This is a genomic window from Pseudomonas fulva (assembly GCF_023517795.1).
GTDB classification, from domain to species: Bacteria; Pseudomonadota; Gammaproteobacteria; order Pseudomonadales; family Pseudomonadaceae; genus Aquipseudomonas; species Aquipseudomonas fulva_D.
On sequence record NZ_CP082928.1, the window covers coordinates 3,301,420 to 3,416,762 of the forward strand.

At 61.4% G+C, this 115,343-nt stretch carries 96 protein-coding genes, 2 tRNA genes, 3 rRNA genes and 2 pseudogenes (2 of these 103 only partly in view); 61 read left to right on the forward strand and 42 right to left on the reverse strand.

Annotated elements, in window-relative coordinates; all coding sequences use genetic code 11:
- Together K8U54_RS15045 and K8U54_RS15050 are read left to right on the forward strand one after the other, a co-directional pair.
- Positions 1 to 83 carry the 3' end of an efflux transporter outer membrane subunit gene (locus tag K8U54_RS15045; RefSeq protein WP_249906574.1) on the forward strand. 1,390 nt of this gene lie to the left of the window's left edge, so only the last 83 of its 1,473 coding nucleotides appear in the window; its start codon lies beyond the left edge, outside the window; its stop codon occupies positions 81 to 83.
- A gap of 87 nt (positions 84 to 170) precedes the next feature.
- A complete protein-coding gene (locus tag K8U54_RS15050) occupies positions 171 to 809 on the forward strand; it encodes a TetR family transcriptional regulator (RefSeq protein WP_249906575.1) in 639 nt (212 codons plus the stop codon).
- 447 nt (positions 810 to 1,256) lie between these two features.
- Here the strand turns inward: K8U54_RS15050 and K8U54_RS15055 are convergent, their stop codons facing one another.
- On the reverse strand, positions 1,257 to 3,368 hold the full coding sequence (locus K8U54_RS15055) for a beta-galactosidase (RefSeq protein ID WP_249906576.1): 2,112 nt from the start codon (positions 3,366 to 3,368) through the stop codon (positions 1,257 to 1,259).
- Between the two features lie 756 nt (positions 3,369 to 4,124).
- Here K8U54_RS15055 and K8U54_RS15060 point away from each other — a divergent pair.
- On the forward strand, positions 4,125 to 4,727 hold the full coding sequence (locus K8U54_RS15060) for a TetR/AcrR family transcriptional regulator (protein WP_249906577.1): 603 nt from the start codon (positions 4,125 to 4,127) through the stop codon (positions 4,725 to 4,727).
- A 48-nt stretch (positions 4,728 to 4,775) separates the two neighbouring features.
- Here the strand turns inward: K8U54_RS15060 and K8U54_RS15065 are convergent, their stop codons facing one another.
- Complete coding sequence (locus K8U54_RS15065; protein ID WP_249906578.1) at positions 4,776 to 5,972, reverse strand: MFS transporter; 1,197 nt, start codon at positions 5,970 to 5,972, stop codon at positions 4,776 to 4,778.
- 421 nt (positions 5,973 to 6,393) lie between these two features.
- Here K8U54_RS15065 and K8U54_RS15070 point away from each other — a divergent pair, with 421 nt between their 5' ends.
- From K8U54_RS15070 to K8U54_RS15080, 3 genes and pseudogenes are all read left to right on the forward strand, one after another.
- Entirely contained in the window at positions 6,394 to 6,816 is a 423-nt protein-coding gene (locus K8U54_RS15070; protein WP_249906579.1) for a hypothetical protein, read from the forward strand.
- A 124-nt stretch (positions 6,817 to 6,940) separates the two neighbouring features.
- Positions 6,941 to 8,156 (forward strand): annotated as a pseudogene (locus K8U54_RS15075) (DUF3422 domain-containing protein).
- Between the two features lie 122 nt (positions 8,157 to 8,278).
- Positions 8,279 to 8,467: an AbrB/MazE/SpoVT family DNA-binding domain-containing protein gene (locus K8U54_RS15080; RefSeq protein WP_249906580.1), complete on the forward strand. Its 189-nt coding sequence runs from the start codon at positions 8,279 to 8,281 to the stop codon at positions 8,465 to 8,467.
- 372 nt (positions 8,468 to 8,839) lie between these two features.
- Here the strand turns inward: K8U54_RS15080 and K8U54_RS15085 are convergent, their stop codons facing one another.
- Both K8U54_RS15085 and K8U54_RS15090 read right to left on the reverse strand, forming a co-directional pair.
- Positions 8,840 to 9,598 (reverse strand): hypothetical protein, encoded by a 759-nt coding sequence (locus K8U54_RS15085; protein ID WP_249906581.1) that lies wholly within the window; start codon positions 9,596 to 9,598, stop codon positions 8,840 to 8,842.
- A gap of 85 nt (positions 9,599 to 9,683) precedes the next feature.
- A complete protein-coding gene (locus K8U54_RS15090; RefSeq protein WP_249906582.1) occupies positions 9,684 to 11,252 on the reverse strand; it encodes a hypothetical protein in 1,569 nt (522 codons plus the stop codon).
- Between the two features lie 425 nt (positions 11,253 to 11,677).
- Between K8U54_RS15090 and K8U54_RS15095 the strand changes: the two genes are divergently transcribed.
- From K8U54_RS15095 to hrpB (K8U54_RS15120), 6 genes are all read left to right on the forward strand, one after another.
- A complete protein-coding gene (locus K8U54_RS15095) occupies positions 11,678 to 11,947 on the forward strand; it encodes a BPSL0761 family protein (protein ID WP_249906583.1) in 270 nt (89 codons plus the stop codon).
- 76 nt (positions 11,948 to 12,023) lie between these two features.
- Positions 12,024 to 12,668, forward strand: coding sequence for a Cap15 family CBASS effector (locus K8U54_RS15100; RefSeq protein ID WP_249906584.1), 645 nt, complete (start codon positions 12,024 to 12,026; stop codon positions 12,666 to 12,668).
- On the forward strand, positions 12,652 to 13,776 hold the full coding sequence (locus tag K8U54_RS15105) for a hypothetical protein (RefSeq protein ID WP_249906585.1): 1,125 nt from the start codon (positions 12,652 to 12,654) through the stop codon (positions 13,774 to 13,776). Before K8U54_RS15100 ends, K8U54_RS15105 begins: the two co-directional genes overlap by 17 nt.
- Positions 13,777 to 13,994: 218 nt before the next feature.
- On the forward strand, positions 13,995 to 15,611 hold the full coding sequence (locus tag K8U54_RS15110) for a HamA C-terminal domain-containing protein (protein WP_249906586.1): 1,617 nt from the start codon (positions 13,995 to 13,997) through the stop codon (positions 15,609 to 15,611).
- A complete protein-coding gene (locus K8U54_RS15115; protein ID WP_249906587.1) occupies positions 15,608 to 17,788 on the forward strand; it encodes a DEAD/DEAH box helicase in 2,181 nt (726 codons plus the stop codon). The genes K8U54_RS15110 and K8U54_RS15115 overlap by 4 nt, the downstream gene beginning before the upstream one ends.
- A gap of 401 nt (positions 17,789 to 18,189) precedes the next feature.
- The gene (gene hrpB, locus K8U54_RS15120) at positions 18,190 to 20,742 is read left to right on the forward strand and encodes an ATP-dependent helicase HrpB (protein WP_249906588.1); all 2,553 of its coding nucleotides are present in this window, start codon (positions 18,190 to 18,192) and stop codon (positions 20,740 to 20,742) included.
- 51 nt (positions 20,743 to 20,793) lie between these two features.
- Here the strand turns inward: hrpB (K8U54_RS15120) and K8U54_RS15125 are convergent, their stop codons facing one another.
- From K8U54_RS15125 to K8U54_RS15140, 4 genes are read right to left on the reverse strand one after another with little or no spacing between them, the layout of a single operon-like run.
- Positions 20,794 to 22,236, reverse strand: coding sequence for a site-specific integrase (locus K8U54_RS15125; RefSeq protein ID WP_249906589.1), 1,443 nt, complete (start codon positions 22,234 to 22,236; stop codon positions 20,794 to 20,796).
- Positions 22,233 to 22,832, reverse strand: a complete 600-nt coding sequence (locus K8U54_RS15130) for a hypothetical protein (RefSeq protein ID WP_249906590.1) — start codon at positions 22,830 to 22,832, stop codon at positions 22,233 to 22,235. The genes K8U54_RS15125 and K8U54_RS15130 overlap by 4 nt, the downstream gene beginning before the upstream one ends.
- Positions 22,825 to 24,939, reverse strand: coding sequence for a site-specific recombinase (locus K8U54_RS15135; protein WP_249906591.1), 2,115 nt, complete (start codon positions 24,937 to 24,939; stop codon positions 22,825 to 22,827). Before K8U54_RS15135 ends, K8U54_RS15130 begins: the two co-directional genes overlap by 8 nt.
- A complete protein-coding gene (locus K8U54_RS15140; RefSeq protein ID WP_249906592.1) occupies positions 24,929 to 27,178 on the reverse strand; it encodes a hypothetical protein in 2,250 nt (749 codons plus the stop codon). The genes K8U54_RS15135 and K8U54_RS15140 overlap by 11 nt, the downstream gene beginning before the upstream one ends.
- 73 nt (positions 27,179 to 27,251) lie before the next feature.
- Between K8U54_RS15140 and hrpB (K8U54_RS15145) the strand changes: the two are divergent.
- Positions 27,252 to 29,420 (forward strand): annotated as a pseudogene (gene hrpB, locus K8U54_RS15145) (ATP-dependent helicase HrpB); the annotation flags it as partial.
- Positions 29,421 to 29,437: 17 nt separating this feature from the next.
- On the opposite strand, the gene K8U54_RS15150 reads toward hrpB (K8U54_RS15145), so the two are convergent.
- From K8U54_RS15150 to speB, 3 genes are all read right to left on the reverse strand, one after another.
- Entirely contained in the window at positions 29,438 to 31,039 is a 1,602-nt protein-coding gene (locus K8U54_RS15150) for a 5-guanidino-2-oxopentanoate decarboxylase (protein ID WP_249906593.1), read from the reverse strand.
- Positions 31,040 to 31,099: 60 nt separating this feature from the next.
- Positions 31,100 to 32,479, reverse strand: a complete 1,380-nt coding sequence (locus K8U54_RS15155) for a sodium:solute symporter (protein WP_249906594.1) — start codon at positions 32,477 to 32,479, stop codon at positions 31,100 to 31,102.
- Between the two features lie 230 nt (positions 32,480 to 32,709).
- On the reverse strand, positions 32,710 to 33,669 hold the full coding sequence (gene speB, locus K8U54_RS15160) for an agmatinase (RefSeq protein ID WP_249906595.1): 960 nt from the start codon (positions 33,667 to 33,669) through the stop codon (positions 32,710 to 32,712).
- Between the two features lie 154 nt (positions 33,670 to 33,823).
- On the opposite strand from speB, the gene K8U54_RS15165 reads away from it, so the two are divergent.
- The gene (locus K8U54_RS15165) at positions 33,824 to 34,705 is read left to right on the forward strand and encodes a LysR family transcriptional regulator (protein WP_249906596.1); all 882 of its coding nucleotides are present in this window, start codon (positions 33,824 to 33,826) and stop codon (positions 34,703 to 34,705) included.
- A gap of 158 nt (positions 34,706 to 34,863) precedes the next feature.
- Here the strand turns inward: K8U54_RS15165 and gudD are convergent, their stop codons facing one another.
- The 3 genes from gudD to K8U54_RS15180 form a co-directional block, all read right to left on the reverse strand.
- A complete protein-coding gene (gudD, locus tag K8U54_RS15170) occupies positions 34,864 to 36,210 on the reverse strand; it encodes a glucarate dehydratase (RefSeq protein WP_249906597.1) in 1,347 nt (448 codons plus the stop codon).
- 250 nt (positions 36,211 to 36,460) lie between these two features.
- Complete coding sequence (locus K8U54_RS15175) at positions 36,461 to 37,507, reverse strand: LacI family DNA-binding transcriptional regulator (protein WP_249906598.1); 1,047 nt, start codon at positions 37,505 to 37,507, stop codon at positions 36,461 to 36,463.
- Positions 37,508 to 37,547: 40 nt separating this feature from the next.
- A complete protein-coding gene (locus K8U54_RS15180) occupies positions 37,548 to 38,207 on the reverse strand; it encodes a YciC family protein (RefSeq protein ID WP_249906599.1) in 660 nt (219 codons plus the stop codon).
- A 157-nt stretch (positions 38,208 to 38,364) separates the two neighbouring features.
- Here K8U54_RS15180 and K8U54_RS15185 point away from each other — a divergent pair, with 157 nt between their 5' ends.
- The 3 genes from K8U54_RS15185 to K8U54_RS15195 all read left to right on the forward strand — a co-directional run bounded on the left by K8U54_RS15185 (position 38,365) and on the right by K8U54_RS15195 (position 40,889).
- Complete coding sequence (locus K8U54_RS15185; protein ID WP_249906600.1) at positions 38,365 to 38,844, forward strand: NYN domain-containing protein; 480 nt, start codon at positions 38,365 to 38,367, stop codon at positions 38,842 to 38,844.
- Between the two features lie 8 nt (positions 38,845 to 38,852).
- A complete protein-coding gene (locus K8U54_RS15190; protein WP_249906601.1) occupies positions 38,853 to 39,452 on the forward strand; it encodes a 3'-5' exonuclease in 600 nt (199 codons plus the stop codon).
- Positions 39,453 to 39,560: 108 nt separating this feature from the next.
- Positions 39,561 to 40,889, forward strand: a complete 1,329-nt coding sequence (locus tag K8U54_RS15195; protein ID WP_249906602.1) for a DEAD/DEAH box helicase — start codon at positions 39,561 to 39,563, stop codon at positions 40,887 to 40,889.
- A 24-nt stretch (positions 40,890 to 40,913) separates the two neighbouring features.
- Here K8U54_RS15195 and K8U54_RS15200 read toward each other — a convergent pair whose 3' ends face one another.
- From K8U54_RS15200 to K8U54_RS15210, 3 genes are read right to left on the reverse strand one after another with little or no spacing between them, the layout of a single operon-like run.
- Positions 40,914 to 41,276, reverse strand: a complete 363-nt coding sequence (locus tag K8U54_RS15200; RefSeq protein WP_249906603.1) for a VOC family protein — start codon at positions 41,274 to 41,276, stop codon at positions 40,914 to 40,916.
- 20 nt (positions 41,277 to 41,296) lie between these two features.
- Complete coding sequence (locus K8U54_RS15205; protein ID WP_249906604.1) at positions 41,297 to 42,541, reverse strand: TIGR03862 family flavoprotein; 1,245 nt, start codon at positions 42,539 to 42,541, stop codon at positions 41,297 to 41,299.
- A 29-nt stretch (positions 42,542 to 42,570) separates the two neighbouring features.
- Positions 42,571 to 43,491: a histone deacetylase family protein gene (locus K8U54_RS15210; protein ID WP_249906605.1), complete on the reverse strand. Its 921-nt coding sequence runs from the start codon at positions 43,489 to 43,491 to the stop codon at positions 42,571 to 42,573.
- Positions 43,492 to 43,528: 37 nt separating this feature from the next.
- Here K8U54_RS15210 and K8U54_RS15215 point away from each other — a divergent pair, with 37 nt between their 5' ends.
- The 9 genes from K8U54_RS15215 (at position 43,529) to K8U54_RS15255 (ending at position 51,772) form a co-directional block, all read left to right on the forward strand.
- Entirely contained in the window at positions 43,529 to 44,095 is a 567-nt protein-coding gene (locus tag K8U54_RS15215) for a GNAT family N-acetyltransferase (RefSeq protein ID WP_249906606.1), read from the forward strand.
- A 121-nt stretch (positions 44,096 to 44,216) separates the two neighbouring features.
- Positions 44,217 to 45,086 (forward strand): acyl-CoA thioesterase II, encoded by an 870-nt coding sequence (gene tesB, locus K8U54_RS15220; RefSeq protein WP_249906607.1) that lies wholly within the window; start codon positions 44,217 to 44,219, stop codon positions 45,084 to 45,086.
- Between the two features lie 350 nt (positions 45,087 to 45,436).
- Positions 45,437 to 45,922: a Csu type fimbrial protein gene (locus K8U54_RS15225; protein ID WP_249906608.1), complete on the forward strand. Its 486-nt coding sequence runs from the start codon at positions 45,437 to 45,439 to the stop codon at positions 45,920 to 45,922.
- A gap of 45 nt (positions 45,923 to 45,967) precedes the next feature.
- Complete coding sequence (locus K8U54_RS15230; protein ID WP_249906609.1) at positions 45,968 to 46,480, forward strand: Csu type fimbrial protein; 513 nt, start codon at positions 45,968 to 45,970, stop codon at positions 46,478 to 46,480.
- Positions 46,477 to 47,025: a Csu type fimbrial protein gene (locus tag K8U54_RS15235; protein WP_249906610.1), complete on the forward strand. Its 549-nt coding sequence runs from the start codon at positions 46,477 to 46,479 to the stop codon at positions 47,023 to 47,025. The genes K8U54_RS15230 and K8U54_RS15235 overlap by 4 nt, the downstream gene beginning before the upstream one ends.
- A 112-nt stretch (positions 47,026 to 47,137) precedes the next feature.
- Entirely contained in the window at positions 47,138 to 47,821 is a 684-nt protein-coding gene (locus K8U54_RS15240) for a fimbrial biogenesis chaperone (RefSeq protein ID WP_249906611.1), read from the forward strand.
- A 27-nt stretch (positions 47,822 to 47,848) separates the two neighbouring features.
- Positions 47,849 to 50,155, forward strand: a complete 2,307-nt coding sequence (locus tag K8U54_RS15245) for a fimbria/pilus outer membrane usher protein (RefSeq protein ID WP_249906612.1) — start codon at positions 47,849 to 47,851, stop codon at positions 50,153 to 50,155.
- Complete coding sequence (locus K8U54_RS15250) at positions 50,146 to 51,123, forward strand: Csu type fimbrial protein (RefSeq protein WP_249906613.1); 978 nt, start codon at positions 50,146 to 50,148, stop codon at positions 51,121 to 51,123. Before K8U54_RS15245 ends, K8U54_RS15250 begins: the two co-directional genes overlap by 10 nt.
- Before the next feature lie 43 nt (positions 51,124 to 51,166).
- A complete protein-coding gene (locus K8U54_RS15255) occupies positions 51,167 to 51,772 on the forward strand; it encodes an HAD family hydrolase (protein ID WP_249906614.1) in 606 nt (201 codons plus the stop codon).
- Here the strand turns inward: K8U54_RS15255 and cueR are convergent.
- The 3 genes from cueR to K8U54_RS15270 form a co-directional block, all read right to left on the reverse strand.
- A complete protein-coding gene (gene cueR / locus K8U54_RS15260) occupies positions 51,739 to 52,170 on the reverse strand; it encodes a Cu(I)-responsive transcriptional regulator (protein ID WP_249906615.1) in 432 nt (143 codons plus the stop codon). The genes K8U54_RS15255 and cueR overlap by 34 nt on opposite strands.
- Before the next feature lie 4 nt (positions 52,171 to 52,174).
- The gene (locus K8U54_RS15265) at positions 52,175 to 54,550 is read right to left on the reverse strand and encodes a heavy metal translocating P-type ATPase (protein WP_249906616.1); all 2,376 of its coding nucleotides are present in this window, start codon (positions 54,548 to 54,550) and stop codon (positions 52,175 to 52,177) included.
- An 86-nt stretch (positions 54,551 to 54,636) separates the two neighbouring features.
- Positions 54,637 to 55,020, reverse strand: a complete 384-nt coding sequence (locus tag K8U54_RS15270) for a hypothetical protein (RefSeq protein ID WP_249910453.1) — start codon at positions 55,018 to 55,020, stop codon at positions 54,637 to 54,639.
- A 143-nt stretch (positions 55,021 to 55,163) separates the two neighbouring features.
- On the opposite strand from K8U54_RS15270, the gene K8U54_RS15275 reads away from it, so the two are divergent.
- On the forward strand, positions 55,164 to 55,382 hold the full coding sequence (locus tag K8U54_RS15275; RefSeq protein WP_249906617.1) for a heavy-metal-associated domain-containing protein: 219 nt from the start codon (positions 55,164 to 55,166) through the stop codon (positions 55,380 to 55,382).
- Here the strand turns inward: K8U54_RS15275 and K8U54_RS15280 are convergent.
- Positions 55,366 to 55,986: a TetR family transcriptional regulator gene (locus K8U54_RS15280; protein WP_249906618.1), complete on the reverse strand. Its 621-nt coding sequence runs from the start codon at positions 55,984 to 55,986 to the stop codon at positions 55,366 to 55,368. The two genes, K8U54_RS15275 and K8U54_RS15280, sit on opposite strands and share 17 nt — an antisense overlap.
- A 159-nt stretch (positions 55,987 to 56,145) precedes the next feature.
- Here K8U54_RS15280 and K8U54_RS15285 point away from each other — a divergent pair, with 159 nt between their 5' ends.
- The gene (locus K8U54_RS15285; RefSeq protein WP_249906619.1) at positions 56,146 to 57,336 is read left to right on the forward strand and encodes a multidrug effflux MFS transporter; all 1,191 of its coding nucleotides are present in this window, start codon (positions 56,146 to 56,148) and stop codon (positions 57,334 to 57,336) included.
- Between the two features lie 538 nt (positions 57,337 to 57,874).
- Here the strand turns inward: K8U54_RS15285 and K8U54_RS15290 are convergent.
- From K8U54_RS15290 to K8U54_RS15305, 4 genes are all read right to left on the reverse strand, one after another.
- Entirely contained in the window at positions 57,875 to 58,666 is a 792-nt protein-coding gene (locus K8U54_RS15290; RefSeq protein ID WP_249906620.1) for a Crp/Fnr family transcriptional regulator, read from the reverse strand.
- Between the two features lie 178 nt (positions 58,667 to 58,844).
- Positions 58,845 to 59,111 carry a TfoX/Sxy family protein gene (locus K8U54_RS15295; protein ID WP_249906621.1) on the reverse strand — a complete coding sequence of 89 codons (267 nt, stop codon included), beginning with the start codon at positions 59,109 to 59,111 and terminating at the stop codon, positions 58,845 to 58,847.
- Positions 59,112 to 59,213: 102 nt separating this feature from the next.
- Positions 59,214 to 59,570, reverse strand: coding sequence for a pentapeptide repeat-containing protein (locus K8U54_RS15300; RefSeq protein ID WP_249906622.1), 357 nt, complete (start codon positions 59,568 to 59,570; stop codon positions 59,214 to 59,216).
- Positions 59,571 to 59,637: 67 nt separating this feature from the next.
- Entirely contained in the window at positions 59,638 to 61,191 is a 1,554-nt protein-coding gene (locus K8U54_RS15305) for an AAA family ATPase (RefSeq protein WP_249906623.1), read from the reverse strand.
- Positions 61,192 to 61,308: 117 nt separating this feature from the next.
- On the opposite strand from K8U54_RS15305, the gene mrcB reads away from it, so the two are divergent.
- From mrcB to K8U54_RS15320, 3 genes are read left to right on the forward strand one after another with little or no spacing between them, the layout of a single operon-like run.
- Positions 61,309 to 63,627 (forward strand): penicillin-binding protein 1B, encoded by a 2,319-nt coding sequence (gene mrcB / locus K8U54_RS15310; protein WP_249906624.1) that lies wholly within the window; start codon positions 61,309 to 61,311, stop codon positions 63,625 to 63,627.
- Positions 63,628 to 63,639: 12 nt separating this feature from the next.
- Entirely contained in the window at positions 63,640 to 64,383 is a 744-nt protein-coding gene (locus K8U54_RS15315) for a tetratricopeptide repeat protein (protein ID WP_249906625.1), read from the forward strand.
- Positions 64,380 to 64,712 (forward strand): YqcC family protein, encoded by a 333-nt coding sequence (locus K8U54_RS15320; RefSeq protein ID WP_249906626.1) that lies wholly within the window; start codon positions 64,380 to 64,382, stop codon positions 64,710 to 64,712. The genes K8U54_RS15315 and K8U54_RS15320 overlap by 4 nt, the downstream gene beginning before the upstream one ends.
- Before the next feature lie 18 nt (positions 64,713 to 64,730).
- On the opposite strand, the gene K8U54_RS15325 is transcribed toward K8U54_RS15320, so the two are convergent.
- Complete coding sequence (locus K8U54_RS15325) at positions 64,731 to 65,171, reverse strand: DUF4124 domain-containing protein (protein ID WP_249906627.1); 441 nt, start codon at positions 65,169 to 65,171, stop codon at positions 64,731 to 64,733.
- A 490-nt stretch (positions 65,172 to 65,661) separates the two neighbouring features.
- On the opposite strand from K8U54_RS15325, the gene K8U54_RS15330 reads away from it, so the two are divergent.
- Both K8U54_RS15330 and ilvN read left to right on the forward strand, forming a co-directional pair.
- Positions 65,662 to 67,392, forward strand: coding sequence for an acetolactate synthase 3 large subunit (locus K8U54_RS15330; RefSeq protein WP_249906628.1), 1,731 nt, complete (start codon positions 65,662 to 65,664; stop codon positions 67,390 to 67,392).
- Position 67,393: 1 nt separating this feature from the next.
- Positions 67,394 to 67,885, forward strand: coding sequence for an acetolactate synthase small subunit (gene ilvN, locus K8U54_RS15335; protein WP_013789972.1), 492 nt, complete (start codon positions 67,394 to 67,396; stop codon positions 67,883 to 67,885).
- Positions 67,886 to 67,936: 51 nt separating this feature from the next.
- On the opposite strand, the gene ilvY is transcribed toward ilvN, so the two are convergent.
- Entirely contained in the window at positions 67,937 to 68,815 is an 879-nt protein-coding gene (gene ilvY / locus K8U54_RS15340) for an HTH-type transcriptional activator IlvY (protein ID WP_249906629.1), read from the reverse strand.
- 127 nt (positions 68,816 to 68,942) lie between these two features.
- Between ilvY and ilvC the strand changes: the two genes are divergently transcribed.
- The 12 genes from ilvC to K8U54_RS15400 all read left to right on the forward strand — a co-directional run bounded on the left by ilvC (position 68,943) and on the right by K8U54_RS15400 (position 82,640).
- On the forward strand, positions 68,943 to 69,959 hold the full coding sequence (gene ilvC / locus K8U54_RS15345; protein WP_070887307.1) for a ketol-acid reductoisomerase: 1,017 nt from the start codon (positions 68,943 to 68,945) through the stop codon (positions 69,957 to 69,959).
- Positions 69,960 to 70,309: 350 nt separating this feature from the next.
- Positions 70,310 to 71,125, forward strand: a complete 816-nt coding sequence (gene pssA, locus K8U54_RS15350) for a CDP-diacylglycerol--serine O-phosphatidyltransferase (RefSeq protein WP_249906630.1) — start codon at positions 70,310 to 70,312, stop codon at positions 71,123 to 71,125.
- A 62-nt stretch (positions 71,126 to 71,187) separates the two neighbouring features.
- Complete coding sequence (msrP, locus tag K8U54_RS15355) at positions 71,188 to 72,201, forward strand: protein-methionine-sulfoxide reductase catalytic subunit MsrP (RefSeq protein ID WP_249906631.1); 1,014 nt, start codon at positions 71,188 to 71,190, stop codon at positions 72,199 to 72,201.
- Positions 72,201 to 72,818 carry a protein-methionine-sulfoxide reductase heme-binding subunit MsrQ gene (gene msrQ, locus K8U54_RS15360; RefSeq protein ID WP_249906632.1) on the forward strand — a complete coding sequence of 206 codons (618 nt, stop codon included), beginning with the start codon at positions 72,201 to 72,203 and terminating at the stop codon, positions 72,816 to 72,818. Before msrP ends, msrQ begins: the two co-directional genes overlap by 1 nt.
- Before the next feature lie 542 nt (positions 72,819 to 73,360).
- A 16S ribosomal RNA gene (locus K8U54_RS15365) occupies positions 73,361 to 74,896 on the forward strand.
- Positions 74,897 to 75,058: 162 nt separating this feature from the next.
- Positions 75,059 to 75,135: transfer RNA gene (locus tag K8U54_RS15370), tRNA-Ile, on the forward strand.
- 19 nt (positions 75,136 to 75,154) lie between these two features.
- A tRNA-Ala gene (locus K8U54_RS15375) sits at positions 75,155 to 75,230 on the forward strand.
- 257 nt (positions 75,231 to 75,487) lie between these two features.
- Positions 75,488 to 78,379: ribosomal RNA gene (locus K8U54_RS15380) — 23S ribosomal RNA — on the forward strand.
- Between the two features lie 137 nt (positions 78,380 to 78,516).
- A 5S ribosomal RNA gene (rrf, locus tag K8U54_RS15385) occupies positions 78,517 to 78,632 on the forward strand.
- Together the 16S, 23S and 5S rRNA genes with 2 tRNA genes alongside form the textbook arrangement of a ribosomal RNA operon.
- Positions 78,633 to 79,080: 448 nt before the next feature.
- Entirely contained in the window at positions 79,081 to 79,740 is a 660-nt protein-coding gene (locus K8U54_RS15390; protein WP_249906633.1) for a paraquat-inducible protein A, read from the forward strand.
- Positions 79,727 to 80,350, forward strand: coding sequence for a paraquat-inducible protein A (locus K8U54_RS15395; RefSeq protein WP_249906634.1), 624 nt, complete (start codon positions 79,727 to 79,729; stop codon positions 80,348 to 80,350). Before K8U54_RS15390 ends, K8U54_RS15395 begins: the two co-directional genes overlap by 14 nt.
- On the forward strand, positions 80,343 to 82,640 hold the full coding sequence (locus tag K8U54_RS15400) for a PqiB family protein (protein ID WP_249906635.1): 2,298 nt from the start codon (positions 80,343 to 80,345) through the stop codon (positions 82,638 to 82,640). The genes K8U54_RS15395 and K8U54_RS15400 overlap by 8 nt, the downstream gene beginning before the upstream one ends.
- A 98-nt stretch (positions 82,641 to 82,738) precedes the next feature.
- Here the strand turns inward: K8U54_RS15400 and mksF are convergent, their stop codons facing one another.
- The 3 genes from mksF to mksB form a co-directional block, all read right to left on the reverse strand.
- Positions 82,739 to 85,573 (reverse strand): Mks condensin complex protein MksF, encoded by a 2,835-nt coding sequence (gene mksF, locus K8U54_RS15405; RefSeq protein ID WP_249906636.1) that lies wholly within the window; start codon positions 85,571 to 85,573, stop codon positions 82,739 to 82,741.
- A complete protein-coding gene (gene mksE / locus K8U54_RS15410) occupies positions 85,570 to 86,262 on the reverse strand; it encodes an Mks condensin complex protein MksE (protein ID WP_249906637.1) in 693 nt (230 codons plus the stop codon). Before mksE ends, mksF begins: the two co-directional genes overlap by 4 nt.
- Before the next feature lie 96 nt (positions 86,263 to 86,358).
- Complete coding sequence (gene mksB / locus K8U54_RS15415; RefSeq protein ID WP_249906638.1) at positions 86,359 to 87,603, reverse strand: Mks condensin complex protein MksB; 1,245 nt, start codon at positions 87,601 to 87,603, stop codon at positions 86,359 to 86,361.
- Positions 87,604 to 87,870: 267 nt separating this feature from the next.
- Between mksB and K8U54_RS15420 the strand changes: the two genes are divergently transcribed.
- Both K8U54_RS15420 and K8U54_RS15425 read left to right on the forward strand, forming a co-directional pair.
- A complete protein-coding gene (locus K8U54_RS15420; protein ID WP_249906639.1) occupies positions 87,871 to 88,968 on the forward strand; it encodes a carboxynorspermidine decarboxylase in 1,098 nt (365 codons plus the stop codon).
- Between the two features lie 145 nt (positions 88,969 to 89,113).
- On the forward strand, positions 89,114 to 90,358 hold the full coding sequence (locus K8U54_RS15425) for a saccharopine dehydrogenase family protein (RefSeq protein ID WP_249906640.1): 1,245 nt from the start codon (positions 89,114 to 89,116) through the stop codon (positions 90,356 to 90,358).
- A gap of 370 nt (positions 90,359 to 90,728) precedes the next feature.
- Here the strand turns inward: K8U54_RS15425 and K8U54_RS15430 are convergent, their stop codons facing one another.
- Genes K8U54_RS15430 through K8U54_RS15440 form a run of 3 tightly spaced genes read right to left on the reverse strand, consistent with a single transcriptional unit; the run spans position 90,729 to position 93,758 of the window.
- The gene (locus K8U54_RS15430) at positions 90,729 to 92,036 is read right to left on the reverse strand and encodes a CitMHS family transporter (protein WP_249906641.1); all 1,308 of its coding nucleotides are present in this window, start codon (positions 92,034 to 92,036) and stop codon (positions 90,729 to 90,731) included.
- A gap of 55 nt (positions 92,037 to 92,091) precedes the next feature.
- Positions 92,092 to 92,412, reverse strand: a complete 321-nt coding sequence (locus tag K8U54_RS15435) for an AtuA-related protein (protein ID WP_249906642.1) — start codon at positions 92,410 to 92,412, stop codon at positions 92,092 to 92,094.
- Positions 92,412 to 93,758 (reverse strand): acyclic terpene utilization AtuA family protein, encoded by a 1,347-nt coding sequence (locus tag K8U54_RS15440; RefSeq protein WP_249906643.1) that lies wholly within the window; start codon positions 93,756 to 93,758, stop codon positions 92,412 to 92,414. Before K8U54_RS15440 ends, K8U54_RS15435 begins: the two co-directional genes overlap by 1 nt.
- A gap of 107 nt (positions 93,759 to 93,865) precedes the next feature.
- On the opposite strand from K8U54_RS15440, the gene K8U54_RS15445 reads away from it, so the two are divergent.
- The 3 genes from K8U54_RS15445 (at position 93,866) to rimI (ending at position 96,150) form a co-directional block, all read left to right on the forward strand.
- Positions 93,866 to 94,759, forward strand: coding sequence for a LysR family transcriptional regulator (locus K8U54_RS15445; protein ID WP_249906644.1), 894 nt, complete (start codon positions 93,866 to 93,868; stop codon positions 94,757 to 94,759).
- Positions 94,760 to 94,897: 138 nt separating this feature from the next.
- The gene (locus K8U54_RS15450) at positions 94,898 to 95,701 is read left to right on the forward strand and encodes an energy transducer TonB (protein ID WP_249906645.1); all 804 of its coding nucleotides are present in this window, start codon (positions 94,898 to 94,900) and stop codon (positions 95,699 to 95,701) included.
- On the forward strand, positions 95,698 to 96,150 hold the full coding sequence (gene rimI / locus K8U54_RS15455; RefSeq protein WP_075932167.1) for a ribosomal protein S18-alanine N-acetyltransferase: 453 nt from the start codon (positions 95,698 to 95,700) through the stop codon (positions 96,148 to 96,150). Before K8U54_RS15450 ends, rimI begins: the two co-directional genes overlap by 4 nt.
- Position 96,151: 1 nt before the next feature.
- On the opposite strand, the gene K8U54_RS15460 is transcribed toward rimI, so the two are convergent.
- Positions 96,152 to 96,397: a hypothetical protein gene (locus K8U54_RS15460; protein ID WP_249906646.1), complete on the reverse strand. Its 246-nt coding sequence runs from the start codon at positions 96,395 to 96,397 to the stop codon at positions 96,152 to 96,154.
- Positions 96,398 to 96,573: 176 nt separating this feature from the next.
- On the opposite strand from K8U54_RS15460, the gene can reads away from it, so the two are divergent.
- The gene (gene can / locus K8U54_RS15465; protein WP_249906647.1) at positions 96,574 to 97,215 is read left to right on the forward strand and encodes a carbonate dehydratase; all 642 of its coding nucleotides are present in this window, start codon (positions 96,574 to 96,576) and stop codon (positions 97,213 to 97,215) included.
- A gap of 2 nt (positions 97,216 to 97,217) precedes the next feature.
- Complete coding sequence (locus K8U54_RS15470; RefSeq protein ID WP_249906648.1) at positions 97,218 to 98,138, forward strand: DMT family transporter; 921 nt, start codon at positions 97,218 to 97,220, stop codon at positions 98,136 to 98,138.
- Positions 98,139 to 98,198: 60 nt separating this feature from the next.
- Here K8U54_RS15470 and K8U54_RS15475 read toward each other — a convergent pair whose 3' ends face one another.
- Positions 98,199 to 99,116: an ABC transporter substrate-binding protein gene (locus K8U54_RS15475; protein WP_249906649.1), complete on the reverse strand. Its 918-nt coding sequence runs from the start codon at positions 99,114 to 99,116 to the stop codon at positions 98,199 to 98,201.
- A gap of 300 nt (positions 99,117 to 99,416) precedes the next feature.
- Between K8U54_RS15475 and K8U54_RS15480 the strand changes: the two genes are divergently transcribed.
- Positions 99,417 to 100,214: a hypothetical protein gene (locus K8U54_RS15480; protein ID WP_249906650.1), complete on the forward strand. Its 798-nt coding sequence runs from the start codon at positions 99,417 to 99,419 to the stop codon at positions 100,212 to 100,214.
- A 248-nt stretch (positions 100,215 to 100,462) separates the two neighbouring features.
- Here the strand turns inward: K8U54_RS15480 and K8U54_RS15485 are convergent, their stop codons facing one another.
- Together K8U54_RS15485 and K8U54_RS15490 are read right to left on the reverse strand one after the other, a co-directional pair.
- Positions 100,463 to 100,804, reverse strand: a complete 342-nt coding sequence (locus K8U54_RS15485; protein ID WP_249906651.1) for a zinc ribbon domain-containing protein YjdM — start codon at positions 100,802 to 100,804, stop codon at positions 100,463 to 100,465.
- A 74-nt stretch (positions 100,805 to 100,878) separates the two neighbouring features.
- The gene (locus tag K8U54_RS15490; protein ID WP_249906652.1) at positions 100,879 to 101,283 is read right to left on the reverse strand and encodes a RidA family protein; all 405 of its coding nucleotides are present in this window, start codon (positions 101,281 to 101,283) and stop codon (positions 100,879 to 100,881) included.
- A gap of 224 nt (positions 101,284 to 101,507) precedes the next feature.
- On the opposite strand from K8U54_RS15490, the gene K8U54_RS15495 reads away from it, so the two are divergent.
- On the forward strand, positions 101,508 to 102,401 hold the full coding sequence (locus K8U54_RS15495) for a YihY/virulence factor BrkB family protein (RefSeq protein WP_249906653.1): 894 nt from the start codon (positions 101,508 to 101,510) through the stop codon (positions 102,399 to 102,401).
- Here the strand turns inward: K8U54_RS15495 and K8U54_RS15500 are convergent.
- Positions 102,394 to 102,870 (reverse strand): LEA type 2 family protein, encoded by a 477-nt coding sequence (locus tag K8U54_RS15500; RefSeq protein ID WP_249906654.1) that lies wholly within the window; start codon positions 102,868 to 102,870, stop codon positions 102,394 to 102,396. The genes K8U54_RS15495 and K8U54_RS15500 overlap by 8 nt on opposite strands.
- Positions 102,871 to 103,146: 276 nt before the next feature.
- A complete protein-coding gene (locus K8U54_RS15505; RefSeq protein WP_249906655.1) occupies positions 103,147 to 103,779 on the reverse strand; it encodes a TetR family transcriptional regulator in 633 nt (210 codons plus the stop codon).
- A gap of 202 nt (positions 103,780 to 103,981) precedes the next feature.
- Here K8U54_RS15505 and K8U54_RS15510 point away from each other — a divergent pair, with 202 nt between their 5' ends.
- From K8U54_RS15510 to K8U54_RS15520, 3 genes are read left to right on the forward strand one after another with little or no spacing between them, the layout of a single operon-like run.
- The gene (locus K8U54_RS15510; RefSeq protein ID WP_249906656.1) at positions 103,982 to 105,124 is read left to right on the forward strand and encodes an efflux RND transporter periplasmic adaptor subunit; all 1,143 of its coding nucleotides are present in this window, start codon (positions 103,982 to 103,984) and stop codon (positions 105,122 to 105,124) included.
- Positions 105,125 to 105,138: 14 nt separating this feature from the next.
- A complete protein-coding gene (locus K8U54_RS15515) occupies positions 105,139 to 108,282 on the forward strand; it encodes an efflux RND transporter permease subunit (RefSeq protein WP_249906657.1) in 3,144 nt (1,047 codons plus the stop codon).
- On the forward strand, positions 108,279 to 109,730 hold the full coding sequence (locus K8U54_RS15520; protein ID WP_249906658.1) for an AdeC/AdeK/OprM family multidrug efflux complex outer membrane factor: 1,452 nt from the start codon (positions 108,279 to 108,281) through the stop codon (positions 109,728 to 109,730). Before K8U54_RS15515 ends, K8U54_RS15520 begins: the two co-directional genes overlap by 4 nt.
- A gap of 63 nt (positions 109,731 to 109,793) precedes the next feature.
- Here the strand turns inward: K8U54_RS15520 and K8U54_RS15525 are convergent, their stop codons facing one another.
- The 3 genes from K8U54_RS15525 to K8U54_RS15535 all read right to left on the reverse strand — a co-directional run bounded on the left by K8U54_RS15525 (position 109,794) and on the right by K8U54_RS15535 (position 111,561).
- On the reverse strand, positions 109,794 to 110,456 hold the full coding sequence (locus K8U54_RS15525) for a DedA family protein (RefSeq protein WP_249906659.1): 663 nt from the start codon (positions 110,454 to 110,456) through the stop codon (positions 109,794 to 109,796).
- Between the two features lie 183 nt (positions 110,457 to 110,639).
- Entirely contained in the window at positions 110,640 to 111,080 is a 441-nt protein-coding gene (locus tag K8U54_RS15530; RefSeq protein ID WP_249906660.1) for a hypothetical protein, read from the reverse strand.
- Between the two features lie 118 nt (positions 111,081 to 111,198).
- Positions 111,199 to 111,561 (reverse strand): RcnB family protein, encoded by a 363-nt coding sequence (locus tag K8U54_RS15535; protein ID WP_070887657.1) that lies wholly within the window; start codon positions 111,559 to 111,561, stop codon positions 111,199 to 111,201.
- Between the two features lie 281 nt (positions 111,562 to 111,842).
- Here K8U54_RS15535 and K8U54_RS15540 point away from each other — a divergent pair, with 281 nt between their 5' ends.
- The 4 genes from K8U54_RS15540 to K8U54_RS15555 all read left to right on the forward strand — a co-directional run.
- Entirely contained in the window at positions 111,843 to 112,232 is a 390-nt protein-coding gene (locus tag K8U54_RS15540) for a DUF3592 domain-containing protein (RefSeq protein WP_249906661.1), read from the forward strand.
- Between the two features lie 176 nt (positions 112,233 to 112,408).
- A complete protein-coding gene (locus K8U54_RS15545) occupies positions 112,409 to 112,972 on the forward strand; it encodes an antibiotic biosynthesis monooxygenase (RefSeq protein ID WP_249906662.1) in 564 nt (187 codons plus the stop codon).
- A gap of 34 nt (positions 112,973 to 113,006) precedes the next feature.
- Positions 113,007 to 113,825, forward strand: a complete 819-nt coding sequence (locus K8U54_RS15550; RefSeq protein ID WP_249906663.1) for an alpha/beta fold hydrolase — start codon at positions 113,007 to 113,009, stop codon at positions 113,823 to 113,825.
- Between the two features lie 147 nt (positions 113,826 to 113,972).
- Positions 113,973 to 115,343, forward strand: partial view of an amidohydrolase gene (locus tag K8U54_RS15555; protein ID WP_249910454.1) — the 5' portion only. 471 nt of this gene lie beyond the right edge of the window; 1,371 of the gene's 1,842 nt are visible here — the first part of the coding sequence; its start codon is at positions 113,973 to 113,975; the stop codon falls past the right edge of the window.

Sequence of the window (115,343 nt, forward strand, 5' to 3'; positions counted from 1 at the left end):
ACTGGCTAGAAGAGGCCAATGAGATACCGTCACTATCGGATCCCGTTCAACGGGTGGCTAGCATATCGACAACGCTTCCTTAAGGTCGCAGGTGTCGGATGATTATAGGAGTGCCTCCTCGCTGAGTTTGCGCTCCACTAACCCGCCCAGAGCTGGTAAGAGGTGTTTTGATGGCACGGCGTACAAAGAAAGAGGCCCTAGCTACTCGTGAAAATATCATGAATGCCGCAGAGTATTGCTTCAGCACCTATGGTGTATCGGGTACCGATATGGCGTCCGTTGCATTCCATGCCAATTGCTCACGAGGGGCTATCTACTGGCATTTTATTGATCGAGAGGACTTGTTTTGCGCTATCTTGGATCGCGCTCAGCCATTTCTCTCACCACGTCTTTGTGAGTTGCTTTCGGTTTCAAAGGAGCATGTTCTAGATTCATTGTGGGCGTGCCTCGATCAATACTTGCGCGATATAGAGACAGACGAACATTTGCGATGCGCATTAAGTATAGTTATATACCGATGCGATTATTCGGACGAATTGGCAACGCACTTACCCTGCTGGCTTAATGAACAGCAATTACTGCTTGCTTTGATATGCAAAATTTTTGAGCGTGCCCATCTTCATGGCGAGTTGTCTGAGGGTGTATGTGTCAAGCAGTCTTCGGCGCTCTTGTGTTTCACGTTGATGGGGGCTATTGATTTCTTTATCTTGCGACAGAAAGGTCGACTTCAAATGGAAGGTTCTGCGGTTTTGCGTTCTTTTTTTGAAAGCCTGAGATCAGTCAAAAATAAGTATATGATTGATGTATAGATGGCAGTTTGGTGGCGGTGGAATTCGCCTGAAATAGGTGCCCAGAACTTACTAAGGCTGGTGCGCGCAAATGAAGTCTATGAGCATTCTCAATGAGCGATCTCCGAAGTAGTACAAAAGCGGCCCAGATGAATCCTACCAATTTTTAGTTGGATGCGTGGCCAGTTTGCCACTTGATATTAGTGCGGGGCCGAATTGGTCGTCGCAGTGATAGTTTCGTAGGTGGGAATTGAACTGTGCCAAAAGTGCTGCGCGACTGCCTTCGCAGCTTTAAGAACGCTGTCACCTAGTCGTTCTGCTTCCCCCGATCTGTTAGACCTCCTCCTATGCATTAAGCGTAGGCCGTGGATGTCATTCGGAGCAGGGGGCTGCTAACCTTTAGTGGCCTGTACGTCTGGAGTACAGGCCGTTTACTAAAAGAACAGCCGCTTAAAGCAATCGAGTTGGCTATCGAGACTCATCTGTAGAGCCGCCGCCAGCATGGACGTTTGCTTTAGTGACATCTCGGGTAAAATCTTCGAACGGAATGTCGGTGATGCCAACCAGGCCAACGTGAGAGTTCTCACCATCTACGAGCCTGCCTGTAACTGGCTGATCGGCATATTGGAACCAATGTGTCCCAACAATCACGTTCTTGCTAGAGGCTGAGTTAACGAATCGTGCGTAAGCCTTGCCTCGCTCACTTTCGTTCTCTACAGCGACCACTCCACCGCCAAATGGCCCGCGATCAGATGACCCAAGGTGCCACTCAGTGAGCATCACAGGTTTGTCCCAGCGTTGAAATGCAGCAACGTCAAAGCCATGCTCTGGAAGTACTGAGTAGGTGTTGATGCTTGTCACGTCGGTGTATTTGGCGCTCATTTCCTCCACCTCTGGTGTGCGGACTGCCAGACGACCGCCAAGGAACATGTGGTTAGGGTCAGCTGCCTTTATAGCCTCCCCAACAGTACGGAAATACTGGGCGGCAATCATTTTCAGAAACTCGGAATAGTCCGTTGCGATCGAGGGATGTGCTTCAGTTGGTTCGGGCGCAGCGAAGCCCTGACTGGAAACCTCTTGCCAGTCCTTAATGGTGATACCCCATGCATCTCCCAGCGAAGACGCATCGCCATATTCTTTCCTCAAGTGACCCAGGAAGGCTTGCTTGGCAGGACTGTCTTCTCCCTGGCGCAAAGTCCCCATAGGAATTGCCCAGCGGCCACTGGGGCCTTGACCGGCCCAGGCCAGTTCATTATCAGCGAAGTAACCCAGCAACCATGGATCATCACGCTTACCTTTTGTAGCGATTGATACTGCGTCTCTCGTGGCCTTGAGAAAAAGCGGATCAAATGGGTCTGGCATGCGGCCCCAATAGTCGTATCCGGTACTGATGCTGTTGTAATTACCGTAGATCGAAATAGGAACCGTGTATGAAATCCGCTTCTCATTTATAAGTGCGGGGTCGCTCCAGTTGCCCAGTGTATTGAAGTGCCAGGCTTTAAGGCGTTCAATGGTGCGCTTGCGCCATGCTTGTTCGTAATTGTTACCTAGAGTTCTGGCGATATTCTGTGAGTATACATCCCACCACTGCCCATGATTCAGAGTGTTGTCGCGCTGTGAACCGTTATCACTGCGGCTATCACCATGGCCAGTAAATTTTTTATTACTAAAATCCAAGTCTGTGAACATGAATTCACGACCTTGTGTGTAAGTTCTTCCGTCCGTTAAATTTACTGCGTTCACCCCTAGGGAGAAGAACGCATACCCATCCGGTGTTACCAGATGCCACCGCCCATCTTGCTTCTGTGTTCTGAAGAATCCTGTCGCTTTCATGCGAGGGAGGTCAGTTCGGCCTCCATACTGATCAAGGCCTTGGGTTGTGTTGGTTTTTGGTTTTGCGTTTGCACGTTCTTTAAGTTCGTGATCATTGCTGATTTTTTCCGGCCAATGAGCGCGAGTGTACTGCCCGTATTTGTCCACGATCCCGGTGTAGGCGGCGCGTAAGTCCGCATCGTTATCGGTGATTTCAAGCTGGCCTAGCAGCAGTGTCTGATCTGCGCCGGGCTGAGGCATGGAAAGCTTTACAGATCCTACTTTGCTGGTGTTGATAGCGCCGCTAGTCATTGTTGCCAGAACGACTGTCGCTTTACCATTATTAAACGGCATTGGGGGAGCTGCTTGCATGCCCATTGCTCTAGGGGACGTGCCAGCTAATGGGATTGACACGGTGAGAGGAGGGCCGGATGGAACTCCAATTGTGGTATTAAGATGCTGTTCACCTGACGCAATCTCAATCTGAAGGGTAACAGGCCAAGGCATTACATTCTGAACGCGCAACCGCAGGCTACCGTCTTCTGGCCATTTCCATGGAGTATCTTTAGGCTTTACGATTACTGAAGGAGAAGCGTTCGGATGAAAAATGGCAGCTACCATGTTGCTTCCGTCCGAAAGCTTTTGTCGGCTCTCGCTCAGAGTTACGCTCTGGGTATCTAGGCTGAATGACTCATTGACGTTTGCAAGATTTAATTCTTCTGCACTTGCATTAGAGATACTCAGCAAAACGGCAGCGACCAGCCCCATGGCTCTCTGGGCTCTCGCCGGTTTAGAGGCTAAGTCTGTATACGCAATCTTGCTCGGAGCGTATGTTTTTAAAAATCTCATGAATACCTCGGAACAGCTTAGTGTGTTCTGCCTGGGGGCGGAAATGGAAATAATAGGCAAGACACTAGTCGTCGCCTTTGGTTTAAATGTGCTGCTTCAGTGCTCTCCGGGCGCCGAGTCCAAGCTCCAAGCAGGCATGCCTAGCGTTGTGCTCTGGCATTTGCTAGCGGTATCGGCCGGACTTCTTAAGGTTAAATTGCCACAGAGAGATCTGGACGGGTTACATCCTGTATCCAGGATTTTTTCCGCATAATACCAGATTGGCGGAGTAATGCGAATGATGGTTTCGCTATGGTTTGAGCGGATGAGGGGGGGAGGAGCGTGCCTAGATTCTATTGACAGCGGGCTCTGGTCATTACGTGAATTTTCGCCTACAGGTGATCGGCACCTGAGAATCTGAAGGGCCTCTACCTGGATGGTGTACTGAAATCGATGGTGATGAATTGATTCGAACCCGGTGGATGGTTGAAACTTCAGAGGCTATTGTTGGTGAAGTCTCACCAGAGCGTTTGAGCATGTCGCTGCGAGTTACCGGCTGTTATTCCGCGCTGCGTTGAGCAAGAGTCGTATGGCAGACTGGGCTTAGAGCGGGCGTCCAGTTTTCGTTATCGTCGAATTAGACGGTTTTCATGCATGAGGACTTTCTCGAGCTTGAAATTTGTACGGTCATGGTAGATGTCTTGGTGTATATTTTCTGGTGTTGTGCTGATTGCATTTGGGGCGAGTATGGCGAGACCAAAGCAGCAAGATACAAGTGCTTTGTCTGCAAAAGATATAATTATCGAGGCTGCTCTGGCGCTGATTCTCGAAGACGGTGTCGCGGGAGCAACCGCTAGACGAATAGCTGCAAAGGCGGGACTATCACCGGGCACTATCACGTACCACTTCAAAAGCATAGATGAAATACTTTATGCGGCCTTTTTCAAGACAACTAACAAAGTAGCCGATTTTTACTATGAAAGGCTTAGTCAGGCCAAGGGGCAAGATGAAGCGAGAGAAGTCGTTGTAGATCTTATCTGCGGGGATTTTCTGATGTCTTCGGGGCAGATGGTTCTTATTCTTGAGCTGTATGCGTTCATATCTCGCCGTCCTGAGTATCAGGCGCTCATGCATGGTTGGATGAAGCGAAGCCGAGAAGCGCTAAAAATACACTTTAGCGAAGAAGCTGCTAGAGGTGTTGACGCCTTGATTGAGGGTATCGTGCTTCACAATTTTCTGAATAACCGCTCGATCAGCCGAGAGGAGACCTTAAGGCTGGTAACTGCAATAACAAAATAGGGAGGGTGCGCAAGTTCTACATCTCTCCCTAGATTGATTATTTATTCTCTAGGCTGTCTGTGGCTCTCGCTTGGCATCATTTTGCAATGAAGAAGCGATGATGAATGCAATCGCCACAAGTAAAAGTACTGGAAGCATTGCTATTCTGAGGCCGAATGTCTCACCGATGAATCCTAAAAGCGGTGGGCCTACGAGAAAAGCGAGATAACCCGCAGTGGCGGCTAGTTTTACACGCTGGTCGCTATTATTGCCGCTTTCACCAGCGGCTGAGATGGCAAGAGGAAATCCAAGCGATGCGCCCAGGCCCCACATCGCTACGGCAACTGCGGCGACCCATTGAATGTCGCAGAAGACAACGAGAGCTAAGCTCAGTGCGCCCACCATCGCACTAATCCGAAGAGTAGATACTCGACCAATCCGTTCCACCAAATAGCTACCACCGAAGCGCCCGACAGTCATACCAACCGTAAAGACTACATATATGAGCGTTCCGGTCGTTTCGGCAAATCCATGTCCGTCAATCATAAGTAGAGGCAGCCAATCGTTAGCAGCGCCTTCTGCTAGGGCCATTGCCAGTACGATAAAGCAGATGAGCAACAGGCCTTTATCCTTTAGGAGATATAGAATTCCACCTGTAGTAGGGCTTTGGCTTGATTCTGTCCCACTTTTTTTCTCGCTCTCTCTGGTGGCGTGACCGATAAAAACTGCTGATACGGCAGCAGATACTAGAGCAATAAAAGCCAGATGAGCGCCGAGGGATACCTCGGCTTTTGTCATGCCCAGGCCCACGATTGATCCTATTAGCGTGCCAAGACTAAAGCAGCCATGCATCGTGGTCATGATGGGCTTCTGGATCGTTCTCTCAACTGCTGCCCCTTCGATATTCGCAGCAATTTCTGCCAAGCCTAAGCCAGCTCCGAATATTAGGAGGCCTGAGAATGCAAAAAGGCTGTTGTTGAAAACAAGGCTGGAAGCCATCACGCAAAGCCCAACTGACAGAGCAAGCAGTCCAATCAAAATCACGCGATTCGCACCTAAACGAGTCACTAGGCGGCCTGAAGAAATTACGCCGGCCATGGCTCCTAGGGAAAACCCAAAAAGGATCATCCCCATCTGCTCGGTAGAGGCCTCGAGACCGTCACGTAACGCTGGAGTGCGTGTCACCCAGGTCGCGAGTGTGAGGCCTGGGATCAGGAAGAGGGCGTAGAGTGCTAATCGCGCTTTCTTGGTGACGTTCGTTGCCATGGTGACCTTTTGCAGTGGTTCTGCGCTGTCGTACGTTTGTACGACTTTATCGTACCTTTGTACGATTTGTCGATGGCTGTTCGGTCAGCCGCGACTTCCCTTGGGTTGGTTGGGATCCAGCATAGGCCTGGCATGCCCACGAAGAGGAGGGGAACCACACTGAGGCCGGTACTGCCTGCGCTCCATGTTGGGGAGATCAATTTTATCGCCAGGCTTGCAAGGCTCTCCGTAGGCTTTCGACCTGCATGAGGAAAAAATCAGCTGGTCGATCAACTGCTGTGCTTGATTGATGGCTTGTACGTGGTTGAGCGTGAGGCCTGCGACATGAACAATGAAGGCCGTTGGCGAAGACACCCGAAAATGGCGGTACCGATCAGCAGTGCTGTGAACGACAGTCAGAAATCTTAACGGCGGTGTAGCAGTGGAAACGACTCAGACGAAAGATGTTGGTCGTGGTGAGCGAGAGCATTCACCTGATCTCGACGAACAAGTGGCGCACCATGATGTACCTCTTTGCTCTAGCCAGCTGATCTCTGCTGTTGAGGCTGTGCGGGGCCCTGGTGCGGCTCTTGCGCTACTGGTTGAGCACCTTCAGCTGCGTGCAACCGCGCAGCTTGTGTTTTCTAGCTATAGCGACTGCTTCTTTTTGAAGCTAGACGCAGTCGACCGCTATCAGAATCGACGTGTTGGTCTGCTGGAGGCGATATCAGTCATGCCATTCATTGCGGCCGAAATCTTCAAGCACGAAATCTCGAGCTGGACGCCGACAGATATCGACCTAGTTGAAGACGCACACGGTATTAGAGCGCTTGTCGAGCTCGGGCTGCTTTCCCCTACACCTTGAGGTGATGCTGCGCTACCACTGTGGTTTAGAGCCTTATACCTGTCGGGAAGTCATTCTTTGCTGGTGACTAACCTGCGATATGCCAACGTCAGAACTGCTATCAGTGGTTCATGAGCTTGCATCGATGCATCCCTTGAGAGACAAGCTGCATAACGAGCTCCATGCTCGACCTTCCGTTTACTTTTCAGAGCCTGCACATGTCTATCACCAGGCCTTTTTCGGTAATGTGCAGAAGCGCCGAGAGCTCCTAGCCTGTTTTCTCCGGGGCGGGCAGGGCGAAGGCCAGTCTCACGGGATTTCCGATTTTGATGGCGGTTTCCTGAAGTGGGAGCAGCACTCGGAGTTCTTAACCCTCACTCTGGTAGTCCCCGCACGTGAGGGGGATCGAGCTTGGGAACCAGCACCTGAGCGGTTTCTTGCGCTTGTTGAACCGTTCCGATTGATGATTCTCAACTCTGTCCATATCGAGGTCGGTCAACGATACCGAAGCGTGCCCTGACTCGTTCGAGTTCAATGATCCCTGCGGTTCACAAGTCGGGGATGGTGATGCCGTTGTCTGGAGTGATTTCAAGCTAAGGTCGAACGGCGACAATCGTTTTCTGTTCGTCAACAAAGGACTCAATGACTATCGCCTGGGACGCATGGTGAGAAGGCTTCTCGAGATCGAAACCTATCGCATGATGGCTTCACTCTCTCTTGAAGACGCTCGCGAACTCGCCTCTGATCTGGATGCATATGATCAGGCGTTGCTGACGCTTTCCAACCGGAATGCGGGGAGCGGCGTTGATGCCAGGGCCTTGCTTGATGATATTGCTCTGCTTTCAAAGCAGGTAGTTGCAGCAGCTGTTAGGCATCGGCATCGATTCAGCGCGACCCAAGCTTACTCGAAGCTTGTTTTTGAGCGCTTGCAGGAGCTGCGGGAAACGCATGCACCTGGATACCAGCGTCTAGGTATCTTCATTGAGCGCAGGTTTAACCCCACGATTCGGTTTTGTGCTGCTACGGAGCAGCGCCTGGATCAGCTCGCTATGAGCGTTGCTAATTTCGGAGACCTGCTACAGGCACGTGTTCAGGTCGACATGGAGGATCAGAATGCGTTGATCCTGAAAAGCCTGAATGCCAGGGCAGATGCTCAAGTCAAGATTCAGCGCGCCGTAGAGGGCCTTTCGGTCATTGCTATCAGCTACTACCTTTTTAGCCTGTGCAAGCTGTTCTACAGCGCTGTGGTCACGCTTGGTGCGCCGATCTCTGCTCGAGAGGCGATGGCCTATATGGGGCCTTTGTTGTTCGGTATTTTGGCAATCATCTTGGTTCGTATAAAAAAGGCGAAAGAGCACTGAGATTCCTCTTCAAGATTCCAGCGATACTGAGCCATAAAACTCTGCAGCGTTTGAGGAGTTTGGGATCAAAATTTAGCGCTTACGAATGTTCAAGTCGGATAGGCTTTGCATGAGATGAAACTATGAATCGCAAAGTACCCACTACAGCGAAATGCCAAGATCCTGGCGATGGTAGCGGTGATGTCATAATTGACCTTCCGCCGGAGATGCTTGCGGCTATGGGCGTTGGCATCGGAGATTTATTAGGTGTTGAGCTAGTTGATGATTTGATAGTTCTCAAAAAAGTGCGCGATGCCGAAAGGAAGTCATGAGAGTTGGCCAGATGTGCGCGTTTTCAAGGTGGATGTTGGTTCGTCGCCTAAGGAGATTCCGCCTAAGAGGGATTTTGAGGGGGGTGGGATCAAAATTAAGTGCGTCAGGTTGCTAGTCCCCGACGTAATGAGTCGACTCGCCCCCGTGGCCCTAGAGGCAGCTGGCAGCGGCCTAAATTGTAGGCATGAAATGCAGGCGCGGTTGGTGTCCAGTACGGAAGCATAGTTGCAGTCCGCCCCTGGGTGTCCGGGAGCGCGTTCTTCAAGGCAGTAATCCCCCCATCAGTCAACGTTATCGCATTACCAAAAACTGCCTCGTAACGTAAAGGTATTCAGGTACCTCTGCCGTGCGCAGTGGTTCTCGGTAGGCGTTCAGAACGGTTCGGACTCGTCGTCCTCTACAGCGTTATAGATCCTGCCTCTCAGATCAGTCGCAAATGCGCGAATGGTGAGGATGGCTTGCTGCACTTGCGCAAGATCGAGCTGTATAGGTAGGTCATCGATTGTTCTCCCGTTACGGTGCACGATGTCATGTCGTGTGGAGCAGATCGGACTGATTTTGTTCAAATCGAGCTCTGACATGTGTTTCCCGAACGCTGCGCCCATCACCGTTTTAATGGTCGAGGGGTTGTGGAAGGAGAGGGTGGATAGCGTATTCAGCACGATACTTTCCATACCCTTCGGCTGGTCAATGATCTCCTTGAGCGTGAATTTCTTCTTGCTCAAGTCGTCGTAGTCTTTCGCTATGTTGAGCATGAAGGTCGGGTGGCTCACTACCAGTGAACGGATGACCGAGCTGATGAGTGATTCGAGCAGGGTCACGGAGTGGGCATAGACGAGCTTGTAGAGCGTCTGGGCCTTGTCGGTATCCAGCGGCTGATTCAGGAGGTCTGAGGCCGTTGCCAGCTCCTGCAAAAACTCGTTGAAAAACGTGTTATGTGAGTGCCGCTCCAACCATCGATATTCAGCCTCTTCTTCGAATGCATCGCGCATCGACGAGTACTCGGCGGCCATCCTTTCCCACGTTTCGAAATCTTCGTCCGGGTCAATCTCAATGCCGTAGGTCTTCTTGATCCAGGCCAGGCATAGCTCCTGTTCGCGTTCGAAAAAATGCTCTTTTATTGAGCTCATCGATCAATTCATCCTGCTCACGTCACGATGGTGTTTTTGGTTGGCGAAGGCGGAAATTAGGTGGCAGTCTGAGCGACTATGCCATCTATTGCAGCCTGCGATTCTCTGACGCGGGCGCTTGCAGTTCCATAAGGCATATGATCGGCAACGGATGGCTGTATTCATCCACAACCCGCTGTAACTGTTGCAGCGTGGTGTCACTTGTTCGTTCACTGCTGTTGAACACGCTTCGATAGACAACCTCGAAATTTGAGGTCGGCATCGAAAACCGGCCATTGGGTAGCAGAGTCATTTCTTCCGATACCGCCAAAACCGCTAAGTAGTGCTTATCGCCAACATTCAGCTCAAGTGGCACCAGGCACACAGCTGCGAAGGGCTCTGTTTTGCCGTCCACCGTGAAGCTGACACTGCCCACTACCTGTTTCTTGAGGAACGCTCCGAATCCCCGAATGTCGTGGGAGCCCTGAAGCAGCTCTTCAACGCTCACCTCCAGATGCCCTCGGTCTCTAAACATCATTTTCAGTTCAAGGAGGGCCTCCGCTACTTCTAGGATGCCCGGATAGTCAGGCAATCCTACCCCGCCATTCACCTTGAACGAAGCTTTGCGCCCATTGAAGTCCATGTCCACGGACAGCCCTTCTGGCTGTGTCAGCAGCCGGATGGCCTGTAGAAAGCTGCACAGGTCTTCGAGTTTCACGGGCGCTTGCGGATCCAGCGAAGAGACAAATTTTGCTTCTGTTCCATCCGAGTTGATGTACCAGTCGAACAATCCGCAGTCGATCCGAATTTGAAGCATGTGCGAGGGAAGGACTGAATGCAGCGCGCTGACATGGAAAGTAGCGTCAATTTCGACGCTGTCGCCGGTGCGAATGTTGCGCAACGTCAGCATGCCAATAGTAGACGGGGCAGACGGCTCTATGACCAGTGTGGCTACCGACGCATGTCTTCGGCTTTTAGGGTCTTCAACGCCGAAGCGCTGGGCAATGATCTGTATGTCCTGAAGTTCAACAGGCCCCCATTTTCCGAGGGTCGCATTGATCATTGCCTGGAGATTCTCCTCACCCACCAGATTGAAGCGCATCAGGTGGCTACCGTTCTCAAAACCGACGGACTTCAGGAAACGCTGTTTCCTATCCGTGTACTCAGCTTGCGAGTTGCCAATCGCGTTCAAGAGTTCAGTCTTCAATCTAACTGAGCCATCGAGCGTTAGCTCTTGACCTAGGCTGAAATCGATAGTCATTTTGTGCTTGTTCAGCTGGTTTTGCTCGCCCGCTACCAGATGTATATTGGCTCGCTCTAGGATTCGTTGGATCAACGCCTCGTCCACATGGATGAGGAAGGCTCTGGAGGGTAGCTGGCCTCGCGAATAGTCCATCAGCAAGTAGAAAGCGGGGAGTGAGCTCGTGGCCATTTTGCGCAGATTGGACAGGGTGACGTTCACTTTAAGTGACTTGGAGCGGGTCGACTTCACCTGCACAGTTCCCGTCATCACAGGTTCGTGCAGCGTCTGCTGAGTCAGTGACGCTGTATCCTGATCAACCTCGATCAGAACGTCCCATCCATTGCGGTCGGCATGTGATTGATTGGCGGTAATGCCATCCGCTGCGCAGAGCGCCATAAAAAAATGCTCCCCGCCTCTCCCAATATCAGCCATGGCCTTTCCTTGTGTGGTTTGTGGCTCGCCAAGCGAACCTGAGCATGCAGCTAGAATGCCATGGTCAAAGCTGGCTGTGATGGGAGGGTTTCCCAAGCGCTTGTTGCGGTCAACCGGGGGGCGAGCAGGATTGGCTTTATCGGAACTGCTGACCTTACTTTTAAGTCCCCCTGGATTACACAGCAGGGGTGTTTTGCACCTACTGCTGCGCGCTCATCATTCTGAGATGTTCCGCTTCGAGGGCGGTTTTTATATCGACGGGCCATATGCTGGATCTCGACTGCAAGCCGTTACCTGCCGGGTGGAAGCAGGCATGCTCGTGATGATCGATTGTGACGCGGTTATCACGAAGGTCAGTTAGAATAGTGCTCCATCAACAGAGCGCAGCCTTGGGTGGTTGCTGCTTCTGGTCAATGGAGCGCTTCATGCCTATACGCCGTACGATTGCTACTGTGGCAACTCGCCAATTCCTGAAAAGCCTGAGTCGAGATACACGGCTGCCAGTGGATATTCAGCAAACTGCTCAACAGCTGTTGGAGCAGTTTCCTACTGGGCAAGACGTGCTGACTCTTGCCAGGCGAGAAAGCTACCTGCAGGAGACGGTAGGTTTCAGTCAGGTCTTTTTTTCACTGGGCGAGGGTGAGTCAGCGGAGCAACTTCAAGCTCTCATCAACGCTGATGCGTCAGAGGTTTAAGCTCAGGCTCTCCTTCCAGTACCTCATCAGGCATACCTGCCAAGTCGCTTTTTAACCACCGGATGGTTCTAGACACATGGTGCACGATCATGAGTACAGCTTGCTCGGAGGGGTTAACCGAGCAGTGATTGGTCGCTACATTACGCTGCTGGCAAGCGGCGTCTCTGCGGGATTGGTATTCGTTGTGCTGACGCTTGTGGATCTGGCGAAGCATTTCGGCCTGCCAGCCAATCTCCCCCCGACAGTGATGTCCCTTATAGGAGCAGGTGTCGTATTCACCATCCTGTACGCGGTATTCAGCCGAGCAGTGTGGAAATTGCCTTGGGCAGTCAAGTTACTCAAGGTGCCCGACCTTTCGGGGGAATGGGAATGTACGGGCACTACGCTGGACGACCAAGGCAATGTCCGCTTCACCTGGCACGCCGTCGTAAGCATTACTCAGACCTGGGACAAGATCCGCGTTCGCCTCAAGACTGCTCAGTCGTCTTCTCAAAGCATTACTGCAGCGTTGGCCTATGACGAATCGGACGGTTACACGCTGCTGTACAACTACAGAAATGACCCGAGACCTGGTGAACCCGAACTCAGGGGGCATCAAGGCAGCGCAAATCTGCTGTTTTCAAAATCACTGGATACTGCCTCTGGCGACTATTTCAATGGCTATGGGCGGCCTACTTACGGGCAGATGGAGCTGAGGAAGAAGTATGAGCAACGGAGTTAACGACAGAATCAGCCGGCTGCGCTCTCGGCGCTCAGGACTAGATCGATCGTCTGTGGTTGCCCAGGACGCTAAAGAGTTCATCGTCAATCACAGTCGTACCCAGGAGGTGTGGGAACGTCGTGCTCGTGATAAGCCCTACACAACCTTTGCATTGGGGGCGATGCAGGAGGTAGACCCGACCTACACGCGTATCAGCCTGGAAACAGCAGATCGCGTCCGCAATCAGTTGGAAAAGCGGTTGAGTGCAAATGTCGAGTTTGAGCTGCAGGGCTCTGTTCCTCTCAATGTCCACATTCGCGGGGTCAGCGATGTCGATTTACTCGTGCTGGATACCAGCTTCTTCACCTACGATCCTGGCGGAGCTGTAGCTGCAGCCGGCCTTTACACTCCGGCTTCTGGGCGAAGTTCGGTTAGCGTACTGAGCTCGTTGCGTTCGGATACGGAGAGGGCGCTGCGCGCGGCATTTCCAGCTGCCACGGTGGATACGAAGGGCGCCAAGGCCGTGAAAGTTTACGGTGCTTCACTTGCCCGCCCTGTCGACGTTGTGCCGGCGCATTGGTATGACACGACAGCCTATCAAGCGTCACGGCAGAAGCACGATCGAGCGGTCACGATTCTCGACGCCAAGAAGATGTCCACGCTCGACAATTGGCCGTTCTTGCACATCAAGAAAATCACCGAGCGTTGCAACACTACGCACGGTGGGCTGAGAAAGTCGATCCGGCTGTGCAAGAACATCAAGGCCGAACTGGAAGCGGAAGGACGCAAGGTGAGTCTTTCCAGCTTCGACCTCGCCTCGATCATGTATCACGCCAACCTGGGTAATCTGGCCGTTGGTGCCGTGTTCGAACTGGCAATCTTAGCTGAGACACAGCGCTACTTGGATTACCTCTATATTCACAACGAGGAGGCCAGACGGCTGCGTGTACCAGATGGCTCAAGAGCCATTTTTGACGATGAAAGTAAGTTCGATGGGCTACTGGCTGTTTCCCATGCCATGGACGAGCTGGTACGTGAGGTTGGAAGGGAGCAAAGCTTTGCGCTCAGCCTCCAGGCTAAGCCGAGCCTTGAGGCTAGTCGTAATGTCGTGATGCGTCTGGCCATCTAACCGGGAGCGGGGGGACTGTGGCTCCGTTCACCTTTCGTTATGAACTACGAGAGGAGGCAGCCAGGCCGTTGCAGACTTCGTTTTTGGCCAGTTTGGGGACAGAAAGACCTTTCGAAAGGCAGTGGTAGCCGCTAAATGAGGCAATGTGCCACCTATAATCTAGACGCAGGGTTGCTATTACCATAAATTCCGTGGTCAAAGCTGCCATGGATGTCGAGATGGAACCTAATGACTCTGGCGGAGTCGCTGCCAAGCACGGCTTCATCTTCCAGGATTGTGTCGCTGCCTATTACGTCACTCAGATGCTGCGTGACAAAAAAATCCAACGCGTACGATGTGAGGTCACTGACGATATTGATGTCGTCTGCGATGACTTTGTTGAATTCGTGCAGGTGAAGACAACTACGAAGACCCACTGGGCGAGAAACGACCTTTTAGTCCTCAGCAAAGGCGCCGACAAAAGGAAGATTCCGGGCAGCTCGATCATACATAAGTCAATGCAGAGCGAACCCACGCTCACCGTGCCCAGAAGATTCAGGGTCGTCACAGAGCATCCGGTCAACGTCACCCTCGAGTACCTGCTCATCAACCATGGCGAGCGCACTGGAAAACCTGGGCGCGATGATCTTATCGACTACCTGAACGAGAAGACCAATAACTATGTTGCCCCCAATGGAGTGAGCGTAGCGACCTGGGTAGACGCTGCGCTGTGGGAGGTTTTCCGAACCATGCGCGAGATTGAACTGCTGGGGATCAGCAACATTCGAAGGGCCGCGTATGATCTTCACGGTGTGATATTAAGCACCGAGGCCTCGGCAGAGGACATCTGGCGAGGCATTTTGGACACCGTCACCCGCAAAGGGGCCATGTCACGCAGAATCCACTCCGTCGACAGCAAATCCTACCTTCGAGCGGATTTGAATAAGTGGTTCGAAGGTCTGGTCGAGGAGGATCAGAAGCAGGCAGGGCGTAAGGTCTACGTCAAACGCCAGTTACCTCATATCCTTGTTCCGTTTCGCAATCCGCTGGCCACCTCGTGCGCCAAGCGTAATGGGCGTGTCCTGCATCAACAGTACAGCCTCACGCGCTACCGCTATAAACACATCGTCGACAACGTGTGCAAATGGCTCGATGAAGTGTTCCTTCGTCCCAGTGAACTCGCAGACATCCACAAGTTATCGGCTGTCGAGCTAGGCCAGCGATTGAGAAACACAGTGTTCGCTTCTTTGGCAGATGCTCGTTCATTCCTGGGGCGAGTGCTTCTTCATGCCGCGATACGGCAAATGCACGCGAGCCAGCCCATTCCGTGCTTGCTTTACCTCGACGGTCAGGACGAAGCAAAGATCCTTGAGAACGTCCATATCGTTCGGCGAGACCCGGAGGGCGATCAGCTATGGGTTGGCTTCAGTGAGCTTGTGACTACTTCCAATATCTCTACGCGCTTGTCTGAGATTCGCGAGGAGCTCTATGAGGAAATCACCGGATGTTTCAGTAACGCACGGGGCAAGATTCTCGATATCAAGGACGACAGCTACCTGCTGCGTCATGACATCGACGTCATCCTCGACGAGAGCAACCCATTTGATGCACACCTAGATCGATTCAGATTTTTGGTGTTCGTCGGCTACGATTCTTCGTTGCTGACCGACCCTGAAACTCTTGGATATGAAGATCATCTGGAGCAGGAAACGGCGGCTCTTTTCGAAGCGTTTGCAGGCGACCTAAAGCACAACCCGACGTTCGCAAAACTTACGATCGATGTGTTCATCTACCCCGCACCAAGCTTGGCAATTTTGACTCAGCTAGTGGACGAGCAGGTCAGGAAGGCCGTATGAAAGAAATTTACGATGTAGCCAAGCAGAGCTTAGATGAGGATGGGTTCTCAGCGTTCCGGTACCTATCGGCGGTCAACGCCCTCTTGTCCAACCCGGTTTCCACCTCCCTCGGCAGAGACCTGGCAATTAGGGCACTCGATGCACGTGAGAGATTCATCGACCATGCCGTCATTTTGCGCAATATGGTCAGGAAGGCAGGCCTGTTCCCTTACTTGAAGAAAGAGTTTTCTGACCTTTCCCAAGGGGACTTAATCGCCCTGGATGTGTACCGAACCCCCTTCTCCGAAGACTACGTCTTTCACTCGATGCAGTTTCGAGTATTCGACTTACTCAAGGCTGGTCGCAACGTCGTGCTCAGCGCTCCGACCAGCATGGGTAAGAGCGCTATCGTCGACTCGCTGTTGGGACTAGGACGCCTGAAGCGTGTCGTCTTAGTGGTACCAACCGTTGCGTTAGCTGACGAGACGCGCAGGCGTCTCCAAGAGCGCTTTGGTGAGGTCTATCAGATCATCCACCACAGCTCGCAAGAGTGCCGTAGCGAGTGGGTCGTTTACGTTCTTACTCAAGAGCGGGTTAACGAGCGAGACGACATCAAGTTCATCGATCTTTTTGTTATCGACGAGTTTTACAAACTGGCCTTTCAGCAGCTCAAAAATGGCACTACTGACTTCAAGGACGAGCGAGTCATTGAGTTGAATATCGCCCTTAGTAAGCTGCTGAAGGTGTCTAAGCAGTTCTACCTCACCGGGCCCTTCATAAACAGCATTCGTGGCTTGACGGAGCTAGGACATGATCACACGTTCATCTCCGCTGATTTCAACACTGTGGCCGTCGATGTACAGACGTTCGGTGTAAGTCCTGACGACGACGTAGGCAAGCTGAAAATGTTGGCGACTATCGCCCCGCAGTGCAAGGGAGCCACGATCATCTACTGCAAGTCGCCTAGAGTCGCTGGGAAGGTTGCCCGCGAGCTTGTTCGGCTTGGATACGGCCAGCCTTTCCAGAGTGAGCATATCGATTGGGTTGCCGAGGAATTCGATCCTGAATGGGACTACACCTATGCCCTCAGGAACGGTATTGGCCTGCATTTCGGCGGTCTCCCTCGCGCTCTCCAGCAATACACCGCTGACCGATTCAATGACGGCGACCTGCGCTTTCTGCTGTGCACTTCCACCATCATTGAGGGGGTGAACACGATTGCGAAAAATGTCGTCATCTATGACAACCGAAACGGAACGCGTGCAATCGATAAGTTTACTCATGGCAATATAAAAGGCCGTGCGGGTCGGATGGGCATCCATTTCGTAGGCAAGGTTTTTTGCCTCGAAGATGTACCGCAGGACAATCTGAATCAGGAGGTCGATGTACCACTGGGGATTCAGGATGCAGATACACCCCTGAACCTACTCGCGAGCGCGCAGCCTGATCACCTGACTGAATATTCCCAAGGCAGGTTCGAAACCGAATTCTCCCAGGATCGGTTTTCTATCGATCTGGTCAAGAAGCACTCCTACTTCCGGATGGAGCAGTTCGAGCAGTTGTACAGCATGGTTGAGATGCTTAGTGAGGACGAGTTTGATTCGCTCGTGTTTCACTGGTCGCCAGCAACTGGCTTTCTGAAAACCTTGACCAAGATCAGCAGCCAGCTTGTGCCCAAAGCGTTTACCGCAAATGGGCTGCAGACCAAGTATCCAGATACCATCCTGGCCAAGCTGACGAGTTATCAGAAAGCAGAGAGTTACTCGGCGTATCTGAAAGGTCAGGTTGATTACACAAAGCAGAAGATTAGGGACGGTGAGGAACTAAACCTTTCTTCTGCGCTAAACAATGATCTGAAGCTGGTAAGCAATGCCTTCGGCTATACCATCCCCAAGGTACTCGGGCTGCTGGAAGATGTAGTCCGCTTGCACGCTCCCAAAAGGGGCGTGCGCGGTACGATTGACTACAGCCACGTCAGAATGACTTTTGAGAGCTTCCATCTCCCTGCTGGAGTGAATGCACTTGAGGAGATAGGTATCCCTATCCAGACGCTACACCGCATGTCGTCGCTGCTGGAGTTCCCAGAAGGAGCGGGGGTGGATGAGTTGGCAAACTATCTCCGGCAGAACAAGCAGGCCTGGAGGTTCATGGGGGACGTCGACCAGAGCTTCGTCAAGCGCGCGCTGGGGGATGTGTGAGGCGGGGCCTGAAAGTTGAAGCCAGCTTGAGGTTGTGGGCTGTATGTAGCCAAAAATTTGGTACCAGCATCAGGCTTGTTTCGTTCTGCGTGATTTCCTCGTCAACCCAGTCTGTGATTCGCCCGGTAATGCAGCAACAGGACGAGCCAAATCAGCGTTAGTTTGTCCTCTCTGATCAACCTAAAGGCTGATATTGGATCGATTACGGATGAGCTAAACGCAAGCGGAGCGCGCAGTCGAGCAGGATGGAAGCCCGAAGGGCCGAGACCCTGGCAGAGCCTGGAGGCTTGGTTCACGACAGCCTGAAAGGCTCGCCACTATGCTCATCAGAGGGCAAGGCGGCCCGGTGAACCTCACTGGTGCAACCCTTGTATAATCACGCCGACATTGTCGGAGTGATCATGAGTTCGCTGCCCATCGACGCCACTTTGCCGTCGCTTATCCAAGCCCTTCACGATCGCCATGAAGTGGTACTACAAGCACCTCCTGGCGCCGGTAAAACCACCCGGGTTCCTCTCGCGCTCCTCAGCCAGCCATGGCTGGGCGATCAAACAATTCTGATGCTCGAACCCCGACGGCTTGCGGCCCGTGCTGCAGCTGAGCGCATGGCCTCAGAATTGGGTGAGAAAGTCGGTGAGACTGTTGGCTACCGAATTCGCTTGGAGAGCCGTGTTGGGCCCAAGACACGGATCGAGGTAGTCACTGAGGGAATTCTTGCCCGCAGACTGCAGGATGACCCATCGTTGGATGGCGTTGGCCTGGTTATTTTTGACGAATTCCATCTGAGAAATCTGGACGCGGATCTAGCGTTGGCGCTTACCCTCAGTGGTCGTGAACTGCTGCGTGATGAGCCTCCTCTGAAGCTGCTGCTGATGTCCGCAACACTGGAAGGTGCTCGCCTGTCGAGCGTGCTGAATGATGCGCCAGTCGTCACCAGTGAAGGACGGATGTATCCGGTCTCCACGGTCTGGGGTAGCCCCTATCAGCCGGGCGAGCGTATCGATGCGAGAGTCACAGAGACGTGCCTGGCCGCCATTGACGAACAGCCAGGAAGTGTGCTGGTGTTCCTTCCTGGGCAAGCAGAGATTCGGCGGGTGGCGGAGGCCCTCGAAGAACAGTTGAGCAGCCGCGCTGATGTGATGGTATGCCCACTCTACGGTGACCTTGACCTGAGCGCCCAGCGTGCGGCGATAGACCCGCCCCCTAAGGGCTCTCGAAAAATCGTTCTGGCCACGAATATCGCCGAGACTAGCTTGACCATCGAAGGTGTCCGGGTAGTGGTGGACACAGGTCTTGAACGCGTACCGAAGTTCGATCCTCGCAGCGGGATGACCCGACTCGACACGCAACGTATTTCCAAGGCCAGCGCCACCCAGCGCGCGGGACGTGCAGGGCGATTGGAGCCAGGTATTTGCTATCGCCTGTGGTCAGAATCTCAGCACGAGCAAATAGCCGGCTACAGCCCCCCGGAGATCCTACATGCGGATCTTGCGGCACTGGCACTGCAGCTGGCCAGGTGGGGAATGAAGCCGGAAGAGATGACCTGGCTTGACCAACCTCCAACCGCATCCTTTGCCCAAGCCAGAGACTTGCTGAAGCGTCTTGGCGCGCTTGATGATTCTGATCAGCTAACACCACACGGTTCGGCCATGAGCGAGCTCCCGGCGCATCCTCGGATCGCTCACATGCTCATCAAAGGCAACGCGATGGGACTAGACGAGCTTGCGTGCAACATCGCGGCGCTGCTGGGAGAGAAGGACATTCTGCGTGGAGCGGGTGCCGACCTTCAGTCCAGGCTGAGTGCCTTGTCAGGCGAGCAGCATTCACGTCGAAGCGGTGGTTCCCTCCAGCGCGTGAAGCAGTCTGCTCGGCAATACCGATCGCTGCTGCGAGGAAGGGCCTCTAGTCCCGTCAGCGAGCCCGATCACCCACGGTGGGTAGGGTGCCTGCTGGCGTTCGCCTACCCTGACCGAATCGGCCTCCAGAGGCGTGCGAGTGCTTCCGAATATCGCCTCTCCAACGGTCGTGCCGCCGTGTTCTCAGAGCCCGATACTCTTAACAAGCATGAGTGGCTGGTGGTAGCTGACTTGGGTAGCCGACAGGGTCAGCGCGACGAGCGGATCTACCTGGCAAGTGATCTCGATCCAGCCTTTTTCGATGACGAGCTGGCTGACCTTGTGAGGTCTGTGGATGAGGTCGATTGGGACGAGAGGGAAGGTGTTCTGAAGGCTGAGCGGCAGCTGAAGGTTGGGCAGTTGATACTGTCCGCCGCTCCTCTGCCAAATCTTGATGAGCAGGCTCGGTCACTCGCTCTGGTAAACCTCGTGAGGCGCAAGGGCATCGAACTCCTGCCTTGGAACCCTGAGTTAAGGCAGTGGCAAGCACGGGTTAATCTGCTGCGTGAGCTGGATATCCAGAATGGCCGAGCACAGAGTGGCCAGACACAAAATGGTCAGACACAGAGCAAGTGGCCTGACCTAAGTGATGTCAATCTCCTCAATACGCTCGAAGAATGGCTCACGCCGTACCTGGGCAAAGTCACGAGGCTCAGCCACTTCAGTCAGTTGGATCTGTCGTCGATAGTCAGGAGTCTCCTGCCTTGGCCGCTACCGCAGGAGCTGGAAGTCCAGGCACCTCAGGCGATCCAGGTGCCGTCTGGCTCGAATATCCGTATCGATTACTCGCAGCATCCTCCTATTCTCGCGGTGCGGCTGCAGGAGCTCTTTGGACTGGCTGAAACCCCACGCATCGCTCAAGGCAAGCAGCCGCTGATTCTGCATCTTCTATCGCCGGCTCGCAGGCCTGTACAGGTTACCCAGGATCTCGCAAATTTCTGGCGTAGCACCTACTTGGAAGTGAAGAAGGATCTTAAGGGTAGGTATCCCAAGCACTACTGGCCCGAAAATCCATTAGTGGCCGAGGCTACGGCACGGGCTAAACCTCGCGGGACGTAGCTTCTAGGTATGCGATTAGCGACAACCCAGAGTGTTGGTCGAGCACTCTCGCTAACTTGGAAATAGCGTGTCGGAGATGCCATCTCGGAACCTGGTTTCTAACTCTTCGGCGCCTTGATAGTCGGAATCGCGCGCCGCTCTTAGTGTGGCCAAGGCCCTATGGAATTTTTCCTTGGAGATTCGACCTTCGGTGTAGTCTGAAAGCAGGCGATCGAAATAGTCATCGAATTGCCTATGGATTCTCAAAAGATCAGCAGCAGATACAGATGCCGTGTAATTGTTAACGCGCGCGAAGGCTATATTGATATATGTGTCTAGTGCCTTGAGAGTTTTCTGACCTGTTAACTGCAGGATCTGGTGCTTGAAAAATGTATCGCTTATGAACTGATTCTTGAAGCTGGCTTGATCCCTGAGGCGATGTCTCTCTATCATGAGTACAAATAAGTTAGTGATAAATGCGTGCCTAAACAAATGGGCAGTGGCTGGCTCACTTATATTAGCATTCTTTCGAAGTAGGCGAATTTCGTTGGTGATGCTGTCCGGGCTATAGGGCCGTCCAGTGGTCTCGGCAACGAGAAGAAAGCCATGATCTTTTCCGCCTAGACACCTGTCAATAATATCTACTCTATATAGCTCTATGTAGTTGTATATTTCATTTAATAGCATGCGAGTGACTGGCACCGTTCTCAGGTGCGGTCTGCCTCGCTTGAGTGTTATCAATTTTAGGCTGGGGAATTTCATTGCCATTGCTTCCAGCACGCTTTCCAGCAATATTTCCGCCAACTCACCTCTACGACACCCGAGGTTCTCAAGCATTGAGAGAATAAGCTGCGTTCGAGCAGCAATATGATCGGACTTTGGGAATTTGTTAGCTGCCTCTCGCAGGTCTTTTACAGTGTGTTGCGATATAGGTTTACGCGACTCACCTGCCTCGCCTGAACTGAAGGTATGATGTCGCCAAACGTAGGTGTCATACCCTGCTGGGCTTTTTACCTTTTCCTGATAGGCTTTGATTATCCCATTTTTTGCGACAAATTTGTCATCATCAAAAAGAGAGCCGATAAACTCCAGAAAGTAAAGACATGCACTGCATATGTCGTGGAGAGTATCTTCATTTCTGGCGAGTTCAGAGGGGTATAATTTATTTTTTTCGATTCTGAGTTCGTCTACGAAGTCACAGAAGAGCCCGTCATTCAGGTCGGTAAGATTAATGTCTAGGCTGAAAGTGAAATTTAGTAATCTGCTTATTTTGTGCGCGTAGCCACCTATCGTACCGCCTCCCTTGCCTCGGCGCGAAAGTCCAGTCTTCCGGCCCATGCTTATGCGGTTTCGTAGCGAGATCATATAGAGATTGGCAAGGTGGCATGGCTCTCCATTAGGCCAATAAAGAAATGTAAGATTGTCAGCTTCTTTTACGGCAAGACGGTTCAAAGAGTAATGGCTGAAGAGAGTTACCTTTTTAACACGTCTTCGGACTTTAAAGTCTGAGCTCATTTTTTTAGCCTCCCTCTCCCAATGGGGGTGACATTGGTGTCCGTTGTTGGGGAGTTGAAGGGTGGTTTGTTGATGCTGAGTGCAGCTTTCAGCGTTACGCCAGTGTCAAGGATGATTTTTTCTCGCTGTTGACCATCTTTTTCGGTTCGAATGGATTCGAGAGCGCCAATGGCTATTGAGACACACTGCAGTAGGATGAAGTTGGAATTTATCAGTGACTCGACTTCTGACTCAAGCTTTGACTTCTGCTGCTTTAGATCATTTTTAGTTGTTTTCTTTATAGGCGTGATTGTCGAGGTTGCAAGCGCTGAGAGGGCCTCGTCTCTAAGTTTTTCGAGCGTTTCAAAGCCCTGCGGTAGACAAGTTGCTGCATGCTTTTTCGCGGTATTGAGCGACATGGGAACTAGCTTAATTGATGCTCCGCTGGTGTCGACCTGAGCATTGAACGACACCATGCCCCCTTGACTGCCAAGGGCCTTGGTAAGGTCGTCACGGGCTTTGAATTCGTCAGGATTGGAAATGATGTAATATAAGAACTCCCTGAGTGAATTGATTGCGGCCTTTCCCTCAGCCCTGTATTTCTCAGACCTATTCATGAGCTTTTCTCCGGACGGTAGTCACAATTTTCACTTTGGTGCCATCTGGATCCAAAATGAACTCAGGCTCAGCATCGACCAATCCCTTGTTTACTAGCGTCTCAATTCGCTCTTCAAGTTTCGACGCATCTCCTTTAACGTAGGTTTGTGTTCCGTAGGTTTCATGGACTAGATCCATGAGATCTGTGTATCCTTCTTCGCCCTTTGTATAGATCTGTTGAGCCAGGTGGTAAGCCTTGGCTCCGGCCAGAATCGTGCCGTCAATATTTTCGTTGATATAGTGCCACAGGTGCTCAAGGTCAACGTGTCCCAACATCCACCTGATTGTTGACTCGTCACCATCTTGGGCGCAGTGAAAGAACAACATGGCAAAGAACCGACGGAGTTGGTGCTGACGCAAATAGTAGCGCTTACCGTCACATAGGGCCGTCTCGAAGTAGTCGCAAAACAAGTCAAGGTTCCGCAGGTAGACGAATGTTCCGGTGCTGAGCTTGCCTTTTGCTGTCAACGTTGGCGATGAGAATAGTGGAAGGTCTTTGTCGCTGAAACCAGTCTCAAGAAGGGCCTGATGATACGCTTCGAGATTACCGATCATTTCCGCGGCGACAGGCTCAATGGGGCGCATGATACTTTTTCGCCGCCCCATCATTCCGCGAGTACTTTTGCGCAGCCAAAACTTTAACCACTGCCGAGTTTTGTCCAGGCTTCCTTTAGCTGGGAGATCGGTAAGTTCGCCAAGCCGCCGAGCGGTCATTGCGCCGGTTACAATCTGTATACAGCCCACATAGACACCGAATAGCTCCAGAAATCCAACATTCTCTCTTAGTTTTTGGTAATAGACTTCCCGGCCTCCTTTGCGATCAGGCCAGTTCCCACCGTAGGGGGAACCTGCATTCATCGCGGTGATGCCCAGCTTTTTTACCCCCATAGCCTTCAGTGAGTCTGGACAAAGGTTGAGAATATCTTTATCAGTGATCTTGTTAAGATTCACGTTCTCCAGTTGGCATTTTTCGAGCAGGGTTCTCATGAATGAAATAATATCATTGCCATATGTGTAATGAAATTCGATGGCATTTTTAACGCTGCTAAGAACGACCTCCGACGGTGCAGTTCTAAAAGAACCTCCAACCTTGCTATCATGAACAGCAAAGTTTCGGATTGCTTTTAGATGTTTGGGTGATGGCGCATCAGCGCCGAGCTTGTGAAGTGTGCCCATCGAGTACAGTGCTTTTCGATAAGCCACGAAAATGTTGTCAGTCATTTTGCTGCCTTCGGTCGTAGACACAGGCATTGCATCGTATTCTGTACGGTAGCAATCGTAATTGCTTATTTCTAAAATCGGGTAAAGCGGCTTTCGCACATCCTTAGCTCTGATGGTAGAAGATAGTATTTGGTGACTGATTTTGGGTATGTTGACGAATGCGTTTTGCTGCCCTCTTTTCCAGTTCAATGCGTAACCATTGATGATTAAGCTGGCCCGTATCGCGGGAACCTCATTCAGCGGGATCGGAATAGGGCTCAGTTCAATTTGTTGTTCGGTGACTACTGAAAGGTGGGGATGAGATGCTAGCAGTCCTTTGATCTTACTATCAGATGTCTCCGAGCGCAGTTGTAGCAAAAAGGCGCAAAGGCGATCTGGCCACTCGTATACCGACTCTGCAGAAGAGCTGCTTTGAGCGAATTGAGTCAGCATTCCCATGAGGTGCTGATCACTCAGCCCTGCCAGCCCTGCAGTTAGTAAACCGTAGGCCTCGGCATTCAGGAGAAGATGGTCAATGATCTTCAGCGCTATACTGAAGCTTCGTACTTGGGTGTTAAGTCCATTAGTGTGAGCGTCATGATAGCCATGATTACTCGTGGCTATGATCACGAAATGCTTGAAGCTAGCTAGGAGTCGCTCATTTCTCGGTTCAGTCAGCACCGACCCATCATATAATTCCACACGCCAGTTAAGGTCTTTAGGCGCTTTGTAGCCGAAGTCGACGTGCCAGACTTTTTGGCTGAAGTCGTTCAACAGCCACGGGGCGTTACGGTAGCTTTCGGAAGAAGGCTTTTTCAGGCTCTTCAGGAATGAGAGCTTTTCGGGAATCTCCCTTTTAGGCTTCATAGATGAACTCTTTAGCTAGGTCAGCGCTCGCATGTGCGCGTGCAGTCTCTAAGTAGCCTGTCAAGACCCGGTCATGGCTTTTTTGGATGTCGTTCACAAGCACTTTGCAAAACTGGCTCCAGTACGCAGCGTAACCATTAATGAGAGCAGGCTTCTCCGTGATCGATTTTATTTTGGCCAGCCCGACGGCCATTTCAAGAGATAATAAGATTGTGAGAATGCCAACACTGACATGAATATAAACGGTATCAGGGGTTGTTGTTGCTGATTCTTTTCGTTCGGGATCCTTCATATGGTAAGGGATTTCGCTTAGTGCGTGATTCTTTAGGAAAGTGTCGAGCTCTTCCATGTTTTTGAAGTTGCTGGCTTTGAAGAGATACGGACTGTCCTCCATTGCCAGACACACCATATTTCGTTGGAATATTCGCACCCACCGGACTTCGAAGAAGTCAAGAATTGCCTTGGTAAGGTAGTGCTTGAGCGTCACGCTAGTTGATGCTTGACCAAGGGCTTTCGCCATCTTTGTAATGCTGCCCGTTTCGATATACACGTTCAGGCCGGTCGTGGCTCGAATGCTGGCTAAACTAATTCTGCACAAGAAATCGAAAAGCTCCTCGCCTCGCTTTGAGGTGAATTCAGAAAACTGTGAGAGAAGCTCTTTCCCGCTGGAATATGCCAGCGTAGTTTTGTTAATTTGAGTAGGTGACGCTTTCCTCGGGTAGTCCATAGCCTGGCCGCAGGTGAGAAACAGATATCGCCAAGCGTCGTTGCCGTCTTTCTTGAGGCGCTCACGGAGTGGCCTAGTGATACGAATCACCTGCATGACAAGCTTGGCAGCAGCGGTATTCAGGACTAAGGTCTGTTCAGCTTTCTCGGGCCCAAGACGGTCTTTTCGGCTAGTGAGATAGTATACGCCGTCGATACGCCTGAAACCGTACGGGTCACCGTTCGGTTTAAACAGTACCAAGTCATAGAGATAAGTCGGAGTTATAGCTGGATTCTGATTAACTATGAGCAGTTGAAAGGGGAAAAGACTATTGGCGATCGGGAGGCCGAAGTTGTAGGAGAGCTCAGTCTTCAGACGCATTCCGTAGGTAATTTTTTTGTAATACGTGCCGCTACGGAATCCGTCAGCTTCAAACGTCCTGCACTCGTAAATATACCTAGGGCTGTGATTGAGCAGGGCGGTGCTGGCATCTGATCTTGTCCCGATATACCTGCGCATCACGGCACGACTTCTCAGGTTGCACGCTCTGTCTTGCGCCCATTCCAGAACGGTTTTCAGATCAGACTGTATCTCTCCGAACAAAATTTTCATCGCTTGTTCATCGGTGATCTCAATGGGGATGCGAGTGATTGTTTTACCAACAAACTCAATTCCGTCTTTTCCAACGCGGTGCCAGTGGCGAGTGCCGTCTGGGTTTGCTGGTGCCCTGGGTAAGCCATCGTAAGGTGCCGCCCAGATATCTCGGGCGATTAGCGACTGCTCAACACACAACATGGTGGTGTTCCAGATGCGGCCATAGGAGTCGGTATCACGTCCGCCGTCATGCATGTCCAGAAACGTATCGCTCATCACGTCCTGAAAGAGTTCACTTACACGGTCGGGGTCTTTAAATGCTTCTGTCGGCCATTTGTCATGATTCAGAGCGATGTGATTGAGGATCTTGTTATGTACCGCTATCGCCGGCCTTGCCTGTTTCAGGTAGTAGCTGTGCAAGGCTCCATAGATTTGCTCCGCGAAGGCGCTGCCATGGGAGATCCAAACGTTCTGGATGGAGAGGTACTTGGTGTGCTGCTTCCGGCTGAACAAAGGCCAGCCGCTCCAGTATCGCAGGGTGTCTTCCGGGCAATCAGCTGCCAGCTGCCTCCAGTTTTCAGCCGCGTTCGCTGCAAGAGTCTCCCCGTCGTATGACCTACCATTGTCCTGATCCTGCATGACGAGCGATTCGAATTTTCTGATGTACCTACGGTGCGCCTGCATACCTAGGTTTATCAGGCTGCCCTGGTTAATCGCCGCAAGGAGCAACCCAACCACCTTTTTGATCGAACCATCGGTCAGGCAAGCCGCACCTAGCGGAGTTTCCGATAGTTGGGCAACGCACTCGATCATGCGTAAAGCCTGGCTGTGCGAGGCATCTGCGCTGATCATCCGTGCTTCGATGACCGCCTTGGCTTCCACGGATACCCATCGGAGAGGGTAGTTCCCTAGCGAGGCCTCATACTTGATGATTGTCATGATTTTCTAGGCTCAAAAATTCGTTCTTAACGCCAAGAATAGAAGGTTTTCTCAGCTTGACAATTAGGGACATTATGGGGAAACAGTGGAACGCAGCCTGGATGCCGACCTGGCCCTGGCGCTGACCCTCAATGGCCGGGCGATGTTTCGCGGCGCCGACAGTGGCGAAGCGCCGCTCAAGGTGCTGCTGATGTCCGCGACCCTGGAGGGCGAGCGCCTGGCCGGGTTGCTCGATGACGCGCCGGTGCTGCGCAGTGAAGGGCGCATGTTCCCGGTGGATATGCACTGGGGCGCGCCGTGGCAGGCTGGCGAGTGGCTGGAGCCGCGGGTACTGCAGACGGTCCTGCAGGCCCTGGACGACGAGCCGGGCAGCCTGCTGGTATTCCTGCCCGGCCAGGCGGAGATTCGCCGGGTGGCCGAGCAACTGGAGGAGGCCCTGGGCGGGCGCAGCGACGTGCGCGTCTGCCCGTTGCATGGCGAGCTGGAACTGTCGGCCCAGCGCGCGGCCATCGAGCCGGCGCCGGCGGGGCTGCGCAAGGTGGTGCTGGCCACCAATATCGCCGAGACCAGCCTGACCATCGACGGCGTGCGCGTGGTGGTCGATGCCGGCCTGGCGCGGGTACCGCGTTTCGACCCGGGCAGCGGCATGACGCGCCTGGATACCGGGCGCATCTCCCGGGCCTCGGCCACCCAGCGTGCCGGGCGGGCCGGTCGCCTGCAGCCGGGGGCCTGCTACCGGCTGTGGTCACAGGCCCAGCACGAGCAATTGCCTGCATACAGCGCGGCGGAAATTCTCCAGGCCGACCTGGCCGGCCTGGCACTGCAATTGGCGCGCTGGGGCGTGGAGGTAGATGACCTGGTATGGCTCGACCCGCCGCCCGCTGCAGCCTACGCCCAGGCGCGCGATCTGTTGCAGCGCCTCGGCGCACTCGACGAGCGTGGTGTGCTGACCGCCCACGGCCAGGCCATGGCCGAGCTGCCGGCCCATCCGCGTATCGCTCATCTGCTGCTGCGCGGCCAGGCACTCGGCCTTGGCGAACTGGCCTGTGATCTGGCGGCGCTGCTGGGCGAGCGCGACATACAACGAGGCGGCGGTGCCGATCTGCATAGTCGCCTGGCGCTGTTATCGGGTGAGAGCCGGGCGACGCGCGGTGCTAATGGTGGTGTGCAGCGCGCCCGGCAGTTGGCCAAACAATTCCAGGGTTACTTGCGCCGGGTGCCGGTCAGCGAGCCCGTAAGCGACCCCGGGCACGGTCGTTGGCTGGGCGGGCTGCTGGCCTTCGCCTATCCCGATCGCATCGCCCGTCAGCGTCGCGAGGCCGGCGCCGAATATCGCCTGGCCAACGGGCGCGCCGCGCAGTTCGGCGAAGCCGATGCCTTGATGAAGCACACCTGGCTGGTGGTCGCCGACCTGGGCAGCCGCCAGGGCCAGCGCGAGGAACGCATCTATCTCGCCGCCGAGCTTGACCCCGCACTGTTCGACACGGTGCTGGCCGAGCAGGTGAGCAGCCAGGATCTGCTCGAATGGGACGAGCGCGAAGGCGTGCTGCGCGCCGAGCGGCAGCGCAAGGTGGGTGATCTGGTGCTGAGCTGCGAGGCGCTGCCGGGACTGGATGCCGAGGCGCGCACCACGGCACTGCTTGGCCTGGTGCGGCGCAAAGGGCTTGCGCTGCTGCCTTGGACGCCGGAGCTGCGCCAGTGGCAGGCGCGGGTGATGCTGCTGCGCGGGCTCGATCTGCAACACCAGGCCGCCAGCGATTGGCCGGATGTCTCCGATGCGGCGTTGCTGGCCAGCCTGGAAACCTGGCTGGCGCCCTACCTGGGCAAGGTCACCCGGCTCAGCCACTTCGGCAATCTCGATCTGCACGCGATGCTGCAGACCCTGCTGCCCTGGCCGCTGCCCCAGCGCCTGGACGAATGGGCGCCGCGCAGCCTGCCGGTGCCGTCCGGCTCGCGCATCGGCCTGGATTACAGCGAGCACCCGCCGGTATTGGCGGTGCGCCTGCAGGAGCTGTTCGGCCTGGCCGAAACGCCGCGCATCGCCAATGGCCGGCAACAGGTGCTGCTGCACTTGTTGTCTCCGGCGCGGCGCCCGGTGCAGGTGACCCAGGATCTGGCCAACTTCTGGCGCACCACCTACGCCGAGGTGAAGAAGGATTTGAAGGGCCGCTACCCGAAGCACTACTGGCCCGACGACCCGCTGATCGCCGAGCCCACGGCGCGGGCCAAACCGCGCAAGTAGCGGCCGGCCGGGTGCTCTCAGGGCGCAAACGGCGGCGCTTCGGCCAGCTCGATCAGCAGAGGCTGATCGCTCGGTGCCTCGCGCAGCAGGGTTTGCAAATGCGCGTGGTCGCGGGCGCGTTCGGCCAGGCAGCCAAAGCCGCGGGCGATGGTCAGGAAGTCCGGGGTATAGATGTCCACGCCCAGCGGGGTGATGTCGCGGCGCTGCATGTAGCGCTTGATCTCGCCGTAGCCCTGGTTGTTCCACAGCAGCACGATGATGCCGACCCGCGCTTCCACGGCGCTGGCCAGCTCCGGCAGGGTGAACTGGATGCCGCCGTCGCCCATCAGGCTGATCACCGGGCGTGTCGGCTCCGCCAACCGGGCGCCAATCGCCGCCGGCAGGCCATAGCCCAGGGTGCCGTAGCCGGTGGAGGCGTTGAACCAGCGCCGCGGGCCGTCCAGCTCGACCAGGTGGTTGCCGCTGTACACGGTCTGCGTCGAGTCGCCAACGAAGCGCGCCTCGGGCAGCACCTCGAGAATGCAGTCGAACAGGCGGCGATAGTGGGCCCAGCCTTCGAACTCCTCTGCCAGTTGCTGGCGAACCAGGCTGGCCCGTTCAGCCCCTGGGCTCTGGCCATCCCAGGCGCATTGCGGCAACTCGCCCAGCAGCGCCGTGATGGCAAGGCCGGCATCGCTGTGGATGGCCAATGCGGGTGCGTGATTGCGCTGCAGTTGCTCGGCATCGATATCGATACGGATCAGCTCGCCGCCGATCCTGAAGTTGCCGTCGAACACCACGTCGTAATCGGTCTCGCCCAGCTCGGTGCCGATGGCCAGCACCACGTCAGCCTCCAAGGCCAGCTTGCGTACCGGTGGCAGCGACTGGTTGCTGCCGATCAGCAGCGGGTGGGCGGCGGGCAGCAGGCCCTTGGCGTTGATGGTCAGCGCGGTCGGTGCATCCAGCGCCTCGGCCAGGCGGCGCACCGCCTCGGCCTGGGCGACGCAGCCGCCGCCGATCAGCAGCAATGGGCGCTTGGCCTGGCGCAGGCGCTGGGCCGCCTGCCTGATCAGCTCGGCTCGTGGGGCAGGGCGCGGAGCGATCAGCCTGGGTTGCACGCTCAGGTGGTCGGCGGGGGCAGTGATCACGTCCAGCGGCAGTTCGATATGCACCGGCCGTGGCCGCCGGCCATCGAATACCGCAAAGGCGCGGGCCAGCACCTCGGGCAACTCGTCGACGCTTATCAGCGTATGGCTGAACGCACAGACACCGGCTACCAACGCACGTTGGTCCGGTAATTCGTGCAGGTAGCCGTTGCCGCGGCCCAGGCGCTCGCGTTCGTTGACGCTGGAGATCACCAGCATGGGGATCGAGTCGGCGTAGGCCTGGCCCATGGCCGTGGCGATATTGGTCATGCCCGGCCCGGTGATGATGAAGCACACGCCGGGCTTGCCGCTCACCCGTGCATAACCGTCGGCCATAAAGCCGGCGCCTTGCTCGTGGCGCGGGGTGACATGGCGGATGCCGCTACCCGGCAGGCCACGGTACAGCTCGATGGTGTGCACGCCGGGAATGCCGAACAGGGTGTCGACGCCCCAGGCCTCGAGTTGCTTGACGAGAAATTCACCGCAGCTGGTCATGCTGGCTCCTTGCTGATGGTTCTGTAGGTGCCGGCAGCAGCGCCGGCACCTGTAACGGGTTCAGGCGAGGCTGGCGGCCCGTGCCTGGGGGCGGGTCAGCAGGCTGCCGATCACGAAGGCCAGCAGGCCGACGCTCAGGCTGTAGTAGATCGGCGTATTGGCTTCCAGGCCGTCCTTGAACATGAACGCCAGGGCGGTGGCGCAGCCCAGCGCCATGCTGGCGATGGCACCGGTGGTGGTGGCGCGTTTCCAGTAGATGGCGCCGAGGATGGGAATCAGGATGCCGCCCACCAGCAGGTTGTAGGCCAGGGTCAGCGCGCCGATCACGTCATTGACCACCAGGGAGATCGCCAGCACCAGCAAGCCGGTGAGCAGGGTGAACAGCCGGGCGGTGCCGAGGCCCGACGGGCGACCGCCGCGCAGCTTGGGCAGCAGGTCTTCAGTCACCGTGGTGGAGGCGGCGAGCAGGCCGGCGCTGGCGGTGGACATCATCGCGGCCAGGGCAGCGGCGATCACCAGGCCGCGAATGCCGTCCGGCAGGGCGCTCTGCACGATCGAGGCGAAGGCGTTGTTGGCGTTGGCCAGGTCAGGCAGCAGCACCTTGGCGCACATGCCGATCAGCGCGCCGACCAGGCCGTAGATCACGCAATACACCCCGGCCAGGCTGCCGGCCACCCGGGCCACGCGCTCGCTGCGGGCGGTGAACACCCGTTGCCAGATGTCCTGGCCGATGAGGATGCCGAAGAAGTAGATCAGGAAATAGGTGAGGATGGTGTCGTAGCCGATGGTGGTCAGGCTGAAGGCGGTGCTCGGCAGCTTGGCTGCCAGGGCGTCCCAGCCGCCGACGCGGTACAGGCAGATGGGCAGCAGCACGAACATCAGGCCGACCGTCTTGATCGCGAACTGCACGATGTCGGTCAGCGTTAGCGACCACATGCCGCCAATGCTCGAATACACTACCACCACGCTACCGGCCAGCAGGATGGCGAGCCAGAAGGGCAGGTCGAACAGCACCTGCAGCACGGTGCCGCTGGCCAGGGTCGAGACCACAGCGATCATCAGTGCGTAGGCGAACATCACCACCGCGCTGGCCTGGCGCGCCGCCGGCGTGTAGCGCCGCTCGAGGATCTGGGTGACGGTGAAGATGCGCAGCTTGAGCAGCGGCTTGGCCAGGAACAGGTTGAGCACGACGATGCCGGCGCCCAGGGCGGCGCACAGCCACAACCCGGAAAGGCCATGCACGTAACCCAGGCGCACGGTACCGACGGTGGCGGCGCCGCCCAGCACGGTGGCCGCCATGGTGCCCATGTAGAAGGCCGGGCCGAGGTTGCGGCCGGCCACCAGGTAATCTTCCTGGCTGCGCGCGCGGCGCATGCCATACCAGCCGAGCAGCAGCATGCCGGCGGCGTAAATCAGCACTACGGATATATCCAGGATCATGTGTTTCTCCAGCGCCTGTCACGATTCTTGTCAGGGTGGCGCCATGGCGCCGACCTTGTTATTCACCCCCGACAGCCGCCGGGTAGTGGTGCTTGGGCAGTGCGGCAGGGCCGCGCGGAGCGAAGTGCGCTCCATGACCCGCTAGCGGGTAATGCGCCACGGCAGGCTTCTGCTGGCCCGCTCGGGTTGTTCGGTGATGTGAAACCGCGACTACCGGGCGAGCGCGCGGCTCACTTGCGCACCACCCCTGGCAGCACGCAAAGCATTTCGTAGAGCAGGTTGGCGCCGAGCAACGAGGTGTTGCCGGTGGTGTCATAGGGCGGGGAGACCTCGACCAGGTCGCAGCCGACCAGCTTCAGGCCGTGGCAGCCGCGGATGATTTCCAGCGCCTGGATGGTGGTCAGGCCGCCGACTTCCGGGGTGCCGGTGCCGGGCGCCCAGGCCGGGTCGATGCCGTCGATGTCGAAGGACAGGTACACCGGGCCGCCATCGACCTTGGCGCGCACCTCTTCCATCAGCGGGGCGAGGGACTTGTGCCAGCATTCTTCGGCCTGCACTACGCGAAAGCCCTGGCGGCGGCTCCAGTCGAAGTCGTCGGCGGTATAGCCCTGGGCGCGCAGGCCGATCTGCACCACGCGCTGGCTGTCGAGCAGGCCTTCTTCCTGGGCTCGGCGGAAGGTGGTGCCGTGGGCGATCTTCTCGCCGAACATGTGATCGTTCACATCGGCGTGGGCATCGATGTGCACCAGGCCGACCTTGCCGTATTTCTTGTGCATGGCACGCAGGATCGGCAGGGTCAGGGTGTGGTCGCCACCCAGGGTCAGCGGGATGATGTCGTGTTCGAGCACGCGGTCGTAGTGCTCTTCGATGAGGCGCACGGCATCGAGCAGGTTGAAGGTGTTGATCGCCACGTCGCCGATGTCGGCCACGTTCAGGGAGTCGAAGGGCGCGGCGCCGGTGGCCATGTTGTAGGGGCGGATCATCACCGACTCGGCGCGGATCTGCCGCGGCCCGAAGCGGGTGCCCGAACGCAGGGAGGTGCCGATATCCAGAGGAATGCCGATAAAGGCGGCGTCGAGCTTGTCCAGCTCCTCGGGCGTCTGCACGTGGGGCAGGCGCAGCATGGTGGCGATCCCGCCGAAACGGGGCATTTCGTTGCCGCCCAGGGGCTGGTGGAGGGAATTGTCCACGGGGGCCTCGCAGTTCTTGTGGTTGTCGTGGCCCGATTCTGGTCAGGGTTGGCGGCGGGAAGAATCCAACACGGCAAATAATCAGTTCAGAAATTCCTAAACTAACGAGCAGGCTTTAGCATGGGCTCGGTTCTTTCACCGTCATGGTTTGCCGATGCCTGATCTCAAGCTGCTGCGCCTGTTCGCCTGCGTCGTGCGCCACCAGGGCTTTGCCGCGGCGCAGCAGGAGCTGAACCTGTCCACCTCGGCGATCAGCACCTACATGAGCCAGCTCGAGGCACAGCTGGGTTTCGTGCTCTGCCATCGCGGGCGCGGCGGGTTCAGCCTGACCAGCAAGGGCGAGCTGTTCCACCAGGAAGCCCTGCGGCTGCTGGCCGAACTGGAAGGCTTCGAGCGTTATTCGGCGGCGCTCAAGGGCGAGCTGCGCGGCACCCTGAACCTGGGTGTGCTGGATTCCACGGTCAGCGATCCTTCCCTGCCGCTGGCCGAGGTGATCGGTGCCTACAGCCAGGAACACCCGGCCGTGCACCTGCATCTGGCGGTGCTCAGCCCGGCCGAGTTGCAACTCGGCGTGCTGGAGAATCGCCTTGACCTGGCCATCGGCGCCTTCTCGGTGCGCACCAACGGGCTGATCTACCAGGCGCTGTACCGTGAGCAGCACTGGCTGTACTGCAGCGACAGGCACCCGCTGTATACCCAGCGGCAGATTCCGGCGGAAGTGATCACCCAGCAGCGCATGGTCGGCCGCGGCTACTGGAGCCAGGCCGAGCTGGCGCGTCATGGCTTCAAGCACAGCGCGGCGACGGTGGAGTCGATGGAGGCCCAGCTGATTCTGGTGCTGTCCGGCGCCTATATCGGCTATCTGCCCGAGCATTACGCCCAGCAGTGGGCGGATCAGAAACGCCTGAAAGTGCTGCTGCCCACCACCTTCGGCTACCAGGCGCCCTTCACCCTGGCGCTGCGCCGCGGCCGCTCAAGGGAACCGCTGATCCAGAGCTTCCGTGATCGGCTCAAGGCGCAACTGAATCAGGGCTAGGCCGCCAGGAGGCGGGGGGTAGCAAACACTTCAGCAGGCCCCGTCTCAGTGCTGTGGGAGCGGGCGGGGACGCCTAGTCAGTGCCGCGATTCGGGCGCATGGCGCCGTCCCACAAAGTCATGCGCTCAGCCCACCAGCCGAGCGCAATGCATGCCCGCTCAGCGCACCAGACAAGGCTTCTTGTTATCGAAGGTCCAGCCGCTGATCAGGTACTGCATGGCCACTGCATCGTTGCGCGCGCCCAGGCCCATGCCCTTGTAGCATTCATGGGCCCTGGCCACGGCGTCCATGTCCAGCTCCACGCCCAGGCCGGGCTTTTTCGGCACCTGCACCAGGCCGCCTTCGATACGCAGCGGCTCCTTGGTCAGGTGCTGGCCGTCCTGCCAGATCCAGTGGGTGTCGATGGCGGTGATCTTGCCCGGTGCGGCAGCCGCCACGTGGGTGAACATGGCCAGGGACACGTCGAAGTGGTTGTTGGAGTGCGAGCCCCAGGTCAGGCCCCAGTCGTTGCACATCTGCGCCACGCGCACCGAACCCTGCATGGTCCAGAAGTGCGGGTCGGCCAGGGGAATGTCCACCGATTGCAGCTGGATCGCATGGCCCATCTGCCGCCAGTCGGTGGCGATCATGTTGGTCGCGGTGGGCAGGCCGGTGGCGCGGCGGAATTCGGCCATCACCTCGCGGCCCGAGTAGCCGTTCTCGGCGCCACAGGGGTCTTCGGCATAGGCGAGCACCTGGTGCTGGTCGCGGCACAGGCGGATGGCTTCGGCCAGTGACCAGGCGCCGTTCGGGTCCAGGGTGATGCGCGCCTCCGGGAAGCGCTCGGCCAGGGCGGTGACCGCTTCGATCTCCTCGTCGCCACGCAGCACCCCGCCCTTGAGTTTGAAGTCCTTGAAGCCATAGCGCTCGTAGGCGGCCTCGGCGAGGCGCACCACGCCCCTGGCGTCCAGTGCCTCCTCGTTGCGTACCTGGAACCAGGCGTTGTCGGCGTCGGCTTCCTGGCGATAGGGCAGGTCGGTCTTCTTGCGATCGCCGATGTAGAACAGGTAGCCGAGCATCTCCACGGCATCACGCTGCTGGCCTTCGCCGAGCAGGGCGGCGACCGGCACGTCCAGGTACTGGCCGAGCAGGTCGAGCAGGGCAGCCTCGACGGCGGTGACGGCGTGGATGGTGATGCGCAGGTCGAAGGTCTGCAGGCCACGGCCGCCGGCGTCGCGGTCGGCGAAGGCCTGGCGTACCTGGCCGAGGAGTTTCTGGTACTGGCCGATGGGCTGGCCCACCAGCAACTGGCGGGCGTCTTCCAGGGTCTGGCGGATGGCTTCACCCCCTGGCACTTCACCGACACCGACATGACCGGCGTTGTCGCGCAGGATCAGCAGGTTGCGGGTGAAGAAGGGCGCATGGCCGCCACTGAGGTTGAGCAGCAGGCTGTCGTGCCCGGCGACGGGAATGACTTCCAGGGCGGTGATGACTGGGGTACCTGCATGGGTGTTGTTATTGTTCATCGCGTGGCTCCTGAGCCGTGACGGCGTTGCGGTGGGTCTGGCTGCCTCGCCGGGCAGCACTGGAAGATAACGTTATCATCATATTCGGATAACGTTATCATTCAAGCGGAGATTTAAGCCGTGACGGTTGCGGGCGCGGTTCAACGCATTCAGCAGTCTTGGAACTCATATGGGAGCGCGCCAGGCGCGCGACGGCTCCGCAGGCATGGACCAGGCGTCCCCGCCCGCTCCCACAATTGGATTGCGGGATTCAGGATCGAGCGGTGCTGCCACGCTCGATAATGGAAAACCCGGTATCCACACTCGCCTCGGCCTTCTGCCCATCGAAACGGCGCAGCAGCGCTTCGGCGACCTGGAGGCCCATCTCGGTGGCATTGACGCTGACCGTGGACAGCGCGGGATTGGCGAACTGACCGTTGAGGGTGTCGCCGAAACCTAGCACGGCGAGGTCGCCGGGCACGTTCAGGCCGCGGGTGGAGGCTTCGGCCAGCACGCCGAGGGCGACGGTGTCCGAGCTGCAGAAGATGAAGTCGGGTTTCTCGCCGGTATCGAGCAGATTGGCCAGGCCCTTGCGGCCCACTTCCCAGGTGGCGGGCAGGGGCAGGGTCCGTACTGCCACAGTTTCTACGCCCAGCTCGCCGAGTCGGCCTGTCAGCGCATCGCAGCGGCGCAGCGCACGGGGGTCGTCGACGCCGATCACCGCCCAGCGCCGGTAGCCCTTGGCGAAGAAGTGCTCGGCCACGGCGGCGCCGACCTGTTCGTGGGAAAAGCCCACCTGCATGTCCAGGCCGTCGTCGCTCAGGTCCCAGGCTTCGACCACCGGGATGCCGGCGCAGGCCAAGCGCTCGCGGCTGGCCTGGGTGTGGAAGGTGCCGGTCAGCACGATGCCGTCCGGGCGGCGGCCAAGGATGGCGGCCAGCAGGGCTTCTTCCTGCTCCGGCACATAGCCGCTGGGACCGACCAGGGTGTGGTAGCCGGCCTCGGCGAGGCGATCCATGATCGCCTGCACCACGCTGGCGTAGATCGAGTTGGCGATGGTCGGCAGCACTATGGCCACCAGGCGGCTCTTGCTGGTGGCCAGGGCGCCGGCCATCAGGTTGGGCACGTAGCCCATGGCGCGTACCACTTCGAGCACGTGCTCGCGGGTGGCGTCGCTGACCAGTTCCGGGCGCTGAATGGCCCGCGACACGGTGATCGGCGATACCCCGGCCTTGAGCGCCACGTCCTTGACCGTCACCGGCAAGTCGCCGAGGTCACCGCGATCTTTGGCCAGTTCTCTGCGCGATTTTCTTGCCACGGGCTGGTCTCGATGTGGAATGCAGTGAAAGAGCCGAAGGTTACGGCAGCCGCACGGCGTTGTCGCCGGCACGCAGCATATACAGACGGAACACCAGCACCGTGGTGAACAACTGGCAGAGGCCGAACAGCACGTCCAGCAGCAGGCGCCCGGCCGGTTCGCTGGCGATATCGGCGGTCCATAGGCCGGCCAGCCAGGGCGGCAGCATCACCAGCATCACGCAGGTGAAGATCGGCCAGAAGTGCCCGTGGGTCAGCTGCAGGCTTTCATGCAGGGCCTGCAGCGGGGTGAGGCCGCGCAGCACCAGCAGGTAGTCGGCGAACACCAGCCGGACCATCAGCCACAGCCCCGGCAGGATGAACAGCGAGATGCCAAGCATGATCGCCAGGGTGCCGATGCCCGCCAGCAGCACGAAACGCGGCCACAGGCTCAGGCTCATGGCCACCAGCGCGCCCTTGCCGGGTTGCTCGCCGCGGCTGCGGGCGTCGATGAACAGGATCAGTGCCGCGCTGTACAGCGGGTAGAAGAACAGGCCGAGCAGCACCTCGTAAAGTGGCACCTTGGCGGCGGCGACCAGGTTCTCGAGCTGCAGGCTCACGAAGGCTTCGAGCAGCAGGAAGGGCAGGCATAGCAGGAGGATCTGCAGCAGGTTCTGCCGGAAGAAGAACCAGGCGTCACGCAGGGCGTCGAGGGGATTCATGAAAGATCGCAGCCAGAAAAAACAGGCCGCCATGATACGAGGGCCGCTGTTGCGCGACCAGTGATGGCCACCGCCGGGCCGCGGCTTTCGACCTGGGAAGACGAGGCTGGCATACTGGCCGCCGTGCAACCCGCGCGAGCCCTTGTGAGGATGTCCGGTGAAGAAAATTGCCGTGTTCGCCGACGTACAGAATCTCTACTACACCGTGCGCCAGGCCTATGGCTGCCACTTCAACTACACGGCGTTGTGGAACGAGCTGGCGGCAGGTGGCGAGATCGTCGCGGCCTATGCCTATGCCATCGACCGCGGCGACCCCAAACAGCAGCAGTTCCAGCAGATCCTGCGCAACCTGGGCTTTACCGTGAAGCTCAAGCCCTACATCCAGCGCAGCGACGGTTCGGCCAAGGGCGACTGGGACGTGGGCATCACCCTCGACGTGATGGATGCCGCGGCGGACGTCGACAGTGTGGTGCTGGCCTCCGGTGACGGCGACTTCGACCAGTTGCTCGAGCGCATCCGCCAGCGCCATGGCGTCGAGGCTGTGGCCTATGGCGTGCCCGGGCTTACCGCGCAGTCACTGGTGCGCGCGGCCAGCCGTTATGTGCCCATCGAGGGCCACCTGTTGCTCAAACACTGAGGCTTTACGTGAAACCCATCGCTGTCATCGACTTCGAAACCACCGGCATGTCGCCGGCCCAGCAGGCGCGCGCCACCGAGATCGGCGTGGTGATCATCGAGGGTGGGCAGATCACCGCCCGCTACCAGAGCCTGATGAATAGCGGCGCCTGGGTGCCGCCCTTCATCGAGCAGCTGACCGGCATCAGCAACGCCATGGTGCGCAGCGCGCCGCCCGCCGCCGAGGTGATGCACGAGGTCGCCGAGTTCGTCGGCGACATTCCGATGCTGGCGCACAACGCGTCTTTCGACCAGAAGTTCTGGGACGCCGAGCTGGGTCTGATCGGTCGCACCCGGGTGCAGCATTTCGCCTGCTCGCTGCTGCTGTCGCGGCGCCTGCTGCCGGGGGCACCGAGCCACAAACTCGGCAACCTCAATCGCTGGGCGCGGCTGCCCGATACCGGCAAGGCGCACCGGGCGCTGGCCGATGCGGAAATGGCCGCCAACCTGACCCTGCATCTGTGCAGGGTGCTGCGCGAGCAGCACGGGCGCAGCGCTGTCGACCACGACTTCCTGCGTCAGCTGCAGGGCCTGTCCGCCGCCAAGGTGCGCGCCCTGCTCGCCGCCTAGCTGCGCGTCGAGCCGGGCCGGGTGTCCGCTGCGCTGCAACGGCTGCGCGATTGATACCCGGACGCGCTAAACTGCGCGGCATTTCCACTGCCCACCACGTTGCCCGCCATGACCTTCACTTCCCTCGGCCTGATCGAACCCCTGCTGCGCTGCCTCGACGGCCTCGACTACAAGACCCCGACGGCCGTTCAGGCCGAGGCCATCGGCCCGATCATCAAGGGCCGCGACATCATGGCCGCGGCGCAGACCGGCACCGGCAAGACCGCCGCCTTCACCCTGCCGATCCTGCAGCGGCTGATGATGGAAGGCCCGGTGGTGGCGAGCAATTCGGTGCGTGCCCTGGTGCTGGTGCCGACCCGCGAGCTGGCCGAGCAGGTTCAGCAGAGCGTGCAGACCTATTCGCAGTTCCTGCCGCTGCGCAGCTACGCGGTGTACGGCGGGGTAAGCATCAACCCGCAGATGATGAAGCTGCGCAAGGGCCTCGACGTGCTGGTCGCCACCCCTGGCCGCCTGCTCGACCTGTACCGCCAGAACGCCGTGAAGTTTTCCCAGTTGCAGGTGTTGGTGCTCGACGAAGCCGACCGCATGCTCGACCTGGGCTTCTCCCGCGAGCTGGACGAGTTGTTCGCCGCGTTGCCGAAGAAGCGCCAGACCCTGCTGTTTTCCGCGACCTTTTCCGACGCCATCCGCGGTTTGGCCAAGGAAATGCTGCGCGACCCGCTGAGCATCGAAGTCAGCCCGCGCAACGCCGCCGCCAAGTCGGTCAAGCAGTGGTTGATTCCGGTGGACAAGAAGCGCAAGGCCGAGCTGTTCCTGCACCTGTACCGCAGCAGGAAATGGTCGCAGGTGCTGGTATTCGCCAAGACCCGCAAGGGCGTCGACGAGCTGGAACAGGCGCTGCTCGCCGAAGGCATCCGCGCCGACTCGATCCACGGCGACAAGCCGCAACCGAGCCGCCTGCGCGCCCTGCAGCGCTTCAAGGCCGGCGAAGTCGACGTGCTGGTCGCCACCGACGTGGCCGCCCGCGGCCTGGATATCGACGACCTGCCGCTGGTGGTCAACGTCGACCTGCCCATCGTCGCCGAGGACTACGTGCACCGCATCGGCCGCACCGGCCGTGCCGGCGCCAGCGGCCAGGCGGTATCGCTGGTCTGCGCCGACGAGGTGCAACTGCTGTCGGCCATCGAAGCGCTGACCGGGCAATTGCTGCAGCGCGTAGACGAGCCGGACTTTATCCCCGACCACCGTGTGCCGCAGACGGTCGCCGGCGGGCTGGTGGTGAAAAAACCGAAGAAGCCGAAAAAGCCCAAGGTGGTCGGCGGCGGCAAGGCCGGCGGCCTGGGCCGCTGGATGGAAAGCGACGCGCCGGCCGAGCCGCCGGTCAAGGCCATCCGCAAGGTGCCGAGCTTTGGTGGCAAGCCCAAGGGTAAACGCTAGAAATAAAGGCTGGACCGGCCAAGCTTAGATTTCCTGGCCGATCTTCCACAGCACGCCGCTGGGGTCGAAGACGATGAATTCGCGAATGCCCCAGGGCTGATCCTCCGGGGCGATGGTGCGCACGCCGAAGCGCTCGGCGATGTTCTCCGCCTGCACGTGGGCCCACCAGGCCTGCACGTCATCGACCATCAGGTGCATGACGAAATTCTCGGCCTGCTCCTTCACGTAGAAGTTCTGCAGCAGGAAGGCGCAGTGCTCGCCGTGGCTGAAATAGCTCATCTCGTCCGTCTGCCAGACCGGCGTGAAGCCCAGTGCGCTGTAGAAGGCCTGGCTGAGCGGGTAGTCCCTGGCCGGGATGAAGGTCTTGAGTTGCAAGCTGGTCAGCATGTGATTCCCTGTTCCGCGGATTATCGAGATCTGTCTTCCAGCCAGCGCGCCATGCCTTGGCCCGCCACGCGGCCGCTGGCGAAACAGGCGGTGAGCAGGTAGCCGCCGGTGGGCGCCTCCCAGTCGAGCATCTCGCCGGCGCAGAAGGTGCCGGGCAGGGCGCTCAGCATCAGATTGTCGTCGAGAGCTTCGAAGGGCACGCCGCCGGCGCTGCTGATCGCTTCTTCGATGGGGCGTGGCCGGCACAGGGTGATCGGCAGCGCCTTGATGGCGGCAGCCAAACGCCGAGGATCGGCGAACTGCTCGGCAGGCGTCAGCTCGCGCAGCAGCGCCGCCTTCACGCCATCCAGGCCGGCCTGGCGATGCAGATGTTTGGCCATGGAGTGCGAACCGCGCGGTTTGCTAAGCGCCTTGCCGAGTGCTTCTTCACTGCGCTGTGGCAATAGGTCCAGATACACAGTGCAGCTGCCGTCGCGGCTGATGCGCTGGCGAATCCCGGCGGACAGGGCGTACACCAGGCTGCCCTCGATACCGGTGGCGGTGAGCACGAATTCACCGGGTCGTGACGCTTCGCCTGGCAAGCCCAGTGCCACGTTCTTCAGCGGCGCGCCGGCGAATTTATCGCGCAGCAACGGGCTCCACGCCTCGACATCGAAACCGCAGTTGCTCGGCTGCAGCGGCGCAACGGGCACGCCGGCCCGTTGCAGGTGCGCTACCCAGCTGCCATCGGAACCAAGCCGCGGCCAGCTGCCACCGCCCAGGGCCAGCAGCACCGCATCGGCGCGTACCGCACGCTCACCCTCGGGGCTGGCCACGCGCAGACTGCCGTCTCCGTTCCAGCCCAGCCAGCGGTGCCGGGTATGCAGCTGCACGCCGGCCTCGCGCAGGCGCTTGAGCCAGGCGCGCAGCAGCGGCGCGGCCTTCATGTCGGTAGGAAATACGCGGCCCGAAGTGCCGACGAAGGTGTCGATGCCCAGGCCATGAATCCACTGGCGCAGCGTGTCGGCGTCGAAGCCTTGCAACAGCCTGTCGATCTGTTCCTGGCGTTCGTTGTAGCGGGCGACAAAGGCCGGGTAGGCCTCGGAATGGGTGATGTTCATGCCGCCGACGCCAGCGAGCAGAAACTTGCGGCCCAGCGAGGGCATGGCGTCGAAGAGGTCGACCCGCACCCCGGCGAGCGCCAGGGTTTCGGCGGCCATCAGGCCGGCGGGGCCGCCGCCGATGATGGCGACCGAGTGGGCGGTGGGCGGGAGAGAGTCGGTCATGGCGGTATCGGCAGGGCAAAGGGCGAAGTTTACCCGAGCCCTCGCTGCTGCCATACCCGCGCGGCGCTGTGGTGGAGGATGCCGTGGCGGCGAGCCAGGGCGTGGCGGTCCTTGCTGTAGCCGCCGCCGATCAACCCGACCACGGGAATGTCGCGGCCCAGGCAGTGGTTGAGCACGGCCTCGTCGCGAGCCGCTACGCCGGCGTCGGTGAGTTGCAGGTAGCCCAGGGCGTCGTCCTGGTGCACGTCGACGCCGGCGTCGTAGAGCACGATGTCCGGCTGGTACAACGCCAGCAGGTACCCCAGGGTGTCGTCGACCACCTTGAGGTAATCGGCATCACCCATGCCGCGGGGCAGCGGGATATCCCAGTCGCTGCTGGCCTTGCGCGCCGGGTAATTCTGCTCGCAGTGCAGGGAGACGGTGACCGCGTCGGGTGCGTCCTCCAGCAGTCGCGCGGTGCCATCGCCCTGGTGCACGTCGCAGTCGAAGATCAGCACGCGCCCGGCCTTGCCGCTTGCCAGCAGGTAGCGGGCGATCACCGCCAGGTCGTTGAAGATGCAGAAGCCGGCCGGGTAATCATAGTGGGCGTGGTGGGTGCCGCCGGCCAGATGACAGGCCAGGCCGTGCTGCAATGCCTGCTCGGTGGCCAGCAGCGAGCCGCCTACGGCGCGTACGGTTCGCCGCGCCAGCGCCGGGCTCCACGGCAGGCCGAGGCGGCGCCCGTCTTCATGGCTCAGTGCGCCGCTCAGGTAGCGCTCGATATAGGCGGGGCAGTGGCAGAGGGCGAGGATATCGGCCGGGCAGATTTCGGGCCGCAGCAGTTCTTCATCCCGAGTCAGGCCGCTGGCCACCAGGTGGTCGCGCAGCAGGCGGAATTTCTCCATCGGGAAGCGATGGCCGTCGGGGAACGGCGGGCTGTAGTCGTCGTGGTAGATCAGCGGCAGGGGCATACAATGGCGGTCATCGGGTGAACCTGAGGCAGTATGCATGAGAAGCGAAAGGGATGGGGCCGAACTGCAGACGCCGCGCCTGCACCTGCGCGCCTGGCGTGACGAGGACCTGGACGAACTGGCCACGCTGTGTGCGGATCCGGCAGTGATGCGCCATTTCCCGGCGCCCCTGAGCCGCGAGCAGAGCCAGGCGTTGCTCACCCGCCTGCAAGCGCACTTCGCACAGCACGGCTTCACCTTCTGGTCGCTGTGGCATCGCGAGGATGGGCGCTTCGTCGGCATGACCGGGCTGGCCCAGGTCGGCTTCGAGGCGAGCTTCACGCCGGCGGTGGAGATCGGCTGGCGCCTGTCGCCGGCATTCTGGGGGCAGGGCCTTGCCAGGGAAGCGGCGCGCGCTTCGCTGGATTTTGCCTTTGCGCGGCTGGCGGTTGATCGCGTGGTGGCGTTCACCACGCTTTCCAATACACCATCGCAGCGGGTGATGCAGGCCCTCGGCATGCAGCCGGCCGGCGAGTTCGAGCACCCGGCGCTGGCGCCTGAGCATCCACTATGTCGGCACGTGCTGTACGAACTCCCCCGGGATAAATGGCCGAAGCGGGGCTGAGCCTGTCGCATGCCTCGCCATCGTACGATTCCTGAGCGCCGGCAAAGGCATTACCATTCACCGTCCGCGCAGCCCGCGCGGTTCGCAGCATTGCCCTGGGTAGGGCTCGTGGAGAACCGTTATGAGTCAAGTCCTGCAAGAGTTGGTGGCACTGCTGAGCCTGGAAGCCATCGAGGAAAACCTGTTCCGCGGCGTCAGCCAGGATCTGGGCTTTCGCCAGCTCTTTGGTGGTCAGGTGCTTGGCCAGTGCGTGTCGGCGGCCACCCAGACGGTCGAGGCCGATCGCCATGTGCATTCGCTGCACGGCTACTTCCTGCGCCCGGGCGACGCCGCCTTGCCGGTGGTCTATCAGGTCGACCGCGTGCGTGACGGCGGCAGCTTCAGCACCCGCCGGGTCACCGCGGTGCAGAAGGGCAAGGCGATCTTTACCTGCAGCGCCTCGTTCCAGAATCAGGAAGAGGGCTTCCATCATCAGGTGCAGATGCCCGACGTGCCTGGCCCCGAGGGCCTGCGTTCGGAAACCGAACTGGCCAGCCTGGTGGCCGACTCCCTGCCACCGAGGGTGCGCGAGCGGGTGCTGTTCGACAAACCCATCGAGATCCGCCCGGTCACCGTCGACAACCCGTTTTCCCCCCAGGTCAGCGAGCCGGCCAAGTACGTGTGGTTCCGCGCCGATGGCGAGCTGCCCGACACACCGGCCATTCACAAGTACCTGCTGGGCTACGCCTCGGATTTCAACCTGCTGACCACCTCGATGCTGCCCCACGGCGTGTCGGTGTGGCAGAAGTTCATGCAGGTCGCCAGCCTCGATCACGCCATCTGGTTCCACGGCAACCTGCGCATGGACGACTGGCTGCTCTACGCCATGGACAGCCCCTGGGCCGGCAACGCCCGTGGCTTCTCGCGCGGCAGCGTATTCAACCGCCAGGGCCAGCTGGTCGCCTCGGTGGCCCAGGAAGGGTTGATCCGTTTGCGCGAGGACTGGCGCTGAGTCGCTGCCGCAAACCCTGCGAACGGGCAGCGCCCGGCTGGGCTGCCCAGGCCGGTATGCCTTTTGTGCTGTAGGAAATTGGCCCGAAAGGTGTCTGGTCATTTCTTACGTCAATAAGGCTTTCCCTTTCAAATCAGTGTGTTGAGGCCTCCTCCGCGCCAAGGCGACGCATGCAGGGCAGTTTTTCTGGCATGTGCATTTGCCTGAACGTGGTCGACGCTTGTTCTGTCTCCCCAGTAATACCCGGTTGTCGCACCTGCGCGGGTTCACACATGGGAGTGTCCTCGGGTCTGCAGGAGACGGATATGCGTCGTTCATCGTTACTTGTTTCATCCCTTCTGGCTCTGGCCATGACATCAACCGTTCAGGCGGCCGGCACCGTGACCGGGCAACTGGGTATCCAGCTGGTCATCACCGACGGTTGCACCGTGGGCAACGGCAGCGCCGGTGGCACCTTCGGCACCATCGATTTCGGCAGCGTGGCGGCCATCACCACGACCCTGGAGGCCCAATCCGTCGGCTCCGGTGGCGGCGGCTCGTTCAGCGTGACCTGCAACACCGGTACCGACTTCAGCGTGACCCTCGACAGTGGCGCCAACGCGGCCGGCACCCAGCGCAACATGACCAATGGCACCGACTCCATCGCCTACAACCTCTTTCAGGATCCAGGCCGCACCACGCCCTGGGGCGATGGCAGCAATGGCGGCGACACCCTGGCCACCACCGGCACCGGCGTGGCGCAGGAACTGGTCGTCTACGGCCAGGTGCCACCGCGCACCCAGGTACCGTCGGTGGGTACCTACACCGATACCGTTCAGGTGACCGTGGCCTGGTGAGTATTGCCGGGCAACGCGCTCGGCATGACCTGTTTGGAAGCTTCCATGTCCGTTTTTCGGCCCGTTCGATTCGTGGCGCTCCTGGCGTTCGTCCCCGGTTTGCTCCTCGCCGCCACCAAGACCGCGACCATCGGCCTGTTCGCCGAAGTGTTGCCGGCCTGCAGCGCGGGCAGCACCGCGGCCAGCGACCTGGGTCAGTTCGGCACCTTCGATTTCGGCACCCGCTCGCTGTTGAGCACGGCGCTGGATGTCACCGGGCAGCCGGGCAATGGCGCATTGCGTGTCAACTGCCTGAGCAACACGCCCTACCAGGTGCTGATCAGCGCCGGTGGCAGTGGCAACGTCAATGCGCGGCGGCTGAGCGGGCCCAACGCGCAGATCGCCTACAACCTCTATACCTCGTCGAATTACCAGACGGTGTGGGACAACACCGTCGGTATCAGCCGTACCGGTACCGGGCAGGACCAGTGGCTGCCGGTTTATGGGCGGGTACCGGCGCAGCGTTCGCCGGCGGCCGGCACCTACCGCGACACGGTCACCGTCACGGTGAAGTGGTGAAGCGGCTGCGCGGCTTCGGCCTGCTGACGATGGCGGCGGTCGTCCCGGTGCTGGCCGATACCGGCACCAACGAGCTGCGCGTCGATCGGCTGTTTCAGGTGCGCGCCGTGGTGACCCAGGGCTGCCTGCTGGGCAGTGGCGCCAGCGACCTGAGCAGCTACGGCACCATCAGCTTCGGGCAGATCAGCAACCTCAACAGTGCGGTAAACCGTACCAGTACGCCGGGCGGTGGTTCCATCGTGCTGCAGTGCACGCCCGGCACCCGGCTGACCATCGGCATCGGCTCGGGTGCCAATGCCGGCAGCGTCAGCGGCGGTCGTTTCCTGGCCAGGGGCACGGAGCGGCTGCGTTACCAGCTCTACCAGGACGCCGCCTTCAGCACCGTATGGGGCGATGGCAGCAACGGCGCCGCCGCGCTCAGCACGACGTTTCCGGCAGCCGGCGGCACCCAGAGTTACCCGGTCTATGCTCGGTTGTTCAACGTCACACCCATGCCCAGCGCGGGTATCTACAGCGATGTGGTCACCGTGACCATCAGTTATTGAACAGGGAGATGCATATGTATCGAGCAGAAGGCAGCACCTCGAGTCCCGTTGGGGCCCTCTCGTCACGTTGCTGCTGGCGTTGTTCGCGAGCCATGCAGGTGCCGCTAGTTCGGTGCTGATCTGGCCGATCAATCCGCTGATCGAGGCCGACCAGAAGGCGGTGGCGCTGTGGCTGGAGAACCGCGGCCAGGCGCCCGTGAACCTGCAGGTGCGGGTGATGAGCTGGCAGCAGGCGGGTTTCGAGGATCGTCTCGATGCCCAGCGCGAGGTGATCGGCAGCCCGCCGGTGGTCACCATCGGGCCGGGCAAGCGGCAGATGATCCGCCTCATGGCCATGCAGGCGCCACAGCCAGGGGTGCAGCAGGCCTACCGGGTGTTGATCGACGAAATGCTCGACAACGACGCCGCGGCCGATCCGCAACTGGGGGTGAAATTCCAGATGCGCTATTCGATTCCGCTGTTCGTGTTCGGCGCTGGCGCAGCGCCCGAGCGCGAGCAGAAGCCGGGCGGCGAGGGCCTGAAGACCCTGGCGCCGCAACTGAGCTATCAGGTGCAGCAGCAGGGCTCGGTGCGTTACCTGCTGGTGCGCAATGACGGCACCGCCCATGCCCGGCTGTCGGCGGTGCGCTTCAGCCGCGGCGGCCGGCAGCAGGTGGTGGCCGAAGGGTTGTTGGGCTACGTGCTGCCAGGCGCGCAGATGCGCTGGCCGCTGCCGGCCGGGGTGAGCGCGGAGGGCGCGACACTGCAGGCGATGGTCAATGATCGCAGCGAGCCGTTGACGATAACGGGGCGCTGAGCCATGGGCGGCGGTGGTTGCTGATCGATGGGCCGGCCGTGCTGGCTGGGCCTGCTGCTGTGGCTGGCGGGGCCGATGGCGTGGGCGCAAATGCCGGATGAGTACGTTCTCTACCTGGAGTTGGTGGTCAATGAAATGTCGACCGAGCGCATCGTGCCCGTGACCTACCGGGCCGGCCGTTACTTCATCGACAGCGAGGAGCTGCGCGCCGTCGGGGTTGCGCTGGACGAGACGCTGAGCGGCCCCCAGGACCTGGCTGGCATTGATGGCCTGCAGAGCGAGTATCAGCAGGAACTCCAGCAGCTCAAGCTGACCCTGCCCAGCGACTGGCTGCCCACCCAGACCCTGGGCCGGACCCAGGTTTACGACGGCGTCGAGGCGCAGAGTTCGTTCGGGGCGCTGCTCAATTACGACGTTTATTACAGCGACAGCGATCAGGGCTCGCGCCTGCTCAATGGCTGGCTGGAGCAACGGCTGTTCGGCGGCATGGGGCGCCTGAGCAATACGGGGGTGTACCGCCATGCGTTCGCGGGCGATCCGGCCCAGGGCGACGGCTACCTGCGTTACGACACCTTCTGGCGCTACAACGATCAGCCGCGCATGCTCAGTTACGCCGCCGGTGATCTGGTCACCGGCGCGCTGACCTGGAACCGCGCGGTGCGTATCGGTGGCGTGCAGGTGTCGCGCAATTTCGGCCTGCGCCCTGACCTGATCACCTATCCGCTGCCCAGCTTCAGCGGCGATGCGGCGGTACCCACCTCGGTGGACCTGTTGATCAACAACAGCCGGGTCAGCAGCGAGCGGCTCAACCCGGGGCCGTTCACCATCAGCAGCGTGCCCTTCATCAGCGGCGCCGGCAGCGCCACGGTGGTGACCACCGACGCCCTGGGCCGCCAGGTGGCCACCGAAGTGCCGTTCTACGTGACCAACACCCTGCTGCAGAAAGGCCTGTACGACTATTCGCTGAGTGCCGGCAAGCTGCGCCGCGACTATGGGCTGGAGAGTTTTTCCTACGGCAGACAGGCGGCCAGCGGCACCTTTCGCTACGGCGTCAGTGATGGCTTCACCCTGGAGAGCCATGGCGAGAGCGGCGACGACCTGCGCCTCGGCGGCCTGGGCGGCACCTTGGCGCTGGGTACCTGGGGCACCCTGGGCAGCTCGGTGTCCTACAGCCAGCACGCCGGCCGGCGCGGTCAGCAGCTGAGCCTGGGCTACAGCTATTACTCGTCGCTGTTCGGCCTGGCCATGCAGCGGGTGCAGCGTGACGACGCCTACGCCGACCTCAGCGTGATCAGCGCCCTGCAGAACAGCCGGGGCATCAGCACCCTGGCCAAGACCACCGACCAGGTCACCCTGTCACTGAACCCCCGGCCCATCGGCAACCTGGGCATCGGCTATTTCGCCACCGAGATGCAGGACGGCACCCGCAGTCGGCTGGTCAACCTGTCGTGGTCGCGCAGCCTGCCGGGCAGCAGCAATTTGTTCGTGTCGCTCAACCGGGAGATCGGCCAGCCCGGCTACTCCGCCCTGCTGCAGTGGATGATTCCTTTCGACCTGCGCTCGACCCTGAGCGTGGCGCTGGAGCGCGACCGCAACGGCGGCTACCGGCAGCGCAGCAACTTCGGGCGCAGCGCACCGAGCGACGGCGGCGTGGGCTACAACCTGGCCTATGCCGCCGGCAACGGCGACCCTTACGCCCAGGCGGACATGACCTGGCGCGCCCGGCATGCGCAGTACCAGGCTGGCGTCTACGACGATGCCGGCCAGCGCACCTACTGGGGCGACGTCAGCGGTTCTGTGGTGGCCATGGGCGGTGGCGTGTATGCCAGCAACCGGATCGACGATGCCTTCGTGCTGGTCAGCACCGGCGGCCATGCCGGGGTGCCGGTGAGCTTCGAGCATCAGCGCCTCGGTGAAACCAACGCCCGCGGGCATCTGCTGGTGCCCTGGGTGCCGTCTTACTACCCGGGCCAGTACGCCATCGATCCACTGGGCCTGCCGGCCAATATCCGTACGCCCGAGGTCGAGCGCAGCATCGCCGTGCACGAGGGCAGCGGGGCGATTCTCGATTTCCAACTGCGCCAGGTGGTGGCGGCCAGCATCGTGCTGATCGACAGCCGCGGCGAGGTGTTGCCACGGGGCAGCCAGGCCAGCCTGCAAGGCAGCGAGCGGCAGGCCATCGTCGGCTGGGACGGCCTGGTGTACTTCGAGGGGCTGGCCAAGACCAACGGCTTGCAGGTGGCGCTGCCGGATGGCGGGCAGTGCCGTGCCAGCTTCGAACTGGACAATCTTGACGAGGAGATCGCCTTGGTGGGGCCACTGACATGTCGCTGAACCACGCGCGGGCGACCCTGATACTGCTGGCGCTGCTGCTGGCGCCAGCGCTGGCCACGGCGAACTGTACCGCGCCCGGCTCCACGGTCTCGCTGGGTAGCACCAACTCCCTGAGCCTAATCACCACGGCGCCCCAGGCCGCCGGCAGTGGCGGTATCTCCTGTACCGGCAGCCTGACGCTGCTGGCCAACAATTTCACCCGTGTCACCCTCAATACCACGCCGGTGCTGGCTCGCGACGGCCGGCAGATCCCGCTGCAGGTGTTTACCAATACCGGCTACACCAATGCCCTGCAGCCAGGCCAGCCGGTGATTCTCAACGCTGCGACCCTGCTGGCCCTGGGCGGCAGTGGCGCCAGCGTGCCGCTGTATTTTCGCACCGCCACGGGGGCTAACGTGCCGGCCGGTACCTACACCGCGACCCTCAGCCTGACCTGGCAATACGCCGTCTGCACGGGCGTCAGCGCTGTCGGCGTCTGCACCGGGTGGAGTCGCAGCCCCGGCACCTCGTTGCCCAACTGCAACCTGCTGAACTGTTCGCAACCGAGCACCTGGGGCGCCGGCAGCACGGTCACGGTGACCGTCAACCTGGTGGTCAGCAAGGCCTGCGTGATCAGCAGCAGCGAACTGCTGATGGACTTCGGCACCCAGGCACTGGTCAGCCAGTTCGCGCCGGTCACCCGCAGCGTCGGCGTCACCTGCACCAATACCGAGGGCTACACGGTGGGCTTCGACAACGGCCAGAACTACCAGGCGCCGTGGCGGCGGATGGTCAGCGGCAGCAGCTTTCTCGGCTACAACCTGTACTTCCCTGACACCAGCACGGTGTGGACCAGCAGCCAGACCCTGCCGATGGTCGGCACCGGCCTGCTGCAGAGCATTCCCTTCCAGGGCATCATCAACCCCGCCCAGGGCAACGTGCCGGCCGGCACCTACACGGACAACGTGACGGTGATCATCCAGTATTGAGCAGGTATGCTGCGGCCTCGATTCCATGCTTGCCGGAGGGGCGATGAGCCTGCAGCGCTACACCCATTGGGTTTTCGACATGGACGGCACCCTGACCATTGCCGTGCACGATTTCGCCGCCATCCGTGTGGCGCTGGACATTCCACCCGAAGACGACATCCTCCATCACCTGGCCGCCCTGCCGCCCGAGGTATCGAAGGCCAAGCACGCCTGGTTGCTGGAGCATGAGCGTGAGCTGGCCATCGCCTCACGCCCGGCCGCTGGTGCCGTGGCCCTGGTGCGTGGCCTGCATGCCCGCGGCCTGCGCCTGGGCATCCTCACCCGCAATGCCCGGGAGCTGGCGCTGCTGACCCTGCAGGCCATCGGCCTCGACGATTGCTTCGTGCCGGACGACATCCTCGGCCGCGACGAGGCACCGCCCAAACCCGACCCCGGTGGCCTGCTGCACCTGGCCGATCGCTGGCAGGTCGCAACCCGGGACATGGTGATGGTCGGTGACCACCGCCACGACCTGGCCTGTGGCCGTGCGGCCGGTACCGCCACGGTGCTGGTCAACCTGCCGAGCAATCCCTGGCCGGAGCTGAGCGATCATTTCGTCGCCGATTGCGCGGCCCTTCAGCGGCTGGCTCTGGGGGCCGCGGCGGGCTGACAGCAATTGCTGCCAGCCTGCAGATCTTCAAGGATCGGGCAGTCGGGGCGGTGGTCGCCCTGGCAGTGGTCGACCAGGGTCTGCAGGGTATCGCGCAGGGCTTCGAGCTCGGCGATCTTGCCGTTGAGCGCCTCGATATGCTCCACCGCCAGGGCCTTCACATCGGCGCTGGCGCGCTCGCGGTCGTGCCACAGGGCCAGCAGCCGGCCCGACTCGGCGAGCGAAAAGCCCAGGTCGCGGGCGCGGCGGATGAAGCGCAGGCGCTGCAGATCGTCCTCGCCGTACTGGCGATAGCCGCTTTCGCTGCGCCCGGCGCTGGGCAGCAGGCCGATGGCCTCGTAGTAGCGGATCATCTTGGCGCTGAGCCCGGTGTGCTTGGCGGCCTGACCGATATTCATCGCGTTATTCCTCGAGATGGCGGGGGCGCCAGGTTTTCAGCAACAGGGCATTGCTCACCACGCTGACGCTCGACAGCGCCATGGCGGCGCCGGCGAAGATCGGGTCGAGCAGCCCGAACGCTGCCAGGGGAATGCCCACCAGGTTGTAGATGAACGCCCAGAACAGGTTCTGGCGGATCTTCGCGTAGGTACGCCGGGCGATATCCAGGGCCGCGGGCACCAGCCGCGGGTCGCCGCGCATCAGGGTGATACCGGCCGCCTGCATGGCCACGTCGGTGCCGCCGCCCATGGCGATGCCGACATCCGCTGCGGCCAGGGCGGGAGCATCGTTGATGCCGTCACCGACCATGGCCACCACGCCCTGTCCTTTCAGTTCGCTGACGATACGCGCCTTGTCCGCCGGCAACACCTGGGCATTTACCGAGTGGATGCCCAGTTGGCGGGCGACCGCCTGCGCGCTGCCCTGGTTGTCGCCACTGATGAGATGGCTGTCGATCTGCCGCGCTTCGAGGGCCGCGATCGCTTCACGGGCGCCGTCCTTCAGGGTGTCGCCGAAGGCGAACAACGCCAGCACCCGCGGCGTTTCGCCCTGTTCGATCAACCAGGACAGGGTACGGCCCTCGGCCTCCCGGTCGCGGGCCGCAGCGGCCAGCTCGGCGGGTTCGGCGGCGCCGCTCGCCTCCAGCAGACGACGATTGCCGAGCTGCAGCGCGCGCCCCTCCACCTGCCCGGCGATGCCGCGGCCGGCCAGGGCCTGACTGGCGCCGAGCGAGGCCAGCGCCAGCCCGGCCTCCTGGCAGCCCAGCAGCACCGCCCTGGCCAGGGGGTGCTCGCTGCCTTGCTGCAGCGTACCGGCCAGACGCAGCGCTTCGCGATCATCGATTTCGACGCTATGCAGCTGGGCGATGCGCGGTGTGCCGGAGGTCAGGGTGCCGGTCTTGTCGAAGGCCACCATGCGCACGTCATGGGCGACTTCCAGGGCTTCGGCATCCTTGATCAGGATGCCGTGCCGGGCGGCCACGCCGGTACCGGCCATGATCGCCGTGGGCGTGGCCAGACCCAGGGCACAGGGGCAGGCGATCACCAGTACGGCCACGGCATTGAGCAGTGCCTGCTCGATACCGGCACCCAGGGCCAGCCAGGTGATCAGGGTCAGCAGGGCGACCAGCAGCACCACCGGCACGAACACCTGGCTGACCCGATCCACCAGCTTCTGGATCGGCGCCTTGGCTGCCTGGGCGTCCTCGACCAGGCGGATGATGCGCGACAGTACGGTTTCCGCACCCAGGGCCGTGGTCTCGATCAGCAGGCGGCCTTCGCCGTTGATCGCCCCGGCCGTCACCCGGTCACCCGGTGCCTTGGCCTGGGGCAGGCTCTCGCCGCTGATCAGCGCCTCGTCGGCGTGACTGTTGCCTTCCAGCACCTTGCCATCGACCGCGAAGCGCTCGCCGGGCCTGACCACGATCTTGTCACCGATGCTCAGCGCGCTGATCGCCACCTGCCGTTCGACGCCCTCGTGCAAGCGCGTGGCTTGCTCGGGGCGCAGCGCCTGCAAGGCGCGAATCGCGCCGGTGGTCTGGCGCTTGGCGCGGCTCTCCAGGTACTTGCCGAGCAGGATCAGGGCGATGATCACCGCCGACGCCTCGAAGTACAGGTGCGGCGTGTGCCCGGCCGGGGTGATCGCCCATTGGTAGAGGCTCAGGCCATACCCGGCGCTGGTACCCAGGGCGACCAGCTGGTCCATATTGCCGGCGCCGCTGCGCAGCGCGCGCCAGGCCGCGCGGTAGAAGCGCGCACCGAGCGCGAACTGCACCGGGGTGGCCAGCAGGAACTGCGCCCAGGCTGGCAGCATCAGGTGCACGCCAAAGGGGGCCAGCAGCATCGGCAGCACCAGCGGGGCTGCCAGCAGCAAGGCCAGCGCCAGGCGCCAGCGCTCGGCGTGCAGCGGGCGCTCGTCCTTCACGGCAGTGACTGCCACGGGGCTGGCCAGGTAGCCCGCCGCCTCGACCGCCTCCAGCAGGGCCTGGGTATCGGTACCGGGCAGCACCTGCAGCCGGGCGCGTTCCGTCGCCAGGTTGACGCTGACCGAGAGCACCCCGGGCTGTCTGCCCAGGGCACGCTCGACGCGGCCCACGCAACTGGCGCAGGTCATGCCGGCGATGGCCAGGTCCAGGGTCTGCCCCGGCACTTCATAGCCGGCCTTCTCCACGGCGGCCACCAGCGCCGGCAGTTGCTCGGCAGGCGCCTGCACCCGGGCCCGCTCGCTGGCCAGGTTGACGTGGGCGTCGCTGACCTGCGCCACGCTGCGCAGGGCGCGCTCGACCCGGCCGGCGCAGCTGGCGCAGGTCATGCCGCTGATCGGCAGATCGAAAGTAGGCATGCTTTGCCTCCGTGATTCCAGTCAGATGCCCTCAGGATCAACCTTGCCACATGGGCAAGGTCAAGCCCCGGGTCGTTCGATCGGGATCACTGGCTGGAGGGCGCAGGAGTCAGGTAGGGCCCGGAAGGGCTCAGGCCGATGCGGTAGCGGCGGATCTCGCCGGCAGTCAGGCTCAAGCGCTGGCTGTCGAGTGGCGTGATACCGGCCTGGCAGCTTTCGGTGCCGATCATGCCCAGGCGAACCGATACCTCGCCGGGCGGCAGGTTGAACGATACCGACTGCCCCTGGAACAGGCGGGCGGCGAGCTGGTCCTGCAGGTACACGCCGAACTCGCACGGCGAGGCCACCTCCAGGCGTTCACGGGAAATGATCAGCACGGCATAGCCATCGCCCATGGTGGTGTGCGACGGCAGCACCTGGGCAAGCGCCGGCAGGGGTAGGGCGAGAAACAGTGAGAACAGCAGGCGCATCATGGTCAGACCATAGGAAGGTTGAGTGATCTGAGCTTGGCTGAGGTTGGCGGGTTCAACAAGCACTCTGTTGACCTTGCCCCGCTGGCAAGCTCGATACTCACCCACACCCCAATCGATGCCCATGGGCAGAGGAGATGACGATGCAGGTATTCAAGGTGGACGGCATGACGTGTGCACATTGCGAACGGGCGATCACCGGCGCCGTACAGGCGATCGATGCCGCGGCGCAGGTGCAGGTCGATCTAGCGGCCGGTGAGGTGAGGGTGCAGACCACCCACCCGGTGGATCAGGTGCTCGAAGCGATCATCAACGAGGGTTACAAGGCCGAGGCCGTGCCGGCGGCTAAGACCAGTCACTGATCAGGCCGCGAAACAGCCCGTCGATCATCACCGGCCCGTCGTGCTTGGGGTCGAACAGGCTGTTGTCGCGCAGCCAGTCGCTGAGCATGCCGACGATCAGCGCGTGCAGGGTACGGGCGGCAAGGCGCGGGGTCATGCCTGGTCGCAGGCGGTTGTGGGTGGCGGGCTGAGCGAATATCGTCTCGCACAGGGCGATGAACTGGTTGATGAACGCCTCGTGGCGTTCTTCGGCCTCGCGCAGTTCCTCGGTGAATTCGCAGCGGTGCAACAGGATGGTGAAGATCCGCCGCTTCTGCTCGTCCTCGGCGATCCCGGCGATGCCCTCCACGCACAGCGTGTGCAGTGATTGCAGGCCGTTTCCCTGGGCGTCTTCGAGCAGCCGGCTGGCCAGTTGCTCGGGTGGCAGGCGGACCTGGCTGAGCATGTCATGGAACAGATGGGCCTTGTTCTGGAAGTGCCAGTACACCGCGCCGCGGGTCACGCCGGCGTGCTTGGCGATATGTTCCAGGCTGGTATGGGCTACCCCTTTCTCCAGAAACAGAATTTCGGCAGATGCCAGGATGGAGGTGCGGGTCTGTTCCGCTTGTTCTTTGGTTCGGCGCATACGACATGGATCGATCGGTTCAGGAAGCTGCGAGTGTAATTATTTTTCCTAGCGGATGTTTGTTTTACAGACGAACTTGTATGTAATTGTCGGCGTCCACTTCTTTCAAGGCCTTACCCTCGCTCCTGCCCGAGGGGACACCTGTCGAGTACTCTGCCAATGCCGCTTCGCCTGCTACTGATCCTCGGCGCCCTCAGCGCCTTCGGCCCGCTGGCCATCGATTTCTACCTGCCCAGCTTTCCCGCGCTGGCGCTGGCGTTCGCTACCGATACCGAACATGTACAGCTTTCGCTGGCTTCCTATTTCGCCGGCTTGGCCATCGGGCAATTGGTCTACGGGCCCCTGGCCGACCGCTTCGGCCGGCGCATGCCGCTGCTGGTCGGGGTCTCGCTGTTTACCCTGGCGTCCCTGGCCTGCGCCGTGGCGCCAAGCCTGGAATGGCTGATCGCTGCCCGTTTCGTCCAGGCCCTGGGGGGCTGCGCCGGCATGGTGATTTCCCGCGCCGTGGTGCGCGACCTGTGCGACCCGATCAGTTCTGCCAAGGTGTTCTCGCAACTGATGCTGGTGATGGGCCTGGCGCCGATTCTCGCACCCGTAGGCGGTGGCTTGCTGCTGAACCTGTTCGGCTGGCCGTCGATCTTCGTCTGCCTGACGCTGTTCAGCGCCGCCTGCCTGTTCGCTCTCGCCCGGTGGCTGCCGGAAACCCTGAATCCGGCCATTCAGCCGCCGCCCTTGAGCGGCGCCCTAAGGGAGTACCGGCGCCTGTTCAGCGACCTGCCTTTCATCGGCCATGCCCTGACCGGCGGCCTGGCGATTGCCGGCATGTTCGCCTACATCGCCGGCTCGCCCTTCGTGTTCATCGAACTCTACGGTGTACCGGCCGAGCACTATGGCTGGCTGTTCGGCACCAATGCCGCCGGCTTCATTCTGGCCGCCCAGGTCAATGCCTGGCTGGTGTCGCGCCACGGACCCGCCTACTGGGCCAGGCGTATCGTCTGGTTCTACCTGGCCTGTGGAACCGGGCTGCTGGTGTTGGCTTGGCTAGGCCCACAGGCCCTGTGGCCGCTGATGCTGCCGTTGTTCGGCTGCATCGCCTCGTTGGGCATTCTGCTGCCCAACACCTCTGCGTGCGCAATGGCCGGCCAGGGTCGCCACGCCGGCAGCGCATCGGCGCTGATGGGCAGCCTGCAGTTCACCATCGCGGCGAGCGCCGCCTCCATGGTGGGGGTGCTGCATGATGGCAGCGCCGTGCCCATGGCGCTGGTCATCTTCAGTTGCGGCGTCCTGGCAGCGGGGGCCTCGCGCTTCACGCGCTGGGCGGAGCGGCGCGCCGGCCACCCGAGCGGCTGAGGCTCAGCTGGCCAGACGCTGCCCGGTGGGCAGCGGGTGCGGGGCTTGCATCCCGGCCTCGAGCGTCGCCACGAACCGACGTGCTTCTCCTTCGCTGCGAAAGCTGACCGGGTGCTTGCCCAGGCACACCTGTCAACAGGTGCCGCTAGGCCTTGCGACGCCCGGATGTGGATGTCCATCGACCTGTCCGCGCGTGGAGCGTGGAGACAGCCTAGCCATCACCCGTGTAACTGCCATGACGCCGCTCAATACGCGATCGAAGCCCCCAGTACTTTTCAGCGGGCAAAAAAAGACCCGGCAAAGTGCCGGGTCAATAACCGTGATTAGCCTGATGAGGAGATAACCTGAAGAGTCCGACCTAGGGCTCTTGAGCTTATCGACCGATCTCGCGATCAGCTGATGCAAATAATAGCAATTCTCATTACATAGTCAACCGTCCGTTGGAAATTATTTCTGCCGATCGTCGCCATAGCCATTTGCGGGCTGCTGAAACGCAGAACCCGGCACAGGGCCGGGTTCTCGGTTGACGCCACACGCGTCAACCCGGCTGGCGCAGGCCGGTGATTTCCTTGTTGAGCAGGTCGATGCGCCTGGCCATGCTCTCCACCAGGCTGTGGGCAATGCGCGGGTTGCTTTCCATCAGGCTGAGGAACTGGTCCTTGGGAATCACCATGACCGTACAGGCCTGGCTGGCCAGCACCGTGGCGCTGCGTTTCTCATGGGTGAACACGGCCATGGCGCCGAAGATTTCGTCCTTCTGCACGTCGCCGACCTTCACGCCATCGACGAACGCCTCGGCGTGGCCGTCGATGATGATGAACACGTGGTCGGCCTCGTCGCCCTGGTTGATCAGCGCATCGCCCTTGGCGAAATGCTTGAAACCGGTGGAAGGGCGGATCTCGGGCTGCTTGATTCGCGCCAGGGCATCGGACAGCAGTGCGGTGTGCCCCACCAGGTACTGAATGAACAGTTCCTGGCGCGGCTCGCTGGCGTAGATGTGCTTGAACACGTCGCTGCGCGAATAGGGGATCAGGGTCAGCGGCTCGTCGCTGGTGTAGCGGCAGCTCGGCAGGTCGATGCCCTGCCGCAGCCCGACCAGATCGCCTTCCTGCAGGTAGAACAGCGGGCGTTCGTCGACCAGTGCGTGCAGCAGGCCGTTGTCGATGATGAACAGCTGGTTGCTGGGCAGGTCGCCCGCCAGGTTTTCGCTGCGCTCGATCTGCAGCGGCTCACCGCAGGGGCCGAGCCCGTCGAGTAGTTTCCCGGGGATGCTCTGCAAGCGGCTGATCAGTTGGTCGGCGTAGGCCGGTTGTTCCCCGAGTAGATACATGGTGGTTCCTTGGGCTGCTCATGCTGGGTGCGCACGAAAATCCCTGAAACGATAATACTCGCCGCGCTCCAGGTAAATCGGTCTCGTCGGGGCTTGTGAACCAGCGCCTGTTCCAGGGCTCGTGCGGCCCATGGCACCGCCGTCGAGGCGGCGATCAAGCGGCTGCTCGCAGCCGGGCTCAGCCATCGTTGGCGGCGGCTTCCAGCTGCAGGTTCAGGCTCTCCTTGCGCGTCTGGGAGAGCTCGCTCCAGTGCACGTCGAGCAGCGCCCCTTCGATGGAATAGAGCAGTACCTTGGAGGCCCTGAAGCCGCGGGCCCGTACCGCCCGATAGGCCTCGACGGCACCGTGCCTGCGCAAATCGCTGGCACTGTGGATGCCCACCGCATGCAGCCACTGTGACGAGGTCTTGCCAAGGTTCTTGAGGGTCTGCAGTTCGTCGTTCACGCCATCTCCTCCTGCCGCCATCTGGGCAGCGCTCCCCTTGGCCATGGTCAGAACAGTGTAGTGCTGACTGGCGGTGCCGCCGGGGCGTCGCGTTACAGGCTGCTACAGGTGACTGGGGTGGGTGCGATAGCGCAGGCGGGTGCCGAAGTTCATCGACATGAGGATTTCGTCCGCGCTGAGCTCGACCGGGAAATAGGCGCCCGATATCTGCGCATGGGCGATGCTCGCGCCCTCGAGCTGGGCGCTGCGAAAGTCCACGCCGCGCAGGTCGGCGCCGCGAAAATAGGCGTCGGTGAAGTCGATGCCCTCGGCATCCAGGCTGCGCAGGTCGAGGCCGCGGAAGTCGCCGCCGCGCAGGTCGATGGGTTCGCCCTGGGGCCGCTGCTGGTTGAAGGCAGCGACGTCGTCATTGTGCAGCAGTCGGTAGAGCGGGGTGTCCAGCTGGCGCGGTTGGCTCATGGTGGCAGTCGTCCGGGGGAGGCTTACTGCCAGTATAGAAGAGCTTTGTCACGCCGCTGGCCGGCCGTCAGAGGCTGGGGAAGCGCTGGCGCACCGCGCTGACCAGTTCGGCCAGGCTGGCGGCGTCCGGGGTGTCCACGCGCTTGCAGTAGGGCAGTTCGGCCTCCTCCAGCGGATCCTGGCCGGCGCGCTGCGCCTCGATGACCGCCAGGGTCGCATCGGACGGGTCGCTGCCTTCCTGCCGGCGCTGTTGCAGCCAGCTGGCAAGGACCGAGTCCGGCGCGTGGCAGTCGATGATCAGGAAGGGCACGCCGGTTTCGTCGGCGATGCGTTGCGCCGCCTGGCGCTGCGGGCGTTTGAGGAAGGTGGCGTCGAGCACCACCGGATAGCCGGCGTGCAGGGCCAGATCGGCCAGGGCGTTCAAGCGCTGGTAAACGGTATCGCTGGCATCCTGGCTGTAGATGCCGGCATTCAGTTCGCTGGCGGTCTGCTCGCCCAGCAGGCGTTTGCGCTCGACGTCGGAACGGATGCGAATCGCTCCGAGGGCCTCCACCAGGCGCAGCGCGACCTGGCTCTTGCCAACCGCCGATACGCCGCGGGTGATCGCCAGCAGGGGGGAGGGGATGGCGCTGTAGCTTTCGGCCAGGCTGGCGTAGGCGCGGTACTGACGCAGGATCACCGCGCGCTGCACGGCATCCTGCTCCTGGCCGAGGCGGAACAGCGCGACCTTGGCGCGAACCAGGGCGCGGTGCGTCTTGTAGAGGTTGAACAGCTTGAGCGAGCCGTAGTCGCCGGTGTGTTCCAGCCAGCTGTTGAGTAGGCGGCGCGCCAGGCACTTGAGACCGCGGTCTTCCAGGTCCATGACCAGAAAGGCGGTATCCAGGGCGATATCGGTGAAGCGGAAGGGCTCGTTGAATTCGATGCAGTCGAACAGCGTGGCGCGACCGTCCAGCAAGGTCGCGTTGCCCAGGTGAATGTCGCCATGGCACTCGCGGATGAACCCATCACGGGCCCGTGCTTCCAGATCGGGCCACAGGCGCTCCAGGCTGGTTTCGGTCCAGGCTTGCAAGGCATCGAGCTGCTGCAGGTCGGCCTTGTCGCTGAGCATCGGGCGGATCTGCTCGAAGTTCTGCCGCAGCGGGGCGACGATGGCGGTGGCGTTGCACAGCGCATGGTCGGCCGCGACCACGGGGGTGTCGCGGTGGAAGTCGGCGATCTGCTTGGCCAGGGCGTCGATATGCCCTTCATTGAGTTCGCCGCGGGCCTGCACCTGGGCCAGCAACTGCTCCTGCGGGAACTGGCGCATCTTCAGGGCGTATTCGAACACCGCGGCGTCGCTGCCGATCTGCGGCGCCTCGGGGCTGCCGCCGATCGGCAACACCTCCAGATACAAATCCTCGGTCAGGCGCTGGTTGAGGCGCAGTTCCTCCTCGCAGAAATGCTTGCGCGCGGCCAGCGAGGTGAAGTCGAGAAAGCCGAAGTCCACCGGTTTCTTGATTTTGTACGCATAGGGACCGGTCAGCACGACCCAGGAAATATGGGTCTCGATGACCCTGAAACCGTCTACCGGGTGCGGATAAAGGGCCGGGTTCTGCAAGGCGGTAATCAGGGCTTGGCTCACGGACGATCCTTGGCATTCAGAAGTGGGAACAGGCGCGCATTATGGCCCCTCGCCGGCGCACTGCAAACCGCTGGTGGTCGCTGCCGGCGCTTCGCAAAGTGCGTATAATGCCGCGCCATGACTCGTACCCGATCTTCCCGCTCCCGTTCCAAACGCCGCCCCCGTGGCATGCGCCCCTTGCTGGGCTGGGCTGTAAAGCTTGGCTTGGTAGGCCTGGTGCTGTTCGCCGGTTTTGCGGTTTACCTCGATGCCATCGTCCAGGAGAAATTCTCCGGCAAGCGCTGGACCGTTCCGGCCAAGGTGTACGCCAGGCCGCTGGAGCTGTTCGTCGGCCAGAAGCTGGCCAAGGACGACCTGCTCAAGGAAATGGACGCCCTCGGCTATCGTCGCGAGAGCGTGGCCAACGGCCCCGGCGCCGTATCGGTTTCCGGCAACAACGTGTCCCTGCATTCGCGTGGCTTCCAGTTCTATGAAAGCGCCGAGCAGGCTCAGCAGGTCAACGTGCGCTTCTCCGGGGACTATGTCGCCTCGCTGACCAAGGCCGATGGCAAGGACCTGGCCGTGGCGCGGCTCGAGCCGATGCTGATCGGCGGGTTGTACCCCGCGCACCAGGAAGACCGCGTGCTGATCAAGCTCGATCAGGTGCCGGCCTACCTGGTGGAAACCCTGGTAGCGGTCGAGGATCGCGATTTCTTCGACCACTTCGGCGTCTCGCCCAAGGGCATCGCCCGCGCCATCTGGATCAACGCCTCGGCCGGCCAGTTGCGCCAGGGCGGCAGTACCCTGACCCAGCAGTTGGTGAAGAACTTCTACCTGACCAACGAGCGCAGCCTGACCCGCAAGATCACCGAAGCGATGATGGCGGTGCTGCTGGAGCTGCATTACGACAAGCGTGAAATCCTCGAGGCCTACCTCAACGAGGTGTTCCTCGGTCAGGACGGCCAGCGCGCGGTGCATGGCTTCGGTCTGGCCAGCCAGTACTTCTTCAGCCAGCCATTGTCCGAGCTCAAGCTCGATCAGGTGGCCCTGCTGGTCGGCATGGTCAAGGGCCCGACCTACTACAACCCGCGCCGCAATCCGGAGCGGGCACTGAATCGCCGCAACATGATTCTCGACCTGCTGGCCGAGCAGGGCGTGGTGTCGCCTGAGGAGGCCGCCGCCGCCAAGGCCCGCCCGCTGGGCGTGACCCAGCGCGGCAGCATGGCCAATGGCTCGTTCCCGGCCTTCCTGGATCTGGTCAAGCGCCAGTTGCGCCAGGACTACCGCGACGAGGACTTGACCGAAGAAGGCCTGCGCATCTTCACCAGCTTCGACCCGATCCTGCAGCTCAAGGCCGAAGAGGCGCTGGCGGAAACCTTCAAGCGCCAGGCTGGCCGCAAGGGCGCCGACGAGGTCGAGGCCGGCATGGTGGTGACCAACCCGGAAACCGGCGAGATCCAGGCCCTGATCGGCAGCCGTCAGCCACGCTTCGCCGGCTTCAACCGTGCGCTGGACGCCGTGCGCCCGATCGGCTCGCTGATCAAACCGGCCATCTACCTCACCGCGCTCGAGCGTCCCAGTCAGTACACCCTGACCACCCGGGTCCAGGACGAGCCCTTCTCGGTGAAGGGCCAGGACGGCCAGGTGTGGAAGCCGCAGAACTACGACCGCAAGGCCCATGGCAGTATTTACCTGTACCAGGGGCTGGCGCATTCCTACAACCTGTCCACCGCCAAGCTGGGCCTGGAACTGGGCGTGCCGAATGTGCTCAAAACCCTGGAGCGCCTGGGCGTGTCGCGCCAGTGGCCGGCCTATCCGTCGATGTTGCTGGGCGCCGGCGCACTGACCCCGATGGAGGTCACCGGCATGTACCAGACCATCGCCAGCGGCGGCTTCAACACCCCGCTGCGGGGTATCCGCAGCGTGCTGACCGCCGAGGGCGAGCCGCTCAAGCGTTATCCGTATCAGATTCAGCAGCGTTTCGACGCGGGCGCCATCTACCTGCTGCAGAACGCCATGCAGCGCACCATGCGTGAAGGCACCGGCCGTTCGGTCTACAACCAGCTGCCCGGTTCGCTGACCCTGGCAGGCAAGACCGGCACCAGTAACGATTCCCGTGACAGCTGGTTCGCCGGGTTCAGTCAGGATCTACTGACCGTGGTGTGGATGGGCCGTGACGATAACGGGCCGACGCCGTTCACCGGCGCGACCGGTGCGTTGCAGGCCTGGACGGGCTTCATGCGCCGCGCCGACCCGCTGCCCCTGGACATGCCGATGCCCGATAACGTGGTGATGGCCTGGGTAGATGCAGCGACCGGGCAAGGCTCGGCGCAGAATTGCCCGGGTGCCGTGCAGATGCCGTATATTCGCGGCAGCGAGCCGGCTCCGGGCGCAGGTTGTGGTATTCAGGCCCCCGTCGACTCGGTGATGGACTGGGTGAAAGGCTGGTTGGAATAAGAGAGGTTTGCCGTGAGCAAGTGGTTGATTCCCGTTTTGACCGCCTCGGTGGTTCTGGGTGGTTGTGCCAGCGTTCCGCGTGGTTCCATCCCGGTTGTGGATTCCGGTAGTTCGGCCTACGAGCAGGACGACCGTCCTGGCGGTGGTTACAACAATGCCCCTGCGCAAGCGCAGCAGCCGCAGGCCATGCCCGAGGATTCCGGCGTGGTGGTGATGGTGCCGGGTGGCGGTGCGCCGTCCGCACCGATCGACACCTACGCGGCGCCGGCAGGTGCACCTGCCAACAGCGGTGGCCTGACCTTCGACGAACCGCCGTTGAGCAGCGAGCCGCTGGGTTCGCCGAGCTACGGCAATTCGGCACCGTCGCAACCCTCGACGCCCAGCGGCATCCCGAGTGGCAACGCCGGCGGTGGCCTGGCGGCCGACGAGCAACTCGATGGCCCGGTACTGGCGCTGCTGACCAGTGCCCAGCAGCAACAGACCGGTGGTGATCTCAATGGCGCCGCTTCCAGCCTGGAGCGGGCCCAGCGTATCGCCCCCCGTGAACCGCAGGTGCTCTACCGCCTGGCTGAAGTGCGCCTGGCCCAGGGCGATGCCGCCCAGGCCGAGCAGTTCGCGCGCCGTGGCCTGAGCTACGCCAATGGTCGGCCGGCCCTGCAGGCCAGCCTGTGGGATCTGATCGCCAAGTCCCGTCAGCAGCAGGGCGACGCCGCCGGCGCAGCCCAGGCCCGCGAGCGGGCTCGGGTCAACCTGTGAGTGCCACCTCGGTGGCCCTGATCGCCGACCAGCTGCTGCTGGTCGAGCGGGCATTGCGGGTGCAGGGGCTGTGGGAAGCTTCGGCGCCGAGCCTGGAGGCGCTGTCCAGCGAGCAGCCGTTCTGTGTGGATACCCTGGATTTTTCCCAGTGGCTGCAGTGGATTTTCCTGCCGCGCATGAAGGCCATCATCGAGGCGGGCGCCGAGCTGCCGGCGGTATCCGGCATCCTGCCCATGGCCGAGCAGGTCTATGGCGCTGACAGTCATGAAGCCGCTGGGCTGCTCAAGGCGCTGGGCGATTTCGACCGGCTGATCACCGCGGGCCGCTAGAGCCCGCGTCCGCTGCCGCTACTGGCAGTTTTCTTTGATCGCCTGCTTGCTGTCGGCGATGCGCTTCTGGCGCTCCTCTTCACCGAGGCGACGCATCTCCCCACCTTCTTCCACACGTACCCGCGGGTTGTTCTCCAGCTGTGCCAGGTTGTTGCGCTGGGTCTCGCAGTATTTCCTGCGCTCGGCTTCCTGGGCGGCCACTTCCTTCTTCACCTTGGCATCGGCGGCGGCCTGCTCGGGGTCGGCGATGGCATCGAAAGTCGGTGCCGGCTTCGCTTCAGGGGTGGTTGAGGGGGGCGGCGCGGCCGACGGATTGACCGTGGTGGATTGCTGGCCCTGGGGCGGCTGCTCACCGAAATGGGTGACGCCCTGGGCATCGACCCATTTGTAGATCTGCCCGGCCATGGCGCTCGCACTCAGGGCGAGCAGCAGGCTGCTGGTGAGAATCATGCGGCGCATGGGATTTCCTTATGCAGGGGTGCATCGGCTGATTGAAGTGCTGGCAACCTGAGTTGCAATGCAGGCTGCCACTATAACCAATCGACGCGCGACGCAGGCGGGTCTGTTTCACATCGGCGCGACCCGGCGATCCGGCAGCATGGCGGCGGGTACGGCCTTGTTGCCGGATATTGCGTATTCCGTCACGCATCGCTTGACTTGCCGTCAGCGAATATCAACAATCGACTGCTCGCTGTAGTGGGGCCAGCCGCAAGCTGGCTTCAGCTCAGTAGACATGAGGCGCTACCCGCGCCGACCTTTCGTTACACCCGCAACGCGTTACCTCGCGCTGGGTGGGAACGCCCCGCAACAGATCTGGGGCAGTCCCAATACTTGCTCAGTTGTAGCTGACGTAGTCGGCGACCACAGTCGCTCATGCTCTGCTGGCAGTAAACCTACTCGGGCCGACCCTGCAAAAGGGCGGTTTTCTGGCGTAATAGAGGTGAACAACGTGGAGCTTTTATCCGGCGCTGAAATGGTCGTCCGCTCGTTGCGTGACGAAGGCGTTAAGTACATCTATGGGTACCCGGGCGGTGCCCTCCTGCACATCTATGATGCCCTGTTCAAAGAGCCGGAAGTGACCCATATCCTGGTTCGTCACGAGCAGGCGGCCACCCATATGGCCGACGGCTACGCCCGTGCCACCGGCAAGGCCGGCGTGGTGCTGGTGACCTCCGGCCCGGGCGCGACCAACGCGGTGACCGGTATCGCGACTGCGTACATGGATTCGATCCCGATGGTGATCATTTCCGGTCAGGTGGCCAGCACCGTGGTCGGCACCGATGCCTTCCAGGAAGTCGACATGGTCGGCATCTCCCGTCCGATCGTGAAGCACAGCTTCATCATCAAGCATCCTTCGGAAATCCCCGAAGTGATCAAGAAGGCCTTCTACCTGGCCGAGTCCGGTCGCCCGGGCCCGGTGGTCGTCGATATCCCCAAGGACATGGGTGATCCGACCCAGAAGTTCGAATACAGCTACCCGAAGAAGGTCAAGCTGCGCTCCTATAGCCCGGCTGCACGCGGGCACTCGGGGCAGATTCGCAAGGCGGCGGAAATGCTCGTTGCGGCCAAGCGGCCGATCATCTATTCCGGTGGCGGTGTGATCCTCGGCGGCGCTTGCGCGCAGCTGACCGAGCTGGCCCGCGCCCTCAACGTGCCGGTCACCAATACCCTGATGGGCCTGGGCGCCTACCCGGGCGGCGACCGTCAGTTCGTCGGCATGCTCGGCATGCACGGCAGCTACACCGCCAACCTGGCGATGCACCACGCCGACGTGATCCTCGCAGTTGGTGCGCGCTTCGATGACCGTGTCATCAATGGCGAGACCGCTGCCAAGTTCTGCCCGAACGCGAAGATCATCCATATCGACATCGACCCGGCGTCGATCTCCAAGACCGTCAAGGCCGACATTCCGATCGTCGGCCCGGTGGACAGCGTGCTGACCGAGATGGTCGCCGCCCTCAAGGAAATCGAGCAGGCGCCGGACAAGGAGTCGCAAGCCACCTGGTGGAAGCAGATCGACGAGTGGCGCGGCAATGGTCGCCTGTTCCCCTATAACGAGGGCGACGGTTCGATCATCAAGCCGCAGACCGTGATCGAGACGCTGTGCGACGTTACCAGGGGCGAGGCCTACATCAGCTCCGACGTGGGCCAGCACCAGATGTTCGCGGCCCAGTACTATCGCTTCAACAAGCCCAACCGCTGGATCAACTCCGGTGGCCTGGGCACCATGGGCTTCGGTTTCCCGGCCGCCATGGGCGTCAAGCTCAACTTCCCGGACGCCGATGTCGCCTGCGTGACCGGCGAAGGCAGCATCCAGATGAACATTCAGGAGCTGTCGACCTGCCTGCAGTACGACCTGCCGGTGAAGATCATCAACCTCAACAATGGCGCGCTGGGCATGGTTCGCCAGTGGCAGGACATGCAGTACAGCAGCCGTTACTCGCACTCCTACATGGAATCGCTGCCCGATTTCGTCAAGCTGGCCGAGTCCTATGGGCACGTGGGCATGCGCATCACCGACCTCAAGGACCTCAAGTCGAAGATGGAAGAGGCGTTCGCGATGAAGGATCGCCTGGTGTTCCTCGACATCGCCGTGGACACCAGCGAGCACGTCTACCCGATGCAGATTCGTGGTGGCGCGATGCGCGACATGTGGTTGAGCAAGACGGAGCGTACCTGACATGCGTCATATCATTTCCCTGCTGCTGGAAAACGAACCGGGAGCCCTGTCGCGTGTCGTCGGCCTGTTCTCCCAGCGCAACTACAACATCGAAAGCCTGACCGTGGCGCCGACCGAAGACCCGACCCTGTCGCGTCTGACGCTGACCACCATCGGGCATGACGATACCATCGAGCAGATCACCAAGAACCTCAACAAGCTGATCGAGGTGGTCAAGCTGGTGGATCTGTCGGAGAACGCCCACATCGAGCGCGAGCTGATGCTGGTCAAGGTCAAGGCCACCGGCGCCCAGCGCGCCGAGGTCAAGCGCACCACCGACATCTTCCGTGGGCAGATCGTCGACGTGACGCCGAGCGTGTACACCATCCAGCTGGCCGGTACCAGCGACAAGCTGGACAGCTTCATCCAGGCCATCGGCACCGCGCTGATTCTGGAGACCGTACGCAGCGGTGTCACCGGTATCGCCCGCGGCGACAAGGTGCTGAGCATCTGATCGCAGGGCTGAAATGAACAACCCCGCCATGTGCGGGGTTTTTCATGCCTGCTACTGGCGGTTCCAGAAGGCGGCGATCAGCGGATCCTTGAGGCGCTTGTGCAGGGCGAACAGGCCAATGTCGTAGTCGGTCAGCGGCGGCTGGATATCGTAGAGGCGGATGCGTGCGGCCAGCGGGCTGTTGTCCAGCACTATCTGTGGCACCACGCCGATGCCGAAGCCCAGGCTGACCATGCTGACGATGGCCTCGTTGCCACTGACCTGGGCGTAGATGCGCGGCTTGATGTTGTGGTGCTTCAGCCAGCGATCGGTGCGGGTTCGCGCCAGGCCCTCCTCGGAGAGAATCAGCGGCACGTCCTGCCAGGTGTCGGCACCGGGATTCTTCAGCTGTTCCTCGCCGAGCAACTGCGGCGATTGCGGGCCGATAAAGCGCAGCGCCGAGCGGGTGATCGACTGGAACTCCACACCGGCGGGCAAATTGTCCGGGCGTGCGCCAATGGCCAGGTCTTCCAATCCCTGCTGCACCCGCTCGACGGCCTTGGCCGGGTCGCCGGTGTGCAGCTTCATTTCGATGCGCGGGTAGTCCTGGCGGAAGCTGCTGAGAATCTCGTAGAGAAAGCTGTAGCTCGCCGTCACCGAGCAATACAGCGACAGCTCGCCGTGCAGAATCAATTGATCCTGTTTGAAGGTCTGGCGGATGGCCTGCCAGCCGTTCATGACGTCACTGGCGTATTCGCGAAACCGCTGACCCTCGCGGGTCAGGCGCACCGAGCGGTTGTCGCGCACGAACAGCGGCGCGCCGACTTCATCCTCGAGCTGCTTGATGCTGCGGCTCAGCGCGGATGGGCTGACGTGCTGCTCGCGGCTGGTCTTGCCGAAATGCAGGTTGTCGGCGAGGCAGAGAAAGAGGCTGAGAGCGTGGCTGTCCATTTATGTTTCATATTTCGGCATGCAGTGTTGCGAATATATCATTTTACGCAATGGTGCGGATCACTTAAGGTAACTCCCGTAGCGGTGCTCGGCACCCCATCCCTTTCGCTATACAAGAGCCAAGAACATGAAAGTTTATTACGACAAAGACTGCGACCTCTCGATCATCCAGGGCAAGAAAGTGGCCATCATCGGCTACGGCTCCCAGGGCCACGCGCAAGCGTGCAACCTGAAGGATTCCGGCGTCGACGTCACCGTCGGTCTGCGTAAAGGCTCCGCTACCGTTGCCAAGGCCGAAGCCCATGGCCTGAAAGTCGCCGACGTGGCCTCTGCCGTCGCCGCTGCCGACCTGGTGATGATCCTGACCCCGGACGAATTCCAGGGCGCTCTGTACAAGAACGAGATCGAGCCGAACATCAAGCAGGGCGCTACCCTGGCGTTCTCCCACGGCTTCTCGATCCACTACAACCAGGTGGTTCCGCGTGCCGACCTCGACGTGATCATGATCGCGCCGAAGGCCCCGGGCCACACCGTACGCACCGAGTTCGTCAAAGGCGGCGGCATTCCTGACCTGATCGCCGTTTACCAGGACGCTTCCGGCAATGCCAAGAACGTCGCGCTGTCCTACGCTTCGGGCGTTGGCGGTGGCCGTACCGGCATCATCGAAACCACCTTCAAGGACGAAACCGAAACCGACCTGTTCGGCGAGCAGGCCGTTCTCTGCGGCGGTACCGTCGAGCTGGTCAAGGCCGGCTTCGAAACCCTGGTCGAAGCAGGCTATGCGCCGGAAATGGCCTACTTCGAGTGCCTGCACGAACTGAAGCTGATCGTCGACCTCATGTACGAAGGCGGTATCGCCAACATGAACTACTCGATCTCCAACAACGCCGAATACGGCGAATACGTGACCGGCCCGGAAGTCATCAACGCCGAATCCCGCCAGGCCATGCGCAATGCACTCAAGCGCATCCAGGACGGCGAATACGCCAAGATGTTCATTAGCGAAGGTGCCACCGGCTACCCATCGATGACCGCCAAGCGTCGTAACAACGCTGCTCACGGTATTGAAGTGATCGGTGAGCAACTGCGTTCGATGATGCCGTGGATCGCTGCCAACAAGATCGTCGACAAAGCCAAGAACTGAGTCGATCCGATCTCTGAAAAAACGCGGCCCTGGCCGCGTTTTTTTCGTTTCGGGCGCTGTACGAAAAGTCCGAGCCGAGGTCAGACAAGGTAAAGAGCGGGAAGGGCGTTCAGTTTGCGCTCGGGACATGGGCAGTGCTCGCTTCGCTCGCCCTTCGGACGCGCTAAAGCGCGTTAGCTGCAAGCGGCTTGGCAAACCGTTTTTTATGCCGCAGCGCCGTTCGCAGGTACTTTTGCTAAAGAGCCGACGGCGGGCTTCTGGTATAAAGCCCCTGTATCCAGGCCGCCGTTAAGGCGAACGCTTTTCCGGCGGCTTGGTCGAAAATTCAAATCCGATGCAAGGTGTTGTTCATGAGCGAGCGTCCGCAAGAGCCCAAATCGTCCCGGGACGATGACAGCTTACTGCCCATCGACGAGCATATTGAGGAAGGGCATGACGACGAGGGGCGCAAGGTGCGCCATCGCGGCATCTACCTGCTGCCCAATCTGTTCACCACCGCGAACCTGTTCGCCGGCTTCTATTCCATCATCAACGCCATGAACGGCAACTTCTACGTAGCCGCCGCCACGGTGTTCGTGGCCATGGTGCTGGACGGCCTGGATGGTCGCGTCGCCCGTCTGACCAATACCCAGAGCGCCTTTGGTGCCGAATACGATTCGCTGTCCGACATGGTCGCCTTCGGCGTGGCACCGGCGCTGCTGGCGTTCGAGTGGGCGCTGGGCAGCATGGGCAAAGTCGGCTGGATGGTCGCCTTCATCTATGTAGCGGGTGCTGCATTGCGCCTGGCGCGCTTCAATACCCAGATCGGCAGTGTCGACAAACGCTACTTCATTGGCCTGGCCAGCCCGGCAGCTGCTGGCGTGGTGGCCGGTACCGTATGGGCCTTCAGCGACTTCGGTATCCAAGGCTCCAACATGTCGTTCGTGGTCGCCATCCTGGTGGCTGCCGCCGGCATGCTGATGGTCAGCAATATCAAGTACAACAGCTTCAAGAACCTGGATCTGAAAGGCCGTGTGCCGTTCGTGGCCATTCTCGCTGTGGTGCTGGTGTTCGCCGTGGTGTTCAGCGATCCGCCGCGCATCCTGTTGCTGATCTTCCTGGCCTATGCCGCGTCCGGCCCGATTCAATATCTGCTGCGCCTGCGTCGTCGCAAGCCAATGGAGTGATGTAATTTCCTGCAGACTCCGTAGTCTATTGGGCAGGCCTGTCCCGATACTGCGGAGTCACCATGCTGATCAAGCTGCGTCAGTCGTCCGAATGCACCGAATCGGATGTCACCCCCGAATCCATTTATCTCTCCCGTCGCACCTTCATGTCGGCTGCCGCAGCCGGGATGGCGCTGAGCAGTGTGCCAGCCTGGGCGCAATCTGCTGCTGGCGAGCGCTATGCCGACGTCGAGCCTGGCAAGGCGCCGGCCTGGCTGGCTGAGCGCATTGGCGCCACCAAATGGAATGCGGTCACCGTCAATGACGAGGCGATCACGCCGTTCCATGACGCCACCCACTACAACAACTTCTATGAGTTCGGTGCCGACAAATCCGATCCTGCCGCGAACGCAGGCAGCCTGAAGACCGAGCCCTGGTCGGTGGTGATCGACGGCGAAGTCGGCAAGCCGGGGCGCTATGCGCTGGAGGACTTTCTCAAGCCCTACCAGTTGGAAGAACGCATCTACCGATTGCGCTGCGTCGAGGCCTGGTCGATGGTGATCCCCTGGATCGGCTTTCCCATCTCGGCCCTGCTCGATAAGGTGGAGCCGACCTCGGCGGCCAAGCACATCCGTTTCGAAACCCTCAAGGATCCCGAGAGCATGCCGGGTCAGCGCTCCAGCTTCGGTCTGATCGACTGGCCGTATGTAGAGGGGCTGCGTCTGGATGAAGCCATGCATCCATTGGCCATTCTGGCCGTCGGTATGTATGGCCGTGAACTGCCCAATCAGAATGGCGCGCCATTGCGACTGGTGGTGCCGTGGAAATATGGTTTCAAGAGCATCAAGTCGATCGTGCGCATCAGCCTGGTGAGTGAGCAACCGCAAACGACCTGGCAGAACATCGCCGCGCAGGAGTACGGCTTCTATGCCAATGTGAACCCGACCGTCGACCATCCCCGCTGGAGTCAGGCCCGCGAACGGCGTCTGCCCAGCGGGCTGTTCAGCCCCAATGTGCGCGAAACCCAGATGTTCAATGGCTACGCCGATGAGGTCGCCAGCCTTTATAGCAACCTCGATCTGCGGAAGAACTATTGATGCGGCATCCGTTCTGGCGTTTTGGCGTTTTCCTGCTTGTCGCGGTATGGCCGTTGTACTGGTTGTACCAGGCCTGGTCCTTCGCACTGGGGCCGGATCCCGGCAAGGTATTGGTCGAGCGGCTGGGCCTGGGCGCGCTCATCCTTCTGCTGATTACCCTGGGCATGACGCCGCTGCACAAGCTCAGCGGTTGGTCGGGCTGGATAGCCGTGCGCCGCCAGCTCGGCCTGTGGTGTTTTGCCTACGGGGTTCTGCACCTGGCCGCGTATGCCGTTTTCGTTCTCGGGCTGGACTGGTCGCAGCTGGCCGTCGAGCTGCGCAAGCGTCCGTACATTATCGTCGGCGCCATCGCGTTTTTGGGTTTGCTGCTGCTGGCCGTGACGTCCAATCGATATAGCCAGCGCCGCCTGGGCAAATCCTGGAAGAAACTGCATCGCCTCATCTACCTGATCCTGCCGCTCGCCTTGCTGCACATGCTGTGGATCGTCAGGGCGGATCTGGAAGAGTGGACAATCTATGCGTTGATTGGCGCGGTGCTGTTATTGCTGCGTATCCCGCTTCTGATGCGCAGGATCCCGCGGATAGTCGGGCCTGGGCAGAAAGTTCAGCCAAAATGAAATAAACGGTTGACCTAAGTTTCAGGGGGCCTATAATGCGCACCACTTCCGGCGCAGCCTGATCTGAAAACTCCTTGTAGATCAACGAGTTAGACGAAAATAAAGGTTGCACGGACGGCGAATTCGAGTAGAATGCGCCGGCATCGACAGGGCGGTTTGAGTGGTCTTGTTGGTGGTTCGATCAGGTTTGATCGAAGGCGGTAAAAGAGGGTGTTGACAGCGGTTTGTAACGCTGTAGAATGCGCCTCCCGCTGGAGAGAAGATGATCTGGTCGGGCGCTGCAAGGTGTTGAGAAGAAAGAAAAAATTCTTCAAAAACAGCTTGACAGCAAATGAGGGTGCTGTAAGATGCGCGCCTCGGTTGAGACGAAAGCCTCAGCCAACCGTTCTTTAACAACTGAATCAAGCAATTCGTGTGGGTGCTTGTGAGTTAAGACTGACAGATCGCAAGATTATCAGCATCACAAGTAACACTCGTGAATTCGAGAGTTTTTTGCGATTGCTGAGCCAAGTTTAGGGTTTTCTCAAAACCCAAGCAGTATTGAACTGAAGAGTTTGATCATGGCTCAGATTGAACGCTGGCGGCAGGCCTAACACATGCAAGTCGAGCGGTTGAGGGGAGCTTGCTCCCTGATTCAGCGGCGGACGGGTGAGTAATGCCTAGGAATCTGCCTATTAGTGGGGGACAACGTTTCGAAAGGAACGCTAATACCGCATACGTCCTACGGGAGAAAGCAGGGGACCTTCGGGCCTTGCGCTAATAGATGAGCCTAGGTCGGATTAGCTAGTTGGTGGGGTAAAGGCTCACCAAGGCGACGATCCGTAACTGGTCTGAGAGGATGATCAGTCACACTGGAACTGAGACACGGTCCAGACTCCTACGGGAGGCAGCAGTGGGGAATATTGGACAATGGGCGAAAGCCTGATCCAGCCATGCCGCGTGTGTGAAGAAGGTCTTCGGATTGTAAAGCACTTTAAGTTGGGAGGAAGGGTTGTAGATTAATACTCTGCAATTTTGACGTTACCGACAGAATAAGCACCGGCTAACTCTGTGCCAGCAGCCGCGGTAATACAGAGGGTGCAAGCGTTAATCGGAATTACTGGGCGTAAAGCGCGCGTAGGTGGTTTGTTAAGTTGGATGTGAAAGCCCCGGGCTCAACCTGGGAACTGCATCCAAAACTGGCAAGCTAGAGTACGGTAGAGGGTGGTGGAATTTCCTGTGTAGCGGTGAAATGCGTAGATATAGGAAGGAACACCAGTGGCGAAGGCGACCACCTGGACTGATACTGACACTGAGGTGCGAAAGCGTGGGGAGCAAACAGGATTAGATACCCTGGTAGTCCACGCCGTAAACGATGTCAACTAGCCGTTGGAATCCTTGAGATTTTAGTGGCGCAGCTAACGCATTAAGTTGACCGCCTGGGGAGTACGGCCGCAAGGTTAAAACTCAAATGAATTGACGGGGGCCCGCACAAGCGGTGGAGCATGTGGTTTAATTCGAAGCAACGCGAAGAACCTTACCTGGCCTTGACATGCTGAGAACTTTCCAGAGATGGATTGGTGCCTTCGGGAACTCAGACACAGGTGCTGCATGGCTGTCGTCAGCTCGTGTCGTGAGATGTTGGGTTAAGTCCCGTAACGAGCGCAACCCTTGTCCTTAGTTACCAGCACCTCGGGTGGGAACTCTAAGGAGACTGCCGGTGACAAACCGGAGGAAGGTGGGGATGACGTCAAGTCATCATGGCCCTTACGGCCAGGGCTACACACGTGCTACAATGGTCGGTACAAAGGGTTGCCAAGCCGCGAGGTGGAGCTAATCCCATAAAACCGATCGTAGTCCGGATCGCAGTCTGCAACTCGACTGCGTGAAGTCGGAATCGCTAGTAATCGTGAATCAGAATGTCACGGTGAATACGTTCCCGGGCCTTGTACACACCGCCCGTCACACCATGGGAGTGGGTTGCACCAGAAGTAGCTAGTCTAACCTTCGGGAGGACGGTTACCACGGTGTGATTCATGACTGGGGTGAAGTCGTAACAAGGTAGCCGTAGGGGAACCTGCGGCTGGATCACCTCCTTAATCGAAGATCGCAGCTTATTCATAAGCTCCCACACGAATTGCTTGATTCATTGTAGAAGACGATGCTGTAACGCCTAGGCTAGGCCGGTGCTCAGTTGGTTGGAGCGCACCCCACGCTGTTGTAGAGAGTAGGGTGAGGTCGGCTTGGTGCCGCCCTGTTATAGGTCTGTAGCTCAGTTGGTTAGAGCGCACCCCTGATAAGGGTGAGGTCGGCAGTTCAAATCTGCCCAGACCTACCAATTCAGGTGCAGATGATACGGGGCCATAGCTCAGCTGGGAGAGCGCCTGCCTTGCACGCAGGAGGTCAGCGGTTCGATCCCGCTTGGCTCCACCACTATCTGGTTGCAGTCGTTGCGTTGAGAGCTCAGAAATGAGCATTCCTGTTTAGGCAGTGTGAATGTTGATTTCTGGTCTTTGACCAGTCGAAACATCGTTCTTTAAAAATTTGGGTATGTGATAGAAGTGACTGATTGATTACTTTCACTGGTAGTCAATCTGGTCAAGGTAAAATTTGCGTTGTTCTCAAGTGCAAATTTTCGGCGAATGTCGTCTTCACGTTATAGACAGTAACCAGATTGCTTGGGGTTATATGGTCAAGTGAAGAAGCGCATACGGTGGATGCCTTGGCAGTCAGAGGCGATGAAAGACGTTGTAGCCTGCGATAAGCTTTGGGGAGTCGGCAAACAGACTGTGATCCAGAGATCTCTGAATGGGGGAACCCACCTAGCATAAGCTGGGTATCATGCACTGAATACATAGGTGCATGAGGCGAACCAGGGGAACTGAAACATCTAAGTACCCTGAGGAAAAGAAATCAACCGAGATTCCCTTAGTAGTGGCGAGCGAACGGGGACTAGCCCTTAAGTTGATTAGAGTGTAGTGGAAGGCTCTGGAAAGTGCCGCCGTAGTGGGTGATAGCCCCGTACACGAAATGCTCTTATCAATGAAATCGAGTAGGACGGAGCACGAGAAACTTTGTCTGAATATGGGGGGACCATCCTCCAAGGCTAAATACTACTGACTGACCGATAGTGAACCAGTACCGTGAGGGAAAGGCGAAAAGAACCCCGGAGAGGGGAGTGAAATAGAACCTGAAACCGTATGCGTACAAGCAGTGGGAGCCTACTTTGTTGGGTGACTGCGTACCTTTTGTATAATGGGTCAGCGACTTATATTCAGTGGCGAGCTTAACCGAATAGGGGAGGCGTAGCGAAAGCGAGTCTTAATAGGGCGTTTAGTCGCTGGGTATAGACCCGAAACCGGGCGATCTATCCATGGGCAGGTTGAAGGTTAGGTAACACTGACTGGAGGACCGAACCGACTACCGTTGAAAAGTTAGCGGATGACCTGTGGATCGGAGTGAAAGGCTAATCAAGCTCGGAGATAGCTGGTTCTCCTCGAAAGCTATTTAGGTAGCGCCTCGTGTATCACTGCTGGGGGTAGAGCACTGTTTCGGCTAGGGGGTCATCCCGACTTACCAAACCGATGCAAACTCCGAATACCAGCAAGTGTCAGCACGGGAGACACACGGCGGGTGCTAACGTCCGTCGTGAAAAGGGAAACAACCCAGACCGTCAGCTAAGGTCCCAAAGTTATGGTTAAGTGGGAAACGATGTGGGAAGGCTTAGACAGCTAGGAGGTTGGCTTAGAAGCAGCCACCCTTTAAAGAAAGCGTAATAGCTCACTAGTCGAGTCGGCCTGCGCGGAAGATGTAACGGGGCTCAAACCATACACCGAAGCTACGGGTTCAACGTAAGTTGAGCGGTAGAGGAGCGTTCTGTAAGCCTGTGAAGGTGAGTTGAGAAGCTTGCTGGAGGTATCAGAAGTGCGAATGCTGACATGAGTAACGACAATGCGAGTGAAAAACTCGCACGCCGAAAGACCAAGGTTTCCTGCGCAACGTTAATCGACGCAGGGTGAGTCGGCCCCTAAGGCGAGGCAGAAATGCGTAGTCGATGGGAAACGGGTTAATATTCCCGTACTTCTAATTACTGCGATGGAGGGACGGAGAAGGCTAGGCCAGCACGGCGTTGGTTGTCCGTGTTTAAGGTGGTAGGCTGGTTTCTTAGGTAAATCCGGGAGATCAAGGCCGAGAGCTGATGACGAGTTGTCCTTTAGGACGATGAAGTGGTTGATGCCATGCTTCCAGGAAAAGCTTCTAAGCTTCAGGTAATTAGGAACCGTACCCCAAACCGACACAGGTGGTTAGGTAGAGAATACCAAGGCGCTTGAGAGAACTCGGGTGAAGGAACTAGGCAAAATGGCACCGTAACTTCGGGAGAAGGTGCGCCGGTGAGTGTGAAGGGTTTACCCCGTAAGCACATGCCGGTCGAAGATACCAGGCCGCTGCGACTGTTTATTAAAAACACAGCACTCTGCAAACACGAAAGTGGACGTATAGGGTGTGACGCCTGCCCGGTGCCGGAAGGTTAATTGATGGGGTTAGCTAACGCGAAGCTCTTGATCGAAGCCCCGGTAAACGGCGGCCGTAACTATAACGGTCCTAAGGTAGCGAAATTCCTTGTCGGGTAAGTTCCGACCTGCACGAATGGCGTAACGATGGCGGCGCTGTCTCCACCCGAGACTCAGTGAAATTGAAATCGCTGTGAAGATGCAGTGTATCCGCGGCTAGACGGAAAGACCCCGTGAACCTTTACTATAGCTTTGCACTGGACTTTGAGCTTGCTTGTGTAGGATAGGTGGGAGGCTTTGAAGTGGGGACGCCAGTTCTCATGGAGCCATCCTTGAAATACCACCCTGGCAACCTTGAGGTTCTAACTCTGGTCCGTTATCCGGATCGAGGACAGTGTATGGTGGGTAGTTTGACTGGGGCGGTCTCCTCCTAAAGAGTAACGGAGGAGTACGAAGGTGCGCTCAGACCGGTCGGAAATCGGTCGCAGAGTATAAAGGCAAAAGCGCGCTTGACTGCGAGACAGACACGTCGAGCAGGTACGAAAGTAGGTCTTAGTGATCCGGTGGTTCTGTATGGAAGGGCCATCGCTCAACGGATAAAAGGTACTCCGGGGATAACAGGCTGATACCGCCCAAGAGTTCATATCGACGGCGGTGTTTGGCACCTCGATGTCGGCTCATCACATCCTGGGGCTGAAGCCGGTCCCAAGGGTATGGCTGTTCGCCATTTAAAGTGGTACGCGAGCTGGGTTTAGAACGTCGTGAGACAGTTCGGTCCCTATCTGCCGTGGACGTTTGAGATTTGAGAGGGGCTGCTCCTAGTACGAGAGGACCGGAGTGGACGAACCTCTGGTGTTCCGGTTGTCACGCCAGTGGCATTGCCGGGTAGCTATGTTCGGGAAAGATAACCGCTGAAAGCATCTAAGCGGGAAACTTGCCTCAAGATGAGATCTCACTGGAACCTTGAGTTCCCTAAAGGGCCGTCGAAGACTACGACGTTGATAGGCTGGGTGTGTAAGCGTTGTGAGGCGTTGAGCTAACCAGTACTAATTGCCCGTGAGGCTTGACCATATAACACCCAAACAATTTGGCTGTTAGACGGTTGAAGTCGACAGTAATGCCGAAGATTTGCGAGAACACGTAATACCAACCGATATCACATACCCAATTCGCTGCAGCGGCTAAACCCCGAAGCAGCAACCCGTTTGCTTGACGACCATAGAGCGTTGGAACCACCTGATCCCATCCCGAACTCAGTAGTGAAACGACGCATCGCCGATGGTAGTGTGGAGCTTCTCCATGTGAGAGTAGGTCATCGTCAAGCTTCTACCCGAAAGCCCTGATCAGGTAACTGATCAGGGCTTTCTCTTTTTCGCTCGAATGATGGTGTGGCTGTGAGAGTCCCGGAGTGCCGGCCAGATCATCGTCAAGCTTCTATAAGAAACCCCAGGTCTCGACAGAGATCTGGGGTTTCATCTTTTCGGCATCACAAAAACCGGAAGATGCAGGGCAGGCTGACCTGAGTATCGCTTTGCTCGACCGCAGGCTGCGCAAGAGGCAGTCGCAAAGGCCGTACCGTAGCGATGAGTGGCTGGTGAAAGGGCGAAGCATCTTCCAGCCTAAGGGCGAAGACGAGCCGGCAGCATATCGAAGCACGGCCGAGTCGGGCGACGTAACACTGGGGTAATGTTTGCCGCGCGGATAATCGGTATAACGCTGTGTTGCTTTGAGGGTCTCATCTAGAATGGTCGGTATTTTCGAGAGCTCTATCCATGCCCGAATCGGCTGCTCAACAGTCGTTAGCTGAAGTCCCTCTGACGGAGCTAGTCGCCTGCCACGAATGCGATCTGCTGATGCGTCGGCCCGAGATTGCCGAGGGTGAGCGCGTCGAGTGCCCACGCTGTGGCTATGAGCTGTATAACCACCGTCCCCAGGTGATACGCCGCAGCCTGGCCCTGGTGCTGGCTGCGCTACTTCTTTATATCCCCGCCAACTTCCAGCCGATCATGCAGATGACCATGCTCGGGCAGACCTCCCACGACACGGTATGGAGCGGGGTGCTGGGCCTGTACGACGCCGGCATGCAGAGCATCGCCGTGGTGGTGTTCCTGTGCAGCATGGCGGTTCCGCTGCTCAAGCTGCTCTGCCAGCTGTTGGTGCTCCTGAGCATCTGTTTCAAGGTCGGCCGCGGCTATGGTTTTCTGCTGTACCGCATTTACCACCATATGCGCGAATGGGGCATGCTCGAGGTCTATCTGATCGGCATCCTGGTCTCGATCGTCAAGCTGGCAGATATCGCCGAGCTGTCCGTCGGCTTCGGGCTGTTCTGCTTCATTGCGCTGCTGCTGGTGCAGGTGTGGCTGGAGGTGACCATGTCGCCCCACCAGATCTGGGAAGCCCTCGCCGGGGAGGACGCCCGTGCGCGCCATTGATGCCGGCCTGATCATCTGCCACGAGTGCCACCAGCTCAACCGCCAGCAGCCCGACTTGAAGCGACAGTTCTGTACGCGTTGTGGTGGGCGTATCCACGAGCGCCGGCCCAACAGCCTGGCACGTACCTGGGCGCTGCTGATCACCGCAGCGATTCTCTATATTCCTGCGAACGTGCTGCCGATCATGACGGTCAATTCCTTCGGCAAAGGGGCGCCCGACACCATCATGTCCGGCGTCATCACGCTGGTCGACAATGGCATGCTGCCGATCGCCATCGTGGTGTTCGTCGCCAGCATTCTTGTGCCGACCTTCAAGCTGGTGGGCATCGGTCTTCTGCTGTATTCGGTGCAGCGCCACCAGCCGATGTCGGCCAGGCAACGTATCTTGATGTACCGCTTCATCGAATGGATCGGACGCTGGTCCATGCTGGATATCTTCGTCATCGCCATTCTCGTGGCGGTGGTGCGGTTCGGCAGCCTGGCCAGCGTCGAGCCGGGTGTGGGAGCGGTGGCCTTCGCCAGTGTGGTGATCCTCACCATGCTGGCAGCACTGACCTTCGACCCACGGTTGATTTGGGATAACACGGAATCGGATGACGACCATGAATGATCTGCCCACCGCCAGGACGCGTCCGGCCTCCAACTGGTCCGCGATATGGGTATTGCCGCTGATCGCGCTGCTGATCGGTGGCTGGCTGGCCTGGCGTGCCTACAGCGAAGCCGGCATCCAGATCCAGGTGGTGTTCGCCAGCGGCGAAGGTATCGAGGCCGGCAAGACCGAGGTGGTCTTCAAGGGCATGTCGGTGGGCAAGGTCACCAGCCTGACGCTGGACAAGAGCGACAAGCAGCGCGGGGTGATCGCCACCCTGGAGATGAACAAGGACATCGAGCATCAGCTGCGCACCGGCACCCGTTTCTGGCTGGTCAAACCCAGCGTGAGCCTGGCCGGTATCACCGGCCTGGAAACCCTGGTGTCCGGTAACTACATCGCCTTCAGCCCGGGCACCGGTGAGCCGGCCTACGACTTCCAGGCCCTGGCCCAGGCCCCGCCGCTTTCCGATGAACAGCCTGGCCTGCACCTGACCCTCAAGGCTGAGCGGCTGGGCTCGCTGAACCGTGACAGCCCGGTGTTCTTCAAGCAGATCCAGGTGGGCCGGGTGAAGGATTACGAGCTGGCTGCCGATCAGACGTCGGTAGAGGTGAAGGTGTTCATCGAGCCGGCCTATGCCCACCTGGTGCGCAAGCACACGCGTTTCTGGAACGCCAGCGGCATCAGTGTCGACGCCAACTTCTCGGGGGTGAAATTTCGCAGCGAATCCCTGGCCAGCATCGTCGCCGGCGGTATCGCCTTCGCCACGCCGGAGCATCGCAAGGACAGCCCGCCGACCGACCCCAGCAAACCCTTCCGTTTGTACGAGGACTTCGACGCTGCCCAGGCCGGTATCAAGGCGGTGGTCAAGCTCACCGATTTCGAGGGCCTCCAGGCCGGCCGCACGCCCGTGATGTACAAGGGCATCCAGGCGGGTCTGTTGAAGACCCTCAAGGTCGATCCGGATCTGAAGAGCGCCACCGCCGAGCTGGCCATGGACCCGCTGGCCGAGGATTACCTGGTCGAAGGCAGTCAGTTCTGGGTGGTCAAGCCGTCGATTTCCCTGGCCGGCATCACCGGGCTGGAGGCGTTGGTCAAGGGCAACTACATCGCCATTCGCCCGGGCGAACTGGGTGGGCCACCACGCCGCGATTTCGTCGCCCGTGCCAAGGCACCGCCGCTGGATCTCGGTGCCGAGGGCCTGCACCTGGTGCTGTTCGGCGACACCCTGGGGTCGGTCGACGTGGGCAGCCCGATTCTCTACCGGCAGATGAAGGTCGGTTCGGTGCAGAGCTTCCAGCTTTCGCGCGACAACAAGCAGGTGGTACTGGGCGTGCACATCGAGCCCGAGTATGCCGGGCTGGTAAACCGTACCACGCGTTTCTGGAATGTCAGCGGCATCACCCTCAAGGGCGGGTTGTCCGGCATCGAGGTGAAGAGCGAGTCGCTGCAGACCCTGATGTCCGGTGGCATCGCCTTCGAGACCGATGACCTCAAGGCGCCCGCCGAGGCCAAGCGTGTGCAGCGCTTCGACCTCTATGCCGATCGCGAAGCCTCGTTGAAAAGCGGCGATGCGCTGAGCATCCGCGTGGAGCGCGGCGATGGTCTGTCGCCAGGCACCGAGATTCGCTACAAGGGCCTGCAGGTCGGCAAGATCGAGCGGGTCGAGCTGACTGGCGACCTGCAGGCGGTGATGCTGCATGGGCGCATCACCACCGCGGCGCAGCAGGTGCTGCGCCCTGGTTCGCGCTTCTGGGTGGTCAAGCCCGAGATCGGCCTGACCGGCGCCTCCAACCTGGATACCCTGATTGGCGGGCAGTACATCGAGGTGCAGCCGTCGAATCAGGGCAGCGGCCGGCAGACCGATTTCGTGGCGCTCAAGCAGGCGCCCGAGCAGGCGGTCGAGGAAGCGGGCTTGCGTCTGGTACTCAGTACGCCACGGCGCGGCTCGCTGAAGACCGGCTCGCCGGTGAGTTACCGCGAGGTGCAGGTCGGCAAGGTCACCGGCTACGAGCTGGGCGCCACGGCCGACCGGGTGTTGATCCATATCCTGATCGAGCCCCGTTATGCCGGGCTGGTGCACACCGGCAGCCGCTTCTGGAACAGCTCCGGGTTCGGCGTCGATTTCGGCTTGTTCAAGGGCGTACAGGTGCGCACCGAGTCGGTGGAAACCCTGGTCGCGGGCGGCGTGGCCTTCGCCACACCCGAGCCGACCGGCAATGCGGCACGACCCGGCCAGACCTTTGCGCTGTTCGATGAGGCGCAGCCGGAGTGGTTGCAATGGGCGCCGAAAATCGCTTTGCCCAAGTGATGGAGGCAACAGGGCTCTAGCTCGCAAGCCTTCATTCAAATAGTGCGAAAAGAAAAGGCCCGCGTACTCCGCGGGCCTTTTGCGTTACCGGGGCAGGATCACGCCGGCTCGACCGCATCCTGCTCGCTGCTGGCAGCTGTAGCAGCCTGCTCGCGGCGCTTGATGTACTTCCAGTCCGCTTCGTCGATGTAGATGCCGTTCGGGCCGCTACCGCCCTCCAGGTCGATGGCCACGGTGGCCGAGACCTGGGGTTTCACCGAGGCGAGGATCGGCACGAAGCCGAGCTGCAGGCTGGTTTCGATCAGCGCCTGCTGATTGCGCTCGTCGATGTCCGCTGCCTCGTCGAGGTAGTAGGGCAGGCGTACCCGACCGGCCAGGTCGCGGTCCATCAGGTGCAGCAGCAGGTACATGTTGGTCAGCGCCTTGATGGTCATCGTGGTGCCGTTGGAAGCCGCACCGTCGATGTCGGTATGGATCACCGGCTGGCCGTGCACCTTGGTGATCTCGAAGGCCAGCTCGAACAGGTCCTTGAGACCCAGCTGGTTGCCGTTGGCGGCCACCAGGCGCGACAGGTAGTCCTTGGCTTCTTCGTTCCTGGCGTCCTGCTCGGCATTCTGGGTCAGGTCGAACACCGACAGGGTTTCGCCTTCCTCGTACTGACCGGCGCTGTGGATGATCTGGTCGATATGCCGCAGCGCGTCCTTGTTCGGCGCCAGCACGATGCGGAAGCTCTGCAGGTTGGAGACCTGGCGCTTGTTGATCTCGCGGTTGAACAGCGCCAACTGGTGCTCGAGGTTGTCGTAGTCACTGCGGATATTGCGCAGGGTCCTGGCGATGTCGGTGACCGCCGCACGGCGCGCCTTGGCCAGGGTCAGGGCTTCGTCCTGACGGTGAGCGTAGGCGTTGACCAAGAGCTGCAGGCGGCGCTCCATGTCGTCTTCGCTGTCGAACTTGGCGACGCCCTTGAGGCGCACCTGGGCGTACAGCGCCTCGATCTGCCCGTCGACGCGCTGCAGGCCCTGCCAGGTGTCCTGGTAGTCGTTGAGCAGCGGCAGCAGATTGTCCAGGGAGTCGTCCACCGGCTCCATGTAGGGCGTGCCGAACGGTAGGTCGGCGGGCAGCAGTTGGCGACGGCGCAGGGCGTCTTCCAGGGTGCGCTCCTTGGCCTCCAAGTCGGCGATCTGCCGGCCGACCAGTTGCAACTTGGCGGACAACTGTTGGACGCGTTCGGTGAAGGCGTCACTGGCGCGCTTGAGCTCGTCCTGGGCGGCTTCCAGCTGGGCGAGTTTCTCCAGCTTGTGCGGCTCCTCGGCGGCCAGGGTCTGGCTCTTGCGGAAGTCTTCGAGGGCCTTCTGGGCATCCAGTACCGCCTGGTACAGCTGCTCGGCCTGGGCCTTGCTGGCGGCGCGGTCGGCGGCGACCGATTGCTGGGTCTTGAGCTGCTTGAGCTCGCGGTCGAGGCGATCCTTCTGGTCGCGCAGGGCGGCGCGGTCGGCCAGGGCCTGCAGGGCCGGCGGCTCGATATGGGACAAGTCGATATCCAGGCCGGGCACCTGGAAGCGCTCGCCCTTGAAGCCGTCGAGGATGGCCTCCAGGGACTTCACCCACAAGTCGCCCTCGTCGAGCTGGATGCCTTTCTCGCCCAGCGGCAGGCTGAACAGCTGGCCGTTGAACAGACGCATCAGGCGATCGACATCGGCCTGGGAGAACTCTTCACGCAGGCGCGAGTAGCTGTTGTTGTCGGCGTGGTCGAGCTGCTGCTTGACCGACTTGAGGCGTTTTTCCAGGTCGCGCAGGCGTTCGTCCAGGTCTTCGCTGGAGAACTGCCGGGACTGCGCCAGGGCGCCGGCCAGCTCGTCGTGAGCATCCTTGGCGGCCAGCAGCTGGGCTTCCAGTACCTTGACGTCGTCGACCAGGGCGAAGCGGTTCTTCAGTACCGCCAGCTCGCCGAGCCAGCGCTGGATCTCGCTGATCTCGCGCTCCATGCGCATCAGTTCCTGGGTGCCGCCGCGCTGATCGTTCTGCAGGCTGTCCTGCTCGCCCCGGTAGTGCTCGGCCTGGATGACCAGTTCTTCCTTGCGGGCGTCGGCGTAGTCGTGCCAGGTGCCCAGCAGGTTGTCGAGCAAGGGCGAGAGGCGATGCAGCTTGCCGCGCAGTTGTTCGCGCTGGGTGACGCCGGATGCCAGGGCTTCGATCAAGGGGCCGGCGGTGACCAGGGCCTGGTAGTCCTGCTCCATGCGGCGCACGTCGCGAAAGGCCTCCTCGGTGGCGGCGATGTAGTCGACGCTACCCGAGCGCAGGCTGTGCTCGAAGGCGTCGAGGAACAGCTGCTTGAGCTTCGCCGCGGTGATCTCGCGCATATGCAGGAGGTTGATGAACAGGGCGCGGAACGTCTTCAGGCTCTGTTCGCTGGTCGAGCGCAGCGGGATCAGGGTCAGGTCCAGCGGGATGCTGGTGTGGCCGCCGACCAGCAGACGACGCAGTTCGTCGGGCTTGAGCTCGTAGGCGGTGATGCCGGCCTGGCCGAGGTTCTTGAACAGCTCGCGTTGGCGCAGGCAGGTGCCGTTGTGCTGGTAGTGATCCAGGTCCAGTTCGCCCTGGTAGGCGAAGAACTGGTGACCGAAGCCGCCCCCCGGGCCGCGACCGGCCACGCCGATCACGTGGGGGCCGTGGGGCAGGGCGACTTCGACGAGGATGTAGCTGGTGTCGGTGGCGAAGTAGAACTTGCGCGACTGCTCGAGGCTGTACTTGCCGAAGCTCATGTCCGACATACGCGCGAGGATCGGGAACTGCAGGGCGTTGATCGACGCCGACTTGCCGAGGTTGTTGGCGCCGTACACCGACAACGGGTTTTCCAGCGGAAACAGGCCGAGGCTGTAGCCGGCGGTGTTGAGCAGCGCGAAGCGGCGGATGCCGTAGCGTTCCTGGGTCATGCGTCTTGCTCCTGTGCGGCGCGCTCTTCGGCCAGGGCGCGGGCCATGGTCTCTTCTTCGGATTCTTCGACGTCGTCGAGGCTGATGATCGGGTCACCGCTGTCGTCGTCGATCAGTACCGGGGCCGGCAGCGGCAGGTCGGTGCTGTGCAGGCTGGCAGCCAGGTCGCGGTCGTGCTGCACCGCCAGGCACACGTCGAGGAAGCGGTGCATCGGCGGCAGGAAGCGGTACACGCCATTGCTATCCTCGGCGAAACCGAGCTGGGTCAGGCGGCGGATGACCTTGTCTTCGAGCTCTTCATGGGTAGTGACTTCGGCCTGCAGGAACAGGTCGCGGTACTTGTCGAGCAGTGCCGGCAGCTCGTCGCGGCCGATGGTGCCACCGTCGAGCACGGAGAGTGGGTCACGGCCCTGGTCGGCCAGATGCTCGACCAAGATGAAGGTGAACAGCGCCAGGCGCTGGGCGGTCTTGTTGACCTGCGGCGCGGCCTGCTCGGGCACGAAGTAGTAGAAGCCGCGCGGATCGCAGACCAGCTCGAAGCCCAGGGCGCGAAACAGCGCGCGATACTGATCTTGCATGCTGGACAGCTGGGCGTAGCACTCCGGCTCGCTGCGCGAGATGTGGTAGCCCTTGAACAGGTCGCGGAACGCGGCCGCGAGCTGGGTCATTTCTTTCAGGTCGATATTCATAGGTAATGCTCTTTGGCAGTTGCAGCCGTGGCTGCAACTGAAACGATTGGGCGGCCAATGGTGGACAAGCTTCGCGTTGTCCACCCTACGTCGCGCTTAAGCATTGGGACGACCCACCAGGGCATAGGAACTGATGCTGATCTCATGCTCGCGGGTCAGGTAGGTCTGGCGCTCCAGGCGGTCGCGCTGGAAGCGTGACTCGCGTGACAGGCGCGAGAACCAGTAGAGCAGTTCGTCGGTGGCGCCTTCGGGTTCCTGTTCCAGCAGCCAGGTCATCAGGTCCGGCAGCGGCAGCGACTGCTCGCAACGGTCGATCATCTCCCGGGCGGTTTTCGGCGCGCGCGGGTTGTCGCCCTTGCGCTTGCCGCTGGCTTTCGGGAAGTGGTTGGGCTTGGCCTCGAAGCGCGCCAGGGCATAGACGTACGCCTCGACCTGCGACGCGCTGCCGAGGAAGTTGCTCTGCGGGCGGGTGAACAGCGGCATGGCGGCCTGCGGCACGGCGTCGATGCCTTTCTTGCGGATCACCGACAGGGCCAGCGCCGCACCGCGGGTCACGGCGTTGTGGCGACGGGCTTCCTCGCGCAGCGGCAGCAGCAGTTCGCGGGCCTTGCGCAGGGTCAGCTGGGCGCTGGTCTGCATTTCCAGAATGCGCGCATGGGTGCGCAGCAGCAGGTCGTCGTCGACCAGTTGGCCGAGGCGATGTTGCTCACCGAGCAGCTTGAGCAGCACCTGCTCGACACGGCGCACGCCCTGTTCGAAGGCGCCGTCGGCGGCGACCAGCTGGATCATCGGCTCGACGTATTCGTCCCAGGTGGCCAGCACTTCGGCGTAACGCTGGCGCAGGGGAATCTGCCGGTCGCTGGTCTTGGCCCGTTCGGCCACGCCGATCAGCGCCTGCTCGTCGTTGCCCAGCTTTTTCAGCACGTCGCGCACGCGCATGTCGAGCAGGCGCAGCTGGCGGGCCAGGTCGTTGCCATCGCGGATCTCGAAGGCGTCCTGGATGTAGCCGGCCAGGCGTTCGAGGTGGCGCAGGTAGGCTTCGATCTCAAGGCACAGGCCCAGGCGGTGCTCGCGACGCAGGTAGGACAGGAAGTCGTGGATCTGCGCGTTGAGCTCGAAGCGGTTGGGGCTCTTGGCCACCGGCACCAGGATGTCCAGGCGGATCCACTGGTCGAGCAGGGCGGTGACATCCACCGCCGTGCTTTGCGGCGGCAATTGGGCGGTCAGCTGGTTGCGCAGCTCCACCAGACTCAGGGTGCCGGCGTCGAAGCGTTCACCGAGCGGTTCGAGCAGGGCCCAGTGCTCGGCGAGGGCGCGCAATACGCGTTTGGGGTCGATCATCGCGGGACGGTCGCTCGCTTGCGAAAAAACGCCGATTGTACGGGAAACCGACCCGCCCCTGCATTGTCACGCAGGCGTCATCCGCGCGCGGCATGCTCGGCGGTGAATCACCGACTCATGGTGCGCAATACGCCATGAAATATCCGTAAATGGACAAAATATGCTCAACGGCCTTTCGATCTGTGGCCGTTGTCGGCACAATTCGCGTCCGCTTTTTTCAGGAGGCTGGCGGGCTCCTGTTGGCCGACCTTTATTACGGACTGCGCAATGATCAAAACGCCGTACTACCTCATCGACAAACAGAAGCTGCTGGGCAACATGGAGAAGATCGCCTACGTGCGCGAACACTCCGGTGCCAAGGCGCTGCTGGCCCTCAAGTGCTTCGCCACCTGGTCGGTCTTCGACCTGATGCAGCAGTACATGGACGGCACCACCTCCAGCTCGCTGTACGAGCTCAAGCTCGGCCGCCAGAAGTTCGCCGGCGAAACCCACGCCTACAGCGTGGCCTGGGCCGACGACGAGATCGAGGAGATGCTCGCCAACTGCGACAAGATCATCTTCAACTCCATCGGCCAGCTCGAGCGCTTCACCGAACAGTCCGCGGGCAAGGTGCGCGGCTTGCGCGTCAACCCGCAGGTCAGCAGCTCCGATTACCTGCTGGCCGACCCGGCGCGCCCGTTCAGCCGCCTCGGTGAGTGGGACCCGGCCAAGATCGAAGCGGTGATCGATCAGATCTCCGGCTTCATGTTCCACAACAACTGCGAGAATGGCGACTTCGGCCTGTTCGACAAGATGCTCACCCACATCGAGGAGCGCTTCGGCCACCTGCTGCACAAGGTCGAGTGGGTCAGCCTCGGTGGCGGCATCCATTTCACCGGAGAAGGCTATGCGCTGGACGCCTTCTGCGCGCGGCTGAAGAACTTCTCCGAAAAGTACGGCGTGCAGGTCTACCTGGAGCCGGGCGAAGCGGCGATCACCGGCAGCGCCTCGCTGGAAGTCACCGTGCTCGACACCCTCTACAACGGCAAGCACCTGGCGGTGGTGGACAGCTCCATCGAAGCGCACATGCTCGACCTGCTGATCTACCGCCTCAACGCCAAGCTGGCGCCCAGCGAGGGTGAACACACCTACATGGTGTGCGGCAAATCCTGCCTGGCCGGCGATATCTTCGGCGAGTACCGGTTCGAGAAACCGCTGCAGATCGGCGACCGCCTGTCGTTCGTCGACGCGGCCGGTTACACCATGGTCAAGAAGAACTGGTTCAACGGCCTGAAGATGCCCGCCATCGTGGTCAAGCAGCTCGACGGCAGCGTCGAGGTGGTTCGTGAATTCGGTTTCGACGATTACCTGTCGAGCCTGTCGTAACAACCGGATGTGAGCGTAGGGTGGACAACGCTCTTTTTGTCCACCGTGTTTGGTGGACGGATGAAGCGACGTCCACCCTACAAGTCATGTGTAGTGGTACCGAATCATATTTCTCAACGAGCGCAGTACCCTGGAGGTGAAACAATTGAAGAAGAACGTCCTTATCATTGGTGCAGGAGGTGTCGCCAAGGTGGTGGCCCACAAGTGCGCGCAGCACAACGACGAACTCGGTCGTATTGCCATCGCGTCACGGAACATCTCCAAATGCCAGGCCATCATCGACAGCGTCAAGGCCAAGGGTAGCCTCAAGGTACCCGCCGACATCCAAGCCTTCTCGCTCAATGCACTGGATATCGAGGCGACCAAGGCGCTGATCCGCGAGACCGAATCGCAGATCGTCATCAACGTCGGTTCCGCCTTCCTCAACATGTCGGTGCTGCGTGCCTGCATCGATACCGGCGTGGCCTACCTGGACACCGCCATTCACGAAGAACCGGGCAAGATCTGCGAAACCCCGCCCTGGTATGGCAACTACGAGTGGAAACACCTCGAGGAATGCCAGCAGAAGAACATCACGGCCATTCTCGGCGTCGGTTTCGACCCGGGTGTGGTCAACGCCTATGCGGCCCTGGCCCAGCAACAGCATTTCGACAAGATCGAGTCGATCGACATCCTCGACGTCAATGCCGGCAGCCATGGCAAGTATTTCGCGACCAATTTCGATCCGGAAATCAATTTCCGCGAGTTCACCGGCACCGTCTACAGCTGGCAGAACGCCCAGTGGACCAGCAACCGCATGTTCGAGGTCAAGCGCACCGACGACCTGCCGGTGGTTGGCTCGCAGAACTTGTACCTGACCGGCCACGATGAAGTGCATTCGATCTCCAAGAACCTGGACGTGCCCAACGTGCGCTTCTGGATGAGCTTTGGCGAGCACTACATCAACGTGTTTACCGTGCTCAACAGCCTCGGCCTGCTCAGCGAGCAGCCGGTGAAAACCGCCGAAGGGCTCGAAGTGGTGCCGCTGAAGGTGGTCAAGGCCGTGCTGCCGGATCCGGCTTCCCTGGCGCCGGGCTATACCGGCAAGACCTGCATCGGTGACCTGGTCAAGGGCACCAAGGATGGCAAGGCCCGCGAAGTGTTCATCTACAACGTGGCCGACCACGAAGAAGCCTTTGCCGAGACCGACAGCCAGGGCATCTCCTACACCGCCGGTGTGCCGCCAGTCGCCGCCGCGCTGCTGGTCGCCCGTGGCGAGTGGGATGCCCAGCGCATGGTCAACGTCGAAGAACTGCCGGCCGAGCCGTTCCTCAAAGCATTGGACGTGATGGGCCTGCCGACTCGGATCAAGGACGAGCACGGTGATCGCCCGTGGGACCAGGCGCTGTAAGCCTGATCTGCGAAGTCGCTGCATGAGAAAAGGATCGCCGAGGCGATCCTTTTTTCGTTTCAGGCCGCCTATACGGTCAGAGCCTGTTCACGATCTTTATGCGCATCAAGCGGCAACTACAAGGCAAAAGCGGCCATCGTTGCTTTACCTGTGGGAACACGCCCAGTCCATGCCCGTGATTTTTCGCGGGCATGGCCCGCTCCCACAGCTAAGTAGGGTGGATGACGCTCTTTTCATCCACCATTGCGATCGCAGAACAGTGGACGGGTCGGGCCGCGTAGGTGAAGCGTCGTCCACCCTACGAACGACCGTTCATGACACTTCGCTGCCAAAATCGACGAACCTGAGCTGGAAGATTATGAACAGGTTCTTAGACCGTCACCACGCCGAGCAGCACTGCCGAGGCCAGCATGATCAGGCTGATGCCCCAGGCCCACAGCACGGTGTAGCGGATGTGCTTGTACAGTTCGACGCCGGCCAGGCCGATGGCCAGGTACACGCTGGGCACCACCGGGCTGACGCCGAAGCCGGTGTTCTCGCCGATCAGCATGGCGTTGGCCACCGACGCCGGGTCTACACCGGCCGCCACGGCCACGTCGCGGATCACCGGCAGCAGGGCGAAGTAGTATGCGTCCGGCGAGAACAGCATGCCCAGCGGTACGCCGAAGGCGCCGATGATCACGTGCAGCCAGTTGGCCGAGCCCTCGGGCAGGATGTTGATCATCCAGTGCGCCATGCCGTCGGACATGCCGGCGCCCGCCAGCACGCCGAGCAGGATGCCGGCGGCGAGCATCACCAGGGCCATCTGCATGGCGTCCGTGGCGTGGGCGCGCAGCGCCTTGTTCTGGTCGTCCAGGCTCGGGTAGTTGAGCAGCAGGGCGATGCCCAGGCCGACCATGAAGCAGGCGAACAACGGGAAGGCACCGGTGAACAGGCAGGCGAGAATACCAGCGGTCAGCGCCAGGTTGGCCCAGTAGCGCCAGTTGCCCGTGGGCAGCATCTGCGAGGTATCGACCTGCGGTGCGTCGACCGGTGCGCTGTCGATGGCCGCGCCGCCGTTGGCCGTGAAGCTGCGTTGCGCGCGCAGGCCGAGAAACACCGCCAGGCTCATGACCAGCACCAGGCCGACCGCCTGGATGGGAATCAGCGAGATCCACAGTTGCGAGGCGTCGATGCCGGTCACCGCGGAAGCGCGGGCGGTGGTGCCGCCCCAGGGCACCATGTTCATCACCCCGGCGCTGAGCACCACCAGGCACAACAGCATCTGCCGGCTCATGCCCAGGCGCAGGTACAGCGGCAGCAGGGCGGGAATCACCAGCAGGAAGGTGGCGGCGCCGATGCCGTCGAGGTGGGTGACCGAGGTCACCGCAACGGTGACGATGGCCACCGACAGAGGGCGGCCCCTGGTGCTTTTCAACAGGAAGCGCACCAGCGGATCGAACAGCCCGCGATCACGCATGATGCCGAAATACAAGATGGCGAAGATGAACAGGGTGGCGGTCGGTGCCACGGTCTTCAGGCCATCGGTGATGAACTTGCCGATTTCGTCGAGGCCGAAGCCGGCCATCACGCAGGCGATCACCGGCAGGGTGACGAAGGCCACCAGCGGGGTGATACGGCGCATCAGGATCAGGATGACGATGGTGAACATCAAGGTGAAGCCGAGGGCGGTGATCATGACGATCTCTCCGGTTTTATTATTGTTGGAGTCGCAGGGCTGGCGTTGAGTGAGCTCAGGCGGGTGCGGGCAGCCTCAGGTCGAGTAGCGCATAGCTCAGGCTCTTGCCATGGCGGTCGATGCCGGGGCTGGCATTCACCCCACCTTCCAGGGCGTTTTCCACCACGAAGTTGAGACCGCCCAGGTTCGGCAGCTCATAACGGCGCACGCCGCCGATCCGGCGATGGGCCAGACAGGCCGCCACCCGCTCGGCGGTCAGCTCGGCGGCCAGCCAGGCATAGTGGGTCGGGTCGTAGGCGAACACCGCCACGCTCAGCATGTTGCCCTTGTCGCCCGCGCGGGCGTGGGCGTAGTCACACAGCAGTACGTCGCTCATCAGAACCACTCCACACGTTGTTGCACCTCGGTGCGCGGGATCAGGAAGCTGGCGGTGCCCAGGGACTCGCTCAGGTGCCGGCGCACACCGCCGCCGCCTGCCGGGCCGTTGGTGTACAGCGATTCGGCGTCGAGCAGCAGGTTCTCCAGCAGCGCCTTGTCACGGTCGACGAAGCTGATACGCAGGCGCACGTCCTGTGGGTCCGGGACGCTGGCGAGGCGCTGCTGCAGCCACTGGCCGCGGGCGTCGTTGAACAGGCTGGCGACGCCGATCAGGTCGATCCACGGCGTCAGCTGCGGCGCCAGGCGCGCGCAGCGTTGCAGCAGCACGTCGCGGGCAAGGGCGGCACGGGCCAGGGCGCCGGGCCCGGCGTAGGAGATTTCCGCCTCGGCGAACCAGTTGCCGCGCAGGCCGATCAGGCCCTTGAGCTCCGCCGGGCGCGGATGGCCGCAGATGCCCTCGACCTGCACCAGATCAGGACCGACCTGGTGCACCTGCGCGTTGCTCAGGTCCAGGGTCACGTCCGGCGTCAGGTAGGCGGCCGGATCGTGGACTTCATAGAGCAGCTGTTCCTTGACCGTGCGCTCGGTAACGCAGCCGCCGGTGCCGGCGGCCTTGCCGATGGTCACCCGGCCGTCGGCCTCGATGCTGGCGATCGGGCAGCCGACGTTGGCCAGGTCCGGCACGTCCTTAAGGCCCGGGTGGGCGAAGTAGCCGCCGCTGACCTGGGTGCAGCATTCGAGCAGGTGGCCCACGGCGGTGGCCAGGGCGATGCGGTCCCAATCCTCGGCTTGCCAGCCGAAGGCGTGGCGCAGCGGGCCGACCGCCAGGCTGGGATCGGCGACGCGGCCGCAAAGGACGATATCGGCGCCTGCGTCGAGGGCCTGGGCGATGCCATCGGCACCGGTGTAGACGTTGATCGAGACCACCTCGCCGTCGAGCGCGTCGGGTAGCCAGGGCGCTATTGCGTCACCCGCGTCGAGCAGATCGTCACCGAGCACGCAGGCGATACGCGCTTTGGCGAAGCGCCCACCCTGCAATTGCTGGCGCAGACGCCGGGCCGCCGCGCTGGGGTTGGCCGCGCCGCCATTGGTGATGATCGGGATGCCGGCGGCCAGGCAGGTTTCCAGCACCGGTTCGAGAAAGTCGAACAACCGGCTGGCATAGCCGCTGTCGGGGTTGGCCAGGCGGCGCAATTGCGCTTCGGCCAGGGTGCGTTCGGCAAGCAGTTCGAAGAACAGGAAGCGCCGACCGTCGCGTGCAGCGAGGCCATTGGCCAAGGCCAGGGCAGCGTCGGGCCGATCATTGGCGAAGCCTGCCCCGCAACCGATATGGACTGTTGTCATCGTTATGATCCAGGTCGAGGTCTGCCGGCAGGGTGCGGCTTCCTGATTTAGTTGTGAATTCGAAATGTGATATGAATTGATAAGACAATTTTATAAAAGCGCCCGTCATGGATATCAGCTTTCGTCAGCTTCAGGCATTCGTGCTGATTGCCGAGCAGCGCAGTTTCAGCCGCGCCGCCGAACAGATTCACCTCTCCCAGCCGGCCCTTAGCTACAGCCTGCGCAAGCTGGAAGAAGCCCTGGGCCTGTCGCTGTTCGCCCGCAATACCCGCAGCGTCGAGCTGACCGAGGCCGGCACGCGCTTTCTCGAGCAGGCTCGGCGCCTGCTGCGCGACATGCACAACGCGGTGCACGACGCCCATGAACAGCTGCACCTGCAGAGCGGCTCGCTGCGCATCGGCGTGCTGCCGTCGGTGGCCATCGAGCCGTTGCCGCGGGTGCTGGTCGAGTATCGCCAGCGTTTTCCGGGCATCGAGATCAACCTGCGCGATGGGCGTGCCGGGGAGATCCGCCAGTGGGTGAGCAACGCCGAAGTGGACTTCGCCATCACCTCGGTGGCAGACGAGCCCGGTGTGCTGGATTTCCAGCTGCTCTACGACGACAGCCTGGTGTTGCTGGTGCGCGGCCAGACCGGTTTACGCGGCAAGAAGCTGCTCGCTGCGCTGAAGCGTCTGGATTACGTGGCCACCACCCGCGATACCAGCCTGCGCACCATGGCCGACCAGACTCTGGCGCGCATGGGGTTGCTGCGTGAACCTGCATTCGAGGTCGCCTATATGAGCAGCGCCGCCGCCCTGGCGCGGGCCGGGCTGGGCTATGCGCTGCTGCCAGCGAGCGTGGCGGATACCTTCAATGGCGATGGCAGCCTCTCCGTGCACCCGCTGCCGATGGCGCCGGCCCGTGGCATTGGCGTGCTGCAGCGCAAACCCTGCTACCTGAGCCCGCCGGCCCAGGCCTTCGTCAGCCTGCTCAAGCAGCAGGCCGAAGCCAGTGGCCTCTAGGGTCTGTTCCCGTTTCACGCACGGCTGCGCTGAAGCGGGAACAGACCCTAGCCACGGCTGACGTTTGGGGCTACCCGTGGCAGGCGATTCACGCGACAATCAGCGCCCTCGAAAATCGATGTGCCGGGTACCTGACGTTTGAACACCGAGTTGCGCCGCCGCGCCTACCTGGATGCCATGCAAGTGGCCAGCTGGCTGCCGCGCGTCGAACTGCCCTTCGCGGCGCCGTCGCGGCCCGAGCTGCTGGTCGCCTTCGAGCCGCAAGCCGAGATCGTCGTCGAGAAGCCGCCGGTGCAGGCCAAGGTCAGCGCGCCGGCCGCGCAACCTGCCGCCAGCGACGTCGTCACCCGCGAACGCCCGCGCATCGAGGTGCCCAAACCGGGCACGGCAAGCAAGGCCGACGAGCCTGTCGGCGAACAGACCAGCGCCGCACCGGCCCCGCGCGAGCGCCCGACGCCGCCCCCGCGTTTCGCCCTGCAGTTGCTGCGCGCCGGCAGCTGCGCGCTGCTGGTCGAGCTGCCGACCGGCGAACCCTTCCAGAGTCGCGATCCTGCCTACCTGCTGCTCAAGGATCTGCTGCGCGCCGCCGGTTTGCCGGATGCCCCGCAGATCATCGGCGAGCCGGTGCGCTGGCCGCTGCTGGTGCGTGGCAACATGGACCAGGGGCCCCAGGCAGCGCTGGATTTCGTGCAGAGCTTTATCGGCGCCCGCCTGGAAGAGCAGGAGCCCTGCGCCTGCCTGTGGCTGATCGGCCTGCCGGCCATTCGTTTCGCCGGTGACGCCGATGCCGAGGCCTACAACCGCGAGCTGCAGGTCGAGGAACTGGGCGCCGCCTGGGCGCTGCCGGGCCTGGAGCTGCTGATGGACGAACCACAGCGCAAGCGCGAGCTCTGGCACGCCATGCAGCGGGTGCGGCGGCGCTGGCTGGAGGCGTCGGCATGAGTGACGCGATCACCTTCCGCCGGGCCACCGAGGCGGATATCGATGCGGTGCTGAAGATCGAATACGCCGCCTTCAGCCACCCGTGGACGCGCGGCATCTTTCTCGACAGCCTGAAGTCTTACGAAGTCTGGCTGATGTTCGAGGGCAGCCAGCAGGTCGGCCACGGGGTGATCAACGTGATCATCGACGAGGCGCACCTGCTCAACATCACCGTCAAGCCGGAAAGCCAGGGCCGCGGCCTGGGCCTGCGCCTGCTCGAACACCTGATGGCCCGCGCCGCCGAGCTCAAGGCCGGCGAGTGCTTTCTCGAAGTGCGCTCCAGCAACCAGGCGGCGTACCGGTTGTACGAGCGTTACGGTTTCAACGAGATCGGCCGCCGGCGCGATTACTACCCTGCGCCGGGTGGCCGTGAAGACGCGCTGGTGATGGCCTGCACGCTGGTGGAATGAGCTAACGCCGTGCCCAGCGTCGTTCGCGGCGTTCTTCCTCGACCTGGCTCAGGTCGTATTTATCCAGAAACTCTTCAGGCTGCCCGTCGCGCTCGGGCTGATCGGCCTGTTGCGATTCATCGGGCGACTTGGCCGGTTTCTGCACAGCAGCCTTCAGCGGTTTGCGCGACGTCAGCGGCTCCACCACATCGCGCAGGATGGGTGGCTCGGCCGGTTGGCGGCTGTCAGGTGGCTGCTTGTCAGTCATGACGAACTCCGGATCGGTCATTGGCTCTAGGCAATGGACGGCCGCAACACCCGAAAGATTCAGCGTTTCGGCCTCTAACCGGCAAATCCGTTGGGTTGTTCTGCATGGAAATCGCCTTGTCAAAAAGGTCCGTGCATCCGTATGGTGCGCATCGACCTTTCTCGGGAGCCGCCGCCGTGAGCGATCTCAAGCACCTGTTCGACAACAATCAACGCTGGGCCGAGAACATCACCCGGAACGATCCGGACTTCTTCCCGCGCCTGGCCCGCCAGCAGACGCCGGAGTATTTGTGGATCGGCTGCTCGGACGCCCGCGTGCCGGCCAACGACATCGTCGGCCTGCTGCCCGGCGAGCTGTTCGTGCACCGTAATGTGGCCAACGTGGTGCTGCACACCGATCTCAATTGCCTGTCGGTGATCCAGTACGCGGTCGATGTGCTCAAGGTCAAACATATCCTGGTCACCGGCCATTACGGTTGCGGTGGCGTGCGTGCGGCCATGCACGATGCGCAGTTCGGTCTGATCGATGGCTGGCTGCGCAACATCCGCGACCTCTACTACGAACAGCACGCGCAACTGGCCGCGCTGGCGGACGAAGAGGCGCGGGTCGACCGGCTCTGCGAGCTCAACGTGATGAAGCAGGTGGGCAACGTCAGCCGTACCAGCATCGTCCAGAACGCCTGGCACCGCGGTCAGCCGTTATCGGTGCACGGCTGCATCTATGGCCTCAAGGATGGCCGCTGGAAGGACCTCGACGTCAGCGTCAGCGGCGCCGAGCAATTGCCCGAGCAGTACCGCCTGCGTCCGCCGCAGGCATGAGCATGGGCAAACCTTCGCGTCAGCTGGCGATCGCCGGCGTACTGTTGGCAGTACTGTGCTGGGCGGGCAATGCCCTGGTGGCCCGCGCCTTCGCCGGCGAGATTCCACCCTTCGCCCTGGCCTTTTGGCGCTGGAGCCTGGCGCTGATCCTGATCCTGCCGTTCGTGACATTGCCGTTGTGGCGGCACCGGTCGGCGCTGCGCCATGCCGGCTGGCGCCTGCTGGTGATCGCCGCCTTCGGCATCGCCGGCTACAACACCTTTCTGTACAGCGCCGCGCAGACCACCGCGGCGATCAACATCACCCTGGTCAACACCTGCATTCCGCTGATGACCTTTATCTTCGCCGGGCTGCTGCTCGGGGCGTGGCCGGCGCGACGTGCCTGGTGGGGGATGGCACTGGCGGTGCTTGGTTTGCTGGTGCTGATCTGTCGCGGTGACTGGCAGACCCTGGCACGCATGGAGTTCAACCGCGGCGACCTGATCATGCTGCTGGCGGTGCTCGACTGGGCGCTCTACACCGTGTTGCTCAGGCGCTGGGCTGCATATCTGGCGCCGATTCCACCGCTGGCGTTACTGGGCGTTTTCATGCTCCTGGGTGTGCCGATGATCCTGCCGCTGTATCTCTATGAACTGTCCAGCGGCGCGCAGTTGCTGGCCACGCCAGCCAACCTGGCGGCCATCGCCTACACCGCGGTGTTCGCTTCGCTGGTCGCCTACCTGGGCTGGAACAACGGCGTGAAGGTGTTGGGCGCCTCGACCGCGGCGATGGGCAATTACCTGATGCCGGTGTTCACCGCGATCCTGGGCTGGATCCTGCTCGGCGAGGCGCTGCAGTTGTTCCACTGGGTCGGCGGGGCGATGATCTTCGCCGGGCTGCTGCTGGCCACCTTGCCGAAGCGCTCGCAGCGGGCGGCGGCCTGAAACGACCCAGGCCGCCGTCTGGCATGAGCTGAAAACGCCCTCGAACGAGGGCGTTGTTCATCACCGATAGGCTGCCAGCGCCTGATCGATCTGCAGATCCACACTCAGCAGGCCGCCGCCGGACAGATACCAGAGGGCGGGATCCAGGTAGACGACCCGTTTGGCCCGGGCCGCCGGCGTGCGCGCCAGGGGCGAGTCGGCCAGGGTGTCGACATCCAGTGCGGTGGCGCCAATGGCCGCGCTGCGGTCGATGATGAAGATCACCTCAGGGTTGGCCGCGGCGATGGCCTCGGCGTCCAGCGGCTGCGGACGCTGGCGGGGTGCGCCGGCAGGCTGCGGCGGTGGTGCGGGCAGGGCCCGTGGCGCCTGCAGCAGTGAGTAGATCACCGCGTTCTCGGTCGGCGCGAAGCGCCCTTCGTTATGGGTCAGTACCAGGGTACGTTGGCCTGAAGCGGCGATCTGCTGACGGGCGCGTTCGGCCTTGCCCTGCAGGATGGTCAACGCCTGCTGCGCCTCGGCCGATTGGCCGACCAGCTGGCCGAGCAGCCTGACGTTATCGGCGATGCCGGCGAAGTAGTCTTCACCGGTGATGCCCATGTCCAGGGTCGGCGCCAGGGCTTGCAGGGCCGAACGGCTTTCGCCCTGGCGCCCGGTGATCAGGATCAGGTCCGGTTTCAGCGCCGCGATGGCGTCGACGTCCGGGGTCTTCATATTGCCGGCGTTGCGGGTCTGGCCGGCTTTCTCCGCCAGGTAGGGCGGTATGTTGCCGGGCACGGCCAGTACTCGCTCGCCGGCGCCGAGGGCGATCAGGCTGTCGTAGCTGCCGTAGTCGAAGGTCACGATCCGCTGCGGATCACGGGCGATCTCGACCTGCTGGCCCGCCCGGGTGACCTCGAGGGTAGCGGGGCGTTGCTGGACATCGTGGCTGCAGCCAGCCGTTGCCAATGCCAGAAGGGTAAACAGTGCGGCCTTCTTCACGTGAGCGAGCTCCTTGGATGCCGGTTTGCAGCCCAGTGCCGCAATCCTGAAGGGCAGGGAACATAGCACCCAAAGCTGATCGAGAAGCTTTCTCAACGGGTAAAGTTTGCAAAGCCGGCCTTGCACGGCCTGTTCCCTGGACGTTGCCGGGCTGATTTGCCCTCGGCGGAAAACTTTACGGGATGCATGGAGGTCTATCCCGGTGGCTGGCGTTGGCGACTTGCGCTGACGCCGTAACGGGCATGAAGGCGATTCAGTTGCTAGTGTTATGCCATCTGCAGAAGGATGGGTCGTGAGTTAATGGATTGCTCGCACGTCTCTCTCACTGGAAAAGCGGCACCCCCGCGCAGGCTGACGGCCCGGTATCCGTCGCTTCGTGGTGCCTGCTGGAGGGCCGTGCTGCTGGTGGCGCTGGTGACCAGCCTGAGTGGCTGCATACGCAATCAGGCCAATGGCGCCTTCACCAGCAACAGTGCGGCGGCCAGCCCCAGCGAGCTGTTCCAGACCCACTCCGATCGCCTGGCCACCATCGGCATGCGCAACAACCTCAACAGCCTCTATCGCCTGATGGACAAGCTGTACCAGCGCAACCCGCGTGAATGGCGCAAGACCGGTCTGGCCAGCCGCGAGGCGGCGCAGCAGGCGGTGCAGCAGGCCATCGAGCAGGGCCGGCCACCGCCGGCGCTGGCTGGCCGGCAGGACATCGTGGCCCTCAGCTATGCGCTGAGCCCGGAGTTCCAGGGTGATCGGGTCGGCGCCTTCATCTACGCCATCGGCAGCATGGTAGTCACCGCCCACGGCGGACGCACCCAGTTCTATCTCACCGACTCCATCGATGCGCAGTTCGTGCATAACGCGGCGCGCAACATCGAGAAGGCCACCTGGCTGCTGGCCACCCGGCGCGATGCCCAGGGCAACCCGCTGCTGCTATCCAACGAGCTGTCCGAGAACGGCCGCAACCTGAGTTTCGCCGTGGAATTCGGCAAGATCGTCGCCCGCCTGGATTACCTGAGCGACGTGCTCGACGAACGCTACCGACGCATCGGCGTGAATTACGCCCACAGCCTGCTGTTTCTGAATTTCCTGCCGGTGCAGTAGGTGCCTGCTGAGAGCGCCATCGCCTTGGCATCTATTCACGAGCTTTCGGCTCGACCTCAGCGCTTTGGCTGCAAAGTGGCGGAAGCGGCCGGTCGCTTCCATAGGACTGACTGGTGATTACCTGTGGGAGCGGGCCATGCCCGCGAAAAAATCACGGGCATGGCCCGTTCCCACAGGAAAAGCAATGATGTCCGCTTCTGCCTTGCCGCAGCCTCTTTCATGTCGCCTAAAAGATCGTGAACGGGCTCCTACACTTTGCGGACGAACTCGGACTTCAGCTTCATCGCGCCGATGCCATCGATCTTGCAGTCGATATCGTGGTCGCCGTCGACCAGGCGAATGCCCTTGACCTTGGTGCCGACCTTGACCACCAGCGAGGAGCCCTTGACCTTGAGGTCCTTGATCACGGTGATGGTGTCGCCGTCCTGCAGCACGTTGCCAACCGAGTCCTTGATCACCTTGACGTCATCACCCGCCGCCTCGCTGGCGCTGGCCGACCATTCGTGGGCGCATTCCGGGCACACCAGCTGGGTGCCGTCTTCATAGGTGTATTCGGAGTTGCAGGCGGGGCAGGGTGGCAGCGTGCTCACGGGGTATCCTTCTGAGGCCGTGGATAAAAGGCCGCAGATTATATAGGGTTTTACCCGCCGCCGGGGGATCGGCGTCAGGCGTCCGGCAACAGTGCTTCGGCCTCGATCTCGATCAGCCACTCGGGCTCCGACAGCCCGGTGACCACTACCCAGGAGGTAGCCGGTGGTTGCTCGGGGAAGAAACTGCGCAGTGCATCGACGATATGCGCCTGTTCGTCTCGCGCCTGGGCGGCGATGTAGATGCGCAGCATCAGCACGTGCTGCAGGTCGCCGCCAGCGGCTTCGAGAAGCCTGCGCACGTTGTGCAGCGCCGCGTGGGTCTGGCTGGCCAGGTCGGGGCCGACCAGCCGTTCGCGGGCGTCCACGCCGACCTGCCCGGACAGGTGGATACGCCGTCCGCCCTGGCTGATCACGGCCTGGCTGAAGCCGTACTGCAGGGTGTCGAAGACCGAGCCGGGGTTGAGTGTATGCCTGTGCATCGATGCGTCCTCCATCAGAAACAGCCCGCCAGTCTAGCGTTGCACCCAGGGCCAGGCAGGCCGAGACTGTTGCACGGTTTGTGCACTCGCAGCGCGATAACCCGAACTCATGGCGGCTTCGCTGCCTCCAAACGAGAGTGGTGGTTCGGCCCGTGCCGAGCCCTGCATCTGCCGATGAGTCGTGGGCTGCCCGTGAACGGCCCACCGTAGCCAGTGGAGGCGCTATGTTTTTTCCCCAGTTGCCGGGTGTCAGCCTGTTCCAGGTGATGAAGAAGACGGTCACCGACTTCATCGAGGACGAGCTGCCCACCTATGCCTCGGCCCTGGCGTTCCAGATGTTCTTCTCGCTGTTTCCCTTCCTGCTGTTTCTGATCGCGCTGATCAGCCTGCTCGACATGCAGCCGTTCTTCGACTGGCTGCGCCAGCAGGCCGAGTTGCTGCTGCCGCTGTCCACGGTGGAGTTGGTCAACCCGGTGATCGACCAGTTGCAGACGCAGAAAGCCGGGTTGTTCTCGATCGGTATCGTGGTGGCGCTGTGGACGGCCTCGTCGGCGGTGCGTTCGACCATGGACGCGATGAACAAGGCCTATGGCGTGAAGGAAGGGCGCAAGCCCTGGAAGCGCATCCCCCTGTCGCTGCTGTACACCATCGGCATCGCCGCGGCATTGCTCACCGCTGCCGCCCTGATGGTGCTCGGCCCGCAGGTGATGAACTGGCTGGCACACCAGATCGGCATCGAGCAGGTGGTGGTCACCCTGTGGACCTGGTTGCGCCTGCCGGTGGCGGTGTTTCTGCTGATGATCGTGGTGGCGGTGGTCTATTACGTGGCGCCGGATGTCGAGCAGCGGTTCCGCTTCATCACCCCGGGCTCGGTACTGGCGGTGGTGGTGTGGATCGCCGCCTCGGTGGGCTTCGCCTACTACGCGCAAAACTTCGCCAACTACAACGCCACCTACGGCAGCATCGGCGCGATCATCATCTTCCTCCTGTACCTGCACATCTCCTGCGCGGTGCTACTGTTCGGCGCCGAGCTCAATGCCGTCATCGAGCACTTCGCCCAGGAGGGTAAGGAGCCCGGCGACAAGGAAATCCGCCCGGAGAACGAGCCCGCTACCTGAGCGCGGGCTGCGCCGGTGGCCAGGTCAGCTGGCCGCTGTCGCTGAAACGCCGGGTGCCGAACGGGCCGTCGGCGAGCTTGCCGCGCAGCTGATAGGGCAGGCTCTGGCCGGGCTGGTGGGTGCTGGCGCCCCAGGCCTGACGGAGTACCGAGTAGGCCGAGATGGTCACCGGCACGCTGATCACCGTCTCGCCAAAGCGCGGCACCTGGCCACGTTGGTCGCTGACCCCGCGTGCCAGTGGCTGGTCGTTGATATCCAGGGCCAGGGCGATGCCGTCGAAGTCGATGGCGTTTTCATTGGGGTTCTGCACCCGCAATTTCACCGCGAAACGCGCCTCGAGGCCTTGCGACGGCAGCGGCTCGAGACCGACCAGGTCGATGTGCAGCGGATCGCGTGGTGCCCATGAGGCGCAACCGGCCAGCACGGCGATCAGCAGCAGGGCACTCAAGTGGCGCAGTGTCGGGCGCATGGCAATTCTCCGGCGTCGTTGATCGTGCAGTTGTGACCGCAGCCGGTGGCGTTCGGCTCAGGCGCTCGCTGCCTGGCGGTCAGAACCAAGGCGCCAATCGCTATTGAACTCGGCCGCAGGCGCAGGTTGATAAAGGCGGCGTGTCGATCTGGGTGGTTTCCAGGGCCAGGCGGTAGAGCAGCGTGTTGCCGGCGAATGCCAGCATGGCAATAGCGGTGACAAGCAATAAGCATGGCGGAGGAGGGCCTGGTATCAGCGCAAGGCCTCAGGGTCGCGTCAGATCGTGCGCAGTGCCTTGCTATGCAGCATGTCGAGCAGCGCATCGACCATCGCGTGGGCATGGGCTTGCAGGTCGTAGGCCTCGGGGTTGAGCAGCCAGTGGGCCTGCAGGCCGTCCATGTAGGCGTGCAGGCAGATCGCCGCGCGCTGACAGTCGAGGTTGGCGGGCAACTGGCCGCGGTTCACGGCATTGCGTAATGTTCTGGCAATGCGCTGGTCGCATTCTTGCTGGAACACCTGCATCTGCTGGCGCAAGCCGCCGAGTTCGGAGCTGTACTCGCATTTGTATTGCAGAATTTCTCCGACACGCCGGCACTCGCTGTCCGCATGCATGCGCAGCAGCAGTTGCACCAGCAACTGACGCATGTTGCCCAGCGGGTCAGGTTCGTCCTCGCTTTCACACGCCCGAGCCAGTTCTTCCTGGGGCAACAGGCGGCGGTCGAGCATGGCCTGGAACACGTCGACCTTGTTCTGGAAGTGCCAGTAGATGGCGCCACGCGTGACGCCGGCCGCGGCGGCGATGTCCGCCAGCGAGGTGGCCGATACGCCATTGGCGTAGAACACCCGCTCGGCGGCATCGAGAATCTGCGCGCGGGTTTCTTCGGCTTCCTCTTTGGTGCGTCTGGCCATAGAGCGGCTTCCAGGGCGTAGAAATTTCGGATCAAAACCCCTGGCCGGGGTCACACAGGCGCGCAGTGTCACATAAAAAGATGCATTTACAAACATTCTCGAACGTAAGTATATTTGCCGTCTATTTCCCAGTATCCACCTCGGCTATCTGCCAGGTATCGCCCCCCGCGGCTCGAATCACTTAGACATGAGGTCCTTTCAGATGCAGAAGAAGCCAGCCTTCGCCGCTATGGTTTCCGCTATCGCTCTGGCCACGCTGACGCTCGCTGGCTGCAGCGATGAGGCTGCCCCGCCACCGCGTCAGGCGCCGACTGTCGGCATCGTCACGCTGCAGGCAGAGCCCTATACCCTGACCACCGAGCTGCCGGGCAGAACCGCGGCCTACCGCATCGCGGAGGTGCGCCCGCAGGTCGACGGCATCATCCAGAAGCGCCTGTTCAAGGAAGGCTCCGAGGTCAAGGCCGGTGAGCAGCTGTATCAAATCGATTCGGCGGTCTACGTGGCTGCAGCCAAGAGCGCGGAAGCGACACTGGCCTCGGCCAAATCGCTGGCCGAGCGCTACAAGAGCCTGGTGTCCGATCAGGCCGTGAGCCGTCAGGCCTACGATGAAGCCCAGGCGTCTCGCCTGCAGGCCGAGGCCTCCCTGGAGCAGGCGCGCATCAACGTGCGCTATACCAAGGTGCTGGCGCCCATCGCCGGCCGCGTTGGCCGTTCGGCGGTCACCGAAGGTGCACTGGTCAGCAACGGCCAGACCAATGCCATGGCGACCATCCAGCAGCTCGACCCGATCTACGTCGACGTGACCCAGCCGACCAAGGATCTGCTGCGCCTGCGCCGCGAGCTGGAAAGCGGTCAGCTGCAGAAGGCCAGCGACACCGCTGCCAAGGTGCAACTGCGCCTCGAGGACGGCAGCACCTACGAGCACGAAGGCACCCTGGAATTCGCCGAAGTGTCGGTCGACGAAGGCACCGGTTCGGTGACCATGCGCGCCGTGTTCCCCAACCCCGACCACACCCTGCTGCCTGGCATGTTCGTGCATGCCCGTCTGCCCGCCGGTGTGAACAAGGAAGCGATCCTCGCGCCGCAGCAGGGCGTGACCCGTAACTCCAAGGGTGACCCGACCGCGCTGGTGGTCAACGCCGAGAACAAGGTCGAGCTGCGCCAGATCAAGGCCGAGCGTACCGCTGGCAACCGCTGGCTGGTGCTCGATGGCCTGAAGTCCGGCGACAAGCTGATCACCGAAGGCCTGCAGTTCGTGCAACCGGGTGCCGAGGTGAAAACCACCGAAGCGAAGAACGTGGCTGCGCCGGAGCAGGCCGCGGCTGACCAGGCTGAAAGCCGCTAAGGAGCGATTACACGATGTCGAATTTCTTCATCGACAGGCCGATTTTCGCCTGGGTGATCGCCTTGGTGATCATGCTGGCCGGTGGTCTGTCCATCCTCAAACTGCCGGTCAACCAGTACCCGAGCATCGCCGCGCCTGCCGTGAGCATCCAGGTCAACTACCCGGGTGCCTCCGCACAGACCGTGCAGGACACCGTGGTGCAGGTGATCGAGCAGCAAATGAACGGTATCGACGGGCTGCGCTACATCAGCTCGGCGAGCAACTCCGACGGCAGCATGGAAATCGTCGTCACCTTCAACCAGGGCACCAACCCGGACATCGCCCAGGTTCAGGTGCAGAACAAGCTGCAGCTGGCCACGCCACTGTTGCCCCAGGAAGTGCAGCAGCAGGGCCTGCGCGTCACCAAGGCGGTGAAGAACTTCCTGCTGGTGATCGGCGTGGTGTCCACTGACGGCAGCATGACCAACCAGGACCTGTCCAACTACATCGTCGCCAACATGCAGGACCCGATTTCCCGGACCCCGGGCGTCGGTGACTTCCAGGTGTTCGGTGCCCAGTACGCCATGCGTATCTGGCTCGACCCCGCCAAGCTGAACAACTTCCAGCTGACCCCGGTCGATGTGCGCAGCGCCGTGCAGGCGCAGAACGTGCAGATTTCCTCCGGCCAGTTCGGTGGCCTGCCGGCCGGCCCCGGCCAGCAGCTCAATGCCACCATCATCGGCAAGACCCGCCTGCAGACCCCCGAGCAGTTCCGCAATATCCTGCTCAAGGTCAACCGCGACGGTTCTCAGGTGCGCCTGGGCGATGTCGCCAAGGTCGAGCTGGGCGGCGAGAACTACAACATCCGTGCACAGTTCAACGGCAACCCGGCCTCCGGTCTGGCGATCAAGCTGGCCACCGGCGCCAATGCCCTGGATACCGCCAAGGCGATCCGTGCCACCATCGATGAGCTGAAGCCGTTCTTCCCGGCCGGCATGGAAGTGGTGATGCCGTACGACTCCACGCCCGTGGTGCAGGAGTCGATCCATGGCGTGATCATGACCCTGGTCGAAGCCTTCGTGCTGGTCTTCCTGGTCATGTACCTGTTCCTGCAGAACTTCCGCGCCACGCTGATCCCCACCCTGGCCGTGCCGGTGGTACTGCTCGGCACCTTCGGCGTGCTGGCGGTGTTCGGCTACAGCATCAACACCCTGACCATGTTCGCCATGATCCTGGCCATCGGCCTGCTTGTGGACGACGCCATCGTGGTGGTCGAGAACGTCGAGCGGGTGATGCGCGAAGAGGGCTTGTCGCCGCTCGAGGCGACACGCAAATCCATGGGGCAGATCCAGGGCGCGCTGGTCGGTATCGGCGTGGTGCTGTCGGCGGTACTGCTGCCGATGGCCTTCTTCGGTGGTTCGGTGGGGGTGATCTACCGGCAGTTCTCGATCACCATCGTCTCGGCCATGGTGCTCTCGGTGATCCTCGCGCTGATCTTCACCCCGGCGCTGTGCGCCACCATGCTCAAGCCGATCGCCAAGGGCGAGCACCACGAGAAGGGCGGCTTCTTCGGCTGGTTCAACCGCACCTTCGAGCGTAGCGTCAACGGCTACGAGCGTGGCGTACGCGGCGTGGTCAAGCGCAAGGCGCCGTTCCTGATCATCTATGCGGTCATCGTCGCGGTGGCCGGCTGGCTGTTCACCCTGATCCCGTCGGCGTTCCTGCCCGAGGAAGACCAGGGCGTACTGTTCGCCCAGGTGCAGACGCCGTCCGGCTCCAGTGCCGAGCGTACCCAGGCGGTCGTCGACGACATGCGCAAGTACCTGCTCGAGGACGAGAAGGACGTGGTCAACTCGGTGTTCACCGTGACCGGCTTCAACTTCGCCGGCCGTGGCCAGAGCTCCGGTATGGCGTTCATCATGCTCAAGCCGTGGTCCGAGCGTACCGCTGCCGGTACCAGCGTGGCCGAACTGGCGCAGCGCGCCCAGGGTCGCTTCTTCGGCGGCGAGTTCCGCGATGCCATGGTGTTCGCCTTCGCTCCGCCTGCGGTCATGGAACTGGGTAACGCCACCGGCTTCAACCTGTTCCTGCAGGACCGTGCCGGCGTCGGCCAGGCCACCCTGAACGAAGCCCGTGACAAGTTCCTGCAACTGGCCAACCAGAGCCCGGTGCTCAGCAGCGTGCGCGCCAACGGCCTGCTCGACGAGCCGCAGTACAAGCTGCTGATCGACGACGAGAAGGTGCGCACCCTGGGTGTGTCGCTGTCAGACGTCAACACCACCCTGCAGATCGGTTGGGGCGGCAGTTACGTCAACGACTTCATCGACCGCGGTCGGGTCAAGAAGGTCTACCTGCAGGGCCAGAGCGACTCGCGCATGAACCCCGAGGACCTGAGCAAGTGGCACGTGCGCAACGACCAGGGCCAGATGGTGCCGTTCAGCGCCTTCGCCACCGGCGAGTGGACCTACGGCTCGCCCAAGCTGTCGCGCTACAACGGGGTGAGCGCCATCGAGATTCTCGGTGCGCCGGCACCGGGCCACAGTTCGGGTGAGGCGATGGCCGAAGTCGAGCGCATCGCGGCCGAGCTGCCCCAGGGCGTCGGCTTCGACTGGACCGGGCAATCCTACGAGGAGCGTCTGGCGGGATCGCAGACCCTTGCCCTCTATGCGCTGTCGCTGCTGGTGGTGTTCCTCTGCCTGGCGGCGCTGTACGAGAGCTGGTCGATTCCGTTCTCGGTGATCCTGGTGGTGCCGCTGGGTATCCTCGGTGCGCTGCTGTTCACCCTGGGTCGCGGGTTGTCCAACGACGTGTTCTTCCAGGTGGGCCTGATCACCACCATCGGCTTGTCGGCGCGTAACGCGATCCTTATCGTCGAGTTCGCCAAGTCGCTGCACGAGCAGGGCATGAGCCATCTCGAGGCGGCGGTCGAGGCGTGCCGCATGCGACTGCGCCCGATCATCATGACCTCCCTGGCGTTCATCCTCGGCGTGGTTCCGCTGGCCATTTCCAGCGGCGCGGGCGCCGGCAGCAAACATGCCATCGGTACCGGCGTGATCGGCGGTATGCTTACCGCGGCGGTGCTGGCGATCTTCTGGATTCCGCTGTTCTATGTGGTGGTCAGCTCGATGTTCAAGGACAAGAGCGCCAAACAACCCAACGATGAGGAGGCCGTCCAGTGAGGCAGTCCCTGTTGTCTCTAGCCGTGGCGAGCATCGTGCTCGGCGGCTGCACCATGATCCCCGACTACCAGCGCCCCGACGCGCCCGTCGACACTGCCTGGCCCCAGGGCCAGGCGTACCAGGGCAGCGCCGTGCAGGGCTCGGTCGCCGCGGCCGATCTCGGCTGGCGCGAGTTCCTGCGTGACCCGGCGTTGCAGCGCCTGGTGGAAACCGCGCTGAACAACAACCGCGACCTGCGGGTGGCGGCGTTGAACGTCGAGGCCTACCAGGCCCAGTACCGCATCCAGCGTTCCGAGCTGTTCCCCAACGTCTCGGCCGATGGCAGCGGTACCCGCCAGCGTACGCCCGCCGACCTGTCGCAGACCGGCCGTTCCACCGTCGGTGGCCAGTACAGCGCCACGGTCGGGGTGAATGCCTGGGAAGTGGACTTCTTCGGGCGCCTGCGCAGCCTCAACGAGCAGACCCTGCAGCAGTACTTCGCCACCGAAGAGGCGCAGCGCAGCACGCAGATCAGCCTGATCGCCAGCGTGGCCAACGCCTACCTGACGCTGCAGGCTGACGAAGCCCTGCTCAAGCTGACCCGCGATACCCTCGGCACTTACCAGCGCAGCCTGGAGCTGACCCAGCGCAGCTTCGACGTCGGCGTGACCGATGCCCTGTCCCTGAGCCAGGCTCGCACCGCCGTGCAGACCGCCCAGGCCAACCTGGCCCAGTACACCCGCCAGGTCGCCCAGGATCGCAACGCCCTGGGCGTGCTGCTCGGTGGCCCGGTGCCGGCCGACCTGCCCCAGGGCGAAGGGCTGGACATGCAGCTGCTGGCCGAGGTGCCGGCGGGCCTGCCGTCCGACCTGCTGCAACGCCGCCCCGACGTGCTGCAGGCCGAGCGTGAACTGCTAGCCGCCAACGCCAGCATCGGTGCGGCACGGGCCGCGTTCTTCCCGAGCATCAGCCTGACCGCCAACGGCGGCACCGCCAGCAGCCAGCTGTCGGGCCTGTTCGACGGTGGCTCGGGGACCTGGCTGTTCCAGCCGCAGATCAACCTGCCGATCTTCACGGCCGGTCGCCTGCGCGCCAACCTCGACTACGCCGAGATCCAGAAGAACATCCAGGTGGCGAACTACGAGAAAGCGGTGCAGACCGCCTTCCAGGAAGTCTCCGATGGCCTGGCGGCTCGCGGCACCTACGAAGAGCAACTGCAGGCCCAGCGCAGCCTGGTGGAGACCTCCGAGGACTATTACGACCTGGCCGACCGCCGTTTCCGTACCGGGGTGGACAGCTACCTGACCCTGCTCGATGCCCAGCGCCAGCTGTTCAGCGCCGAGCAGCAGCTGATCGGCGTACGCCTGTCGCAGCTCACCAGCGAGATCAACCTGTACAAGGCGCTCGGTGGTGGCTGGAACGAACGTACCCAGACCGCACCGGCCACCGCGGCCGCGCCGCCGTCCTGAGCGGCGGCAAGCGCCCATGAAAAAGCCCCGCAATCGCGGGGCTTTTTCATGTCTGCCAGCCTGTTACTGCGGCGTCTGCACGCGTACCGAGCGGTTCATCTTGTGGCGGATCAACTGGATCACGCCTGGCAGGATCGACACCACGATGATGCCGACGATCAGGTAGTGCAGGTTGCTCTGCACCGCCGGGAGGTTGCCGAAGAAGTAGCCACCGTAGGTGAACAGGGTAACCCAGAGAATCGCGCCGACCACGTTGTAGGCGGCGAAATGGGCGTAGTTCATGTGGCCCATGCCGGCCACGAAGGGCGCGAAGGTGCGCACGATCGGCACGAAGCGCGCCAGGATGATGGTCTTGCCACCATGGCGGGCATAGAACTGCTGGGTGATTTCCAGGTGGCGGCGACGAAAGATCTTCGAGTCCGGGTTGCGGAACAGCCGCTGGCCCATGAAGCGGCCGATGGTGTAGTTCAGCGCGTCGCCGAGAATCGCCGCGGTGATCAGCAGCAGTACCAGCAGGTGCACGTTCATGGTGCCGTGCACGGCGATGGCGCCGGCGACGAACAGCAGGGAATCGCCCGGCAGGAACGGGGTGACCACCAGGCCGGTTTCGCAGAACACGATCAGGAACAGGATCGCGTAGATCCAGGTGCCGTATTGGGCGGTCAGGGCCGCCAGGTGCTGGTCGATATGCAGAATGAAATCGATAACCAGGTGAATGAATTCCATCAAAAGCTCCAACGATAGGGCAGTCCGCTGTCCATCGGGGCGGGCTGCTTGGGGGCGGCATTATGCTCGCATCGGCGTGCAAAGGTGCGAGGCTGAGGCAGGGTTTTGAGCCTGCGCCATGGCAAGCGTTCCCTGGCGCGAGGAAGGTGGCGATGAACGTACCAGGGCGCGAGCGGGTGGCGGCTATGGTTTACCGCGTGGCTGGATATGCAGCTCGGTGGTTTGCGCGTCCTTGGCCTGCAAGGTGGCCGGGTCGCGCTTGCTGCCATCCTGCTGGGCGCGCTGCTTGGCGAGTGCGGCCATGCGCTCGGACCAGGCGAATTGCAGCTCACGATACTGCGGCGCCACGGCCGCACTATTGAGGTGCGCCTGCTCCTGCCAGAACGCGGCATCGCCGCGCCACCAGGGGTCTTCGCCGGGAGCCACTGGCTCGACGGGAGCGACCTTGGGAGCGGGTGCCGGGGCGACCTTGATGGTGGTCGGCGTGACCTGTGGCGCCGCCGGATACAGGCGGGCGAACAGCTGGGCACCCCCATACGCCAGCGCAGCGCCAACGGCCACAGCCAGGGCGCTGCGCGCGAATTCGCTGCGCGGGCTTTTGGGGTTGCTTGCTGAAGCTTTCATCATCCATCCCTAGAGGAGAAAGAACCGACACGAGGCATGGCGGAACCTGCGTGAATGATAGCCACTTACGCGGCGCCGTTGAGCTTTATTTGCGTGTCGGTACAGGGTGGCGGAGCGCTTACTTGCCCTTGATGATGCGTTGGATGGTGCCGGTGTTGTTGTTCAGCAACACGTAGTCGGTACCGATCTTCACCCAGTGCTCGTGCTCCTTGTCCTCGGGCTCCGGCAGATTGTGCTTTTTCAGGTCCTTGATCGCGTAATCGTCGCGCCAGTACTTGTGCGGTGCAGGGGTACCTTCCTTGAGGTGGCCGATATGCATCGGGTCCTTGGCTTCCGGATCTTCCTGATCGGGCTGCTGCTTGAGCACCTGGTCCTGATAGACCTCACGGGCGGGTTCCTGCTCTTTCGGATCGGCCGCATGGGCCATGCCGCTGACCAGCAGGGCGCCAAACAAGATGCTGAGGGTAGGCGTGGTTTTCATGTGACTCTCCTTTATCCGTGTCCAAATAGTGGACAGGGGCAAGCGGCGAAAAACTCAACCTAAATTTTCGTCACTCGGGCGGCTTGCGGTCTTCGTGTCGCGCGTTGCCGATAACACTTGCGTGCAGGCCGCTGCACGCGCCGCTGCACACGCCGTTGCACGCGCCGCTGCACACGCCGTTGCACACGCCGTTGCACACGCCGCCGAACGGCAGGTTTTTTCCATGAACCTTCAGGCTGCGGGGCGCCACTATCTATTCAAGTACCCGATTCGAGTGAGTCATGCCTGTTCCCGTTTTTCTTGCCCTGGTGTTCGGCTGCGTCGGCGCCGTGCTCATGGGCATCGGCCTTTCCCGGCGTCGTGTCAGCCGCAACTGGCTGTGCGCGCAAGGGCGCATCATCGCCAGCGACTGGGGGCTCAGCACGCCGAGCCGCTACCCGCGTTTCGAATGGCGCGACGCGGAGGGCAACCTGCACATGCACGAGAGCAGCATGAGCAGCTGGCGCCACTACCGCAAAGGCGACCCGGTGCCGGTGCGCTACGACCCGGCGTTTCCCAAGCGGGCGGTGATCGATACCCCGGTGCAGCGGGGTGCCTCGTTCTTCTGGCTTGGCGTGCTGTTGTGCGGTATCGCCGGGCTGTTCCTGCTGGTCGAGCTGCTGCTCACCTGAGCCATCTTCCAGCCGCCCTGCAGGCGGCTGCGACCATTGAGCACATACGTCCAATAAAGGCGCTCGACGCAGCGGCATAGTGGCGGCACGGTCGGGCACCGCCACGGGCATGCCGATCGTTACGCCGCAGGCCATGGCCTTGCGGGTCGATTTCGCTGCCAGGACGTCCTTTCGCTATGCCAACCATCGAGCCGAGCAATGTGGTGACCCTGGTCATCCAGCATCAGGTGCGTCCCGGCTGCCTGCCTGCCTACGAGGCCTGGCTCAAGCGCGCCCTGGCCGCCGCCGAGCAGCAGCCTGGCCACCTGGGCGTCAACGTGATCCGCGCGGACGGGCAGGGCGATGCCTTCACCACCGTGCTGCGCTTCGCCGACGGCTGGCAGCTGGACGAATGGATCGCTTCGGATCGCCGACGGCTGCTGATCGATGAGGTGCTGCCGTTGCTCGACGGCGGCGACCAGATCCAGGTCAGCCGCGACCACGAATTCTGGTTCACCCCCGAACATGCCCAGGCCCCGCAACCGCCGAAGTGGAAGCAGGCGGTGCTCACCTATCTGGTGATTTGCCCGCTGACCATGCTCATCCCGCTGCTGTGGCAGCCGCTGTTCCAGCAGTACCCGGCGCTCGGCGGCGTGGTACCGAGCAACCTGCTGATCACCCTGTGCATCGTCGTGCCGGTGGTGTTCTGGATCATGCCGGTGGTCACCCGTTGCTGTGCCGGCTGGCTGAGCGCCCGCTGATTTCCCTGACATTCCTACCCGAGAGGTTATCGCCATGAGCACATTCACCACCCGCGACGGCACCGAGATCTATTTCAAGGACTGGGGCAGCGGCAAGCCCGTGCTGTTCAGTCATGGCTGGCCGCTGGACGCCGACATGTGGGAATACCAGATGCAGTACCTGAGCAGCCGCGGCTACCGCACCATCGCCTTCGACCGTCGCGGTTTCGGGCGCTCCAGCCAGCCGTGGACGGGCTATGACTACGACACCTTCGCCGACGACATCGCCGACCTGATCGAGCACCTCGACCTGCATGACGTCACCCTGGTGGGCTTTTCCATGGGTGGCGGCGATGTCAGCCGCTATATCGGCCGCCACGGCACCTCGCGGGTCGCCAAGCTGGTGCTGCTCGGCGCGGTCACGCCGATCTTCGGCAAGGCCGCGGATTTTCCCCAAGGCGTCGATGCCTCGGTATTCGCCGGCATCAAGGACGGCTTGCTCAAGGATCGCGCGCAGTTCATCAGTGATTTCGCCGCGCCGTTCTACGGCATCGACAAGGGCCAGAAAATTTCCGACGGCGTGCTCACCCAGACCCTCAACATCGCCCTGCTGGCGTCGCTCAAGGGCACGGTCGACTGCGTAACCGCATTCTCGCAAACCGATTTCCGCGCCGACATGGCCAAGGTCGACGTGCCGACCTTGGTGATCCATGGCGACGCCGACGCCATCGTGCCGTTCGAGACCACCGGCAAGCTTGCCGCGCAGATGATCAAGGGTGCCGAGCTGAAGGTGTACGAGGGCGCGCCCCACGGCTTTGCCGTGACCCATCAGCAGCGTCTCAATGAAGACCTGCTGGCCTTCGTGTCCCGTTGATCACCGGAGCGCCCAGTCATGACAGATGATCCCAAGGACCCGAAACGCCGCCAGATCGTCGCGGCCGGTGGCCTGCTCGGCGCGGCTGGCGCGCTGTGGTCTGCCTTACCTTTCGCCGGCGGTGCCGGTTATGCATTCGGAGCCAACATGAACGACGCCGACCTGATCCTGCTCAACGGCAAATTCCACACCGTCGACCCGGAGCGGCCGCAGGCCACTGCCGTGGCGATCAAGAATGGTCGCTTCATTGCCGTGGGCAGCGACGCGGAGGCCATGGCCACCAAGGGCGCCGCATCCAAGGTCATCGACCTCAACAAGCGCACCGCGATTCCCGGGCTCAACGACTCGCACCTGCACCTGATCCGTGGCGGCCTGAACTACAACCTCGAGCTGCGCTGGGAAGGCGTGCCGTCCCTGGCCGACGCCCTGCGCATGCTCAAGGACCAGGCCGACCGCACGCCCACCCCGCAGTGGGTGCGCGTGGTCGGGGGCTGGAACGAATTCCAGTTCGCCGAAAAACGCATGCCGACCCTGGCCGAGATCAACCAGGCGGCGCCGGACACCCCGGTGTTCCTGCTGCACCTCTACGACCGCGCCTTGCTCAACCGCGCCGCCCTGCGGGTGGTCGGCTATGACAAGAACACACCGAACCCGCCCGGTGGCGAGATCCAGCGCGACAGCAATGGCGAGCCGACCGGCATGCTGATCGCCCGCCCCAACGCCATGATCCTCTACTCGACCCTGTCGAAAGGGCCGACGCTGCCCCTCGACTACCAGGTCAACTCGACCCGTCAGTTCATGCGCGAGCTCAATCGCCTGGGTCTGACCAGTGCCATCGACGCCGGCGGCGGCTACCAGAACTACCCGGACGACTACCAGGTGATCCAGCAGCTGGCCGACAACGACCAGCTCACCGTGCGCATCGCCTACAACCTGTTCACCCAGAAGCCCAAGGAAGAGCTGGCCGACTTCCAGCAGTGGACCAAGACCCTCACCTACGGCCAGGGCACCGATTACCTGCGCCACAACGGCGCCGGCGAGATGCTGGCGTTCTCCGCCGCCGACTTCGAGGACTTCCTCGAGCCGCGCCCGGATCTGCCGCCGAACATGGAAGCCGATCTCGAACCGGTGGTGCGCCACCTGGTCGAGCACCGCTGGCCGTTCCGCCTGCATGCCACCTACGACGAATCCATCTCGCGGATGCTCGACGTGTTCGAGAAGGTCAACCGCGACATCCCGTTCAACGGCCTGCCGTGGTTCTTCGACCACGCCGAAACCATCACCCCGAAGAACATCGAGCGGGTCAGGGCGCTGGGCGGTGGTATCGCCATCCAGCACCGCATGGCCTTCCAGGGTGAATACTTCGTCGACCGCTACGGCAAGCAGGCGGCGGAAAGCACCCCGCCGATCAAGCGCATGCTCGCCGAAGGCGTGCCGGTCGGCGCCGGCACCGACGCCACCCGCGTGGCCAGCTACAACCCCTGGACCTCGCTGTACTGGCTGGTCAGCGGCAAGACC

Coding starts and splice junctions, on each gene's coding strand:
- tesB (WP_249906607.1), top strand. CDS start 44,217: ATGAGTCAAGTCCTGCAAGAGTTGGTGGCACTGCTGAGCCTGGAAGCC.
- K8U54_RS15300 (WP_249906622.1), bottom strand. CDS start 59,570: ATGAGCCAACCGCGCCAGCTGGACACCCCGCTCTACCGACTGCTGCAC.
- K8U54_RS15115 (WP_249906587.1), top strand. CDS start 15,608: ATGAAAGAAATTTACGATGTAGCCAAGCAGAGCTTAGATGAGGATGGG.
- K8U54_RS15085 (WP_249906581.1), bottom strand. CDS start 9,598: ATGAGCTCAATAAAAGAGCATTTTTTCGAACGCGAACAGGAGCTATGC.
- K8U54_RS15210 (WP_249906605.1), bottom strand. CDS start 43,491: ATGCCCCTGCCGCTGATCTACCACGACGACTACAGCCCGCCGTTCCCC.
- K8U54_RS15080 (WP_249906580.1), top strand. CDS start 8,279: ATGAATCGCAAAGTACCCACTACAGCGAAATGCCAAGATCCTGGCGAT.
- K8U54_RS15275 (WP_249906617.1), top strand. CDS start 55,164: ATGCAGGTATTCAAGGTGGACGGCATGACGTGTGCACATTGCGAACGG.
- K8U54_RS15225 (WP_249906608.1), top strand. CDS start 45,437: ATGACATCAACCGTTCAGGCGGCCGGCACCGTGACCGGGCAACTGGGT.
- K8U54_RS15050 (WP_249906575.1), top strand. CDS start 171: ATGGCACGGCGTACAAAGAAAGAGGCCCTAGCTACTCGTGAAAATATC.
- K8U54_RS15265 (WP_249906616.1), bottom strand. CDS start 54,550: ATGCCTACTTTCGATCTGCCGATCAGCGGCATGACCTGCGCCAGCTGC.
- K8U54_RS15515 (WP_249906657.1), top strand. CDS start 105,139: ATGTCGAATTTCTTCATCGACAGGCCGATTTTCGCCTGGGTGATCGCC.
- mrcB (WP_249906624.1), top strand. CDS start 61,309: ATGACTCGTACCCGATCTTCCCGCTCCCGTTCCAAACGCCGCCCCCGT.
- K8U54_RS15230 (WP_249906609.1), top strand. CDS start 45,968: ATGTCCGTTTTTCGGCCCGTTCGATTCGTGGCGCTCCTGGCGTTCGTC.
- K8U54_RS15100 (WP_249906584.1), top strand. CDS start 12,024: ATGGTGCACGATCATGAGTACAGCTTGCTCGGAGGGGTTAACCGAGCA.
- K8U54_RS15550 (WP_249906663.1), top strand. CDS start 113,007: ATGAGCACATTCACCACCCGCGACGGCACCGAGATCTATTTCAAGGAC.
- K8U54_RS15055 (WP_249906576.1), bottom strand. CDS start 3,368: ATGGGGCTGGTCGCTGCCGTTTTGCTGAGTATCTCTAATGCAAGTGCA.
- K8U54_RS15195 (WP_249906602.1), top strand. CDS start 39,561: ATGACCTTCACTTCCCTCGGCCTGATCGAACCCCTGCTGCGCTGCCTC.
- K8U54_RS15445 (WP_249906644.1), top strand. CDS start 93,866: ATGGATATCAGCTTTCGTCAGCTTCAGGCATTCGTGCTGATTGCCGAG.
- K8U54_RS15090 (WP_249906582.1), bottom strand. CDS start 11,252: ATGGCTGATATTGGGAGAGGCGGGGAGCATTTTTTTATGGCGCTCTGC.
- hrpB (WP_249906588.1), top strand. CDS start 18,190: ATGAGTTCGCTGCCCATCGACGCCACTTTGCCGTCGCTTATCCAAGCC.
- K8U54_RS15545 (WP_249906662.1), top strand. CDS start 112,409: ATGCCAACCATCGAGCCGAGCAATGTGGTGACCCTGGTCATCCAGCAT.
- pssA (WP_249906630.1), top strand. CDS start 70,310: ATGAGCGAGCGTCCGCAAGAGCCCAAATCGTCCCGGGACGATGACAGC.
- K8U54_RS15530 (WP_249906660.1), bottom strand. CDS start 111,080: ATGAAAGCTTCAGCAAGCAACCCCAAAAGCCCGCGCAGCGAATTCGCG.
- K8U54_RS15325 (WP_249906627.1), bottom strand. CDS start 65,171: ATGCGCCGCATGATTCTCACCAGCAGCCTGCTGCTCGCCCTGAGTGCG.
- K8U54_RS15205 (WP_249906604.1), bottom strand. CDS start 42,541: ATGACCGACTCTCTCCCGCCCACCGCCCACTCGGTCGCCATCATCGGC.
- K8U54_RS15420 (WP_249906639.1), top strand. CDS start 87,871: ATGATCAAAACGCCGTACTACCTCATCGACAAACAGAAGCTGCTGGGC.
- ilvC (WP_070887307.1), top strand. CDS start 68,943: ATGAAAGTTTATTACGACAAAGACTGCGACCTCTCGATCATCCAGGGC.
- K8U54_RS15495 (WP_249906653.1), top strand. CDS start 101,508: ATGTTTTTTCCCCAGTTGCCGGGTGTCAGCCTGTTCCAGGTGATGAAG.
- K8U54_RS15060 (WP_249906577.1), top strand. CDS start 4,125: ATGTCTTGGTGTATATTTTCTGGTGTTGTGCTGATTGCATTTGGGGCG.
- K8U54_RS15200 (WP_249906603.1), bottom strand. CDS start 41,276: ATGCTGACCAGCTTGCAACTCAAGACCTTCATCCCGGCCAGGGACTAC.
- msrP (WP_249906631.1), top strand. CDS start 71,188: ATGCTGATCAAGCTGCGTCAGTCGTCCGAATGCACCGAATCGGATGTC.
- mksE (WP_249906637.1), bottom strand. CDS start 86,262: ATGAATATCGACCTGAAAGAAATGACCCAGCTCGCGGCCGCGTTCCGC.
- K8U54_RS15535 (WP_070887657.1), bottom strand. CDS start 111,561: ATGAAAACCACGCCTACCCTCAGCATCTTGTTTGGCGCCCTGCTGGTC.
- ilvN (WP_013789972.1), top strand. CDS start 67,394: ATGCGTCATATCATTTCCCTGCTGCTGGAAAACGAACCGGGAGCCCTG.
- K8U54_RS15255 (WP_249906614.1), top strand. CDS start 51,167: ATGAGCCTGCAGCGCTACACCCATTGGGTTTTCGACATGGACGGCACC.
- K8U54_RS15095 (WP_249906583.1), top strand. CDS start 11,678: ATGCCTATACGCCGTACGATTGCTACTGTGGCAACTCGCCAATTCCTG.
- K8U54_RS15155 (WP_249906594.1), bottom strand. CDS start 32,479: ATGATCCTGGATATATCCGTAGTGCTGATTTACGCCGCCGGCATGCTG.
- gudD (WP_249906597.1), bottom strand. CDS start 36,210: ATGAACAATAACAACACCCATGCAGGTACCCCAGTCATCACCGCCCTG.
- K8U54_RS15245 (WP_249906612.1), top strand. CDS start 47,849: ATGGGCCGGCCGTGCTGGCTGGGCCTGCTGCTGTGGCTGGCGGGGCCG.
- K8U54_RS15215 (WP_249906606.1), top strand. CDS start 43,529: ATGAGAAGCGAAAGGGATGGGGCCGAACTGCAGACGCCGCGCCTGCAC.
- mksF (WP_249906636.1), bottom strand. CDS start 85,573: ATGACCCAGGAACGCTACGGCATCCGCCGCTTCGCGCTGCTCAACACC.
- K8U54_RS15500 (WP_249906654.1), bottom strand. CDS start 102,870: ATGCGCCCGACACTGCGCCACTTGAGTGCCCTGCTGCTGATCGCCGTG.
- K8U54_RS15460 (WP_249906646.1), bottom strand. CDS start 96,397: ATGACTGACAAGCAGCCACCTGACAGCCGCCAACCGGCCGAGCCACCC.
- K8U54_RS15525 (WP_249906659.1), bottom strand. CDS start 110,456: ATGGAATTCATTCACCTGGTTATCGATTTCATTCTGCATATCGACCAG.
- K8U54_RS15285 (WP_249906619.1), top strand. CDS start 56,146: ATGCCGCTTCGCCTGCTACTGATCCTCGGCGCCCTCAGCGCCTTCGGC.
- K8U54_RS15540 (WP_249906661.1), top strand. CDS start 111,843: ATGCCTGTTCCCGTTTTTCTTGCCCTGGTGTTCGGCTGCGTCGGCGCC.
- K8U54_RS15290 (WP_249906620.1), bottom strand. CDS start 58,666: ATGTATCTACTCGGGGAACAACCGGCCTACGCCGACCAACTGATCAGC.
- K8U54_RS15430 (WP_249906641.1), bottom strand. CDS start 92,036: ATGATCACCGCCCTCGGCTTCACCTTGATGTTCACCATCGTCATCCTG.
- K8U54_RS15110 (WP_249906586.1), top strand. CDS start 13,995: ATGGAACCTAATGACTCTGGCGGAGTCGCTGCCAAGCACGGCTTCATC.
- K8U54_RS15470 (WP_249906648.1), top strand. CDS start 97,218: ATGGGCAAACCTTCGCGTCAGCTGGCGATCGCCGGCGTACTGTTGGCA.
- ilvY (WP_249906629.1), bottom strand. CDS start 68,815: ATGGACAGCCACGCTCTCAGCCTCTTTCTCTGCCTCGCCGACAACCTG.
- K8U54_RS15435 (WP_249906642.1), bottom strand. CDS start 92,412: ATGAGCGACGTACTGCTGTGTGACTACGCCCACGCCCGCGCGGGCGAC.
- K8U54_RS15510 (WP_249906656.1), top strand. CDS start 103,982: ATGCAGAAGAAGCCAGCCTTCGCCGCTATGGTTTCCGCTATCGCTCTG.
- K8U54_RS15440 (WP_249906643.1), bottom strand. CDS start 93,758: ATGACAACAGTCCATATCGGTTGCGGGGCAGGCTTCGCCAATGATCGG.
- K8U54_RS15065 (WP_249906578.1), bottom strand. CDS start 5,972: ATGGCAACGAACGTCACCAAGAAAGCGCGATTAGCACTCTACGCCCTC.
- K8U54_RS15250 (WP_249906613.1), top strand. CDS start 50,146: ATGTCGCTGAACCACGCGCGGGCGACCCTGATACTGCTGGCGCTGCTG.
- K8U54_RS15165 (WP_249906596.1), top strand. CDS start 33,824: ATGCCTGATCTCAAGCTGCTGCGCCTGTTCGCCTGCGTCGTGCGCCAC.
- K8U54_RS15150 (WP_249906593.1), bottom strand. CDS start 31,039: ATGACCAGCTGCGGTGAATTTCTCGTCAAGCAACTCGAGGCCTGGGGC.
- K8U54_RS15400 (WP_249906635.1), top strand. CDS start 80,343: ATGAATGATCTGCCCACCGCCAGGACGCGTCCGGCCTCCAACTGGTCC.
- K8U54_RS15180 (WP_249906599.1), bottom strand. CDS start 38,207: ATGAATCCCCTCGACGCCCTGCGTGACGCCTGGTTCTTCTTCCGGCAG.
- rimI (WP_075932167.1), top strand. CDS start 95,698: ATGAGTGACGCGATCACCTTCCGCCGGGCCACCGAGGCGGATATCGAT.
- K8U54_RS15270 (WP_249910453.1), bottom strand. CDS start 55,020: ATGCGCCTGCTGTTCTCACTGTTTCTCGCCCTACCCCTGCCGGCGCTT.
- K8U54_RS15135 (WP_249906591.1), bottom strand. CDS start 24,939: ATGAAGCCTAAAAGGGAGATTCCCGAAAAGCTCTCATTCCTGAAGAGC.
- msrQ (WP_249906632.1), top strand. CDS start 72,201: ATGCGGCATCCGTTCTGGCGTTTTGGCGTTTTCCTGCTTGTCGCGGTA.
- K8U54_RS15130 (WP_249906590.1), bottom strand. CDS start 22,832: ATGAATAGGTCTGAGAAATACAGGGCTGAGGGAAAGGCCGCAATCAAT.
- K8U54_RS15125 (WP_249906589.1), bottom strand. CDS start 22,236: ATGAGCTCAGACTTTAAAGTCCGAAGACGTGTTAAAAAGGTAACTCTC.
- K8U54_RS15280 (WP_249906618.1), bottom strand. CDS start 55,986: ATGCGCCGAACCAAAGAACAAGCGGAACAGACCCGCACCTCCATCCTG.
- K8U54_RS15490 (WP_249906652.1), bottom strand. CDS start 101,283: ATGCACAGGCATACACTCAACCCCGGCTCGGTCTTCGACACCCTGCAG.
- K8U54_RS15480 (WP_249906650.1), top strand. CDS start 99,417: ATGGATTGCTCGCACGTCTCTCTCACTGGAAAAGCGGCACCCCCGCGC.
- K8U54_RS15505 (WP_249906655.1), bottom strand. CDS start 103,779: ATGGCCAGACGCACCAAAGAGGAAGCCGAAGAAACCCGCGCGCAGATT.
- cueR (WP_249906615.1), bottom strand. CDS start 52,170: ATGAATATCGGTCAGGCCGCCAAGCACACCGGGCTCAGCGCCAAGATG.
- K8U54_RS15390 (WP_249906633.1), top strand. CDS start 79,081: ATGCCCGAATCGGCTGCTCAACAGTCGTTAGCTGAAGTCCCTCTGACG.
- K8U54_RS15140 (WP_249906592.1), bottom strand. CDS start 27,178: ATGACAATCATCAAGTATGAGGCCTCGCTAGGGAACTACCCTCTCCGA.
- mksB (WP_249906638.1), bottom strand. CDS start 87,603: ATGATCGACCCCAAACGCGTATTGCGCGCCCTCGCCGAGCACTGGGCC.
- K8U54_RS15105 (WP_249906585.1), top strand. CDS start 12,652: ATGAGCAACGGAGTTAACGACAGAATCAGCCGGCTGCGCTCTCGGCGC.